General features: G+C 44.5%; 99 protein-coding genes and 4 pseudogenes (1 of these 103 running past the window's edge). 56 read left to right on the top strand and 47 right to left on the bottom strand.

Features of this window, described 5'->3' with window-relative positions; translation table 11 throughout:
* The 5 genes and pseudogenes from F6K64_RS12375 to F6K64_RS12355 form a co-directional block, all read left to right on the top strand.
* On the top strand, nt 1–220 hold the final stretch of the coding sequence (locus tag F6K64_RS12375; RefSeq protein WP_287265494.1) for an NAD(P)/FAD-dependent oxidoreductase. Its footprint begins 773 nt before the window's first position; 220 of the gene's 993 nt are visible here — the last part of the coding sequence; its start codon lies off the left edge, out of view; it ends in the stop codon at nt 218–220.
* A gap of 314 nt (nt 221–534) precedes the next feature.
* Nucleotides 535–1,755: an RNA-guided endonuclease InsQ/TnpB family protein gene (locus F6K64_RS12370; RefSeq protein ID WP_287265492.1), complete on the top strand. Its 1,221-nt coding sequence runs from the start codon at nt 535–537 to the stop codon at nt 1,753–1,755.
* A 42-nt stretch (nt 1,756–1,797) separates the two neighbouring features.
* Nucleotides 1,798–1,983, top strand: a pseudogene (locus F6K64_RS12365) (type II toxin-antitoxin system Phd/YefM family antitoxin); the annotation flags it as partial.
* A 269-nt stretch (nt 1,984–2,252) separates the two neighbouring features.
* Nucleotides 2,253–2,591: a CU044_2847 family protein gene (locus tag F6K64_RS12360; protein WP_071103302.1), complete on the top strand. Its 339-nt coding sequence runs from the start codon at nt 2,253–2,255 to the stop codon at nt 2,589–2,591.
* Between the two features lie 774 nt (nt 2,592–3,365).
* Nucleotides 3,366–3,710: a PIN domain-containing protein gene (locus tag F6K64_RS12355; protein WP_438941760.1), complete on the top strand. Its 345-nt coding sequence runs from the start codon at nt 3,366–3,368 to the stop codon at nt 3,708–3,710.
* 236 nt (nt 3,711–3,946) lie between these two features.
* On the opposite strand, the gene F6K64_RS12350 is transcribed toward F6K64_RS12355, so the two are convergent.
* Nucleotides 3,947–4,375, bottom strand: a complete 429-nt coding sequence (locus F6K64_RS12350) for a DUF29 domain-containing protein (RefSeq protein WP_044494509.1) — start codon at nt 4,373–4,375, stop codon at nt 3,947–3,949.
* A 106-nt stretch (nt 4,376–4,481) separates the two neighbouring features.
* On the opposite strand from F6K64_RS12350, the gene F6K64_RS12345 reads away from it, so the two are divergent.
* The 6 genes from F6K64_RS12345 (at nt 4,482) to dacB (ending at nt 9,526) form a co-directional block, all read left to right on the top strand.
* Nucleotides 4,482–4,634, top strand: coding sequence for a hypothetical protein (locus F6K64_RS12345; RefSeq protein ID WP_154659891.1), 153 nt, complete (start codon nt 4,482–4,484; stop codon nt 4,632–4,634).
* A 97-nt stretch (nt 4,635–4,731) separates the two neighbouring features.
* Nucleotides 4,732–6,504 (top strand): asparaginase, encoded by a 1,773-nt coding sequence (locus F6K64_RS12340; protein ID WP_081431889.1) that lies wholly within the window; start codon nt 4,732–4,734, stop codon nt 6,502–6,504.
* A 585-nt stretch (nt 6,505–7,089) separates the two neighbouring features.
* Nucleotides 7,090–7,275, top strand: a complete 186-nt coding sequence (locus F6K64_RS12335) for a hypothetical protein (protein WP_287262781.1) — start codon at nt 7,090–7,092, stop codon at nt 7,273–7,275.
* A gap of 11 nt (nt 7,276–7,286) precedes the next feature.
* A complete protein-coding gene (locus F6K64_RS12330; RefSeq protein WP_131827108.1) occupies nt 7,287–7,475 on the top strand; it encodes a hypothetical protein in 189 nt (62 codons plus the stop codon).
* Between the two features lie 234 nt (nt 7,476–7,709).
* The gene (locus tag F6K64_RS12325; RefSeq protein WP_287251626.1) at nt 7,710–8,087 is read left to right on the top strand and encodes a hypothetical protein; all 378 of its coding nucleotides are present in this window, start codon (nt 7,710–7,712) and stop codon (nt 8,085–8,087) included.
* Between the two features lie 506 nt (nt 8,088–8,593).
* Nucleotides 8,594–9,526, top strand: a complete 933-nt coding sequence (gene dacB / locus F6K64_RS12320) for a D-alanyl-D-alanine carboxypeptidase/D-alanyl-D-alanine endopeptidase (RefSeq protein ID WP_008185355.1) — start codon at nt 8,594–8,596, stop codon at nt 9,524–9,526.
* Between the two features lie 118 nt (nt 9,527–9,644).
* Here the strand turns inward: dacB and F6K64_RS12315 are convergent, their stop codons facing one another.
* The 3 genes from F6K64_RS12315 to F6K64_RS12305 form a co-directional block, all read right to left on the bottom strand.
* Complete coding sequence (locus tag F6K64_RS12315) at nt 9,645–10,490, bottom strand: SDR family oxidoreductase (RefSeq protein ID WP_008185353.1); 846 nt, start codon at nt 10,488–10,490, stop codon at nt 9,645–9,647.
* 321 nt (nt 10,491–10,811) lie between these two features.
* Nucleotides 10,812–12,401: a B12-binding domain-containing radical SAM protein gene (locus F6K64_RS12310; protein WP_044493448.1), complete on the bottom strand. Its 1,590-nt coding sequence runs from the start codon at nt 12,399–12,401 to the stop codon at nt 10,812–10,814.
* A gap of 478 nt (nt 12,402–12,879) precedes the next feature.
* Entirely contained in the window at nt 12,880–14,595 is a 1,716-nt protein-coding gene (locus tag F6K64_RS12305; RefSeq protein WP_287265491.1) for an aminotransferase class I/II-fold pyridoxal phosphate-dependent enzyme, read from the bottom strand.
* A 425-nt stretch (nt 14,596–15,020) separates the two neighbouring features.
* Here F6K64_RS12305 and F6K64_RS12300 point away from each other — a divergent pair, with 425 nt between their 5' ends.
* The 7 genes from F6K64_RS12300 (at nt 15,021) to F6K64_RS12270 (ending at nt 22,490) form a co-directional block, all read left to right on the top strand.
* Nucleotides 15,021–16,847 carry a fatty acyl-AMP ligase gene (locus F6K64_RS12300; protein ID WP_008185347.1) on the top strand — a complete coding sequence of 609 codons (1,827 nt, stop codon included), beginning with the start codon at nt 15,021–15,023 and terminating at the stop codon, nt 16,845–16,847.
* Between the two features lie 291 nt (nt 16,848–17,138).
* Nucleotides 17,139–17,909, top strand: coding sequence for an aspartyl/asparaginyl beta-hydroxylase domain-containing protein (locus F6K64_RS12295; RefSeq protein WP_287265490.1), 771 nt, complete (start codon nt 17,139–17,141; stop codon nt 17,907–17,909).
* A gap of 64 nt (nt 17,910–17,973) precedes the next feature.
* Nucleotides 17,974–18,273 carry a hypothetical protein gene (locus F6K64_RS12290; RefSeq protein ID WP_008185343.1) on the top strand — a complete coding sequence of 100 codons (300 nt, stop codon included), beginning with the start codon at nt 17,974–17,976 and terminating at the stop codon, nt 18,271–18,273.
* An 87-nt stretch (nt 18,274–18,360) separates the two neighbouring features.
* The gene (locus tag F6K64_RS12285; protein ID WP_287265489.1) at nt 18,361–18,573 is read left to right on the top strand and encodes a hypothetical protein; all 213 of its coding nucleotides are present in this window, start codon (nt 18,361–18,363) and stop codon (nt 18,571–18,573) included.
* A gap of 274 nt (nt 18,574–18,847) precedes the next feature.
* Complete coding sequence (locus F6K64_RS12280) at nt 18,848–18,979, top strand: hypothetical protein (RefSeq protein WP_008185337.1); 132 nt, start codon at nt 18,848–18,850, stop codon at nt 18,977–18,979.
* A 69-nt stretch (nt 18,980–19,048) separates the two neighbouring features.
* Nucleotides 19,049–20,827 carry a fatty acyl-AMP ligase gene (locus F6K64_RS12275; RefSeq protein WP_008185335.1) on the top strand — a complete coding sequence of 593 codons (1,779 nt, stop codon included), beginning with the start codon at nt 19,049–19,051 and terminating at the stop codon, nt 20,825–20,827.
* 256 nt (nt 20,828–21,083) lie between these two features.
* Nucleotides 21,084–22,490: a glycosyltransferase family 2 protein gene (locus tag F6K64_RS12270; RefSeq protein ID WP_008185332.1), complete on the top strand. Its 1,407-nt coding sequence runs from the start codon at nt 21,084–21,086 to the stop codon at nt 22,488–22,490.
* Nucleotides 22,491–22,702: 212 nt separating this feature from the next.
* Here the strand turns inward: F6K64_RS12270 and hpsO are convergent, their stop codons facing one another.
* Together hpsO and hpsN are read right to left on the bottom strand one after the other, a co-directional pair.
* Complete coding sequence (gene hpsO / locus F6K64_RS12265) at nt 22,703–23,875, bottom strand: hormogonium polysaccharide biosynthesis glycosyltransferase HpsO (RefSeq protein ID WP_287265506.1); 1,173 nt, start codon at nt 23,873–23,875, stop codon at nt 22,703–22,705.
* Nucleotides 23,876–24,615: 740 nt separating this feature from the next.
* Complete coding sequence (hpsN, locus tag F6K64_RS12260) at nt 24,616–25,611, bottom strand: hormogonium polysaccharide biosynthesis glycosyltransferase HpsN (RefSeq protein ID WP_287265488.1); 996 nt, start codon at nt 25,609–25,611, stop codon at nt 24,616–24,618.
* 1,153 nt (nt 25,612–26,764) lie between these two features.
* On the opposite strand from hpsN, the gene F6K64_RS12255 reads away from it, so the two are divergent.
* On the top strand, nt 26,765–27,370 hold the full coding sequence (locus F6K64_RS12255; RefSeq protein WP_008185326.1) for a PEP-CTERM sorting domain-containing protein: 606 nt from the start codon (nt 26,765–26,767) through the stop codon (nt 27,368–27,370).
* Between the two features lie 106 nt (nt 27,371–27,476).
* Here the strand turns inward: F6K64_RS12255 and hpsL are convergent, their stop codons facing one another.
* The 6 genes from hpsL to F6K64_RS12225 form a co-directional block, all read right to left on the bottom strand.
* Nucleotides 27,477–29,228, bottom strand: a complete 1,752-nt coding sequence (hpsL, locus tag F6K64_RS12250; protein WP_008185324.1) for a hormogonium polysaccharide biosynthesis protein HpsL — start codon at nt 29,226–29,228, stop codon at nt 27,477–27,479.
* A gap of 81 nt (nt 29,229–29,309) precedes the next feature.
* Nucleotides 29,310–30,053, bottom strand: a complete 744-nt coding sequence (locus F6K64_RS12245; RefSeq protein ID WP_008185322.1) for a glycosyltransferase family A protein — start codon at nt 30,051–30,053, stop codon at nt 29,310–29,312.
* Between the two features lie 585 nt (nt 30,054–30,638).
* Entirely contained in the window at nt 30,639–32,111 is a 1,473-nt protein-coding gene (glmM, locus tag F6K64_RS12240; protein WP_008185319.1) for a phosphoglucosamine mutase, read from the bottom strand.
* A gap of 383 nt (nt 32,112–32,494) precedes the next feature.
* On the bottom strand, nt 32,495–32,794 hold the full coding sequence (locus tag F6K64_RS12235) for a DUF7734 family protein (protein WP_063747936.1): 300 nt from the start codon (nt 32,792–32,794) through the stop codon (nt 32,495–32,497).
* 441 nt (nt 32,795–33,235) lie between these two features.
* Nucleotides 33,236–33,829: a DUF3177 family protein gene (locus F6K64_RS12230; RefSeq protein WP_008185315.1), complete on the bottom strand. Its 594-nt coding sequence runs from the start codon at nt 33,827–33,829 to the stop codon at nt 33,236–33,238.
* Between the two features lie 294 nt (nt 33,830–34,123).
* Nucleotides 34,124–34,348: a Calvin cycle protein CP12 gene (locus tag F6K64_RS12225; protein ID WP_287252498.1), complete on the bottom strand. Its 225-nt coding sequence runs from the start codon at nt 34,346–34,348 to the stop codon at nt 34,124–34,126.
* Between the two features lie 1,994 nt (nt 34,349–36,342).
* Here F6K64_RS12225 and F6K64_RS12220 point away from each other — a divergent pair.
* Entirely contained in the window at nt 36,343–37,611 is a 1,269-nt protein-coding gene (locus F6K64_RS12220; RefSeq protein WP_008185313.1) for an FIST signal transduction protein, read from the top strand.
* 94 nt (nt 37,612–37,705) lie between these two features.
* On the opposite strand, the gene hisD is transcribed toward F6K64_RS12220, so the two are convergent.
* Nucleotides 37,706–39,031, bottom strand: a complete 1,326-nt coding sequence (gene hisD / locus F6K64_RS12215) for a histidinol dehydrogenase (protein WP_008185310.1) — start codon at nt 39,029–39,031, stop codon at nt 37,706–37,708.
* Between the two features lie 247 nt (nt 39,032–39,278).
* Here hisD and rpsT point away from each other — a divergent pair, with 247 nt between their 5' ends.
* The 7 genes from rpsT (at nt 39,279) to F6K64_RS12180 (ending at nt 53,322) form a co-directional block, all read left to right on the top strand.
* Nucleotides 39,279–39,602, top strand: coding sequence for a 30S ribosomal protein S20 (gene rpsT / locus F6K64_RS12210; RefSeq protein ID WP_008185308.1), 324 nt, complete (start codon nt 39,279–39,281; stop codon nt 39,600–39,602).
* Between the two features lie 108 nt (nt 39,603–39,710).
* Complete coding sequence (locus F6K64_RS12205; RefSeq protein ID WP_008185306.1) at nt 39,711–40,523, top strand: TatD family hydrolase; 813 nt, start codon at nt 39,711–39,713, stop codon at nt 40,521–40,523.
* A gap of 755 nt (nt 40,524–41,278) precedes the next feature.
* Nucleotides 41,279–44,668, top strand: a complete 3,390-nt coding sequence (gene rpoB, locus F6K64_RS12200) for a DNA-directed RNA polymerase subunit beta (protein ID WP_008185303.1) — start codon at nt 41,279–41,281, stop codon at nt 44,666–44,668.
* Between the two features lie 46 nt (nt 44,669–44,714).
* Nucleotides 44,715–46,592, top strand: coding sequence for a DNA-directed RNA polymerase subunit gamma (locus F6K64_RS12195; protein WP_008185301.1), 1,878 nt, complete (start codon nt 44,715–44,717; stop codon nt 46,590–46,592).
* A gap of 218 nt (nt 46,593–46,810) precedes the next feature.
* Nucleotides 46,811–50,752 carry a DNA-directed RNA polymerase subunit beta' gene (locus F6K64_RS12190; RefSeq protein WP_008185299.1) on the top strand — a complete coding sequence of 1,314 codons (3,942 nt, stop codon included), beginning with the start codon at nt 46,811–46,813 and terminating at the stop codon, nt 50,750–50,752.
* A gap of 295 nt (nt 50,753–51,047) precedes the next feature.
* A complete protein-coding gene (locus F6K64_RS12185) occupies nt 51,048–51,470 on the top strand; it encodes a hypothetical protein (RefSeq protein ID WP_008185298.1) in 423 nt (140 codons plus the stop codon).
* Nucleotides 51,471–52,104: 634 nt separating this feature from the next.
* The gene (locus tag F6K64_RS12180; protein WP_287265487.1) at nt 52,105–53,322 is read left to right on the top strand and encodes an NB-ARC domain-containing protein; all 1,218 of its coding nucleotides are present in this window, start codon (nt 52,105–52,107) and stop codon (nt 53,320–53,322) included.
* Between the two features lie 159 nt (nt 53,323–53,481).
* On the opposite strand, the gene F6K64_RS12175 is transcribed toward F6K64_RS12180, so the two are convergent.
* Entirely contained in the window at nt 53,482–54,417 is a 936-nt protein-coding gene (locus F6K64_RS12175) for a methylenetetrahydrofolate reductase (protein WP_287265486.1), read from the bottom strand.
* A 279-nt stretch (nt 54,418–54,696) separates the two neighbouring features.
* Entirely contained in the window at nt 54,697–55,707 is a 1,011-nt protein-coding gene (gene trpS, locus F6K64_RS12170; protein WP_287265484.1) for a tryptophan--tRNA ligase, read from the bottom strand.
* A 208-nt stretch (nt 55,708–55,915) separates the two neighbouring features.
* Between trpS and psb28 the strand changes: the two genes are divergently transcribed.
* Nucleotides 55,916–56,251, top strand: a complete 336-nt coding sequence (gene psb28 / locus F6K64_RS12165) for a photosystem II reaction center protein Psb28 (protein WP_287265483.1) — start codon at nt 55,916–55,918, stop codon at nt 56,249–56,251.
* A gap of 188 nt (nt 56,252–56,439) precedes the next feature.
* Here psb28 and F6K64_RS12160 read toward each other — a convergent pair whose 3' ends face one another.
* Together F6K64_RS12160 and F6K64_RS12155 are read right to left on the bottom strand one after the other, a co-directional pair.
* On the bottom strand, nt 56,440–56,958 hold the full coding sequence (locus tag F6K64_RS12160; protein WP_287256967.1) for an Ntn hydrolase family protein: 519 nt from the start codon (nt 56,956–56,958) through the stop codon (nt 56,440–56,442).
* 61 nt (nt 56,959–57,019) lie between these two features.
* Complete coding sequence (locus F6K64_RS12155; RefSeq protein ID WP_154659818.1) at nt 57,020–57,160, bottom strand: hypothetical protein; 141 nt, start codon at nt 57,158–57,160, stop codon at nt 57,020–57,022.
* 438 nt (nt 57,161–57,598) lie between these two features.
* Here F6K64_RS12155 and F6K64_RS12150 point away from each other — a divergent pair, with 438 nt between their 5' ends.
* Nucleotides 57,599–57,745: a hypothetical protein gene (locus tag F6K64_RS12150; RefSeq protein WP_287265482.1), complete on the top strand. Its 147-nt coding sequence runs from the start codon at nt 57,599–57,601 to the stop codon at nt 57,743–57,745.
* A 62-nt stretch (nt 57,746–57,807) separates the two neighbouring features.
* Here the strand turns inward: F6K64_RS12150 and F6K64_RS12145 are convergent, their stop codons facing one another.
* Complete coding sequence (locus F6K64_RS12145) at nt 57,808–58,656, bottom strand: M20/M25/M40 family metallo-hydrolase (protein ID WP_044493468.1); 849 nt, start codon at nt 58,654–58,656, stop codon at nt 57,808–57,810.
* Between the two features lie 50 nt (nt 58,657–58,706).
* Between F6K64_RS12145 and F6K64_RS38865 the strand changes: the two genes are divergently transcribed.
* Entirely contained in the window at nt 58,707–59,003 is a 297-nt protein-coding gene (locus F6K64_RS38865; protein ID WP_131827107.1) for a hypothetical protein, read from the top strand.
* 206 nt (nt 59,004–59,209) lie between these two features.
* Here the strand turns inward: F6K64_RS38865 and F6K64_RS12135 are convergent, their stop codons facing one another.
* Nucleotides 59,210–59,401 (bottom strand): hypothetical protein, encoded by a 192-nt coding sequence (locus F6K64_RS12135; RefSeq protein WP_131827106.1) that lies wholly within the window; start codon nt 59,399–59,401, stop codon nt 59,210–59,212.
* A gap of 635 nt (nt 59,402–60,036) precedes the next feature.
* Between F6K64_RS12135 and F6K64_RS12130 the strand changes: the two genes are divergently transcribed.
* Entirely contained in the window at nt 60,037–60,237 is a 201-nt protein-coding gene (locus F6K64_RS12130) for a hypothetical protein (protein WP_008185280.1), read from the top strand.
* A gap of 85 nt (nt 60,238–60,322) precedes the next feature.
* Here the strand turns inward: F6K64_RS12130 and F6K64_RS12125 are convergent, their stop codons facing one another.
* On the bottom strand, nt 60,323–60,535 hold the full coding sequence (locus F6K64_RS12125) for a hypothetical protein (protein ID WP_131827105.1): 213 nt from the start codon (nt 60,533–60,535) through the stop codon (nt 60,323–60,325).
* Between the two features lie 118 nt (nt 60,536–60,653).
* Here F6K64_RS12125 and F6K64_RS12120 point away from each other — a divergent pair.
* Both F6K64_RS12120 and F6K64_RS12115 read left to right on the top strand, forming a co-directional pair.
* Nucleotides 60,654–60,776 (top strand): annotated as a pseudogene (locus F6K64_RS12120) (BrnT family toxin); the annotation flags it as partial.
* A 2-nt stretch (nt 60,777–60,778) separates the two neighbouring features.
* Nucleotides 60,779–61,030, top strand: a pseudogene (locus tag F6K64_RS12115) (BrnA antitoxin family protein); the annotation flags it as partial.
* Between the two features lie 468 nt (nt 61,031–61,498).
* On the opposite strand, the gene F6K64_RS12110 reads toward F6K64_RS12115, so the two are convergent.
* From F6K64_RS12110 to F6K64_RS12100, 3 genes are all read right to left on the bottom strand, one after another.
* Nucleotides 61,499–61,903 (bottom strand): hypothetical protein, encoded by a 405-nt coding sequence (locus tag F6K64_RS12110; RefSeq protein WP_008185272.1) that lies wholly within the window; start codon nt 61,901–61,903, stop codon nt 61,499–61,501.
* An 839-nt stretch (nt 61,904–62,742) separates the two neighbouring features.
* Nucleotides 62,743–63,513, bottom strand: a complete 771-nt coding sequence (locus F6K64_RS12105) for a hypothetical protein (RefSeq protein WP_008185267.1) — start codon at nt 63,511–63,513, stop codon at nt 62,743–62,745.
* A 293-nt stretch (nt 63,514–63,806) separates the two neighbouring features.
* The gene (locus F6K64_RS12100) at nt 63,807–66,320 is read right to left on the bottom strand and encodes a CHASE2 domain-containing protein (protein WP_287265481.1); all 2,514 of its coding nucleotides are present in this window, start codon (nt 66,318–66,320) and stop codon (nt 63,807–63,809) included.
* Between F6K64_RS12100 and F6K64_RS12095 the strand changes: the two genes are divergently transcribed.
* Nucleotides 66,300–66,473 carry a hypothetical protein gene (locus tag F6K64_RS12095; protein WP_158026648.1) on the top strand — a complete coding sequence of 58 codons (174 nt, stop codon included), beginning with the start codon at nt 66,300–66,302 and terminating at the stop codon, nt 66,471–66,473. The genes F6K64_RS12100 and F6K64_RS12095 overlap by 21 nt on opposite strands.
* Here the strand turns inward: F6K64_RS12095 and F6K64_RS12090 are convergent.
* The 3 genes from F6K64_RS12090 to F6K64_RS12080 form a co-directional block, all read right to left on the bottom strand.
* The gene (locus tag F6K64_RS12090; protein ID WP_287251556.1) at nt 66,440–66,688 is read right to left on the bottom strand and encodes a hypothetical protein; all 249 of its coding nucleotides are present in this window, start codon (nt 66,686–66,688) and stop codon (nt 66,440–66,442) included. The two genes, F6K64_RS12095 and F6K64_RS12090, sit on opposite strands and share 34 nt — an antisense overlap.
* On the bottom strand, nt 66,663–67,811 hold the full coding sequence (locus tag F6K64_RS12085; RefSeq protein WP_287265479.1) for a DUF1822 family protein: 1,149 nt from the start codon (nt 67,809–67,811) through the stop codon (nt 66,663–66,665). Before F6K64_RS12085 ends, F6K64_RS12090 begins: the two co-directional genes overlap by 26 nt.
* 216 nt (nt 67,812–68,027) lie before the next feature.
* Nucleotides 68,028–69,620 carry a hypothetical protein gene (locus tag F6K64_RS12080; protein WP_131827166.1) on the bottom strand — a complete coding sequence of 531 codons (1,593 nt, stop codon included), beginning with the start codon at nt 69,618–69,620 and terminating at the stop codon, nt 68,028–68,030.
* 445 nt (nt 69,621–70,065) lie between these two features.
* On the opposite strand from F6K64_RS12080, the gene F6K64_RS12075 reads away from it, so the two are divergent.
* The 3 genes from F6K64_RS12075 (at nt 70,066) to F6K64_RS12065 (ending at nt 75,688) form a co-directional block, all read left to right on the top strand.
* Complete coding sequence (locus F6K64_RS12075) at nt 70,066–72,552, top strand: CHAT domain-containing protein (protein ID WP_008185258.1); 2,487 nt, start codon at nt 70,066–70,068, stop codon at nt 72,550–72,552.
* Nucleotides 72,553–72,648: 96 nt separating this feature from the next.
* Nucleotides 72,649–75,471 (top strand): CHAT domain-containing protein, encoded by a 2,823-nt coding sequence (locus tag F6K64_RS12070; RefSeq protein ID WP_008185255.1) that lies wholly within the window; start codon nt 72,649–72,651, stop codon nt 75,469–75,471.
* 22 nt (nt 75,472–75,493) lie between these two features.
* Complete coding sequence (locus tag F6K64_RS12065) at nt 75,494–75,688, top strand: hypothetical protein (RefSeq protein ID WP_165691810.1); 195 nt, start codon at nt 75,494–75,496, stop codon at nt 75,686–75,688.
* A gap of 35 nt (nt 75,689–75,723) precedes the next feature.
* On the opposite strand, the gene F6K64_RS12060 is transcribed toward F6K64_RS12065, so the two are convergent.
* From F6K64_RS12060 to F6K64_RS12050, 3 genes are all read right to left on the bottom strand, one after another.
* Nucleotides 75,724–77,391, bottom strand: a complete 1,668-nt coding sequence (locus F6K64_RS12060; protein WP_008185253.1) for a DUF8225 domain-containing protein — start codon at nt 77,389–77,391, stop codon at nt 75,724–75,726.
* Nucleotides 77,392–77,916: 525 nt separating this feature from the next.
* Nucleotides 77,917–79,725, bottom strand: a complete 1,809-nt coding sequence (locus tag F6K64_RS12055; RefSeq protein ID WP_008185249.1) for a hypothetical protein — start codon at nt 79,723–79,725, stop codon at nt 77,917–77,919.
* 426 nt (nt 79,726–80,151) lie between these two features.
* On the bottom strand, nt 80,152–80,523 hold the full coding sequence (locus F6K64_RS12050) for a hypothetical protein (protein ID WP_008185246.1): 372 nt from the start codon (nt 80,521–80,523) through the stop codon (nt 80,152–80,154).
* Nucleotides 80,524–80,581: 58 nt separating this feature from the next.
* Between F6K64_RS12050 and F6K64_RS12045 the strand changes: the two genes are divergently transcribed.
* Entirely contained in the window at nt 80,582–83,404 is a 2,823-nt protein-coding gene (locus F6K64_RS12045) for a CHAT domain-containing protein (RefSeq protein ID WP_063747935.1), read from the top strand.
* Between the two features lie 364 nt (nt 83,405–83,768).
* On the opposite strand, the gene F6K64_RS12040 is transcribed toward F6K64_RS12045, so the two are convergent.
* A complete protein-coding gene (locus F6K64_RS12040; RefSeq protein ID WP_008185243.1) occupies nt 83,769–84,668 on the bottom strand; it encodes a phytanoyl-CoA dioxygenase family protein in 900 nt (299 codons plus the stop codon).
* Between the two features lie 86 nt (nt 84,669–84,754).
* Between F6K64_RS12040 and F6K64_RS12035 the strand changes: the two genes are divergently transcribed.
* Entirely contained in the window at nt 84,755–84,955 is a 201-nt protein-coding gene (locus tag F6K64_RS12035; RefSeq protein WP_287251582.1) for a hypothetical protein, read from the top strand.
* A gap of 85 nt (nt 84,956–85,040) precedes the next feature.
* Here F6K64_RS12035 and F6K64_RS12030 read toward each other — a convergent pair whose 3' ends face one another.
* Nucleotides 85,041–85,193: a hypothetical protein gene (locus F6K64_RS12030; RefSeq protein ID WP_154659815.1), complete on the bottom strand. Its 153-nt coding sequence runs from the start codon at nt 85,191–85,193 to the stop codon at nt 85,041–85,043.
* 1 nt (nt 85,194) lies between these two features.
* Between F6K64_RS12030 and F6K64_RS12025 the strand changes: the two genes are divergently transcribed.
* From F6K64_RS12025 to F6K64_RS12015, 3 genes are read left to right on the top strand one after another with little or no spacing between them, the layout of a single operon-like run.
* Nucleotides 85,195–85,359 (top strand): hypothetical protein, encoded by a 165-nt coding sequence (locus F6K64_RS12025; protein WP_154659814.1) that lies wholly within the window; start codon nt 85,195–85,197, stop codon nt 85,357–85,359.
* A 28-nt stretch (nt 85,360–85,387) separates the two neighbouring features.
* The gene (locus F6K64_RS12020) at nt 85,388–87,850 is read left to right on the top strand and encodes a CHAT domain-containing protein (RefSeq protein WP_131827164.1); all 2,463 of its coding nucleotides are present in this window, start codon (nt 85,388–85,390) and stop codon (nt 87,848–87,850) included.
* Nucleotides 87,814–88,194, top strand: a complete 381-nt coding sequence (locus tag F6K64_RS12015; protein WP_287262778.1) for a hypothetical protein — start codon at nt 87,814–87,816, stop codon at nt 88,192–88,194. The genes F6K64_RS12020 and F6K64_RS12015 overlap by 37 nt, the downstream gene beginning before the upstream one ends.
* Here the strand turns inward: F6K64_RS12015 and F6K64_RS12010 are convergent.
* On the bottom strand, nt 88,166–88,804 hold the full coding sequence (locus tag F6K64_RS12010) for a lysophospholipid acyltransferase family protein (protein WP_008185240.1): 639 nt from the start codon (nt 88,802–88,804) through the stop codon (nt 88,166–88,168). The two genes, F6K64_RS12015 and F6K64_RS12010, sit on opposite strands and share 29 nt — an antisense overlap.
* A gap of 10 nt (nt 88,805–88,814) precedes the next feature.
* Between F6K64_RS12010 and F6K64_RS12005 the strand changes: the two genes are divergently transcribed.
* Nucleotides 88,815–89,030 (top strand): hypothetical protein, encoded by a 216-nt coding sequence (locus tag F6K64_RS12005; RefSeq protein ID WP_131827163.1) that lies wholly within the window; start codon nt 88,815–88,817, stop codon nt 89,028–89,030.
* On the opposite strand, the gene F6K64_RS12000 is transcribed toward F6K64_RS12005, so the two are convergent.
* From F6K64_RS12000 to F6K64_RS11990, 3 genes are all read right to left on the bottom strand, one after another.
* On the bottom strand, nt 89,027–90,061 hold the full coding sequence (locus F6K64_RS12000) for a ribonucleotide-diphosphate reductase subunit beta (protein WP_008185238.1): 1,035 nt from the start codon (nt 90,059–90,061) through the stop codon (nt 89,027–89,029). The genes F6K64_RS12005 and F6K64_RS12000 overlap by 4 nt on opposite strands.
* A 146-nt stretch (nt 90,062–90,207) precedes the next feature.
* Nucleotides 90,208–90,393 (bottom strand): hypothetical protein, encoded by a 186-nt coding sequence (locus tag F6K64_RS11995; protein WP_131827162.1) that lies wholly within the window; start codon nt 90,391–90,393, stop codon nt 90,208–90,210.
* Nucleotides 90,394–90,421: 28 nt separating this feature from the next.
* Complete coding sequence (locus tag F6K64_RS11990) at nt 90,422–92,683, bottom strand: ribonucleoside-diphosphate reductase subunit alpha (RefSeq protein ID WP_008185236.1); 2,262 nt, start codon at nt 92,681–92,683, stop codon at nt 90,422–90,424.
* Nucleotides 92,684–93,280: 597 nt separating this feature from the next.
* On the opposite strand from F6K64_RS11990, the gene F6K64_RS11985 reads away from it, so the two are divergent.
* Nucleotides 93,281–93,664 carry a DUF4346 domain-containing protein gene (locus F6K64_RS11985; RefSeq protein ID WP_008185234.1) on the top strand — a complete coding sequence of 128 codons (384 nt, stop codon included), beginning with the start codon at nt 93,281–93,283 and terminating at the stop codon, nt 93,662–93,664.
* 263 nt (nt 93,665–93,927) lie between these two features.
* On the opposite strand, the gene F6K64_RS11980 is transcribed toward F6K64_RS11985, so the two are convergent.
* The 3 genes and pseudogenes from F6K64_RS11980 to F6K64_RS38170 form a co-directional block, all read right to left on the bottom strand.
* Nucleotides 93,928–94,200 (bottom strand): glycerophosphodiester phosphodiesterase family protein, encoded by a 273-nt coding sequence (locus F6K64_RS11980; RefSeq protein WP_008185232.1) that lies wholly within the window; start codon nt 94,198–94,200, stop codon nt 93,928–93,930.
* A gap of 54 nt (nt 94,201–94,254) precedes the next feature.
* The gene (locus F6K64_RS11975) at nt 94,255–94,485 is read right to left on the bottom strand and encodes a PI-PLC domain-containing protein (RefSeq protein WP_008185231.1); all 231 of its coding nucleotides are present in this window, start codon (nt 94,483–94,485) and stop codon (nt 94,255–94,257) included.
* Nucleotides 94,486–94,496: 11 nt separating this feature from the next.
* Nucleotides 94,497–94,691, bottom strand: a pseudogene (locus tag F6K64_RS38170) (glycerophosphodiester phosphodiesterase family protein); the annotation flags it as partial.
* Nucleotides 94,692–94,979: 288 nt separating this feature from the next.
* Between F6K64_RS38170 and F6K64_RS11970 the strand changes: the two are divergent.
* Nucleotides 94,980–95,105, top strand: a complete 126-nt coding sequence (locus F6K64_RS11970) for a hypothetical protein (protein WP_267872046.1) — start codon at nt 94,980–94,982, stop codon at nt 95,103–95,105.
* Nucleotides 95,106–95,143: 38 nt separating this feature from the next.
* On the opposite strand, the gene F6K64_RS11965 is transcribed toward F6K64_RS11970, so the two are convergent.
* Nucleotides 95,144–96,601, bottom strand: coding sequence for a S8 family serine peptidase (locus F6K64_RS11965; RefSeq protein WP_008185227.1), 1,458 nt, complete (start codon nt 96,599–96,601; stop codon nt 95,144–95,146).
* 353 nt (nt 96,602–96,954) lie between these two features.
* Between F6K64_RS11965 and F6K64_RS11960 the strand changes: the two genes are divergently transcribed.
* Complete coding sequence (locus F6K64_RS11960; RefSeq protein ID WP_008185225.1) at nt 96,955–98,349, top strand: IS200/IS605 family accessory protein TnpB-related protein; 1,395 nt, start codon at nt 96,955–96,957, stop codon at nt 98,347–98,349.
* A gap of 120 nt (nt 98,350–98,469) precedes the next feature.
* On the opposite strand, the gene F6K64_RS11955 is transcribed toward F6K64_RS11960, so the two are convergent.
* Nucleotides 98,470–98,781, bottom strand: coding sequence for a hypothetical protein (locus F6K64_RS11955; protein WP_008185223.1), 312 nt, complete (start codon nt 98,779–98,781; stop codon nt 98,470–98,472).
* A 776-nt stretch (nt 98,782–99,557) separates the two neighbouring features.
* Between F6K64_RS11955 and F6K64_RS11950 the strand changes: the two genes are divergently transcribed.
* Nucleotides 99,558–100,292, top strand: coding sequence for an SP85-like N-terminal domain-containing protein (locus F6K64_RS11950; RefSeq protein ID WP_287250715.1), 735 nt, complete (start codon nt 99,558–99,560; stop codon nt 100,290–100,292).
* Between the two features lie 286 nt (nt 100,293–100,578).
* Here the strand turns inward: F6K64_RS11950 and F6K64_RS11945 are convergent, their stop codons facing one another.
* Both F6K64_RS11945 and F6K64_RS11940 read right to left on the bottom strand, forming a co-directional pair.
* Nucleotides 100,579–101,127, bottom strand: coding sequence for a ComEA family DNA-binding protein (locus tag F6K64_RS11945; protein WP_008185217.1), 549 nt, complete (start codon nt 101,125–101,127; stop codon nt 100,579–100,581).
* 5 nt (nt 101,128–101,132) lie between these two features.
* Nucleotides 101,133–101,528 (bottom strand): NINE protein, encoded by a 396-nt coding sequence (locus F6K64_RS11940; protein ID WP_008185215.1) that lies wholly within the window; start codon nt 101,526–101,528, stop codon nt 101,133–101,135.
* 134 nt (nt 101,529–101,662) lie between these two features.
* Between F6K64_RS11940 and F6K64_RS11935 the strand changes: the two genes are divergently transcribed.
* Nucleotides 101,663–101,830 (top strand): pentapeptide repeat-containing protein, encoded by a 168-nt coding sequence (locus F6K64_RS11935; protein WP_081431903.1) that lies wholly within the window; start codon nt 101,663–101,665, stop codon nt 101,828–101,830.
* Nucleotides 101,831–101,941: 111 nt separating this feature from the next.
* Nucleotides 101,942–102,265: a DUF1825 family protein gene (locus F6K64_RS11930; protein ID WP_008185214.1), complete on the top strand. Its 324-nt coding sequence runs from the start codon at nt 101,942–101,944 to the stop codon at nt 102,263–102,265.
* Nucleotides 102,266–102,407: 142 nt separating this feature from the next.
* On the opposite strand, the gene F6K64_RS11925 is transcribed toward F6K64_RS11930, so the two are convergent.
* Together F6K64_RS11925 and iscB are read right to left on the bottom strand one after the other, a co-directional pair.
* A complete protein-coding gene (locus F6K64_RS11925) occupies nt 102,408–104,342 on the bottom strand; it encodes a transglycosylase domain-containing protein (protein ID WP_008185213.1) in 1,935 nt (644 codons plus the stop codon).
* A 160-nt stretch (nt 104,343–104,502) separates the two neighbouring features.
* Nucleotides 104,503–105,762, bottom strand: a complete 1,260-nt coding sequence (gene iscB, locus F6K64_RS11920) for an RNA-guided endonuclease IscB (RefSeq protein WP_008185212.1) — start codon at nt 105,760–105,762, stop codon at nt 104,503–104,505.
* A 719-nt stretch (nt 105,763–106,481) separates the two neighbouring features.
* Here iscB and tyrS point away from each other — a divergent pair.
* The 3 genes from tyrS (at nt 106,482) to F6K64_RS11905 (ending at nt 109,583) form a co-directional block, all read left to right on the top strand.
* Nucleotides 106,482–107,714: a tyrosine--tRNA ligase gene (gene tyrS / locus F6K64_RS11915; RefSeq protein WP_008185211.1), complete on the top strand. Its 1,233-nt coding sequence runs from the start codon at nt 106,482–106,484 to the stop codon at nt 107,712–107,714.
* Between the two features lie 122 nt (nt 107,715–107,836).
* Nucleotides 107,837–108,559, top strand: coding sequence for an orotidine-5'-phosphate decarboxylase (pyrF, locus tag F6K64_RS11910; protein ID WP_008185210.1), 723 nt, complete (start codon nt 107,837–107,839; stop codon nt 108,557–108,559).
* Entirely contained in the window at nt 108,552–109,583 is a 1,032-nt protein-coding gene (locus tag F6K64_RS11905) for a pentapeptide repeat-containing protein (protein WP_008185209.1), read from the top strand. The genes pyrF and F6K64_RS11905 overlap by 8 nt, the downstream gene beginning before the upstream one ends.
* Before the next feature lie 163 nt (nt 109,584–109,746).
* Here the strand turns inward: F6K64_RS11905 and F6K64_RS11900 are convergent, their stop codons facing one another.
* Nucleotides 109,747–109,959 (bottom strand): helix-turn-helix domain-containing protein, encoded by a 213-nt coding sequence (locus tag F6K64_RS11900; RefSeq protein ID WP_008185208.1) that lies wholly within the window; start codon nt 109,957–109,959, stop codon nt 109,747–109,749.
* Between the two features lie 139 nt (nt 109,960–110,098).
* Here F6K64_RS11900 and F6K64_RS11895 point away from each other — a divergent pair, with 139 nt between their 5' ends.
* The 4 genes from F6K64_RS11895 (at nt 110,099) to F6K64_RS11880 (ending at nt 114,752) form a co-directional block, all read left to right on the top strand.
* Nucleotides 110,099–110,581, top strand: a complete 483-nt coding sequence (locus F6K64_RS11895; protein ID WP_008185207.1) for a hypothetical protein — start codon at nt 110,099–110,101, stop codon at nt 110,579–110,581.
* A complete protein-coding gene (locus F6K64_RS11890) occupies nt 110,566–112,284 on the top strand; it encodes a peptide ABC transporter substrate-binding protein (protein ID WP_229419064.1) in 1,719 nt (572 codons plus the stop codon). Before F6K64_RS11895 ends, F6K64_RS11890 begins: the two co-directional genes overlap by 16 nt.
* 262 nt (nt 112,285–112,546) lie before the next feature.
* Nucleotides 112,547–113,506: an ABC transporter permease gene (locus F6K64_RS11885; protein WP_008185204.1), complete on the top strand. Its 960-nt coding sequence runs from the start codon at nt 112,547–112,549 to the stop codon at nt 113,504–113,506.
* A 355-nt stretch (nt 113,507–113,861) separates the two neighbouring features.
* Entirely contained in the window at nt 113,862–114,752 is an 891-nt protein-coding gene (locus F6K64_RS11880; protein ID WP_008185203.1) for an ABC transporter permease, read from the top strand.
* Nucleotides 114,753–114,875: 123 nt separating this feature from the next.
* Here the strand turns inward: F6K64_RS11880 and F6K64_RS11875 are convergent, their stop codons facing one another.
* Both F6K64_RS11875 and F6K64_RS11870 read right to left on the bottom strand, forming a co-directional pair.
* A complete protein-coding gene (locus F6K64_RS11875; RefSeq protein ID WP_008185202.1) occupies nt 114,876–115,145 on the bottom strand; it encodes an AAA-like domain-containing protein in 270 nt (89 codons plus the stop codon).
* A partial coding sequence (locus tag F6K64_RS11870; RefSeq protein ID WP_287265468.1) for a transposase occupies nt 115,146–115,343 on the bottom strand: 198 nt, incomplete at its 5' end. It lies immediately after the preceding gene.

Below are 115,343 nucleotides of genomic sequence, written 5' to 3'. Positions count from 1 at the left end.
AGACACATTTGATTTGGAGAAGAAGGGAGGGAATCTGGTTACAGATAAAATGGCCCGCACTTCCCATCCTCGTATCTTTGCCATTGGTGATTTAAAGGTAGGACTGAATCAGGTTGTCATTGCTGCTGCCGATGGAGCCTTAGCAGCTACTCAAATTTGGCGGGATATCCGACGTAGTCAGCCTCCTAAAGCTTCTAATACTGATAGGGTTTTGCGGTGATCAGGTTTTAGCAGCTCCAGACCGTGAATGTCTGAGTTTGAGCCAATTTTTCCTTTCCTTCCCCTGCTATATTGTGTTGATGCAGTCGCTTATGAGGAGCGACTGCATTGCTTTTGGAAGTGGTACAATATGTTGTACATTAGTTAGATGGTCTATGAAAATTCTCAGTGCCAGCGAAGCTAGAGCCAATTTGTTTGGCTTGCTCGAACAAGTCAATAAAGATCATTTACCAAGAAAAGCGGGTCTAAAGCCCCTTCCTTCTAGGACGGTTAACTTTCTGGTATAATATTTGATCTGAAGCGACAATCATAAACATGATCATCTATGAGATGAAGCTAGAAGGAACACAATCCCAGTACAGAAGCTTAGATCTAGCTATCCGTACGGGTCGTTTTGTCCGAAATAGCATCATCAAAGCCTGGATGGATGGTAAAATAAAAAGCCGCAATCATGCCTATAGCTACTGTAAGGTATTGTCTGACAATCCTCAGTTTCCTTGGGCAAAAAAGCTCAACTCTATGGCACGACAGGCACATGCAGAAAGAGCATGGTCAGCAATTGAACGATTCTATCAACATTGTAAGCATAAGATACCAGGGAAGAAAGGCTATCCTAAGTTCAAGAAGTATCAAGTCAGAGCATCTGTTGAATACAAAACATCTGGATGGAAACTCTCAGAGGATAGACGCTATTTAACATTCTCTGACAAATTTAATGCAGGTACTTTTAAGCTTTGGGGAAGTCGAAATCTACACTTCTATCAACTCAAACAAATTAAACGAGTTAGAGTTGTCAGAAGACACGATGGGTATTATGCTCAATTTATGATCGACCATCAACGAGAGCAGAAAAAAGAACTAACAGGCCAACAAATTGGGCTAGATCTAGGTTTAAACCATTTCTACACTGATTCATCTGGCGAACAGATAGACAACCCTCGGTTCCTGAGACAAGACGAACGTCGAATTAAGAAACTACAACGTCGATTATCCAGAACTAAGAAAGGAAGTCAAAACCGCAAAAAAGCCAGAAATCGATTAGGTAGAATGCATCTGTTGGTTTCACGCAGACGTAACGATTGGGTTTGTAAATTAGCCCAACACGTCATCCAGTCTAACGACTTGGTAGCAATTGAGAACCTACGGATCCGAAACATGGTGAAAAACCATAAGCTAGCCAAGTCTATTAGTGATGCTGCTTGGTATAGATTTAGAGAATGGTTAGAGTATTTTGGCAAAGTTTATGGAGTTCCGGTTATCGCTGTTGAACCCGCTTATACTTCCCAAAACTGCTCTAATTGCGGTGAGAAAGTTGTTAAAACTTTAAGCACTAGAACCCATAAATGCCATCACTGTGGTTATGTGGCAGACAGAGACGAAAATGCCGCGATTAATATTCTCAAGTCAGCACTTAAGCAACTTTCAAATACCGTCGGGCAGACGGAAATCAACGCCTCTGGAGAGATTGATCTCTGCTTAAATGGGGAAACTCAAGCAAGTAAGTCAGCTCGTAGAAAGAGGAAAGTCTCACAGTGATGTGGGAATCCCCGCGCGTTCACGCCGGGGAGGATGTCAACACGACAAATTACCAGTAGAAAAGGAAATGCTGTTTTGCTGTCTAAAGAGGATTGGGATAGTTTGCAGGAAACCCTTTACTTACAATCGATACCTGGTTTTGTGCAATCAGTAAAAGCAGCAGAACAGGCAGATGATTGGGTATCCGAGGAAGAATTCTTGAAGAATTTAGATGGAATGGACGATTAAGTTTAGTCGCCAAGTACTTAAGGATCCCAAAAAATTGGAGTAGTGGGGGAGAAGTTAACTGTTGACCGTTGACGGTTGGTTCTCAGGGGTTAAGGGACTGGTCGATTAAGAGGAGTAAGGGATAATCCGGTGATCGGTCTGGGGTGAGATCAGCTGCTAGATGTACTGGCAGGACTTCCGGAAAACTGGACTCAAAACGTTATAACTAGTAGGGTGCGTTAATAACGCGCACCTTATTGGTAGAGTTATTTATAGCCTCAATCATACTAATGAAAGAAAAACAGCTGGCTGAATTTTCCTTGTCCGATGGCACTACCTTCCTGGTGGAGGTGGAAGAACCAGAAAGCAACGCCATTGAACGGGTAGCTTTACCCTCTGGGAAGTATGTGCTTAAAGCTCAACAGTCCTTTGAAGAAGCATTGGAAAAGGTTAAACCTGTGGCGTCTACGATTATTTCCAAATTGCGTGACCTTGATACTCCTGCTGATCAAGTAGAGGTGAAATTTGGGTTGACCCTCACTGCTGATGCTGGGGCAATCTTTACCTCTGTCGGTGGTGAAGTTAGCTACGAAATTACTCTGAAATGGTCCCAAGATAAATCTAAATAAGCTTGTAGGGTGGGCAAAAAAAGTTTGGTTATGGGTGAGTATTCTAGATAATAGAACTTTGCCCACCCTACTTTAATTGGTATTTTTTTTTCACGGAAGGTGGGCAAAAAAAGTTTGGTTATGGGTGAGTATTCTAGATAATAGAACTTTGCCCACCCTACTTTAATTGGTATTTTTTTTTCACGGAAGTCCCCTAAATAACTCAATGGCTAACCATAACACTAATTCCTTTGAATTGTTCAAAACCTCTATTAGACCTCTCCAAAAACTTGAAACTTTCTCAGGCACTGCTTTTCAGCGATCAAATTGACCAAGTCAATTTTACGTTGAATTAACGCTATAATAAGCTTAAGAAGCTATTGATGTTAATTTAGCACTAAATTACCTATTACCTATTACCTATTACCTATTACCTATTACCTATTACCTATTACCTATTACCTATTACCTATTACCTATTACCTATTACCTATTACCTATTACCTATTACCTATTACCTATTACCTAAAATCCCGAAATTGTGTACCTCATAGCTATGAGAATTGCTATAGCTGTTCAGTAAGTGTCTCTAACTGGACATCTCAACAACTCATAACCAACTTATATACTACTACCATCACTCAAGCCGAAATTATGTATGGTATTGCTATTTTACCCAGGGTAAGCGCAAGAATCAATAAGCTGTAGCTTATTGAGAAAAAAAGGGGATCATTCTCAACTATTAAACTCTATTGAGAATCAAGTTCTACGAGATTATAGGGGTTTCGAGCCACGATCAACCGATATCCAGCCAATGCACATTATGGGCAATTTTTTCTTGCGCTTACCCTGGCTATTTTACCCCAAGGTAAAAGACAAGATGAACTGCAAAAAGCGGCTAACTTAATGTTTACAGAAGACTTCTCAGGCCGTATTCTTTACTTTGACCAAAAAGCGGCTGTAAGTTTTGCATCAATTGCATGCGAAAGAAAAAAAATAGGACAACCAATTTCTCAAGCCGATGCTCAAATTGCAGCTATTTGTTATAGCCATCATGCTACCCTTGCTACTCGGAATGTTGATGATTTTAAAAACTGTAATATTGCCATTATCAATCCCTGGGACTATAGAGTAACATAACTAAAGTTTTGTAACGTAGGAAACAGGGAATCGGAAATCGGTAATTGGGGGAAAATTATGTGTAATTTATAGTTATTAAAAACGCTTTAGTAGTGCGCAAAAACCATAAATTATGCTTATTAATTTCCCAGAAACAAAAATATTTTAGAGGCCAATTGCTCTATTTACTGTTCCCTGTTCCCTGTTCCCTGTTCCCTAAACAACCATAACTATGTACTTAAACAACTCGCAAAGCGTTATGGAAACCAATCCTCATCCAAAGCTTGTGTGAAATCAATTTCCGCTTCTGGAGGAAGTGTAAACAGTTTAGAAACGGATTTTACCGCACTAGGATGGGCTTTGTTGTAGAAAATTTCCAGTTGAGTACGAAGGCTAGGGCTATCCTCAATAATAGTTTTAATTTGGGCGCGAAAGTTAACCACTTCAGCCGCCCAATGATTCCTGTTTTGTTCTTGTTCAGACTTCCAATAAGCCAGTTTCAGCAAGTGTTCTAAAAGACGGGTTAAAAGACTCAATAATGCTCGTTTTTCACTTTTACCCATGCTTTCAATTTCTTCAATTAAATTATCCCAGTCCACTTCACTAAAATTACGGTTTCGGAGATTTTCTACCGTTTCGTTTATCCATTGATAGTAGTCAGTGTCATAAGAGGTGTAGGTTTTCATGATTTTAGATACTAATGTTATTTCAGATTTTGACGTTGCGTCAGTCTTAGAATGAATAGGAGTAGAGTGGGCAGGATGCCCGCACGAAAATAGTAGAGTGGGCAGGATGCCCGCACGAAAATATATTGAAACTGGCAAGATGCCAGTTCCACGCAAGATGCCCATTCCACAGAGAATCGCCAGCAGCCGTGAATCTATATCATCAGCCACTGCCCACCCTACTGCTGTCATGGATTGGCAGATGCGATCGCGCTTCTAGGCTAACTGTAGTATTTGTGGAGTTGGTAACTCTTTATTAACTTGGCTATAGGCTTACAAATATAAGCGATGGCGGCGTAAAAAAGGAGTATTCCTCTATGGTAACTCTTTCCCCGACTCCCGACTCCCGACTCCCGACTCCCAACTGCCAACTCCCGACTCCCTGTTCCCTTTTTCCATCAATTCTGTATACTTTAGTAGCAAACAAATTTTCTAATTGTTTAATGAACATAGGGATTTTATACACAGGGGGCACGATTGGTTCTGTGCAGGGACCTGATGGGCTGTATCCACTAGATACTGTTGGTTTCCAAAAGGCGTTTGATGAGAATATTTTGCCGATTATTCAAAGTCAATATCCCGATTGTACCATTGGTTATATTGATATCGGGTTTGGTCCGAATAACAGCACTCTCGACAGTACCAACTTGCAGCCGAAAGACTGGTGTACAATTGCGATGGCAATCCTAGAAGCCTACGGCAGCTATCAGGCTTTTATTGTGCTCCATGGCACGGACACCATGGCTTGGACGGCTTCGATACTGTCGTTTTTGATGACGGGGCTGGATAGCGATGGCAACTATAACGCTTTGTTGAGCAAGCCGGTGGTTGTGACTGGGTCCCAACTGCCACTATTTGTAGAGAAAGCGGACTCTTCCTATACTGTACGTTTCAACACCGATGCACTCCAAAACGTCTGTGGTGCCGTAACCTCCTGTTGTGAAGGTGTACCTGAAGTTTGTCTGTACTTTGATTCCACCTTAATGAGGGGCAATCGCACGGTCAAGACCAACGCCAGTGAGTTCAAAGCCTTCTCCACTCCCAACTATCCCAATATTGGGGAATATGGGTTAGAGTTTGACGTGAACAACAAACTCGTGCGCCCCTTGCCCACAGACCCCTCCCTGGCACTCTCTGTCCAGGGCGAGCCTGCTTATGACGCTTTATTGGCTCAACTAACCTACATTAACGATAATATTAACGACACTACCGTTCTTCCCTTTTCCGCTTTCCCCGCCTATTATGATGTCTCTACTGACCCCAATACCAGCGTACTTGGGGATATGCTGGCGGCCTGTATTAATCAGGGAGTAGATGGTTTAATTCTGGAGTCTTATGGGGCAGGGAATTTCCCTTCTGGCAATCCAGACACTCCTGAGAATGGGGCGATTTATAAAACTCTCCAAGAAGCTAATAACAACGGTACGGTGATCGTTGACTGTACACAGGTTCTCAGCGGGATTGTCAATTCCCAGACTTATGCAGCAGGTTCCTGGCTGAGTCAGGTAGGAGCAGTTGGTGCTTATGATATGACCCCAATTGCGGCTGCCAGCAAGCTGACTTACTTAAAGCTCTTAGCTAAATACTATAACTGGGATCAATACAAGATTAAAGAACTGATGATGACCAATCTCGTCGGCGAGATTATGGATGTCAACGTTCTCGATGCCAGAGGAGAAGGCTTCTTAGCGCCGGGAGAGACGATTATGGCTCTTGATGGCACTGCCATTTTGACCAACGAGCCCGGACAGGGTCCAGTCTTAAGTGGCACTAGCTTAGAACAGCCTTTCGTTTTGCTTGAGGATCCCAGCTCTGCCAAGTTGCCCGGTCAATTGCATATGCAAGAAGACGGTCAATTAATCTTCTATGACCGGGACAACCAAGCTGTTTATCAGGCACCGGCGCAACCAGATCCTGACACCCGCTCATCCAAGCTGATCCTAGAAGGTGAAACTACTGATGGTGGCACCAAACTTTATATCCAGAATTACGGCAAAGAGCCTGTCTATATTTATCCCGAACCGATTTCCCCCGAACAGTCCCAGGGTAAGGGCAAACATAAATCCCAGGGTAAGGGCAAGAAGAAATAATATCAAGTCCGCTTGAATATCCATAATTAACGGTAGGGTGGGGAGATGGGGAGATGGGGAGATGGGGGAGATTTTGATTAAGGGGAATTATCCGGATATGATAATTAGAATCGTAGGGTAGGCAGTGGCTAAGGGGATTAGCAAGCTTGGTAAATCTATCTGATCCACTGCCCACCAGGTAATTATCCGGACATGATAATTAGAATCGTAGGGTGGGCAGTGGCTAAGGGGATTGGCAAGCTTGGTAAATCTATCTGATCCACTGCCCACCAGACAGGAACTACGGGATACTCCATCAGGAGACCCTACGGGATTGACTGATCAGGGAACAGATAAAAAATATTGTCTACCTCATTAGGCTAGAAACTGTTTTAGTTGAATTCAAGAGTACAAAATTTATAATCCTAGGGTGGGCAGTGCCTATTAATGGGGACCCTAGCTATTATTATCAGTTTCAAGCACTGCCCACCCTACCTAACTTTTTCGATTGTGATTAATCCTGAGGTGGGCTCAAAACCTTACTTAGTAAGGGCTATGGCGATTATTTTATACTAATTTATCATAGCCACCCTAGGAGAGCCAAAATTGATAATCCTAGGGTGGGCAGTGCTATTAATGCGATCGCTATCTGTTTTTATTGGTTTCAAGCACTGCCCACCCTCCCTAACTTTTTCGATTGTGATTAATCCTGAGGTGGGCAGTGCTATTAATGCGATCGCTATCTGTTTTTATCGGTTTCAAGTACTGCCCACCCTCCCTAACTTTTTCTAGGAGAGCCAAAATTGATAATCCTAGGGTGGGCAGTGCTATTAATGCGATCGCTATCTGTTTTTATTGGTTTCAAGCACTGCCCACCCTCCCTAACTTTTTCGATTGTGATTAATCCTGAGGTGGGCAGTGCTATTAATGCGATCGCTATCTGTTTTTATTGGTTTCAAGCACTGCCCACCCTCCCTAACTATATCAGGTAATAGCTAACGGCTAAACTAAGGAAAAACCTAACCATAAATTACACATAATTTATTTAAAAAAATGGGATACACAATAATTGTAAATAAATGTAATAATAATTAATTATCCCTTGCATTTTTTCAAGTAGTTATGTATAGTATAGAAAGTAGACGCTGAAACTAATAACCGCGCTGGATATGCCCGTTAACCATCCCCAGCGCGGCTTTCCTCCCAACGAAGTAGGAGCTACTTCCATGATGGCATCAAAAAATCACGATTATCTATCCTGCCGTGGAATGGGCATCTTGCCCGTTCTTTCGACTTTTGGTAGCGGACCCGGTAAGTACCATGGGCATGTTGTTGTGGCACGGGCATGTTGTTGTGGCACGGGCATGTTGTTGTGGCACGGGCATCTTGCCCGTGACAATTATTTTCGGGCGGGCTGTGCCAAGCAGGCGCAAAGAGGCGGAAAATCAGGGCAAGCCTTGTGGTGGTGCGTTACGGGGCTACTGGCTACGAAGTTGAATATGATGGCAAGGCGCGCCCCTAACACACCCTACTTTTTGACCTTGCGGTATCTAATCCTTAATGGGATGGCCTTTCGGCCACGCTACGCGAACGCAAACTGCTGAAACCTAACCAGATTTGATGTATTATTTCCCCTATTACAAATTGAAGTACCTGTGGGTGGACTAACATAAAACTCACCTTAAACCCACCAGACTCAAACCCCCAGGGTCAACAACCTTCAACCTGTAACCTTCAACCTTCAACCTTCAACCTGTAACCTTCAACCTGTAACCTTGGCCAAAGGCCACGCTACGCGAACAACCCACCTGACAAGGAACCCCAAGAGGGAACAACCTTAAAAAAAAAATGGATAAATTCATCTAAGATTCATAGAAATATAATCTGTTTTTGAATAAAATTCAGGAATATTGAAAGAATAGTCATAGTCTAGATCGGGACTATTATAATGTCTTGATTTTTGGGATGCTTATTTTTAATTAAGCAACGAAAAATTATTCAGTTTTGTCAAAGGTATTGTAGGATGTAGTTTGGGATAAAACCCTAAACTACCAATGCTTTTTTTGATCTGTTAGTGCTTGTTGAATTGTAGCAACACGACTACCTCACTATGACCCAATTGAATTATTGGTTGAAATCCTTAGGAATGCTAACTGTAGCTGTGCTCACTACGGTAACTCCTATTACGTCTAAAAAAGCTAGCGCTAGAACAGTTGCGGACTTAAGGCAACAGGAAAAATCTCTGGAAATTTCTGTCCTTCCTCCAGACACAGATCCAGATTCCATTAAAATCCCTGTTCCCCCTCCCGAAAGCAACAAGAATGGCATTTGTCCGGAGTTTCTGCCACCAGTGATTGACTCGATTATCGATCATCCTTCTTTTGCCAGAGGTAAATGGGGGATTTTGGTTGAATCGTTATCGGAAGAGAAGATTTTTTACAGCCACAATGCTAATCAATACTTTATCCCTGCTTCTAACATCAAACTATTAACTACAGCGGCAGCATTAAACAAGCTTCATCCCAATACTCCGATTCGCTCTAAGTCAATGGAAGAATGGGTAAAGATAACGAATCTAAAAAGCCACAATAGCTATGCTGATACCTTATTGCGCTATATTGGCGGGTCGGAAGTAGTGCAGGATGCTTTGGCGGAATTGGGAGTTGACCCTAATAGTTATCGACTGGTAGATGGGTCTGGCTTATCCCGGAAAAATTTAGCGACTCCAGAGGTATTTGTAACCACTCTCAAAGGGATGAGTGATGCCAATAATAACGAAGTTTTCCTAGCCTCTTTACCGGTTGCAGGAGTGAGCGGTACCCTCAAAAATCGGTTGCGTCATCCCTCTACACAAACCAAAGTTCAGGCCAAAACCGGCACCCTCAGAGGAGTGAAAGCTCTGTCTGGATATCTAGAACATCCCGATTACGGAACTATTGTGTTTAGCATCATGGTTAATCAACCATCCCAGTCAGGCAAAGTCTTAGAAAAAGGAATTGATCAGATTGTTCTGCGATTGACTCAGCTGATGCCTTGTAGTTGATAGAGAGTGTGGGGCGGGGGCGCGGGGAGATGGGGAGATGGGGAGATGGGGAGATGGGGAGATGGGGAGATTTTTATTAAGGGTAATTATCCGACTCCTGAGTGTCTAATCCTTCAAACTAGTCTTCCCCCGATTCCCGATTACCGATTCCCGATTCCCGATTCCCTGCAACAATCCGATCAAAATACCAATTCAATACCGGAGCGAGCAAACTATGAAACCGGCCTAGTAATCTCATCTCGAATCCTGGCATGATCCCAAACTGCTTTTTCTCAATACCTCGTACAATCTGATTCGCTACAGCAGTTGCACTCCACATCTGGGCACTGCCAGTAATCATCTTAGTTTCCAGGGGCTTAGTTTTATTTTCTGCTTCCAGTTGTGGGGTATCGGTATCGGGAGGATAGACAATAGAAACATGAATGCCTTGGGGCTTTAACTCACCCCGTAAGGATTCCGTTAAACCCCGCAGGGCAAATTTACTGGGACTGTAAGGGGTATAGCCATAAATACCAATCAGTCCAGCACCGGAAGATAGCAGTACAATATGACCCTTGTGTTGCTTTACCATGCTGGGTAGTACTGCTTTAATTGCATAGAGGGAACCAAAATAGTTAACTGCCATGGTTTGTTCAAATACCTCTATGGGCAGCTCTTGGAAGTAACCGGGATGAGCAATACCAGCGCTAGTGATTAATAGGTCAGCCGGACCGATTTGGTCGATTGCTTGCTCAATGGCTGTTTCTACCTGTATCTGCTGGGAAACATCAGCAGAAATAGTTATAATTTTTGCTTGCGGATCTGTTCCCATCCCTTCAATCTCGACTTTAGCCTGCTCTAGCTTAGCTGTATCCCTAGCAATCAAGGTCAGATTAGCTCCCTTCTGGGCTAATAATTTGGCAGTGGCTTTGCCAATCCCACTGGAACCCCCTGTGATAATAGCGTGCTGTTGATTGAAGGTCATGGTTGAGTCTATTCCGAAGGAGCCTTAATTTTTAAGGGAACAGGGAATAGGGAACAGGGAATAGGGAACAGGGAGTCGGGAATCGGGAGTCGGGTCGCACCTGTAGAATGGGCATCAGGCGTGGAACTGGCATCTTGTGTAGAACTGGCATCTTGCCAGTTTCCTCCTTATTTTGGGGCGGGCAGGATGCCCACTCTACTCCTATTCATTCCAAGACTGACGCAACGTTTTGCGATCGCACTCTTATCTAGCAGTTGTGATCGTCATCAGGTACACCAATTTTTGCCCTGTTCCCAGATCCGCTGTTCCCTAAAGAATGAATTATGCGATCGCGGATTCGCTTACCGCCACTTCCTCATTCTTAGCCGGTAAAGGTGCTGGTTTATTAGTCATAAATTCAGCCAGCTGAGCCTCAATTTGGTCACGGACAATTTGGCGATATTCCAGGAAGTGTTCTGCGTAGGCACAAAGTACAAAGAAAGAGCCGACCACTTTCGGTTTCTGCTGAATCAGCTTAAACAGACTCTTCCAGAACGTCCAGCGGGTCTTACGGACAACCCCTTGTCGCCAGCATATGGTTAGTAGCGCCCGGATAGTTATCCAATCGATCGGACGAGATACACCATGCCTTGGTAGACCCAGCTTCATCAAGTAGTTGTAGATGCGGTTTAAAAATCGCTCTGGGTCATACAGTCTCCAAAACGCCTCCACATATTCACGAGCAATTTCTTCCACAGGCCGAGTTGGCACAAAATTGAGCAAAGTCGTTTGGTTAATATTAGCCCCACCATCGATAAGTCGTCCTTCTTTCTCAAGGCGATGCCACAGAGCAGTATTAGGCAATGCCTGCAACATACTAAAAAAAGCAATAGGAATCGACGTTTTCTCAATAAACTGGACAATGCGATCGCCTGCGCCAGGTTTTTCCCCATCAAAGCCCATGATAAACCCAGCCATCACCCTGATACCTGCCTGGGTAATTGCATCCACCGATTCACTCAGAGAATCCCGAGTATTTTGCAACTTTTTAGTCAGGGTAAGGCTGTCTTCATCAGGAGTTTCAATGCCCAAAAAGACCGCTTTAAAATTACAATCGACCATCAGGTCGATCAGTTCTTGGTCTTGAGCCAAATCCACGGAAGCTTCTGTGATGAAGTTAAAAGGATACTCGTGTTCAGCCATCCAGACTTTCATGGCTTTCAGCAGAATCTTGACATTGCGCTTATTGCCAATAAAGTTGTCATCGACTAGAAAAATCCCCCCTTGGAAATTCAGTTCTAAGAGGCGTTCTAGTTCAGCTAACAACTGCTCGGGAGTTTTGGTGCGGGGTTTGCGACCGTAGAGGACAATAATATCGCAGAATTCGCACTGAAATGGACAGCCCCGAGAGAACTGGATTGCCATAGTGTCATAGGCTTCGAGGTCGAGAAGATCAAAACGGGGGATTGGGCTCTCCGTCACATCCGGCTTCTCACCATTGGCACGAAACACCCCTTGACTCTCGCCCCGTTCAATCGCTGAGACAAACATCGGTAGGGTAATTTCCCCTTCATCCAAAATCAAGTAATCTGCCCCAGCCCCTTCAGGTTCGTGGGGTGAGGTGGTCGGGTAAGGACCACCAACGGCTACCTTTTTCCCACGGCGCTTAGCTTCCTGAATTTGCTCAAGAAAATCCTTTTTCTGGACGATCATACCTGAGATAATCACTATCTCAGCCCAATCCCATTCTGCCTCCGTTACCTCACATACATTGCGGTCAACCAGTTTAAAGGACCATGTCTGAGGTAATATCGCCGCTACTGTCACCAAACCTAGGGGTGGCACCAGTGCCTTGCGATTCACCAACTCAATGGTTTTCTCCATTGACCAGAAACTTTTCGGAAACAGAGGATATAGCAGTAAAACTCGCATAAGTGGCACCTGAAACGATAGTTAGGTTTTCCGGAATTGATTTATCAGAATGTATCAATTGATCACAGCTGGCTTAACTTAACCAGAGTTGGAAAGATGTCGTTGGCGGATTGCCTGTCAGCCACTAACTATTAGGTTAGGTAAATATTAGGTAGGTAACGGGGTGGGAGACTTTTCCCGAGTTAGTTAGTTGCTAAGGCTTGCTAATATATATAGTCTGATCCCCCAGTTAATTCCCACTCAATTCGCCAACGGGATTTTTAATCTGTAAGTTGCCAGTTTTCCCTTAGATTTACCTGTCAGTAGTTATACTTAGCAGCGGCCTAAACTGAGCTTTCGGCCTCTTCTCCCCCCGGTGTTTTGGGGAAGCTCTTCCCCCCCTTGTTAAGGCTCTTCCCCCCCCTTGTTAAGGGGGGATGGGGGGGATCATCAATTAGCTCAAGTTATGACCGTATCCAGTATTGCTACTATTTGATAGTTAATCTAAGGGTGATTTCTGGGTACTATCGTCCTGCTGAAGCTTTGCTACTTCTTGAGCCAGGGTGTTCACCGTAAAGCGAATTTGCTCCTCCGTATGGTTACAGGTGATAAAGAAGCGCAGGCGGGCAGCATTTTGTGGCACCGACGGGTAGAACATAAACGGGACATTGATACCACGTTTAAACAGATTCTGAGAGAGTTGCACCGACTTCAACGCATCCCCCACAATAATTGGAATCACCGGAGAATCTTTACTCGTCCCTGTGTTGAGTCCCTGTTTCTGGGCTAATTCCAGGAAAAGTTTAGCTCGCTGGTGCAACAGCGCAACTCGCTCTGGTTCTTCTTTCAGTAGCCTTATGGAAGCCAGCACCGAGGCGGCATTAGGAGGAGCTATGCCAACACTATAGACAAACCCCGGGGAGGTATACTTGAGGTATTCTACCACAGCAGCGCAACCAGCAATATAGCCACCGCAGCTAGCGAAGGACTTGCTGAGGGTACCCATCCACAAATCTACATCAGCGGGATCAACCCCACAGAACTCACCAACCCCTCGACCGTGTTTGCCCAGTACCCCGATGGAGTGAGCTTCATCTACCATCAGGAAAGCTTTGTGGCGTTTCTTGACTGCAATGAACTGGGGCAAGTCGGGAATGTCGCCATCAGTACTGTAAACCCCTTCGATCACAATCAGTACCCGTTGATAGTGGTGACGACGCTCCTGGAGTATTTTATCCAATGCCTGACAGTCATTATGAGGAAATGCAATAATGCTCGCTCCCGACAGGATGCATCCCTGTAGAATACTGTTATGGCTCAGAGAATCATGTAAGATTAGGTCGTTTTTTCCAAATAGGTGACTAATAGTAGTTACGTTAGTAGCATGCCCGCCCACATAGACGATACTATCCTCAGTACCAATAAAGTCAGCAATTTCTTTCTCCAGCTCCCGATGTAACGGTTTTTCCCCTGACAACAGACGGCTAGCACAGGCGGAGGTACCATAATGATCTATGGCATCCTTTGCTGCTTGAGAGATAACTGGGTCACCGCACATTCCAAGATAATTATAAGTGGCATAATTAATCAATTCCCGACCACCAATCTGTGTGGTGTTGTTGACCACCCGTTCTTGGGGAGTAAAGAAGGGATTGTTGACCCCCAGCGCTTTAATTTCCTCCTGTTGCAATTGCAGTTTGCGGTATTCTGGATATAGGTGGAAATGGTGGTATTCCGGTGGGATATCTTGATTGTCTAGCTTTTCTACATCTTGATTTGGAATTAGACCGTTTTTGGCCGATATATGACCATTCGTTTCCCGTATTGACCTCCCTGACGAGGTTTCTAGGTGAGCTTGTGAGTTTCCTGTTGGTTGTTTAGCAACGTATTCGGCCAAATACTCAGCCAATGCCTCAATATTGTTGTGATCCCATAAAAGCGTTGGGGAAAGCCGATGTCCGAGGAAATTCTCCAGCTCTCCGGATAAGTTAACAGCTTCAATAGAATTTAAACCATAATCGGTAAAATCCCGATGAATATCGATTTCTTGGACATCCAGCTCAAGTACTTCTGCTAGCTTGGACACTAACCAAGTGGCAATGCTTGATGCTCCTTGAGATAATTTTGGGGAACTGACGGTAGATTTCTGATCACTGGTAACTAAAGTAGCCGGTGAGCTTTCTTTCCCGTTCCAGACCTGGTTCAACAATTCCATGTTGCACTCCTTCACCACACTAAAAGATTAAATCACCCAACTCCAGTTACTGGCACTGGGTGATCGTCTGGCCTTACCCCTCCATGACTTTTCGATCATTGAGCCTAGTTGTGAACCTTCAATCTCAGCTAATAATGTTCTAAACAGAGATTATGCCTTTATTTCGGTCTAGTTGCCACTCTTGAAGCCAATGAATTGCTATTTTCGGGGTTGACTTGATGGTTATTTTGCCATGAACTACTAAAACTTGTGAAAAATTCTATCAATCAAGTCAAGTCTACCCTCTTGCGCCGATAGCGTTTGACAGGTAAGCTATTTGGCATCGAAAAATCTGTTTCGTAAGATGCAGATTTGATTGATTGGGTCTGGTAACCTCTAGGCTTGGTATGAGGGGAAACTACCCAGGGATAATCCGCGATCGCATAATGGCAAACCATAAACCTAAATACTCCAACTTAGTCGATCTCGTGGTCGATAGAGCACTAAACCAACCTAACCAAATTGCTTACACTTTCCTAGCAGACGGGGAAACAGAATCTGGCCTGTTGACCTACCAACAGTTAGATCAACAGGCCAGAGCCATTGCTGCTCAGCTACAGTCTCTAGTTGCCGCTGGCTCCCGTGCCTTATTAGTCTACCCCTATACCGCTGGTTTAGAGTTCATTGCCGCTTTCTTTGGGTGTCTGTATGCCTCAGTTGTAGCAGTGACCGCTAATCCCCCCCGGTCGAAACAGGCTATTGCCCAATTACAGCAGCGGGTCATTTCTTCCCAAGCCACAGTAGCGCTTACTACCACGGACTTATGGAAAAGAATCCAGCAGCAGTGTAGCTCGAATCCAGAATTAGCTCCAACCTTAACTGAACTGTCCTGGATAGAAACCAACGAAATTTCCCCGTCTCTAGCATCAGACTGGATTGAAACCGAGCGCCCAGATCACGATAGCTTAGCCTTTCTACAGTACACCTCAGGCTCCACCGGTAAGCCAAAAGGGGTAATGGTGACCCATGGCAATATCCTGCACAATTCAGCGTCGATCTATCAGTCCTTCGAGCATACCCTCAACAGTCAAGCGATAATCTGGTTACCCTTGTTTCATGATATGGGGTTGATTGGTGGTGTGATCCAGCCGATCTATGGGAGATTTCCGGTTATACTGATGTCACCAGTAGCCTTGATTCAAAAACCAGTTCGCTGGCTCCAAGCCATTTCCCGCTATAAAGCCAGAGCCACTACCAGTGGTGGTCCGAATTTTGCCTATGACCTATTATGTCGTCAGGTAACTCCCGAACAGATTGAAACTCTAGACCTCAGCAGTTGGGAGGTAGCCTTTTCCGGTGCTGAACCGGTTCGAGCCGAAACCCTAGAACGGTTTGCCAATATCTTCGCCCCTTGTGGGTTTAGACCAGAAGCATTTTACCCTTGCTACGGTATGGCTGAAACCACATTATTTATTTCCGGGGGATTGAAAGCTAACTCTGCTGTGATTAAGTATGTCGAGCAAGGTGCCCTAGGAGAGAATCGAGTGATAACTGCTACTAAAGACCAACAGCAAACACAAGGGATTGTCAGCTGTGGTCAGCCTTGGTTGGATGATCAGTTGGTAATTGTTGACCCGGAAACCCTAATAGAGTGTCCAGAGAATAAAGTTGGCGAAATTTGGGTATCTGGTTTAGGTGTGGGCAAGGGCTATTGGAATCAACCAGAGGAAACAGAACGCACATTCGGTGCCTATATAAAAGACACTGGCACTGGACCATTTCTGCGCACCGGAGACTTAGGATTCCTAAAAGATGGGGAACTCTTTATCACCGGTCGCCTCAAAGAATTGATGATCCTCTGGGGCAACAACCGCTATCCCCAGCATATTGAAGCCACTGTTGAGAAGAGTCATCCAGCCCTGCGACCCAACGCTAGTGCAGCGTTTTCCGTAGATTTAGAAGGGGAAGAACGATTAGTTATTGCTCAAGAGATAAAGCGGAGTTACCTGAGACACTTAGTGGTTGATGAAGTAGTGGCAGCCATTCGTCAAGCGGTAGCCCAAGAGCATATTGCCGATGTTTATGGGATTGTGCTGCTGAAAACCGGAAGTATTCCCAAAACCTCTAGTGGTAAGATTAAACGTCGGGAATGTCGGCTGCGATTTCTTGATGGCACTTTAGAAGCAGTAGGTGAATGGCGACAGAGTCAACTTCAGCAGCGTAGCATTACCGATTTGTTGAGTCAGTTGAATGTTGCTTCATCAGAATCCTAGAGTTGTTATTGGGTCAGCTATCAGCTATCAGCTATCAGCTTATGCCCGTAGCGCAATCGGTGATTTTGAATAAGCGATGCAGTGGCAGACACGGGGGTTTCCACTCACTGCTGACTACTGACTGCTGAATGCTTAAGTTATTGGAATTATTAAATGTGTTAAATATTACTAATTCCCAGTTACTAATTTCGACCATCACTAGCAATTTATAATTTTTTTTAGCAACAATTAAAAAAACTAATTAGGTATGGTAATATATTTATCTAAGCGCAGCTAAATTAATAATTAATCATGAAACGTTCTTTAGACGCTCTTAGGGAAAAAGCGAGGAATTTCCTGATATATAGTATTGGTACACCACTTATATACAAGTTGGAAACGTTAATTACTAATTCTTCATTAATTGGTAATTCAACATTCTTTGATCCTGATAAATTTAATTGGGTGGAAGAGTTAGAATCCCAATGGATGACGATTCGCCAAGAGCTAGACCAAGTATTGAAATATAGAGATAGTCTACCCAACTTCCAGGATATTTCTCCAGACCAAGGTCAGTACGTCAGCACGGATAATCGGTGGAAAACCTATGGCTTTTATGGCTATGGAATCAAAGTTAAACAAAATTGTGAAAAATGTCCAGAAACTACTCGTATTATCGAAAAAATTCCTGGTATGAAAACGGCATTTTTTTCAATCCTATTACCAGGTAAACATATCCCTGAACACAGGGGACCTTATAAAGGGGTAATCAGATGTCTTCTAGGATTACGTGTTCCTGAACCGAAGGAAAATTGTCGGATTCGTGTTGGTAACGACATTCGCTATTGGGAAGAAGGAAAAACGATGATATTTGATGATAGCTTCCCCCATGAGGTATGGAATGAAACCGATGGGATGCGGGTGGTTTTATTTCTAGATATTGTCAGGCCGCTCCGTTTTCCTGTTTCATGGATTAATCAATTATTTATTAAAGTAATTGCTTGGTCACCCTACGTTCAAGATGCTATGGCTAATCAGAAGAAATGGGAAGAACGTTTAGATAAGGTGTTTGCTCGACAATGAATCAATAGGGAACAGAGCGAGTGTGGGGCGAGGGGGGAGAGGTAACTATTTCAATACATTGTGTGTGTCTCAACAACAAACCCTTGAGGATGCCCAAAGGTGGCTTGAGTATGACCCCGATGTGATTATCCTGAATGCAGGACAAATCGAAACTGAGGTAGGGGATGGAGGAGTGCCACTGGTTGAGATAGTAGAATCGATGAACCGTGTTAACTACAGTTGGCCAGCATTGGTAGCCCTCGAAGCAGCCAAGCTAAAGCGCGAGCGACCCCTCGATGTGGTTGCTATTGGTTCGATTGCAGATGGTAGCCCTTCTTGTTTTGGTCCAGTCTATCATTCTGGTAAAATCGCTTTGCACTATTAATGGTCAGGTGTTGGACCAATAGTTTACCACGCCAGCAATCATCAAATCCTCATGAGGCTTTACCGTCCTGGTGTGATCAGCGGTCCCTTGGCTTGGGCACCAGTGAACCGTCTCAATGAAAAAGGTTATAAAATCCGAGCTAACCGAGTCAATTATGCTCCTCCTGCTGAAAAAGTAGCTAATACAATCGCCAGCTGGATTGAGAAAAACCAAGAATGGGTAGGAACTTATGATGAGCCTTTTAGCTTTAAAATATTCAAATGTTTGGATGGCCTCGGGGCAGCAAATTCGTATAACTAGGAAATAGGGAATTGCGGGAATAGTTTGGGGAGGGTGGGGGTAACCATTAAGCTATCAGCTATCAGCTATCAGCTATCAGCTATCAGCGGTCAGTGTAAAGTGCGTAGTGTGAATAATTGGTGGATTATTTCATAATATAGTACTATTTTTTAGGTTCAATTTATGTTCAAAATTCCCGGAAAATGAATTATTATTAATCGAAGCTACTGAATTATGAATCCTCAATATCAGGATATTTGGTGATGTCGGAATCAAGCTAAAGTAATGTTTGGCAATGTGTAAGCTATCAGCTAATGCGCTACAGATGGTGCTACTTGAGGTGCTATCAGCTAATGCGCTACAGATGGTGCTACTTGAGGTGCTATCAGCAAAAGACGAAGGCCAAAAGCTCACGGCTGACGGCTGACAGCTGACGGCTGAATGCTTACAAAGTAATAAGTTTTTTTGTGTAAGTTTTTAAGTGCAGGGGTAAAAGGTGTCACAAACTATTCTCCAAGCAGCCACGTTAGTGGATATCCTGCGCTACAGAGCAGTTAACCAGCCAGATGCGATCGCATATACCTTTTTGGTGGATGGAGAAACTGAACAGGTCAGTCTGACTTACCAACAGTTGGAGCAACAAGCCCAAGCGATCGCGTTCCACCTGCAATCAATATATTCCCCAGGAGAAACTGCGCTACTACTGTATCCTCCTGGTCTAGACTATATTTGTGCATTTTTCGGGTGTTTGTACGCTGGGGTTGTAGCTGTGCCCGCTTATCCTCCTAGACCCAACCGCTCCCTTGTCCGTGTTCAGGGAATTGTCAAAGATTCCCTGGCAAGGGTAGCCCTAACTACCCAAGCAATCCTGTCTAATTTAGAGCGACGGTTTACTGAGGCTCCAGAACTGAAGACACTGCACTGGCTAGCCACAGAAAACATTAACGGCAACTTAGCTCAATCATGGCAGCAACCAGCTATAGATGGTAGCACCCTAGCTTTTCTCCAATACACCTCTGGTTCAACCGCTGCACCGAAGGGAGTGATGATTAGCCACAGCAATCTAGTCCATAATTCAGCTGCTATCTATAAGTATTTTGGGCACACCGACCACAGCAGTGGGGTGATTTGGTTGCCGATGTACCATGACATGGGTCTGATTGGTGGTATACTCCAACCTCTATACGGCGGTTTTCCAGCTACTCTGATGTCCCCCTTGATGTTTTTGCAAAGTCCGATTCGGTGGTTAAAAGTGATTTCCCACTATCGAGCCACCAGCAGTGGAGGACCAAACTTGGCTTACGACTTATGCGTACGCAAAATCAAGCCAGAACAACTAACAAACTTGGATTTGAGTAGTTGGGACCTGGCCTTTAACGGAGCTGAGCCAATTAACTTCGCCATCTTGGAGCGGTTTGCAACTAAATTTGAGTCCTGTGGCTTCCGCCGAGAAGCATTCTACCCTTGCTATGGCATGGCTGAAGCCACCTTAATGGTTTCTGGTGGTGTCAAAAGTGCCCCAATTGTCTTAAGAACAGTTGAGGGGGCAGCACTGGAGCAAAATCACGTTGTGCCAGCTAGTGTTGAGCAAGAAGGTACCCTTACCCTCGTAGGCTGTGGTCAAAGTCTGCCAGACCAGCAGATTGTAATTGTCCATCCTGAAACCTTGACCCGATGTGACCCAGGACAAGTGGGAGAAATCTGGGTATCAGGACCAAGCATTGCCCAAGGTTACTGGAATCAACCGGCAACAACCGAACGAAACTTTCGCGTAACTCTAGCATCGATGGGGGAAAAGCCATTTCTACGCACCGGTGACTTGGGATTCATGCTCGACGGTGAATTATTTATTACTGGTCGTCTCAAGGATCTGATCATTATCAATGGTCGTAACCACTATCCCCAAGATATTGAATGGACCGTAGAAAACACCCACTCCTTGCTCAGACCTACGTGTTCGGCAGCATTTTCCGTGAATATTGCTGGTGAGGAACAGTTAGTGGTGATTGCTGAGGTAGAACGTAGCTATTGGAAATCTACTCGGCTAGCTGCTTCTGACCCTGGCAATGGAGCGAAAGACCATGCCCTTGATAGCAAGGAGTTAATCCGGTTAATCCGACGAGCAGTATTACAACATCACGATTTGCCGGTTCATACTGCTCTGTTGCTCAAACCAGGTACTATTCCCAAGACATCTAGTGGTAAGATTCAGCGTCATGCCTGTCGCCAGAGTTTTATGGCGGGAACTCTGGCTGTTATAAATGATAGGGATTAGGCTATTGGCTTGAGCCATTAACCATTAAGATAACACCATTAAGATAACACCTTGCCCTCACCCTCAAAACTTCCTGAACAGACTCCTTACGTGGAAGTAAAGGTTAACAAATGTTTATGTTACCTGTTTCCTTCAAACCCCAGATGAGAGTTATGTCCTAAACTATACTTTACTTGATAGAATTTAATAGTTTTGTAACAATTTCGGATAGAATAAGGCATTAGTGGCCTTAGTTGGTAGTTGCAGTACATAGCTTATGTCGGAGAATTCCTGGTCAGAAAAAGCGCCAAGCCAAGAGCTGAAGCAACTTGGCTCTATGCTGTCTAACTTGTCAGAGGAAGAGTTTGAAACTAGCTTATTTTTCCAGGGACTAGAAGGACGCCGACGCAAAGCAGCTTTAGTGTTAACCATAGTGTGGTGCATAACCATAGCACTGCATTTGGTGTCTTGGGGGATCTGGGTGAGCTTGAGCTTAACAACAATATTAGGAATTCATGCCCTACGGTGCTTGCTGGCTCGACCGTTAAAAACCCCTCAACCCTGTTTAGATGAGGAAAAAGACGATTTTCCCTTTGTGTCTCTGCTAGTAGCAGCAAAAAATGAAGAAACTGTCATCAGTAATTTAGTTAAGTCTCTGTGTCAATTAGATTACCCCAAAAATCAGTATGAACTGTGGGTAATTGACGATTACAGTACTGACCAAACACCAGAAATCTTAGATAAGTTAGCAGCAACATACGACCAGTTGAAGGTACTGCACCGGAGTGCTAATGCCGGGGGCGGCAAATCAGGGGCACTCAATCAGGTACTGGGTTTAACTAAAGGGGAGATTGTAGCAGTATTTGATGCAGATGCTAAAGTTCCCAAAGATATGCTACGGCGGGTTTTGCCCTTATTTACTAACCCGCGAGTGGGAGCAGTGCAGGTCAGAAAAGCGATCGCAAATGCACCACTGAATTTCTGGACACGAGGGCAAATGGCAGAAATGGCTCTCGACAGCTATTTCCAACAGCAACGTATTGCAGTTGGTGGGATTGGTGAATTGCGGGGCAATGGTCAGTTTGTCCGACGTTCCGCACTACAGCGTTGCGGTGCCTGGAATGAAGAAACCATCACCGACGACTTAGATTTAACCATTCGCCTACACCTCGATCAGTGGGATATTGGCTTTCTCAATTTTCCGCCAGTAGAAGAAGAAGGAGTTACCAGTGCGATCGCACTCTGGCATCAACGGAACCGTTGGGCAGAAGGAGGGTACCAGCGCTATTTAGATTACTGGCGTTTAATTGTAAGTAACCGCCTAGGTTTGCGGAAAACTCTAGATTTATTTACCTACTTGATCATCCAGTACTTTTTGCCCACTGCTGCTGTACCAGACTGTTTGATGGCTATTGCCCGTAACCGTCTACCTATTTTTAGCCCCATTACTGGCCTAACTGTCACCCTATCAGTGATTGGCATGTTTGTCGGGCTGCGCCGCACCAATCAAAATCGAAGATTACGTGTTTCTAACCTATTGGTTAGTTTCTTGCAGACCTTGAGGGGAAATCTTTATCTATTGCACTGGATGCTGGTGATGGCTGCTACTACCGCTCGGATGTCTGTGCGTCCTAAACGCTTGAAATGGGTCAAAACAGTCCATAGAGGTGGGAATGAAGAATGAAGAATGAAGAATGAAGAATTATTAATTTCTAAAATGGTGAATTCCCAATTCCGAATTCCCAATTCCCAATTCTTAATTCTCAATTCTTAATTCTTACTTCCCAATTCCCAATTCCCAATTCCCAATTCCCAATTCCCAATTCCCAATTCCCAATTCCCAATTCTTAATTCTCAATTCTTAATTCTTAATTCCCAATTCTTAATTCTTAATTCTCAATTCTCAATTAATTCCTGATAAAAATTCAACAGCTGTTTAGCTAGCGCCTTATTGGTATACTGCTCCATTGCCCGTACATAACCCAAATATCCTAATTTCTCAGCCAACTCTGGTTGCTTGATTAGCTGCTGTAAACAATGTCGTAACTCCGACTCATTCTTTTCAGGAAACACCAACCCAGCATCCCCAATCACATAGGGAATTTCTCCAGAATCGGAACCAATTACTGGTACTTTAGATGCCATCGCCTCAATTAGCACATGACCAAATTGTTCCTTCCAACCTACACTAGTTAAGGTTTTAAACTTATAATTAGTCTCTGATGGTAGCACCAGAGTATTCATCACATTAATATAACGAGGTACCTCGTCATGGGGAACACTCTCAATCCAAATCAGTTGGTCTTTAATTCCCCACTCTGCCGCCTTTTCCATCAATATCGGCTTGAGGGGACCACGCCCTAGCAGCAGCCACTTCCACTGCATCCCAGATAACCCAGCTAGGGCTTGACCCAAAGTCAGTAATCCCTTCTCCTCTACAAACCGTCCCACAAATCCCACCACAAAATCATTGGGTTGAATTCCCAACTGCTGTTTTAACTCTGGCTGAGGTTGGGGAAGAAACAGGCTTTCATCTACCCCCAATTGGGGCATTACTTTAGCTGCTCCGTTATAACCATGTTGTCGCAGGATTTCTACCCCATCCTGATTCCCACAAATCAGTCCATCGGTATGGCCCAGGTTATACCCTTCCAACACAGACACTGGAAATTTTACCTGGTAGGGCAGGTTCCACCAAGTAAAAAATAGGTTTTTTGCCTTTAGTCCCAATAGCTTATTCAGGGTAATAAATTGAGCATAACCTAATGCTTTAGCTCCCTGTTCCACTTGAATAATATTGGGGCGAAACTGTTTCAATAAAGAGATAATATCTAGCCCAAATGTCAGCAGCCCCTGATTATTTTCACTAAAGTTAGACACTGGTACCACCCGAAATGAACCTTCCTCACGGGGTTGGGTTTCAATGATGCGATTTTGAACACCACCAGGACGCCAGCGCCGGGGAACCACCACAGTTACCTCAATGTTAGGTTCTAAGTGAGCGAGTGTTCGTAACTTCTCGCAGTTAAGGTCAACAATATAGGAGTGGCTAGCAACTAAGATTTTCATGGGTAATTTTTTGACAGTTAATGGTGGCAGGTTACAGGTGGCAGGTTGCAGGTTGTTCGCGTAGCGTGGCCGAAAGGCCAAGGTTACAGGTTGCAGGTTGCAGGTTGGAGGTTGTTCGCGTAGCGTGGCCGAAAGGCCAAGGTTGCAGGTTGAAGGTTTAAGGTTGTTCGCGTAGCGTGGCCGAAAGGCCAAGGTTGCAGGTTGCAGGTTGAAGGTGGCAGGTTGTTCGCCCTTGGCGTTCCGATAGTATCAATCAGCTTGGTTCATGTAATATTAATCACAATGGTGCGAGATCTCAGTTAAACTTAGCTCTTGCACCAGTACCAAACTACTTAATACTAGTAAACCTGGAATGGTAACCGTGGAAAATCAATGATAATTTTTATTTATTTGTTGGCTTCAAATCTACTTGAAATTTTGTTTATTACAACACCATTAACGTTGAATTATTCTGACTCCTGACTACTAAATCCTAAATTTTAGAGCTTTTAATTAAAGGGGCTAATTAAAGGGGCAAGAGCTGATTAGGTTTATTTACTGGTAGGTTAAAGATTTAAACGCTGGCTTTAACTGGCAACCTTAAACCAACTAACCTTAAACCAACTAACCTTCAACCAACTAACCTTCAACCAACTAACCTTCAACCAACTAACCTTCAACCAACTAACCTTCAACCAAAATAACCTTCAACCAACTAACCTTCAACCAAAATAACCTTCAACCAACTAACCTTCAACCAACTAACCTTCAACCGTCTCGCCGTCTAGCCGAGTATAAATTTGACCATCATCCCAGATAGATTTGATGCGTGTACCGAGTGCTTTTAAAAAGCCCAACATGTAGAAAACAGCGCGGCTAATAATTTTAATCGGGGAACCACTTTTATTACAAGGAGGATTCCCTAAGACGTGGCAATCAAATAGACGACCAAACAGCTGTAGCTGTTCACTAAGGGTAAGGTTTTTCATCCCCATCAGGAAATGGTTGTGATAAAAGGTCAACTGATACTCAAGCGATCGCGTAGTAATATCATGACATCCCCCAGTTTCTTCCCCTAAATGGACTAAATAAGCATCTGGGTCATACCAAATTTGATAACCAGTGCGGCGAAATCGCAAACAAAAATCCGACTCCTCACGAACCGCACTGCCCCGGAACTGTTCATCAAAGTGCAGCCCATACTTCGTAAAAATCTCCCGGCGGAAAGACATATTGCAGCCTCGGGCTGATATCACCCGTTGAGGCTTGACGGTATGGACTAAGTCTATGTAATACCATGCAATCCCAGGGTCCATGGCCTCCTTAGGCAAGTCTTCAATGGTGTAAGAGGGAGTGGGGGAATCTGCTGCTGCTCCTTTCTCCGCTAGCTTCATCCGGTCAAATACTCGTCCTGCCACTGCCCCAATCTCTGGGGATTGTTCATAGTTACGAGCGTGAGCAGTTAAATACCCCGGTGGCATCTTGATATCATCATCAATAAACACAATAATCTCCCCGGATGCCCGCCTTACCCCATAATTTCTTGCCCCAGGTAAACTTGCCCAATCAACCCGGAACCAGCGAATCTTACCAGCATTAGCCAGCTGCTCTAAATAGGATTGAATCTCTGGTTTGTGGGTTCGAGTTTGATCAACAACCAGTACTTCAAAAGCAGGGTAGTCTTGCTTGAGGACATCTTCTAGGGTATCCCGCAAAGGGTCTTCCCGTCCGTAAGTAGGGATAATTACAGAAATCATTGTCGTTGTTTTGAGTACTTTGTCCTTAAGCATTTAACTGCTGATAATGCCGACAATCGATAATAGTTTAACTAACATGCTATCCTTGGACATCCGTGGTTTTATGGAAAGTTAGACAATTCTTAAGCTAAGAGGTAAAACCAATACAGCTTTCCCATGGCTGGTGAGGTACACCTGAGTCTTAGAAGATAGGGGTTTCATTGCTGAATCTGTACCTCACGGGAGCTAGAAACGCTGTCCCAGCATAGTACAGGGAACAGTTATCCGTGGAGACCGGTTCAAAAAACCGTTTGTAGTTTGCCTTTTCCCGTTTGCTAGGGGTTAATCAATTGGTTAATCAACTAATCAGGGTTGTGAAGGTTTAATGCGTTCGCGTAGCGGTTCCGAAGGAACATCGCGTTGCCTGCCTTGACTGCTTCGTCATCTGGTTTTGGGATTTCGGCTTAGTGGTGATTATGCGTTCGCTACAGCCAACTCCTAACCTATTGCTATTTGTAGTGATATCTTGATCATATTTACTTATATTTTATAATCAGTACTTGGGCTTATTTTGTAGTTCATGTAGGGTGGGCAGTGCTTGAGACCGATGCCTTGGCTGTTCATCAGATTGCTTACCCCTACTCCCCACTCCCTACTACCTACTCCTATTAACCCAGGACGAAAGTCCCTTAAATCCATTACTCATCTGTTGCTCTGAATTATTTCTCATCAAAGTATTTTTTATAAAAACTTCATAATTGGAAATATTAACTTTATTTATTTAAAGATTTTATAAATTTGAATTCAAATAGCTAAATTAGTCCCGATTCTATATAATAATATTTTTGGGAAAGGAATCAGCCATCAACATTAACGAGTTAATTGGTTTCATAGCTGTCAACCTCAAGCAGTAAAAGAAAAGAAACCAAGCCTAAGGTCAGCACTTGATATCTAACATTTCAAAATAGCTCATCAAACCAATCTGTCTTGATGCAGTTGCTCATGGGGAGTGGCTGTGTGCGGAACCCCTGTAAGCCCAGTGGAAAGCCAGTTGCTCAGGGGGGAACTCCCAAGAACGCCGACTAAAACTAATTTTTCGTCAGTCAATCAGGAGCTTGACCACGCTATTTCATCCTGTCAATGCCACAAATCAATTCAATAGGAATCAAAAATCATGAAACCTAACCTTTATAAAACATTAGCAGTTACAACTACTACTGGCGCAATTTTAGGTCTTTTTGCTCTTGTCCCTAATCTGGCTCAAGCTGCTGCTATGAAATTTGAGTTTATTAGTACACTTGAGACTCTCAATGATAATCTTGGCTTTGGTATCCTTCGCTATGAGAGTGCCCCTATCACTGGGGTTGGAGTGGAAACTATCCAGATGAATCAGTTAGTTGGTGTCGATTTAGATCTAAAAGCGTCGGCTGAAATTTATCTTGACATACCAGGTTTGGGATTAGTCACTGATAGTGTTTTTATTGATGAAAGTGATGTGGTACCTCCCAGTCCATTTCTAACGTTTACAGATGGTATATTAACCAGCTTCAACGATACAATTAACACTACAAGTAACACTTTTGGAGTTCCTATTGTTGCTCAAGCTTTAGGAACAACTTTTGAAACTTTTGCTGTTGACCCAACCTCGGATACCAAAATATTAGTCGAAAAAGGGAATATTATTTTTAGCACTGTTCCAGAACCAGGAACGATTTTAGGGCTTAGTTTGTTTTCTTTAGGAATCTTGATGAATCGAAAAAAATCAGCAAACTCAAATTAATCGATGAATGTCCAGTTTTGGGCTAGTGGTACTTGGGTTAAAAAAGTGCAATAGTGCTAGGAATCAAGGCTTAATATGGTCATGATCCTGGCTCTATATCACATTTTTACTCAATTTTTAGGGCGCTTACCCTGCCTTTTGCCTTTTGCCGTTTCCCTTTTCCCTTTTTCGATGCCTTGATACCTCGTTTCTTTTTAGGTTGAGGCTCGTTTGCCTGTGCTGCCTCTAGTTTCTCTAGTTCCTCTTGTTCTTGACGATTTATTTCAGGCAACTTGAGGATAACACCAGTAATCAACCAATAATATACTGCCACTGGATCTACATCCAAGGGATAGTAATAGGTTTGGTAGCTAATAAACAAAATAAGTACCCAATAGCTGGCACCGATACTCCGCAAATCCTTGTTTTTCACTGAGCGGTAAGCCTTGAAGGTAAGTACAGTAATCGCAGTTACAAATACTAGAAAAGCCAGCAGCCCCAGCGGACCAACTTCATGCATCACTTTGGGAAACCAAGTTTCTACCAAACTGGTTTTACCAAAAACACGAGCAGAGTTGGTCGCTCGTCCTAATCCCAGACCAATTAATGAGCCTCTTAGTCTACTCCAGGTAAAAGCAAATTGATGAAGGATAAAATCATCCGCTGGTGAAGCTTCCCAACGACCGATCAAACTATCTATCCGTTCCTGAACTACTTCAGGAAAAGCAGTTGCCGCAATTCCTAATAAAAGCCCTAATCCTCCCAAAATAGGTAAAAACCGTTTAAGGTTAGTGACTTGACCCGTTAAAACGAGCAGGATTACGGTTACAGTTGGCACCAAAGCCAGAGCAATCCGCTGACCAGAGACTACTGCGAGAACAAAAACCGATGCCATGGCACCTAAACCAACACTCCGCCAACGAGCTGAGGGGTCGCTGAAAGCAGTAGCAAAGCTAAAAAAGGCATTAGAAATCAGGAACCAGCCCCACTGCCAAGGGGCAACAAAGGTTCCCGGTAAGCGGATTTGTCCCACTTGAGGACTATACAGCAAAGACCCACCCACAAAACATCTAGCATCTAGGGAAGCTTTGAATAAGGCAGCCCCGTGTCTGAATTGGGTTCCAGCGCATCTACCAGTTTTCAGCATCATGTACTGAATAAAGGCAAGGCTACAGCAGATAATAGCCAGAACTGTGAACATCCTTGAGAGGAAGAGTAATTCTTTCTTGCTACGGATCAGGTAGTAGGCACAAAAGATTAAGGGAATGTATCCCAAAAAAACTTTCAAACCCAAAATTCCCATTAGTATCGGCTGTCCATCTTCGCAGGTTATACCTCTACGCATCCCTGGTAGATCTGAACAAGGGGGAAGTAGTTGCTGGGAGCCATTAGCAAACAAGAATGTCAGCAAACTTGATGCGCACAAAATGCCTAAGGGTAGCATTAGGGACTTGGCTATTATGATTGGTTTTCTTTCCTGCTTACACTGTTGTACTAGACCAATCAAAGCAGGGATATAGATACCATCTTTAGCCAGCTGCAGCAGTGGACTATTGCCAATGGAGTAAATGATTGTACCACTAAAAGGCATATAGATCAGGAATGCCCAAAGTGCTGTGCGAGGATATTTATAGGACAGAACCAGACAAGGCAGACCAGCTACTGCAGCTGCACCAGCTTTAGGATCAACCACTAGAGCAAGCAACACCCCGATAATGGCTCCAAAAGCTGCTGTCATAGTAATAATTTGGATGATTTCTCTACGCTCCCGTTGCGCTCGGCGTTTTTGAGCTAACTGTTGCTTGAGATTTAAGGTTGTGGTCTCAGATGGCGTTTTCCCTTTCTTTGATGACTTAGATTTTGACCGACCTTTGACCATGGCAGAACCATCCCATTGTCTATCGATGTTATTATTTCTTAATTTGGCATGATAAATTTGAAATTGGTGTTTGCGCGATGGTCAAGCCAGCTTGTACAAGCCAAATTCATCACAAATTGATTTGCTCAACGCCTTTCGATTGAAGATGTTAAAGGATAATCTTTCTTCATTTGCTGATAGATTCTCACCAGTACCAAGGATATAAACACTACCGGAAAAGGGTAATGGTTTTAGAGGGGTTCCCTTGTTGGCTAGAATACTTTTAACTTTCCCATGATCAATATAAAACTTGTAGTAGCCATAACCGCGATTGTATTCAGGTTTCTCAGGTAACTCTAGTAAATCCCATCTAAGAATGTTCGCTGTACCCGACATTCGATAGAATTGTTTTCGTTTTAAATACAAACAATCTTCTCCATCTCGATACTTATAACCTCTATTAATAAACCAGCCATTTTCCTGAGGATTTTGCCTAACCAATTCCGCTAACTGTTTGCTAACACAATCATCGGCATCGACATTCATAACATGAGTTGGGTCAAATCGACGAGCATAAGTTAATCCTGTCAAAAGCTTACGTCCTTTATCTGTATTTCCTCTAACCCTCTGGCTTGGCTCTTTGGGAGTAGGATAATCAACCTGAAGATAAATGATATGGGGATGACTGAATGTAATCTGTGGCTTTTCATTACAAACAACGATTACTCTAAATTCCGATGATGTTTGATTACATACTGATTTGACACAGCGTTCAAATAATTTAGATACATGTTCCCAAGATTTGGAAAGCTTTCGACTCTTGAGTGGAATTACGAAAACTAGCATGATTAACCTTTATTGATAGAAAAACAAGGTAAAAAACTCCCATTAATTTGCGGTGCGACCCGTGGCGAATTTAATTCGCCAACGGAAAGCGCACCGGGACTAATTGAGCAAAAGTAACGGGAGTTTTAATGTTATGGTGAGGTGGCCATGGCGTTATTGGAACCTTGAAAGTAATCAAGCATTTCGTCAGCTATAACTATCACGAAAATGCTGGCAATAGTTTTCTATGCACCCCTATTAAGTATTAAGTTCAGGGTTTTTAACCCTTTTTCCTGATGCTTTCCACCGATCTGGTTTGTGACCGTAGATAGGCACGGAGTTTTCCTCAAGAGAGACTCACATCAGGGTTGATGATTTACCGTCAACCATAAACCGTCAACCATAAACCGTCAACCATAAACCGTCAACCATAAACCGTCAACCATAAACCGTCAACCATAAACCGTCAACCATAAACCGTCAACCATAAACCGTCAACCATAAACCGTCAACACAACCCGATCACTGAAACGGTATAAGTTAACAAAGATACAAGTTAACGATGCAAGTTATATGCTGAGCAGTTGCTGGAAACAGTTTGGTCAATCAGTTAGCTAAATATCGCTCAACGACGTTAACTAACTCTGATGTCCAGTGGTGAGCAAGTTGAGAATTGGCGGCTTCGACCATCACCCGGATCAGGGGTTCAGTACCAGAAGCACGAACCAGAATTCGACCTTGGTCTCCCATGGCTGCTTCCCCTTTTGCGATCGCATTCGTGATCGCTTCACACTCTTGCCATCCACGTCGGCGTTCTCGGTCTTCTACCCTGACATTACGCAGCAGTTGGGGGTAAGTCTGGAAACTTTGGTCTACTAACTCCCCTAAGGTCATCCCAGATTCACGGACCAAAGAAGCTAGATGTAAAGCAGTTAACATGCCATCCCCAGTCAAACCATAATGGTGACAGATGATATGTCCCGATTGCTCACCCCCTAGCATAGCTCCAGTTTGGAGCATTTTAGCTTGGACATGCTGATCTCCGACCGCTGTCCGTAGGAATTTACCCCCCAACTGCTTCCAGGCTCGTTCAAATCCTAAATTTGCCATTACCGTTGCTACCATTATGTCTTCTGGTAGCTTTTGGGCAGCACGTAAGGTTTGACCCCAAAAATAGAGGATGTAATCTCCATTGATCTCCCGACCCTGGGCATCTACTGCCATCAATCGGTCTGCATCACCATCAAAGGCAAACCCAAGATCTGCTTGGTATTCTTTTACCGCAGCTTTCAGGGGTTCGAGGTGAGTAGAGCCACAATTGACATTAATGCGATCGCCATCTGCCTGGTCATGCAAGCAGATCACTTGTGCCCCCAACTGCTCAAACACTTGTCCTGAGAGTCGCACTGCTGCCCCCCAAGCCAAATCCAGCACAATCTTCATGCCTTGTAAATTCGTCACTCCTTTCAGAGGACGGTGAAGTGCTGCTGCATAATCGGTGACCAACCCTGGGCGATAGTGATACTTCCCTTGGGTTTTACTCACTACAGCCTGACCAATAAAACCCCTCAATCCAGCTTCTATATGCTTTTGCAGCTCCTGAGATAGCTTAGTGCCTTTCCCGCTAAAAAACTTAATCCCATTGTCTTCTGGAGGATTATGACTAGCAGAAATCATCACACCCCCTATGGCACTTGTGGCACTGCACAGGTAGGCAACACCAGGAGTGGGACATAATCCCAGGTGCCACACCTCTAGACCTGCTGTAGTCAACCCCTTAGCTAAGGCTGTTGCCAACATATCACTAGAATTGCGTGAATCCTGCCCTAAAATCACCGGTCCTGGTACAGCTGAGTATTCCTGTAACACAAGACCAGCCCAGAAACCCACTTGTAAAGCCAAATCTTCACTGAGCAATGTTCCTGCTCGTCCCCGAATGCCATCGGTACCGAATAATGGGGTTGTGGGTAGAGTTAGGGGTTGCCAAGGTAACCTGACATTGGGGCAGTTCATTGGCTGATTCTTGGATGAGAACTCAGCACTATCCAATCCCTGGATACGGACAGGGGATGTAACCATAATTTCAATTTCCTCACATTACACACTCACTGTGGAGAATAACACTTTATTTTGCTTTGGTAGATATCCATCAATACATCCAACCTATGGTTGTGATCCCATACATGCTTGTGATCAGATTATGATCCAAGTACATTCAGATTATGATCCAAGTACATTTAGCCCTGTGAGCGCTTTGGCCAGAGTTTATCCAAGATTTACTCAAACATTGACTAACTAGATCCAAGTACATTTAGCCCTGTTAGGCTTCTGGCAAGACTTTATCAAAATTGACTAACTAGATCCAAATACACTTAGGTCCCAAGGGCCTTCAGGCAAAACTTTACCAAAATTTACGTTCCTCCCTTGGAACTTAGCAGCCACAACCTAGCCAGGATGCTAAATTAAACACCAGCATTCTCCAACAACTTTTCCATAGTTTCCAAAGTCAGTCCTTGCTGAAGATAACGAGGAGACTGTGGATTATAGGGAGCAGCCACTCGATCTATGCTAATGATCTTTGCCTGTGCTGGTAAGACCGCTACATCTGGGTCAAAGGATGTCGGACGCATTAAAGAACTGGAAAAACCTTTAAAAATAGCAATTTGATCCTGTTCACCAGCTATCTGTGCGGTAACTATCAATACCTCTTTTGGGCGTTTGATGGTGTATTGTTCTAGACGCCTACCAATGGAATCCATCATCTGTGAGTTTTCAGTTGTGAGTTTTTAGTTGTGGCGTTGCCTATTGGCAGGATATAATGATATATTTAGCTTTATCGTACTGGTGGTGACCATAAAATCTGATCTAGCGCTTTGCCTGTAGGTTAAGTAGAATTCCGAATCCGTTAATCAACCTTACTTTGCGGTGCGACCAGTGGCGAATTTAATTCTTAATGGGGAAAGCGCACCGGGGTAAGTATTCAGCTATCAGCCTATGGGCTACGCCCATGCTACACCGAACAGCTTATGCGCTATGGGCACCCTACGGGAAAAGCTTTTGAATAAAATAACCTGACGGCTGACCGCTGACCCCTGACTGCTGAATGCTTACCTCCTTTGAACCAAGACTCCCCCGGCATAAGCGCCGTGGGGAGTCTCAAAGAAGATGCTACTGCCCTACAAAATCCAAAGCCATAACCCATTTCATGGTTCAATAGCTGATCGTCCTTGTTTGCCGAGTCGAAACAGAACGAAATAGCTTAAGTAAAGGACATAGAAGAATAATCCCACCATTCCGATAAAGCCCAAAAATCCAGGGGTATAACCACCATGGAAATACTGTTTGAATAACAAAGGCGGCTCCCTCAACACCTGACAAAATCCAGATGTGATTGCTCCTGGGACAAAGGCACAACGTAGAAATGGAATACTAGCGATTGTCCCCAGAGTACAGTAAATAGTCATTGCCCAACGCCAAGATGTCAGTGTTAGCTTCAGGGGACTAGCGGGCCTATCATCAATCTCCTCATTCAAGTCAATCCAAAACCACAGGGAGATGGGGATCAGAATACGGGAGCTCAAAGCACACACATAAGCAATCGGCCAACCGACAATCAACAAGTAAACTGTAATCGCTAGGAGACTGGAAACACGCCAATAGATAATCAACAGGCGTACCATAGCATCTGCTTTCTGGAAAAATGCCCAAATTAGCAGCATCAAGGGGATAAATACTGTGAACAAAACTGCCAAACGGTAGTCCATCCAAACCAGTAATTGAATAATTTCATCTTGCATTGCTTGTTGCCGAAATGACCTTGATCTATGTTATTTCACCAATGGCCATACTGGAAATCTAGAAACAAAGCCAAGGAAAGCATCAGGCCAGTATAGCACTACGCATTCAGATGTTTGACATTCCTAAACTCCGAAACGTAAGTAATCGCTTACTTGCGGACTTGCGGACTTGCGGACTTGCGGACTTGCGCGTAGCGCTATAACGCCACCAAAAAGGGTAGCAGGAGCAAATCCTAATCGGGGATTTACTCCTGCTACCCTTATTCAGAGTATTTGGCAGAACAATCCTAGAGTCTAGTCTTCATATACCCGGCACTCAGCTGCGTCAGGATTATCATCACAGTACTCTTCAAGGGAGTTTTTGGGCTTGGCATTTTGCCGCTGATGGGAAGCCTCTGCTTGTAGTTCTTCTACGTTATCCCAAGCTACTGCACATTCTGCTGAAGACGCCCCCTCAGCATCACAAACGGCTCTAGCTTGTTCACGCTCTTGGTCTATTTTCTCTTGTAATTCGCTCATCTGTCTTTCGCTTTTATAACTTAATGATGTCTATTTTTATTTTGCTGATAGGATTGGTAGTAGTAACCAACCGCGCTTAGCAAAATACTTAACGATAGGAGGCTTAATAACTAGTAATTTCGTTGAAAAGACGACCTAGTTGCTTAGGTTTTGTGCAACTCCTATCAGGGGTAAGGTTTGCCGGAGTTTGTCCCGCTTCCGGGAACGGCAATGTTGTAAAGGCTGGTTGGGCTAGCAGCACATGTTTCCCTCATCTTAACTACTAGGGACAGGGCTACGAACTGGCGGTCATTCGTAGGTGTCGTGGCCATTACAACGATCGGACTAGTGTCCATTACCTGCATCTTAGCTAGGAAATCCCGGATTAACCAGAAATTACCAGGGAATTAACTAAGAGCGCTACTTTGATTAGCTACTTTACTTAGCTACTTTAACTTCTTAGGTTAAAGCAAAAGACCTGCTTTAACACAAATTTGTTCTTTATTTTTTAAGATTTTCCCAATTTCCCCTTACCCCCTGGTAGCTTACACCACTTCTAGAACTCTTGACACGGAAAGAACGCGGGAGCGTGGTAGCCCCGTGATTTCAATCCGGGTCAGAAGTTACCGCCAGAATAGGGTTTGAAGTTACCGTAAGACAGTGGAGCCTTTATGGTCGGCAGGCTATGGGTAAAAGGGTTAAGGCTATTGTTATAAGGCTCCACTGTCTAAGGTTTCGTCTCTGGCCTTTATGGTTAGTCGGCTATGGGTAAAAGGGTTAAAACTTTGCCGATTTTGGCCAGAGACGAATCCTTAGGATAGGGTCGCCTTTATAGTTTGTAGGTCATGCAAAATAGGGTTAAGTCTCTTGTAATAAGGCGACCCTATCCTTACGGAGACTTCAAACCCTATTCTAAGGTTTCGTCTCCGGGAGGAAACGCGACGCGGCAGTTTTAACTGCCGTCATGAAAACTACAATGGTGAAGTGAGTAATGGTAAACGCCTACGTGATGAAGCAATTCTAGTACCTCAGAAATGCCGACCCTCTTTGATTGCATTGCGTTAATCCTCAGGTGCGCTTTCCGTTCTCCGTAGGAGACGCGGGGCGCGTTCGGCGAATTAAATTCGCTCAAGGTGCGACCCAAGGGCGAGTAAATCGCCCTTGGGTCGCACCTTCGGGTCGCACCTCTTGTGAACGGGTAAATAATTGCAGATCTTTGACGAAACCTTAGAATAAAGAAGCCTTTATGGTTAGTCGGCTATGCATAGAAGGGTTAAATCTTTGTTATTAAGGCTTCTTTATTCTTACGGTAACTTTAAGCAGAGCGTACCGCACTGGCAAGCGTGGTAGTACCTAGAAAGCATAACCAACAAAAAAAAGTAGCGGGAACCCAAGGCTTGGACCAAGTGGAACTCAGTAGGGGCGCATTGACTACGCCTGTAAGATTCGATTACGGATTCTTAACGAATCCCCGCGTCTAATGACCGGGGATTGTCAAATTCCCCCTTTAATCGACAGATATTGACATAGCTAACTTGGTAGTGTGGTTGGGGTGGAATTCACCTTGAGCCCTTATCCTTCTTGCCATGGCTGACTTGAGGAAGGACTTCGAGTTAGAGGAACTGGGAATTTAAGGGAGCCTGTCTGATTTACCCACTATATTACGAATTGTTACTCTTAAATTGCAGTAGAGCGGATGGCTAATATGGCAATAACTATTCATAGTTATGCAGATATAGACAGATTTTTTGAGGCGCTTTCCAATGGCCGGGTTTCCCGGCCATTGGAAAGCGCGCCTTAAGAAAAACAGTTTATAACCCCGTTAACGCTAGCTTTTTGATAACTAGTAATTTAGATTAAGTTATATTAAGTTTAGTCTACCACAACCAATCCTCTTCTCAGTATCAGGTAAGGCTTAGTGGAAGTCTGTGGTAGTTCACCGTTATTATAAAACCTTAAGGAGTGGCCAATCCCCTCAATAGGCAATGGTATCGGGAGTGAATTAGGTAGAATAGATGGCTAAAGTGATCAAGTGGGCAAATGCTCTATCAACCCGTGCATCATTAGAAGCGGCAGTGGCCGAAGTGGCAGACTGCCTTGAGAAGTCTTTGCCTTCAAGAGCAGATTTGGGTCTGGTGTTCATCTCATCTGCCTATGCCAGTGAGTATCCTCGCCTCATCCCCCTGCTCCAGGAACGATTGTCTTTACCTGTGCTGATTGGTTGTGGTGGGAGTGGCATCATTGGGATGAACACCAATGGTCAGGCTGTGGAAGTTGAGGAAGGACCAGCCCTAAGCCTCAGCCTAGCCTGTTTGCCTGATGTTAGTGTCCATAGCTTTCATATCCCTGGAGACGCCTTGCCAGATTTGGATAGTCCTCCTGATGCTTGGGTGGACTTGATTGGCATTTCCCCCCAAGAGCAACCCCAGTTTATTTTATTCTCTGATCCCTTGTCATCTAAAATTAATGATTTGCTCCAAGGGTTGGATTATGCTTATCCAGGCTCAGCCAAGGTAGGAGGACAGGCTAGTGGTGGCTCTATGATGGTTAAGAATGGCTTGTTTTGCCTGAAAGACCAGACCCAACTGGCAAAGTCTCTCTACCATGAAGGAACTGTGGGGGTTGCTCTAAGCGGCAATGTTGTATTAGAAACCATTGTGGCTCAAGGCTGTCGTCCTATCGGTGAAACCTATCAGGTGGCTAAAGCAGACCAGAATATCCTGCTGGAATTGACAGCCCTCGATCAAGGCAAGATCACCAGCGGTGAGCCAGCATCCCATCCCCCATTAATGGTGTTGCGCGAGTTAATCCAAAGTATGGATGAGGCAGACCGTAAGCTGGCACAACATTCACTCTTTGTGGGAGTTGCCCGAGATGAGTTTAAACAACAGCTGGGTCAGGGAGACTTTCTGATCCGCAATCTGTTAGGTGTGGATCCGAGGATTGGTGCGATCGCTATTGCTGATCGGATTCGACCCGGTCAACGTATTCAGTTCCACCTCAGAGATGCTCAGACTTCAGAGGAAGACTTGGCACTCCTTCTTGAGGACTATCAAAAGCAAACTAACACCACTCAAGCTGCTGGTGCTTTGATGTTTTCCTGTCTGGGGCGAGGAGAAGGACTTTACGGTAAACCTAATTTTGATTCCCAACTATTCCACCGTTACATCAAGGATATTCAGCTGGCTGGCTTCTTCTGTAACGGGGAAATTGGTCCAGTAGGCAGTAGTACGTTTTTGCACGGCTTCACCTCAGTTTTTGGGATTTTCCGTGCTAAAGAGTAAGAATGAAGAATTAATTCTTAATTCTTAATTCTTCATTCTGGGGAATGAGTAACTACCTGACTACCGGCAGAGCATTAACTAGATTATTTTTCTATTATTGTTCTACTGCCTTTGACCCCCCAGCATCAAGCTGAGTTCGTAAGCGCACAGATTCAGCGTGAGATGGTAGACCTTCTGCTTCAGCAAGAGTCTCGATAGCACCAGCCACTTTATGGAGGGCTCGGTCTGAATACTGAATCAAACTGGAGTGCTTCATAAAGGTTTCCACACCTAGGGCAGAAGCATAACGAGCAGCACCTGAAGTTGGTAGGGTGTGATTGGGTCCAGCCAAGTAATCACCTACTGCTTCAGGGGTTGAGTTACCCAGGAAAATTGCCCCAGCGTGGTGGATATAGTCTAGTAAGTCCCAAGGTTGGGTAATTTCTAGTTCTAAGTGTTCTGGAGCAAACTGATCAGACAGTTGTGCTGCCGCTTCTAAAGAATCAACAACAACGATTAGACCATAGTGAGCGATCGCTTTTTCTGTCAACAGGCGTCGTGGATGGTCTTTTAGTTGCTGTTGCACTTGTCCCTGCACTTGTTTGGCTAATTGAGGATCAGTGGTCAGGAGAATCGCTGCTGCCATTGGGTCATGTTCTGCCTGAGCCAATAGATCGACAGCCACATGAACTGGATTAGCTTCCTCATCCGCAATAATTAATACCTCAGAAGGACCAGCCAGGGAGTCAATCCCTACAATACCGTAAACCAGTTTCTTGGCCAGGGTTACGTAAATGTTCCCCGGACCGCTAATCACATCCACGTTGGGAATGGTTTCGGTTCCAAAGGCTAAGGCGGCAATTGCTTGGGCACCACCTACCCGGTAAATCTCATGAATCCCGGCTTCCTGAGCAGCCACAAGCACAGCCGGATTAATGCTTTGATCAGGTCTTGGTGGGGTAACCATTACAATTTGGTCAACCTGAGCTACCTTGGCTGGGATGGCATTCATTAACACAGTACTGGGATAGGACGCCCTACCGCCAGGAACATATAGTCCAGCCTTATCTACAGGAGTGTAGCGCTTGCCTAAAACCACATCATCTTCACCAAATTGCACCCAGGATTTGGGAATTCGTTGTCGATGAAATGCCTCAATTTGTCCAGCAGCTAATTGAATCGCATCAAGTAATTCCTTGGAGACCTGTTGGTAAGCCGCATCTAGTTCCGAACCGCTGACTCGCAGTTGTTCTCGACTCAATCTCAGCTGATCAAATTCCTCAGTGTAGTGCAGGAGCGCTACGTCTCCTTTACGCTTCACTGCCTGTAAAACTTCCCTTACAGTTGCCTCTTTGTTCAGCATTTGGTCAGAAGCCGTGCGATCGCGGATACGCCGCAGTTCAGTTTGTGCCTCAGCCTGCTCAGTTATGATTCGCAGCATGGAGTCGGAGTGCCCATCACGCTAGTGTTGCTCGTCCTAGACCAGGTTTATACACTTCTCCTGATCAAAGGTGTCTATTTTTCCTGGACTTACTTTAAGAATATAGCTTAAAGACGATGATGCTTGGGTTACGCTATGGGTGTTGATACTAGTTTATTATGATATATGGTATGATGTTACTTCTGGTATCATACCACTTTCTATGGGAGGTAACTCCCAAACTAAATTAAGTTAAGTAAAGACTGCTGTGGCTAATAACAAGTCTGCCCTCAAACGCATAAAAATCGCCGAACGGAACCGAATTCGGAACAAAGCCTACAAATCAGCGGTGAAAACCCTGACGAAGAACTATTGTGCTGCCTTAGAAGAGTACGAACGCCAACCAAGTCCGGAAGCCTTGGAACAAGTCAAACGTCGAATGTCAGAAGCATACAGCAAAATTGACAAGGCTGTCAAGCGTAAGGTGCTCCATCGCAATAATGGCGCTCGGAAAAAAGCAAGTCTTGCCAAAAAGCTCAAAGCTATAGAGGCTCAACTTAACGCTACTGTGACCGAATCACCTGCTGTATGATGAGATTGCCTGACTCAGCTGACCTTAGCTAAGTGCTGCAATTAGTAATTCAGCAAAAACCGCTGTTAATTAAACTAAAAATAGATAAATAGATTAAAAACTGTATTGATGCAGTTGATTGATACCCACGTCCATATCAACTTCGATGTCTTTGAGTCGGAGTTAGAGCAATTAAGGCACCGATGGCTTGAAGCTGGTGTGGTTCGTCTAGTTCACTCTTGCGTAGAACCGTCTGAGTTTACAGGCATCCAAGCTCTAGCCGAGCGATTTCCCGAACTCTCCTTCGCGGTAGGCTTGCACCCCTTAGATACGGAAAAATGGACTTCCGAAACGGAAAATCAGATTTTGACCCTAGGGCGCTCTGATGCTAGGGTCGTAGCTATCGGAGAAACGGGTTTGGATTTCTATAAAGCAAAGAACCAACAATACCAAATAGAAGTGTTAAAAGCCCAACTAGGGATTGCCCACCAACTTGGCTTGCCAGTCATTATCCACTGCCGTGACGCTGCTGCTGCAATGAGGGGCATACTCCAAGAGTTTTGGGAAAGTACCGGGCCAATAAGAGGTGTGATGCACTGTTGGGGAGGTAATCCTCAACAGACACAGTGGTTTTTGGATTTGGGGTTTTACATTAGCTTCAGTGGCATTGTGACCTTTAAAAATGCCACTCAGGTAAAAGAATCAGCCACCATGGTACCTAGCGATCGCCTACTCATCGAAACGGATTGTCCGTTCCTGGCACCAGTACCCAAGCGAGGCAAACGAAATGAACCAGCCTATGTTCGCTATGTAGCCGAGTGCGTTGCCCGATTACGAGGGATATCTCTAGAAGAGTTGGCTGCTCAGACCACCCAAAATGCCTGTCAGCTTTTTGGTCTTAGCCTCTCAACAGCAACTGCTGCCCAAATAGGGATTGGGTAAATCTCAACCAGACCTGAAAGGGGAAAACCTGAAGGTGGGTTCTTGATAATCTCAACTCCCCTACTCTGCTATGGTTCAGTAGAAAGAGAATGATGGGTCGACTTCTAGGCTTGCTGTGAACACCTATGGTAACACCTAGAAGAGGAAATAACAGGAAATAATCCGACTCTTTGAATAGTACTTTTGGGAGAGGTTTACCGAAGTAGGGTTGACAAAAAAGAGAACAGATGCTACCAGGTTTATCCTGAATATGACTAACCAAAGGACAAGCCCTACAAAGGTTTTAGCCTCCAGCTAAGCACAAGCCATGTGTAGGACAGGGCATATCGACGGTGACAAGTGTAAAAACCACAACTAGCACCGGCAGCAAGTACTCCAAGTCCAGTATAGTCCAGTATAGTGTTTTGGTTGTTTTCCTGATCCATGCCTGAGTTTCTTTCAATCTAGTAATAGACATGGTTTAAATTCCCACGGATGGCTTTCGAGAAAAAGTGGAAGATAGAAGGCACTCTAAGCCATAGCTATGAACATCTAAAACCTAGATTAGGGTTACCTGAGGTCCGGTGGTGTTCAGCTTAAGAATTCCACGTTTACGTTATCTGTGGGACTGTCAATTCTAACAGTTGATCTAGTATCTATTTATCTAGTATCTATTAGCTCGAACCCAAGTTTTAAGGAACTGTTCAAGTACAAGTACTGCCTTGGGAAGGGAATCGAAATCGGCGCTGACTTAAAAAGAGTGAAGAACAGACCCCATGACTAATCAGACTTACACAACAGCCACCTATATGTTGCCAGACTTAGTTGAAATTCAGCGTGCTAGCTTTCGCTGGTTCTTGGAAGAGGGGCTAATTGAAGAACTCAATAGCTTCTCGCCGATTACCGACTACACTGGCAAAATGGAGCTGCACTTCTTGGGTGAAAACTACAGGCTGAAGTATCCTAAATATGATGTAGATGAAGCTAAGCGGCGAGACAGTACCTATGCCGTACAAATGTACGTTCATACTCGCCTGATTAATAAAGAAACCGGCGAGATCAAAGAACAAGAAGTATTCATCGGTGATTTGCCTCTGATGACAGACCGAGGCACATTTATCATTAACGGTGCTGAGCGAGTCATTGTTAACCAAATTGTTCGCTCTCCTGGGGTTTACTACAAGTCTGAAACTGATAAAAACGGACGTCGTACCTACTCAGCCTCCTTGATTCCCAACCGGGGGGCTTGGTTGAAGTTTGAAACCGATAAAAATAACTTAGTTTGGGTGCGAATCGACAAAACCCGTAAACTGTCTGCACAGGTGCTTTTAAAAGCCTTGGGGCTTGGTGATAGTGAAATTATTGATGCTATGCGCCACCCAGACTACTATCAAAAAACCCTTGACAAAGAAGGGAACCCCAGTGAAGAAGAAGCCCTGCTGGAGCTCTACCGCAAGCTGCGTCCTGGGGAACCTCCCACTGTTAGTGGTGGTCAGCAGTTATTGGAATCCCGTTTCTTTGACCAGAAGCGTTATGACCTAGGTCGGGTCGGTCGCTACAAAATCAATAAAAAACTACGGCTGAATATTCCTGACACGGTAAGGGTATTGACCCCCCAAGACATACTCGGGGCAATTGATTACCTAATCAACCTGGAATTTGACATTGGTAGCACAGATGATATTGACCACCTAGGAAATCGCCGAGTTCGCTCTGTTGGTGAACTACTGCAAAACCAAGTGCGGGTGGGACTAAATCGCCTAGAGCGGATTATTCGGGAACGGATGACCGTTTCAGAATCCGATACCCTTACCCCAGCCTCATTGGTAAACCCCAAACCCCTAGTAGCAGCGATTAAGGAATTTTTTGGGTCCTCTCAGCTTTCCCAGTTTATGGATCAGACCAATCCATTAGCTGAATTGACCCATAAACGGCGTCTGTCTGCCCTAGGTCCTGGGGGGTTAACTCGCGAACGGGCAGGTTTTGCAGTGCGGGATATTCATCCATCTCACTATGGCAGAATTTGCCCCATTGAAACTCCAGAAGGTCCCAACGCAGGTCTGATTGGCTCCTTGGCAACCCACGCTCGGGTGAATAATTATGGTTTTATTGAAACTCCTTCTTACCCAGTAGAAAATGGGCGAGTCCTAAAAGACCGACCGCCCTTGTACATGACTGCAGATGAAGAAGATGACCTGAGGGTAGCACCAGGAGATATTGCCTTAGATCAGGAAGGTTACATCCTGGGAGAGTCTGTACCAGTCCGATATCGACAAGAATTCACCACCACCACCCCTGACCAAGTGGACTATGTGGCGGTATCACCAGTGCAAATTATCTCTGTTGCCACCTCTCTAATTCCCTTCTTAGAACATGATGATGCCAACCGAGCTCTGATGGGCTCAAATATGCAGCGGCAAGCTGTGCCATTGCTTCGACCTGAGCGCCCCTTAGTGGGAACAGGATTGGAAGCCCAGGCGGCTCGGGACTCAGGTATGGTCGTGGTGGCTGCCAGTGATGGTGAGGTGGTGTATGTCGATGCCAACACAATTCGGTTACAGCCTTATCCAACCACCACAGATACGCCAGCCCTGCCAGGGGAAAAGGGCAATGAGAATGAGTTAGAATTTCCTAGCCCTGTTCAACCAAAAGAAACCCCAGCAATTATTGAATACTCCCTCCAAAAGTATCAGCGCTCTAACCAAGATACCTGCTTAAATCAACGACCCTTGGTGTATGTAGGAGATGAAGTTGTGGGGGGTCAGGTACTGGCAGATGGCTCGGCTACAGAAGGGGGTGAAATCGCCCTCGGACAAAATATTCTAGTCGCTTATATGCCTTGGGAAGGCTATAACTACGAAGATGCCATCCTGGTTAGTGAACGGCTAGTTTACGATGATGTCTACACAAGTATTCACGTTGAAAAGTATGAAATAGAAGCGCGACAGACTAAACTAGGTCCGGAAGAAATAACCCGAGAAATTCCCAATGTGGGGGAAGATGCCCTGCGTCAGTTAGATGAAACCGGGATCATTCGGATTGGAGCCTGGGTAGAAGCTGGGGATATCTTGGTGGGGAAAGTTACTCCCAAGGGGGAATCAGACCAGCCACCAGAAGAAAAACTGTTGCGAGCTATATTTGGGGAAAAAGCTAGGGATGTACGGGACAATTCTCTGCGAGTCCCCAATGGTGAAAAAGGGCGTGTGGTAGATGTGCGGGTATTTACCAGAGAGCAAGGGGATGAACTGCCACCGGGAGCCAACATGGTAGTGCGTGTATATGTGGCTCAGAAGCGTAAAATCCAGGTTGGTGACAAAATGGCAGGTCGTCACGGCAATAAGGGAATTATTTCCCGGATTTTGCCCATCGAAGATATGCCCTACCTGCCCGATGGTACACCTGTAGATATTGTACTAAACCCCCTGGGAGTACCCAGTCGCATGAATGTGGGTCAGGTATTTGAATGTCTATTAGGATGGGCTGGGGAACACCTGAATGTCAGATTTAAGCTTACTCCCTTCGACGAAATGTACGGTGCAGAAGCATCCCGCCTCACTGTCCATAACAAGCTTAAAGAAGCCAGTGAGCAACCTGATAAAGAGTGGGTATTTAATCCGGAGCATGCCGGAAAAATTACTGTCTACGATGGTCGCACCGGAGAAGCCTTTGACCAACCAGTCACAGTGGGGCAAGCCTATATGCTCAAGCTAGTCCACTTGGTAGATGATAAAATTCATGCTCGCTCCACCGGACCGTACTCCCTAGTCACCCAGCAACCCTTGGGGGGTAAAGCCCAACAAGGTGGTCAGCGGTTTGGGGAAATGGAAGTCTGGGCATTAGAAGCATTTGGAGCATCTTACACCCTCCAAGAATTGCTCACTGTTAAATCAGACGATATGCAAGGCCGCAACGAAGCTCTCAATGCGATTGTGAAAGGAAAAGCCATTCCCCGACCTGGTACTCCCGAATCCTTTAAGGTACTGATGCGAGAACTCCAATCCTTAGGACTCGACATAGCTGTTCACAAAGTCGAAACCACAGAAGACGGTAGTAGTAATGATATGGAAGTGGATTTAATGACCGATTCAGAACGCCATCGAACACCACGCTCACCAACCTATGAATCCCTAAACCAGGAAGAGTTGGTGGAAGAAGAGCAACCCTAAAAGGTTGCTCTATATGAGTGTCTGTGAATAGGGAAATGACAAAATTATGAGAAGCCAAATAGAACAGCGGTTTGACTACGTAAAAATTGGTATTGCCTCTCCTGAGAGAATTCGTCAATGGGGAGAAAGGACTCTTCCCAACGGTCAAATGGTCGGTGAAGTGACTAAGCCAGAAACCATTAACTATCGCACCCTCAAACCGGAGATGGATGGGCTGTTCTGTGAGCGGATCTTTGGTCCAGCTAAAGACTGGGAATGCCATTGTGGTAAGTACAAGCGGGTGCGCCACCGAGGTATTGTCTGTGAACGCTGTGGTGTAGAAGTGACCGAGTCCCGGGTAAGGCGTCACCGTATGGGATACATTAAACTAGCCGCACCCGTGGCTCACGTCTGGTATCTCAAAGGGATTCCTAGCTACCTCAGTATTTTGCTTGATATGCCCCTGCGGGATGTAGAACAGATTGTCTACTTCAACGCCTACGTAGTACTAAACCCAGGTAATGCGGAAAACCTCAGCTATAAACAGCTGCTCACCGAAGACCAATGGCTGGAAATTGAGGAGCAGCTCTATAGCGAAGACTCAGACCTATCTGGGGTAGACGTGGGGATTGGGGCTGAGGCTCTGCAACGACTCCTACAGGATTTGGATTTAGACGCGATCGCAGAAAAGCTGCGAGAAGAAATTGCGGCTTCTAAAGGTCAAAAGCGAGCTAAGCTCATCAAACGGTTGCGAGTGATTGACAACTTTATTGGCACCGGGGCTCAGCCAGATTGGATGGTGCTGAGTGTCATCCCTGTCATTCCCCCCGACCTGCGACCGATGGTGCAACTGGATGGGGGTCGCTTTGCTACCTCTGACTTGAATGACCTCTATCGACGAGTCATCAACCGCAACAATCGACTAGCCCGGTTGCAGGAAATTCTGGCACCGGAAATCATTGTCCGCAATGAAAAGCGGATGCTTCAGGAAGCTGTGGATGCCCTGATTGACAATGGCAGGCGAGGACGGACAGTCGTAGGGGCAAACAATCGACCCCTGAAGTCCCTCTCTGACATTATCGAAGGTAAACAGGGTCGCTTCCGGCAAAACCTGCTAGGAAAACGGGTGGATTACTCTGGAAGGTCAGTGATTGTAGTCGGTCCAAACCTGCATATCCACCAGTGTGGTTTGCCCAGAGAGATGGCGATTGAGCTGTTTCAACCTTTTGTGATTCACCGCCTGATTCGTCAGGGTTTGGTGAATAACATCAAAGCAGCTAAAAAATTGATTCAACGGGGAGATCCCACTGTGTGGGACGTACTCGAAGAAGTGATTGCAGGTCACCCGGTGATGCTAAACCGAGCCCCAACTCTACACCGACTAGGAATTCAAGCCTTTGAACCCATTTTGGTAGAAGGTCGTGCCATTCAACTGCACCCCTTAGTCTGTCCAGCCTTTAATGCGGACTTTGATGGCGACCAGATGGCAGTACATGTGCCCCTATCCCTAGAATCCCAATCAGAGGCTAGGTTGTTAATGCTGGCATCGAACAATATTCTGTCACCAGCAACAGGTCGCCCGATTATAGCACCAAGTCAAGATATGGTCTTGGGATGCTATTATCTAACCGCAAAAAATCCAAATGCCACCAAGGGAGCAGGTCGTTACTTTGCTAACCTCGAGGATGCAATCAAAGCCTACGAACAAAAGCAAGTACACCTCCATGCCTATATTTGGGTCCGCTATGACGGCATAGTTGACACAGACGAACAAGACACGGAGATGATTTCTGAAGAATCTTCACCCGATGGTATGGTGACCAAACTCTACAAAAACCGGCGAGTCAGGGAAACAGCCGATGGTGAACTTATTTCCCAGTACATCCGCACCACCGCAGGTCGGATCATCTACAACAAAACTATTCAAGAAGCCCTATGGGGCTAGGTAAAAGGTAAGCATTTAGAATTGAGAATGCGCGAATTGAGAATTAGGAAATTCAAGAGAATGTAGAATGTAGAATGTAGGATTTTAAAGAATTAATTCTTAATTCTTAATTCTTAATTCTTAATTCTTAATTCTTAATTCTTAATTCTTAATTATTGATTCTTAATTCTTAATTATTAATTCTTAATTCTTAATTATTCATCCCCTTCAAAAGCATCATGGCAGATAAAAAAGCTAAAAAAGACTTGATTTTTTATAACCGGATTGTTGATAAAGGCCGGTTAAAAAAGCTGATCTCTTGGGCGTATACCAAATACGGAAGTGCCCGGACAGCCCAAATGGCCGATAAACTCAAAGATCTGGGGTTTCGCTATGCTACCCAGGCGGGGGTTTCTATCAGTGTAGATGACCTGCAAGTGCCACCAGCTAAACGCCAGATGTTAGATGAGGCGGAAGCTATGATTCGTGCCACAGAAGGCCGGTTCACTAGGGGTGAAATTACTGAAGTTGAAAGGTTTCAAAAAGTTATCGATACCTGGAACGGCACCTCTGAGGCTCTCAAAGATGAGGTCGTCCGTAACTTCAAAGACACAAACCCCCTAAATTCAGTGTACATGATGGCTTTTTCCGGAGCACGGGGTAACTTGTCTCAGGTGCGGCAATTGGTAGGTATGCGGGGTCTGATGGCTAATCCCCAAGGTGAAATTATTGACCTACCGATTAAGACTAACTTCCGGGAAGGATTAACGGTAACAGAATACATTATCTCATCCTACGGAGCCCGCAAAGGCTTGGTGGATACTGCCCTGAGAACGGCTGACTCTGGTTACCTCACCCGTCGTCTGGTGGATGTTTCCCAGGACGTGATTGTACGAGACCTTGATTGTGGCACCAGTCGGGGCATCAAAATCGCAGCCATGACTGACGGCGATCGCATTTTAATTTCCCTAGCGGATAAGCTCTTAGGTCGAATTGTAGCAGAGGAATTGGTTCATCCAAAAACCGGGAAAGTAATTGCTAAACAAAACCAAGATGTATCTGATCAACTAGCCAAAGAGATTGAATCGTCTGGTATTAAAGAGGTAATGGTGCGATCGCCTCTAACCTGTGAAGCCCAGCGGTCAGTTTGCCAGAGATGCTATGGTTGGAGCTTAGCTCATGGGCACATGGTGGATTTGGGCGAAGCGGTGGGGATTATTGCTGCCCAGTCTATTGGGGAACCAGGAACTCAGTTGACTATGCGGACCTTCCACACAGGGGGTGTGTTTACCGGGGAAGTGGCACGCCAGCTCTCTGCTCCCGTTAAGGGTGTAGTAAACTTTGGCAAAAGCCTACGTACCCGCCAAGTTAGGACTCGCCACGGTGACGAGCGTCAACAAGTGGAACTAGCTGGGGATCTGATTTTGGCACCAACTAATGGCTCTGCCAAAACCTTTCCTTTAACAGCGGGCTCCTTGGTCTTAGTCAGTGATGGGCAAACAGTCAGCAAGGGTGATCTGTTAGCAGAAGTAGCCCTGAGTAAAAGCCGTCCTTCCACAGAAAAAGCGGCTAAGGATGTGGCATCGGACTTAGCCGGGGAAGTGCTATTTGCCGACTTAGTCCCTGAGGAAAAAACAGATCGACAGGGTAATACTACTCGGATTGCCCAACGCAGCGGTTTGCTCTGGATTTTATCTGGGGACGTCTATAACCTACCCCCTGGTGCCGAACCGGTGGTGAAAAATGGGGATACTGTAGAGATTGGCACAGTACTGGCGGAAACCAAATTAGTCACACTCAATGGTGGTGTGGTGCGACTGACCCCAGGCAAAAGAGAAATTGACATTATCACAGCTTCCGTCCGCTTGGATCAATCACAGGTGAGAATGGAAAGCACGGGGGGTCGGGAACAATATGTGATTCACACTGCCAATAATCAGCACTTTTCCCTGAAGGCAACCCCTGGCACAAAGGTACTCAACCACCAGGTGGTGGCGGAACTGATTGATGACCAATACTACACTAAAACCGGTGGCATTATTAAATATGCTGGTGTAGAGGTGGCTAAACGGGGTAAAGCCAAGCAAGGTTACGAAGTTACCAAAGGCGGTACCTTACTCTGGATTCCGGAAGAATGCCATGAGGTCAACAAAGATATTTCCCTGCTGCTTGTGGAAGACGGTCAATATGTGGAAGCAGGCACAGAAGTGGTTAAGGATATCTTCTGTCAATCGTCAGGTGTAGTGGAAGTTGTCCAAAAAAATGATATCCTCCGGGAAATTGTGGTTAAGCCTGGGGAATTTCATCTGGTGGAGAACCTACCAGAGACCATGACTAGTGAGGGTCACCTGATCTATCCCGGCTCGGAAGATTTGCCAGGGATAACGGTAGAAAACCTGTGTTATGGAGAAGCAGTTGACACACCTGATGGTATGGGACTGCTGCTGCGGCCAGTGACTGAGTTTGCTGTACCAGATGAACCAGCGGTTCCCTCTCAGGCGTCCATTAATACCCAAGACAATTCCAACCAAGGGACCCAAGGAACCCAGATTCAATTGCGAGCCATCCAACGCATTCCCTATAAAGATGGAGAACGGGTCAAGTCTGTGGATGGGGTGGAATTACTCCGCACCCAGTTGGTATTGGAAATGAGCAACCCCGATGCTGGCAGTGACCATTCTAGTTCATCCCAGCTGAGTGCTGATATTGAGTTAGTCAGTACTGAGGATGAAGCCTCTGAGGATATGCGATTACAACTGGTGATCCTGGAGTCGTTGGTGGTTCGCCGGGATACCAATGCAGATCCGTTAGGGGGTAATACCAAAACCCGGATTTTAGTAAATTATGGGGACGAAATTCCTCCAGGTGCGGTAGTTGCTCGAACAGAAATTCAGTGCAAGGAAGCTGGTGAAATCCGGGGAATTCAAGAAGGATTAGAAGCCATTCGCCGAGTGCTGGTGGTCAGGGATGCTGACCGAGTCACAATCCCCATTACGTCTCCTGCCACAGTCAAAGTAGGGGATTTGGTCGTTGGTACCAACACCTTAGCGGAAGGGACACCCGCTGGAGAATCAGGTCAGGTGGTTCAGGTGACGGATGATTCTGTTATCCTGCGACTGGCTCGTCCATACCGAGTTTCTGCGGGGGCAATTTTGCAAATTGACAAGGCAGATTTGGTGCAGCGGGGTGATAACCTGGTACTACTGGTGTTTGAACGGGCTAAGACAGGGGATATTATCCAAGGTTTGCCCAGGATTGAAGAACTACTAGAAGCTCGCAAACCCAAAGAAGCCTGTATATTGGCCAGACGTCCTGGAGAAGCCCAGGTGATTTATGAAGAAGGCGAAACCGTTGATATCAAGGTAATTGAGTCAGACGGAGTCGTGACCGATTACCCGATTTCGCCTGGGCAAAATGCTATTGTTTCCGATGGTCAGCAAGTCGGTACCGCTGAACCCATCACCGATGGCCCAGCCAATCCCCATGAAATTTTAGAGATTTTCTTCAACTACTGTCTCGAAAAAAGAGGTGTCTACGAAGCTGCTTTAAAGGGATTGCAACAAGCACAAGCATTTTTGGTAAATGAAGTACAGTCGGTGTATCAGTCTCAAGGAATTGATATTGCTGATAAGCATATTGAGGTGATTGTTCGTCAGATGACCTCTAAAGTGAGGGTAGACGATGGTGGTGATACCACTATGCTACCAGGAGAACTCGTGGAGTTGCGGCAGATTGAGACAGTGAATGACGCCATGGCCATCACTGGTGGTGCGCCAGCTCAATATACACCGGTACTACTGGGAATTACCAAAGCATCCCTTAATACCGATTCATTTATCTCTGCTGCCAGCTTCCAAGAAACTACTCGTGTGCTGACAGAAGCAGCGATCGAAGGGAAATCTGACTGGCTCAGAGGTCTGAAAGAGAATGTCATCATTGGGCGTCTGATTCCCGCAGGAACTGGTTTCAATTCTTACCAAGAGCCCACTCTTGGTAATCCAGAACCGGAATTCGACCATGGGAGTAGCATGGTCTATGGCTATGGTGAACCCGCCGATAGTACTGAATTACAGCAAGGCAACCTGCTTGATGATAACACAGCCCGTGTTTACAGCTTAGATGAGGAGAGTGATTTGGCTACTGATCCTAGCAACTTAGACCTCTTGAATGGAAATTATTAACCATAAGCTTGAACTCTACCCCGGATAAATCTTGGGAAAAACAAGGGCGTCTGATCATCAGCTTTTTAAAAGCTTTTGATCAGACGCCCTTACGGTATTATTTAGTATGATTCATTCCTATCACCAGACTTCAACCTAGCTGTATGCTTAGGTCTGGATGCAGGCGCTGATCGGGTTTACACGGGGATTATAAGGTGCGGACGCCACCCTGGGCACATAGCCCCCAATGATTTATAATACACCGGTGCTGGACTAACGTAGTTTCATCTTAAAATAAGAAGAAGGGGTTATAAACATGACAACTGTCAGCAAAAGTGAAAAACTCAAGGAAATACAGGAAGCCTATAAAAAAAGTAATAATTCGATGGCTTATGAGTTGTGTAGAGTATTTGAACAGGTCTGGCAAGTTGCTCCAGATGAATCAGCCTTAGCAATCGCCAATAAGATTATGTCAAAAGATATATCTTATTTTATGTTTGTCTTTGATTTGGACACGGAGGAAGATTATAGCGAAAAGCTCAAACAGGCTAGCAAGGAATCATATGGAAGTCGTAGAGAATGGCGTCAAAAATTAGAAGACTTAGAAGGGAAAAAACAGCTGGAAGCAGAAGAAGAGGAAGTTAAGGAAAATTTGTTAAATTTACTGAGTGATTCTAGCGCTGATACTGATAGCAAGATCAGAGAAAATTTATTAGAGATAGTAAAAGCTTGTCTTTGATGAAACCAGACCATTACCCGGATCTCTACTACCATCACTGTTGCTTCAATGCTCCCTTGCTAGAGGTTACAGGTAAATCAAAGCGTCTCTCGCTCACATAACCCTTGATCAGCTCAGTTATTGACAAAAGTGGGGTATTGAGTTAACCAGACAATTGGTGAAAACGCGATTGACCTACGGTCACGCTACGCGAACGCATTCGCACCGCATCCCCTGTCCCACTTAGCTTGATGTAGGGTGGGCAGTGAAGCAAACCGATTCACCAAGCTGGCCATAGCCTTGGGTTTGCACTGCTGCCCACCAACGGATTAATCACAATGCTCCATGATCTCAGTTTAACGGAGAGGAAGAACAGGGCAAAGACAAGCCAGATCAAGGAGATTTTAACTAGTCAGTTATTTCCGAGACGGTGTACTAGTCGTTATACAAACTTTAGATCCAGTGTTCAGTCTGTAAGGGTTTACAAGTTTTATCTCAAGGAAGGCAAGCAAATGGCGCAGGGTGCGTTTATCCAGAAGATGAACTTTTCAAAGAAGCAGTAAAGCTCTGGGATTTAGACAATTTATATATAGATATAGGCGAACAAAAACAGAGGGAAACCCATAATAAAACCACACTTACACCAGTAGAAAAAGTGTGCTTGAGAGGATTGCTTTGTGGCTACTCCCCAAAAAAAATAGCTGAGACTCTCCATCGGAGCTCTAACTCAATCGCTGTTGCCTTGACTAGGGGATTGTATCGATATGTCGAAGCACTAACTAATCGAGAATTAAATAGCCTCACTAACTGGAAAGACGTCTCTAAGTGGCTAGAAGTTGCAGGATACAAAATGCCTCAGTACCACCACGATTGGGGGGAAGCACCAGAAATTTCTGCTTTCTATGGACGCACTAATCAACTCAATCAACTGCAGCAATGGATTAGTAAAAAGCAATACTCACTAGTAGGGATTATCGGTATAGGAGGGATTGGTAAAACCACTCTTGCTGTCAAACTTGCAAACAACCTTCAAGGGGAATTTGAGTATATTATTTGGCGTAATCTGCGCCATGATCCACCCCTGAAACAACTGCTAGTAGAGCTGCTTCTATTCTTATCTCACCAGCAATCATTCAATTTACCAGAAGACATCAACGCTCTTATTTCTAGCTTGATCAAATGTTTACAAGAGCATCGGTGTCTGATCGTACTGGATGACGCAGAGCAGATTCTAAGTCCTGGCGCTATAGCTGGATATTATCAAGCCAACTATGAGGATTATGGTCAGCTATTTAGACGAGTAGCACAGGAAAAACACCAAAGTGCTTTGCTGCTGATCAGTTGGGAAAAATTTCTACAACTAGAGTTACTGGAGCAAAAAAATAACACTACTGCTTCATTAACCCTGAAGGGGTTACCTACAGAAGAAGCTGAGAAAATCTTAGTAGATAACGGGTTATTTGGAAATACAGAAGAATGGGAAACCTTGATTACCCGTTATCGAGGCAATCCCTTAGCATTAAATCTAGTAGCGACAACAATTGAAAAATATTTTAATGGCAGTGTATCGAAATTTTTAAGCTTGAATGAGGTATTTGTTCCTGAGCCAATCAGGTTAATTTTAATTGCACAGTTGAATCGCTTAGATAAGTCAGAAAGAGAAGTGATCAGGTATCTAGGGATAAGTACCAAACCCGTACCCGTTTCCCGGGAACAATTGCGCCAGGATATTACCATTAGCTCGGATTCAGAACTAATCAATGTTTTACAATCCCTCCAGAGGCGTTCACTCATTGAGACATTCACAGACATTAGTCAAACTTTTTTCACCCTATACCCTGTAGTTAGTTCGGTGATTCTTAGTATTAGTTAAAAGGAGAAAAGATAACAGGGAACAGGGAGGAGTGTGGGAAGTTTGGGAAGTTTGGGTAGGGTGGGGAGAGAAAAAGGTATATTTACCCTATTCCCTATTCCCTGTTCCCTGTTCCCTGTTCCCTGGGCATAGCGCTATAACAATTGACCTGAAATTTACTTACTTAAAAACTAAGTCATTAACGGGAGAGGATTTCTGCAATGGCGAAATGCCAGCCAAATCCAAAATCTGGGGAATCAAGTCTTCTCGCCGGACTGCCATCATATGAACACCCTGGCACAGTTGCCGTGCGAGCTTAACTTGCTCAGCGGCAATTTTTATCCCTTCTTGTAACTGATTATCTGCTGCTGCTAGCCGATCAATAATTTCCTCAGGGATATCAACCCCTGGAACGTTTTTATTAATAAACTTAGCATTTTTAGCGGATTTGAGCAAAAATATCCCTGCTAAAATCGGCTTATTACTACCAGCAGCAATCTGATTCATAAACTTCTCTAGCCGATCAAAATCACAAATGAGCTGGCTTTGGAAAAACTGTGCTCCGGCCTCCAGTTTCCGTTCAAACCGACGCTGTAAGCCTGACCAACTCTTTAGCTGGGGGTCTACCGCTGCACCAGTAAATAAATCAGTTCCTTGATCAGTAAGGGGCTTATCATTGAAATCAACCCCTTGATTTAGCTTAGTAATTAGTTGCAATAGGCGTACTGATTCTAAGTCAAATACACTTTTAGCATCAGGATGATCACCTGCTTTGACTGGATCACCGGTTAGGGCGAGAATATTACCGATACCTAAAGCATTAATACCCATCAAGTCAGCTTGCAAGGCAATGCGGTTGCGATCGCGACAAGCTACCTGACAAATTGGTTCAATGCCCTGCTGGTGTAAAATCACCGAGGCTGCCCAAGACGACATCCGCATGACTGCCCTAGAGCCATCAGTAATATTGATAGCATGGACTCTATCTTTGAGGGTTTGAGCCATTTTGACCATGTGATCTGGGTTACCCCCCTTGGGGGGTGCCACTTCTGCAGTAATCAAAAATTCACCGGACTCAACGGCAGTGCGAAACGAGTTATTAGTAGGGTTAGTCATTGGTTATAGTATTTACTTATCAGAGTCGGAGAGTTTGAGAGGGAAAAGAATACCCCGTCCTCTTAGGTCGGGGATGAATTTTACCTCTCAAATAGTGTTAATATAAAAAGTAAGGGTCTCAAAAAAAACTGGGTATTGACCCTACTCAGCTACCCTCGGTGCGTTCGCGTAGCGTGGCCATAGGCCAGGGAAAGTTACGCCCAGGTCGATAACAACCAACGGTGGTTGTGCAAAGGATACCCCATTCCTGCGACGGATGGGGAGGTTCAACTCCAGGAATTAGGTTACAGCAATGAACCCTAATGCAGTTTTCACCCTGGACAAGGTCTGGTTTGCGATCGCTTCTGCTTTTTGTCGCCCCTCTCGCAACACCGACTCAAGATAGCCCTGCTCTGACCTCACATCGTGATACTTCTGTTGAATCGGCTTGAGCGCTTCAATGGTTACTTCTGTGAGTAAGGGCTTGAATTTGCCCCAACCCATATCCTGACATTCTGTCGCCACCTCTTCCTTTGTTTTCCCAGAAAGCAGGGTATACAAAGTTAGTAGATTCTCACATTCCGGGCGTTCTGGATCATCAAACCATAAGCCTTTAATCGGGTCAGTTTTACAGCGCTTGATTTTCTTTTGGATCTCCTCAGGGGAGTCAAGCACGTTAATCCTGCTCAACTCGGATGGATCAGACTTAGACATTTTGCGCCTGCCATCAGTGAGACTCATCACACGAGCACCAGTTTTTCGGATCATAGGCTCTGGCAACTTTAGCACAAGTTTCTCCTGACTGCCAAACTTGTCATTAACTCGGATAGCGATATTACGAGTCAGTTCGATGTGTTGCTTTTGGTCTTCTCCCACTGGAACTTGATCGGCATCATAAAGTAAAATATCCGCTGCCATCAATACCGGGTAGTCCAGTAAGCCAGTACTGACATTTTCCCCTTGTTTAACCGCTTTTTCCTTGAACTGGATCATTCGCTCTAGCCAGTTAAGAGGGGTAATGCAGTTGAGCAGCCAAGCTAGTTCACTGTGGGCAGGGATATGGGATTGTACGAAGATAGTAGAGCATTCTAAATCAATCCCGCAGGCTAAGTAGAGGGCAGCAATGCTTAAGGTATCTTCTGCTAGAGTTACTGGGTTATGGGGTACAGTAATAGCGTGTAAATCAACTACACAAAATAGATTATCATACTGACTTTGACCTTCGACCCAGTTGCGGATAGCTCCAAGATAGTTACCCAGGTGAAGATTGCCAGTTGGTTGAACTCCAGATAGAACGCGCTGTTTACCCATGTATGATCTAGTGATTGCTTAAATCGGTTTGCCGAAACGGTATCAGTGTAATCCCATTTTCCCACTGCTTAGGCTAAATTTGGATTATTTTCGCCATTGCTAGGTCGTTAACCCAGGCATCAGTTAAAATTTTCTGCCATTTAGGGCAGTTTGGATGAGAAGATAGTGGGGTAAGGATTCTTAATATTTTCTTAATTGGACTTATAGCATGGCAGAAATTCAGTTCTCTAGAGGTATCAAAGAAGAAGTTGTGCCCGACGTACGTTTGACTCGCTCCACAACTGGTCAGACTGGCAGTGCAACCTTTATTTTTACCAAGCCTAAAGTATACGATAAAGATTCTAAGGATGAGATCACCGGAATGTACATGATTGATGAGGAAGGTGAGATTTCTACCAGTAAGGTTAATGGCAAATTTGTTAATGGTGAACCAATGGCTATAGAAGCAACTTACATAATGAAATCTCCAGAAGAGTGGGATCGTTTCATGCGTTTTATGGAACGGTATAGTGAAGAAAATGGCTTAGGATTTACTAAATCCTAACAGTATTAAGCTAAGTCTTCAGTGCTGGGTATTAATGTCTGGCCAACCGTCAACCCTCAAAAACGCTTAAGCATATGCGCTACGCGCACGCTAAGCGAACAGCCGTCAGCCGTTGGCCTTTGGCTGATAGCTGATAGCTGATAGCTGATAGCTTACTAACAAGCTGAGTACTCAGCACTATACCCAAGTTAGATATCGCTGATTTCCTTAGTAATCACATTAATGGGAGGAGAGCAATATACGCAAAGCTCATTAGCGATCGCTACCGCTTCTTCAGGGGTTTTATCTAAGTACATTGCGGTCAGAGCATAATCTTGTCCAGCACCAATGGCACCAAATTCATTAATTTTATCAACAAGATAGCCATCACTGATACAAAAAATATCCTGTTCTACTGCTAACAAATATTCGTTTCTGCGACCAAAGGTATCGTCTTTATCCTTTGCCCAACTATAAAATTCCACAATAAAATCGAGAACAGCCTCAACGGTAGGAGCTGCTGGAGAATGGTTTCTGGCAAATATTTGCATGAAACTCAATTCCATGGTATAACCCACGCCGCCAATAATCATGTTATTGATTTCAAATAGCTTGCCCCACTCATCCCCAGTTACCCGGTGAGTTTGCTTGAGGTATCCTGACAGCCGAATGCTATCGGAGGCAAAAACTAGTTGATCAGGGTATTTTCTGGCAGCGACAACGCTCATAAGTTGCTCCTAATGGTTTTAGTCGATGATTACGGTGAAACAGGCACCGATATAGCAGTCATTAACAAACTAGTTTAGCCTTATCCATCGCAACCAGTTCCTCTAGGGTGGGCAGTGCCTGGGGTGACCGGGTGTGGGGTGACCGGGTGTGGGGTGACCGGGTGAGGTGTGGGGTAGGGTGTTCACTTTGTGCGATGGCCATAGCTTAAACTTCATGCACTTTTTGTCTGATAGTATCAGACAGTGTATCTCTTGCATGATATCCATTCTGGGCTCAGGCCCATAATAAACAGCCTAGGCAGTGCCTACTAATATCAAGTCTGGTTGAATACCCATAATTAAGGAGAGGGTGGGGACGGTGGGAGGTGTGGGGAGATGGGGAGATGGGGAGATAGGGGAGATAGGGGAGATTTTTATTAAGGGTAATTATCCTGACATGATCTAACGCCCTGTGGCCAGCTGATCTGATCTCGGTGCATCTCAATGCAGGGCGGTCTTGGGGGAAACCCCCACTCGCGCTTTGCATCAAAACGGGAGTAGGAAACAGGAAAAAAATCCTGTGTACCTGATTAAGATCAGAACCGCTATCAGAAACACATTTTGAAACCCAAACCCCAGGAAGGATTAGCTGAGGAGAATAGTGTTGGAATCGGGAAGAAGTAGTTTTCGAGACTTCTTCCCGACTCCCGACTCCCGATTCCCGACTCCCGATTCCCGACTCCCGATTCCCGACTCCCGATTCCCGACTCCCGATTCCCGACTCCAAATTCTAAATTCTAAATTCTAAATTCTAAATTCTAAATTCTAAATTCTAAATTCTAAATTCTAACTTCCCGACTCCCGATTCCCCTAGACAAGATTTCCAAGACCAGCGATTAAGCCACGACAGACACCAGTGAGAAAATCTAAATCTAGGGTATCAATGCGATCGCTTGGTTGATGGTAATGGGGATTGCGCAGAAATGCTGTATCGGTTACCATCAAAGCTCGATAACCTTGGTCCCAAAATGGAGCGTGATCACTGAGCCTGGTCTCACGAACGATTATCCCTCGTGATGGTATTGGTAAGCACTGACAAGGGATCCCCACTTGGCGGATACGGCGAGCTAAATGCCTCAAGTCAAGGATTGTTGGCAAGTTTCCCACTAAGGTAATGAAGTCCCCCTGATTGGGGTAAAAATATTTTAGTCCTGGTGGGTAGGTTTGGGAATTGGGAGTGCGATCGCAATACCCTAACATTTCCAAAGACAGCATTAACCGCAAGGGTTGCTGTTGTTCTTTTAAATAGGCAGCATAGGCAGCACTTCCGAGCAATCCATACTCTTCCATATCAAATGCTACCAGTCGGACTGGGTGTTTAGGCCCAGTAGTGGCAAAGGCTCTAGCTAATTCCAATAGCACCGCTACGCCGGTACCATTATCATCTGCTCCTGGGCTTCCAGGTACCGCATCATAGTGAGAGCCAATTAAAATCGGAGCAAACTGTTGCGGTCTCGCCTCTTTTCCCGGTAGATTCAGAATCAGATTATGATGGGTTTTGCCCGACACCTGAAACTTGTGAATTTCAACGCTTCCCCACTGTTCTAATTCCTGGCGGATGTACTCCTGGACATAGAAATGTCCCGCAGATGCCATATACGGATCGCGATCGCGTACTATCTGGCTGAGGTGGGTGATTAGACGTTCTTTTAGATCCAAGGCAGTGTAATCAGGCAGAAGATTATCATCTAATCTTACCATCTCGGGATTTGGTCCCAAGTAAGCATTCAGCGGTCAGCGGTCAGCCGTCAGCCGTCAGCGGTCAGTGGTCAGTGGTCAGCGGTCAGCGGTCAGTGGTCAGTGGTCAGCGGTCAGCGGTCAGCGGTCAGTGGTCAGTGGTCAGTGGTCAGTGGTCAGCTAACGTAACTCAGATTAAACTAATGCTTACCTGTTGTCTTGATGCAGTCGCTCATGGGGGAAACCACGGCAGTCGCTCATGGGGGGAACCCCCAAGACCGCGCTGCCTCCCCAAGACCGCGCTGCATCGCTTATTCAAAAGCTTATAGCTGATTGCTGATTGCTGATTGCTTATAGCTGATTGCTGATTGCTGATTGCTTATAGCTGATTGCTGATTGCTGATTGCTGATTGCTGATTGCTGATTGCTGATTGCTTACGGTCCCAACAGCACCCCTACACCAGTAGCATAATTATGTCCTCAGGTGATTTCCGGGTACCTGATTATAGTCAAAATCTCTGATTATGGGATATAATTAGATGAAACTATTCCGATATTTTTTCTCGTGTCCAGGTAGATTCAGCATTACATGGTGATGGGTTTTACCCAACACTTGATTCTCCTGGATTTCGAGACTTTCTAATTTTTTTAATTCTGAGCAGATGGACTGCGACCCAAAGAAATGCCCCCCATCTCCCATATAAAAAGTAAAGGAGTAAGGTTTCAAGGGTAATGTTTTTTGATAACTAATTATCCGGACATGATATCAAACAGCTTTTAGGAGATGCACCCTGACCACAAGGCAAAAGGTATAGCAGAAGTCAGAAGTCATAAGTCAGAAGTCAGAAGTCAAACTCTTGCGCTTCTTGATGCAGTCGCTCATGGGGGAAACCCCCAAGACCGTAATGGTGCTTTTTCCGTTGGCGAATTAAATTCGCCACGGGTCGCACCTCTGCATCGCTTACAAAGGGTGTGAGACTAATGTCGATGTCCTAACTGCCCTGGCGACTGCTATAACAGGCAAAAGGCAACATTAGGAAAGATATCTGAAGTTCCTTATTCCTTATTCCCTACTTCCTCCTCCCAGCCCTATCCTTAAAATTACTAGTTAAAATTACCAAAGCGATCGCTTACCAATGATTATGGGATTCTCAGCAAAGAGACCCTACGGGATTGACCGAAGGTCACGCTACGCGATGAAGCGTTCGCGTAGCGTGGCCAAAGGCCTCAGCTTCCGCTAAGAGCGATCGCTTTTTTTATTCCCCCTAAAACTCCCCAAAAAAAAATTTTTAAAACCCTTGACAATTACAAATATAATCATTACAATAATCATATTAACACGATGAATTCAAGTTTTGATCTATGTCAAAAGACTTTAAGCCAAACTTCAAGAAACAACCTGTTGAGCACACTCTGAAAGGCTCTCGTCAAGCAGTAATCTATAGTATCCAAATGCTTTATAAATTGGGCTATGCAGAGATTGCGGAATGGACTCCTCTTGAGCCGACTGAGGTTCCAGGGGAAGTAATTACTAAAATGATGAAGTATTGGCTGTTGCCATAACACTTTAAATTTCTGGGGGGTTTTCCCCCCCTGGCAAAGGCTCCGGTTTGATTACATCAAATCACGTCCGGATTGGTTTGGAAACTCATTGACATAGATCATTTAAATAGCCGTAGATAGTATTTCTACGGCTATTTTTTTTTCTGTTTATACTTATATAAAAAGGGAATCGGGAATCGGGAGTCGGGAATCGGAACCCACCCCTAACCCCTCCCAGGAGGGGAACGGGAATCGGGAATCGGGAATTGGGAATCGGGAATCGGGAATCGGGAAAAAATACTGGTAAGCTGTTGCGCATTTAAATTGGATATAGTGTTTCTCGCATTTATGAGGTACGCTTCTCAACAAAGTCCCCCTTATTAAGGGGGATTTAGGGGGATCAATTTGTCCCTTATAGGATATATAGTTGCTATATTATTCAGTTAGATGCTTTGGGGCGAGTTTTAGTTGTCGTCTATACCTGGCGAGGTGATCAAATCCGTTTGATTTCAACTCGCAAAGCCACTCGTACTGAACGTAAACAATATCTGGAGGGATGAAGATGGAAGCTGAGTATGATTTTAGTAAAGGTAAGCGTGGCGCGATTGACCCGATGCCATCTGGTAAAACTCGGATCACAATTCCTTTAGATAACGATGTTTTGGAGTGGTTTCGTGACCAGGTAAATCTGTCTGGTGGAGGGAATTATCAAACCTTGATTAATCAGGTGTTGCGTCAGCACATTCAGCATCAGCTGATAGAATTAGAAGGAGTTCAGGAAACTATTCCTAGAACAGAAATTGTTCAAATTCAAGAAGCATGGGAAAATTATCGCTCCGGTAACGATAAAGGAATTTCATCTAAAGATTTAAAGCGTAAGTTATTAGGATAAAAGTGATTAATCGTCGGTGGGCAGTGCCTACCTAGGCGCTTTGCCAGCTGATCTGATCTGTCTGATCCACTGCCCACCCTACATGCTATAGGCGGTGGCGCGGGTGACGGTGGAACGGTTTATTGAGCGGGTTTCTCGGCAATACCTAGCAAAAAGCAACGGCGAGTCCCATTGAGGAATACGCTCGCCGTTGGTGGATATGGGTTAGAAGTGGAGTATTGAAGGTTGAGTTGCCAGAAGAAGGTAACGGAGCGATCGCCCCGTTACCTTTCTACCCTACGGCAAAGGTTTTACTTCCTTAATTACCAATAATTATCATTCTGTTTGTAGAATGTTTGATTTTTTGGAAGTCCTTTGTGATCTGCAACCTGCGGATGCTCCTTAGACTTTTTACGCTTTGTGACAACCCTCTACATCCATGTATATATCCCATGGTAGTGCGTCACGAACTATTACTTGGTAGAATGGCTCCACACCTTCAAACACGTGATCATAAGAAGTGGGTTGATCAGAGCTATACCCCGGAACAGGAAGATTTTCAACATAATCATGGGGACCGGGTGGATCTACAATCAATGATATTGTTTGTTGGTCTTCTTCAAAGCTTATAAAGCTGACATCCAGTGACGATGCTGGCCCATCTATAACATCTAGTATATACTGAGAAGATCCCTCGGCCAAGAGAATAAAGCGAGGTTCGACATAACATTCCGCAGCTTGCGCACTACCAACGATCATTACTAGGGACAGGCAAAACACCAACATCCCTTTCAACACCTTGTGGACTACTTGCATTTTGAACTTCTCCTTTTTAGGTTATTGCAGGGAGCATGTCACTTATGTAGAACATTTGTACTATACCTCTAGCCCCCTCATGGGTTTACATAAGCTTGCTGTGATGGTACTGTAGTTCATTTGTTCTGCAACCCTTGACCTGCTCCCCCCAGTTCCTAATTCTTAGTTGGAACAATGTAATACTAGCCCTGTTATATATCTCTTATTCTCATAAAACTCAGATCAAACCTCATATAAAAACTCATATAAAAACTCATATCAAACCTCATATCAAACTCATAAACCTCATATCAAACCTCATAAATCTCATATCAAACCTCATAAACCTCATATCAAACCTCATATCAAACCTCATAAACCTCATATCAAACCTCATAAACCTCATATCAAACCTCATATCAAACCTCATAAACCTCATATCAAACCTCATATCAAACTTCATATAAGTACAGGGTCAACGGGGAGTAGGTCAAAATAATAGAACAAATGAACTACTTGACAAAATCACAAAAATAATTTACATACCTTGCTTACATTGTGTGTAGCGCTATATTATTCAGCATTCTGTAGGGTGGGCATTGCCGGTTTACTTACCCAAATCCTGCCCAAATTTATCTGAGCAATGCCCACCAAGCAGGGTACCCATGGCCGGTTTCTGAACCAATGCCCACCCTACGATTATTGTGGATTGGTGGGCATTGCCCATTTCATTGCTCGCCGTTCAATCATGATCTTGATCAGCAATGCCCACCCTACGATGATGGTGGATTGGTGGGCATTGCCCATTTCATTGATCCGCGTTCAATCATGATCTTAATCAGCAATGCCCACCCTACTTGCTATTCACGCTCCTTCTTACAAAAATCATGAGCCTTATTGTTAATCTTATCAATAAGATCAGTTACCTCAGCCGGAGGATTAGGCATCAGATAAATTTCCCGTAATGCATCTGACCAAAGTTGTTTGTCTATGAAATAGTTAATTCGTTTCAGAGCAATCTTATCAGCACTGGCATCTTCAGCTTTCAGGTTACTTTCTAATTCATTTAAGTCAGTGGTGATTTGATTACGCTTTTCGTCATCCATTAGACGAAAACTTCTCTTAGTAGGAAGTTGTTCTAAAGGAATTGTATTCCGCCAATAGTAATCTTTACCTGGTTTTAAAGGCTCCCCTTGATAAAGGATACTATTAGTAGTAGGCTCTAACGGTTGCTCCCACAATTGTTTTTCAGTACGATACTCACGCACCTCAATACCTTTCATTTCTCCTTGCCATAGGAATAGGGGTTGCTCACTCCAAATTTCTAAGCTTCCTTTATGATTAGAATTTGGGTCACGATCTGGTAGTTGACCAGGGGTGAGCATGCAGAGAGTTTGCTCGATAGGATTATCATATCTTGAGCTCCCTCTTGAGCCCCCTTTACCTTTGTCACGTCGCAATATATCCCAGATATCACCCCATTTTAAGGTAACTAGCTGGCCTTTAAACTGGGATAAATTCTGACCAGACTGAGGTCTTTTTACTATGGCATCAAGGGGCAGTGCAGAAGAACAGACTAGCACGACCACTGTTAGTGCCAGGGTTGATTTGTTTTGGATTAATTTAATCATAATACAGTATTTTTCAATTGGGTAAAGTACAAATTATTGGTTTTTTGGGAATCGGTAATCGGGAATATGGAATCGGAAATTGGTAAAAAATATTGTGTACATGATAGTTATGAAAAACGGTATATTTGAGCTGATTACAGTAAACTATTATTTACTTTTGCCTTTTGCCTTTTGCCTTTTGCCTTTTGCCTTTTGCCTTAACAGGATAAGCTTTGTAATAGTATAATAATTGCTATATTGTTCCCTACTCCCTACTCCCTACTCCCTACTCCCTACTCCCTACTCCCTACTCCCTACTCCCTTTTCGTAACGCTATAGGTACTAAACACTACTAAAGGCATCAAAGTAGGTAGCAGCACCTTTAAGGAGATATAAACTTGTAGTGAAACCAAGCAATAAACTAACCAATAAAGCAACCAAGCGTTATCTATATTGCTAAACCACCATTGCTGTTGCTCCGGAGAATTCTGTTTAATTAACCTAAATCCCTTACCTAAAACAGCGGTTAGCAAAATCATCAAAGCATTAGGAATTGGTATCACCAGATGCTGGGAAAAAAGATGGTGGGCAATGTAACTATGGGCTTCACCACCAGTAAATGATGGTTTGCTATCGAACCAGTCTTGCCAACCCTGTGAACTACGCCAGAAGGCGACCGGAAGGGGAAGCAGATGATTATCTTCCCCTTCTTGATCAATTCCTGCTTGTTGATATCCTCCTGAAGCAACAATCACAATGGTCTGGTTAAGGCTGATATCATCAGCTAGAGCATCTTCAGAACAGGTGCCTAATAACTCACAAGCAGAAATTCTTTGATAAACCTGCTCTGGAGGTAGGGAATAGTCAATAATCGGTTGAAACCATTGTAAGAAATATGCGATCGCAGGACGTTTGACCCTCCCCAACCAAGCCACTTGTGTATGGGCTTGTGTATGGGCTTGTGTATGGGCTTGTGTATGGGCACCATTAACCCAATCAATCACTGAAGTCCTAAATTCCTGATTACTGTCTTGAAGCTCAGGTAATCCCATAGCTAATTGAGTAGTGCCGGAATCTTGATCACGTAAACAATAGGAAAGAACTAGTAAATAGCTAAACGGACAACGTTTATCACAATTATTGCTAGGTAACTCCACATACCAATCATAGGTTGTAATATCTCCCTCCATGGTTTGATTGAGGTTAGCGATTTTATCACTCACTCCCTGATAATCAGCAGGATGATCAGCTTCAATTGCTGCCCAAACTAACCAGGTATTATTTTTAATCGCTTCATTAACTGATTGCTGTAACTGTTTACTATTATCGGGCTGTTGTTGGTCTTGATCTAAGATATAATCAAATCCAATTATGCTAGCATTACTGGTAACTAATTTATCTAAAATACTTGCTAAGTAACCATAATCCATATACCTGCCATCAACCAATTTAACCTTGTCCTGTTCAAGAGACTTGTTATCAATTTGAACTAACCGAACTGGAGACTTAACTGGAGAAGGATTAGCTTGCCACTCCACCTGCTGAGTAACCTGACGGTAACCAGCCTGTAACAATAGACGAGATTCTAACAGTAAATCCTGACAATCCGGGATTAAACTAACGGTTAACCATGCCGATAACCACAGGGCTTCCTTCTTAGTGGGCAACCAATTTCTGAGACTGTGCCCTAAACCGAATGGTTCCAAGCGAAACAGTACTGATTGGGGATGGCGAAATAAGGTAGGGATTAAGTAAGCAGAAGGATAGGTAAGATTTTGTTGGTCTTTAAGAAAAGCACAAGCATCCCTTAGGGCTTCATGGACATCCTTATACTCAGCCAAACTGTTGAGAAACTGGACAATAAAAACTTGAGCCACCTGATTGTGAATAGGTTCTGCCATCACCGCCACTTGAGGTAACCCTAAAGCAATTAGGGATTCCGCAATCGAGATACCATCACAAGAATTAAAAATAGCAAACTTCAGGCCATTAGCTATCCCTTGTTGGAGGGATTGTTGAATCTCATTAATTCCTAGAGAAGCATCAGGAGCAATATGTAATTCTCCACCAGTACAGGCAGTTTCATTACTATGTCCAGCAAAGAATAAAATATCCCAACCCCTAGGATTAGCAATTTCCTTAACAATTTCCTGCTTAAGACTAGTAGAGTCTTTTCCTGGTTGCCAACCAATAAATTTTATGTCAGCTAGCTTAGACAGGTGAGCTAACGCCTTGCGGTCTTCTTCAAAGTCTAATCCTTTTTCATCACCCAAGATAGCCAAAACTCTGGCTCGGCGACGGATTGAAGGAATAATTTTATCATGACTAATCCCAGCATGGATAGTATTAGAAACCCGAGCAATCCGGATAGTTCCGAATCCCGATAAATTCGTCCTAGTAGTAGTACTAATTTCCCAAGCTTCCCAAGGTAAGCGAGTTAATTCAGGACAATTACAGGTGAGGAGAATATCAACCCAATACCGACGATTAATAGACGAATCCGTAGCTGCCTTAGCAATTTCCTCACGAATTTCATATAACTCTCCATCCCGTAACCAATTATGAAATATTGATAAAAACCTAGCTTCTGCTTCCCGCAACAGGGCAGCTGGATCCTTCTTAACTGTAAGTCTACCACTTTTTGGGACTTTACCTCGCAAATTTTTGTAACAATTAATGTAAGCATATTTCCAGTCTTGGTAACCTTGATCAAGGTCTTGAGGATAATCTACTATGGCAGCAATAGTCTTACCGTTTTCCCAAGATAACTCAAAGTTACAACCTGACTTGATTTTGATGACTTTAAGGTGAAAAATTTTACTTTTCATGTTACTTATAGTAGTCAGCAGTCAGCGGTCAGTGGTCAGCGGTCAGCGGTCAGTGGTCAGCAGTCAGCGGTCAGCAGTCAGCAGTCAGCAGTCAGCAGTCAGCAGTCAGTGGTCAGCCGTCAGCTTATTTTATTCAAAAGCTTTTCGGTGTAGCTTGGCCTACGGCCAATGGCTGATAGCTGATAGCTGATAGCTGATAGCTGATAGCTGATAGCTGATAGCTGATAGCTGATAACTGATAGCTGATAGCTGATAGCTGATAGCTGATAACTCATAGCTGATAGCTGATAGCTGATAGCTGATAGCTGATAACTCATAGCTGATAGCTGATAGCTTACCTCCCTACTCCCTACTCCCTTTAAATTCAAACAACATCGAGGTTTGTACTGTTTCCTCAGCAGTGGTAATTGTAGCTAGAAACTTTTCATGATTAGCTCCCACAAACTGAGTAAATAAATAGTCATCATCAGTGGTAAATTCCTGTTGATCCAAGACCATGGTAAAGTCAGTAATACGCAATTTTATCCCCGAAGGTGGAGTATTACCTGGGCTAGCTCCCAGGATTAGCACTATAGTCCAATCTCCCTCTGGTTCAGACTGGGGTAATTGCCAAGTTACAGCATAAAGGCGCAGTGGAATTCCAGCTAGTTGAAAATCTCGATAACTACGAACAGCGGCAGCAGGAATTTCGATATCAATAATAGTTATAATCTCAGCTAATTCTTGGGCTGGGGTAGGACGAAACCGCAATGCTGGGGAAGGTGCTGGTAATAGCTGCCAAGATAACTCTTGAGCTAGGTCATCAATTTGATTATATAACCATTGTCCCACATTAATCGCTCGTTGATTCAGGATTTCGATTACGTCTCTAACATAATTAGGCTCGCGCTGTGGTATCTCTGGTAAAGGAATTTCCTCAGGAGATAGACATTGTAAATCCAGTAGTAAGTCGTCTCCACTCATAGTAAACCTAGATAAAGGGAGCTCGTAATTATGATCAGAGCCAACAGCTATATTACTAATATCTTTGACTAGCTGGTCGTATCGATTTACGCCTTTAATCCCAGCAATACCTAAGTCATCATCAATGGCAATCACCACATAAAAATGAGCAGTAAATTGGGGAATAGTAACAATCCCTTGAGGCAGATTTACCAACGGGTCACTAAATCCCAAGCTAGGAATAAGGCAAATCTTAAAATCTCCTACTCGTAGATTACACACAGCATTAATAACTTTAGCAATAGCTTGAGATAATTCCGAGTTTACTAACTCATTAGCTGCCCGTTCTACCCGTAAACTTGGCTCTCGTTTTTCCAGCCAATCTTCAAAGACTAGTAAGGCTAACTCTTGGAGATAGATAGCTAATATTTCGGATTTTTTCGCCATCTGGTTAGCTATATCCAGGGCTTTTTGTTGTTGCTCTAATTCCAGCGTTAGGGTTTCCGTTAATGCTGGGAATGAAATCATTTCTGTAGATGTATTTAGCATTTTTAGTTGAGTAATAATAGGGAGTAGGGAGTAGGGAATCGGGAATCGGGAATCGGGAATCGGGAGTCGGGAGTCGGGAGTCGGGAATAAAAGTTGGCATTCAAGCTAAGTTATTTATTATTGCCAATTAAGAAGTGGACTTTATCTTTTTTGTCTCATTTTCATAATTAACTTATCTGCAAATGGCTATATGACGTCCATTTAACTTTCTTCTCCCTACTCCCTACTCCCTTTTTCTTCTCCCGACTCCCGATTCCCGATTCCCGATTCCCGACTCCCCACTCCCTTGTTCAATAATTCACATAAGGTGCGAGAAAAATTACTAGAGAGTTTGTATTGGTTTTTAACAAAAGTCTCCTTCCTAGCTGCAGTCATAATCTGGTTAATTGCTTCCTCTACAAACTGACTAATTCGTTTGTCTAATTCCTTAACCTCTTGTGCAGAAGCGTAGGCTTGGCCTAACTCCACTAGTTGGTGATGTAATCTTACGGAAGTGCGTCTAGCAATATCAGCCCGAAAAGCTTTCAGGTCTAGCAAGCGACTGACTTGATATTGAGCAGTGAAGCCAATTTGGGCAGCAATCTTAGTCATAGTGACATGGTGACAGTGAAATAAATCTAGGGCTTCTAAAAATTGCTGATGTTTTGGCTTTTGTTGACGACTTAGATAAGTAACTCGGTTTTGAATAACGTCTTGAATAGCGGTAGTTAAACAATCCTGTAGTAATTGGTCATAGGCAGCTAATACTTCGTTTTCTTCCTGATTATTACTTGTATCATCAGCTGCTAATTGATGCTCAAATTTTCCTAAAGCTTGAGTGGGCACATTCCGGCCATGATTCCGTTTATAGTCTCGAATTAGCTGAGCTAAGGTTTGTAACTCAGTAAGCACTGCTTCTGGAGATAGTTTACCTATCAGCTGTAATTGCTCTTTGGTAGGAATTGGGTAGGGAGTTGTGAGTTTACCTAAGCCTTGTTGTTGTCGTTGTTGGTTAATTTGATTACGCTCTGCTTGCAGTTGACTTACATAAATCCTTTGATAACTTTCTAATAACTCACGATAGTGGTTAATTTCCTGAGCAGTTAGCTGATGAAACTCCGATATAATCCGGTGTAGTTTACCAGGAGTGGTTTGTTTGAGTAATAACCAATCGGTTACCTGCTCAATTCCATAGTATAGTAAAAATCGTTTTACCTCCTTATTGGTTTTAACCAGTCTCTTTGTCCAGGCAAATAAGCTACTTTTATCTGGGTCAAAGGTTTTTAAAGTATAGGTAATTAGAGACTTATTTTCATCTAGTTTATGGCCTTGATCGCCCTCATGATAACGGTCAAGTACTAATGGCATTAGGTCATCCATGGTAAAATTATGCTGCTGACCAAATTGCTCTACTAACTGATAACAAACCTCCTTGATTTGCTGAGAAACTAAACAACGTAGACAAACCTCAGCGAGCTCAAGGTCCTCGTCTTGGCTATGATAACGTTCCCACAGTCTGCTAATCAGGGCTTGGTCTATGGTGTCTTCACCTGTAGACAAGGTAAGAGCTTGGGCACTGATAAACTCCTTAGCCTTTTCTATGGGTTTAGTTTGATGTTGACCCAAACGATTAATATAATTGAGTGTCCAGTATTTGGCTAAGCTGGTTTTCATGAGGGAGTAGGGAGTAGCAATAGGCAATAGGCAATAGGCAATAGGCAATAGGCAATAGGCAATAGGTGCGTAGGGTGCGTAGGGTGCGTTAGGGGCGGACTTGCCGTTATTTTTCGCCTCGTAGCCAGGGTTGGGATAGTCGGCCCCGTAACGCACCACTTGCCCTAATTTTCGGCTCGAGCGCCAGGGTTGGGATAGTCGGCCCCGTAACGCACCACAGGGTCAAAAAGCAAAGTGAGATGCATCCTAGCAATCTCCGCCGACAAGGGAACCAAATCTTACTCTTACCTATCTGGTAACTATCCGACCCTATGCATTTTGTGGAAAAAATTGGGCTTGAAGTGTATAAGTGAAGGGTAGGAAGTAGGTCTGAGGAGTATTAGTGTTTTCTTGTATAGTCAGGTACATCTAAATTTTATTCCCGACTCCCTACTCCCGACTCCCTACTCCCTAATTCTGCTGTGGTGCGTTACGGGGTGGGCTATTTCAACCAGGCGCTCAGTGCTTGAAAATCCATCCGGGTTAGCCCACCCCTAACGCACCCTACCCTTGCCAATAATTGCCTAGGCTGAGGAATGTCTCAGATTTAGGTAAATAGGTTATGATACCACATCCTATTAAACTTAAACAGGTCTTGTTTTTGGGACTTTTCACTCTCTGCCTTACCCCTGGGCAATTCCCTGTTCTGGCTAGATTCCTGAATTTACCAGTACTGGATCAGGCACAAAGCACTGTTAGCCTAGAGCAAGAAGGGAGTTTAGCCCCTGGTGATGCCTTTGTTGAAGTAGACAGTAAGCAGGCAGAGGCGGACAAACTATTTAAGCAAGGACTTCGTCACATTGGTGACAGTGAGTTCCGAAAAGCATTAAAGTCTTGGCAGCAAGCATTGGTGATTTATAAACAAATCGGACACCGCCAGGGTGAAGCTAACTCCTTGGGTAATATGGGTCGTGCATACGCTAATCTGGGAGAGTACAAACAAGCAATTAATAATTACTTACCATCGATAGCTATTGCTAGGCAAATCCCAGACCGCGAGGGTGAAGCTGGCTCCCTGACTAATCTGGGGTTTGCATACGGTAATCTGGGAAACTACAAAAAAGCCATTGATTACCACCGACAATCTTTAGACATTTTTAGGGAAATCCGAAACCGCCAAGGTGAAGCTCGCTCCCTGAGTAATCTGGGGAATGCATACGAGAGTTTGGGAGACTACAAAAAAGCGATTGATTACCAGCAAAAATCTTTAGCTATTGCTAGGGGAATCGGAAACCGCGATGGTGAAGCTGGCTCCCTGGGTAATCTGGCTAATGCATACCGTCATCTGGGAGACTACGAAAAAGCGATTGATTACCAGCAAAAATCCTTAGCTATTAAACGGGAAATCCGAAACCGCCGGGGTGAAGCTTATTCCCTGGATAATCTGGGTATTGCATACGGTAATCTGGGAGACTACAAAAAAGCGATTAATTACCACCGACAATCCTTAGGGATTTTTAGGGAAATCCGACACCGCAAGGGTGAAGCTCACGCCCTAGAGAATCTCGGTATTGCATACGGTAATCTGGGAAAGTACAAAAAAGCAATTGATTACCACCAAAAATCCATAGCTATTGCTAGGGAAATCGGACACCGCAAGGGTGAAGCTTACTCCCTGAATAATCTCGGTGCTACTTTCTTAGAAAACAATCAACTAGAACAGGCAAAAACTCACCTGTTTGATGCCATTAAAATTTGGGAAGATATCCGCCAAAACCTGGGGAATCAAGATGATTGGAAGGTTTCTATTTTTGAAGCACAAGCTCGCAGCTATCGTCTCTTACAACAGGTTTTGGTTGCTCAAGGTAAACTAAAACAAGCCTTAGAAATTTCCGAACAGGGTCGCAACCGCGCTCTGATTGATTTATTAGCGGCACGGTTATCTGAACGTCGTCAAACTAAAGCTCCTACTCTTGAAGACATTCAAATAATTGCTCAACAACAACAAGCAACTTTGGTTGAATATTCGATTGTTAAGAACCAGATTTATATTTGGGTGATTGCTCCAACTGGTGAGATTACTTTCCGTAGTAATACATTACCACAAGATACTTCTCTGGCGGAACTAGTCAAAGTCAGTCGTCTGCAGATTGGTGTCAGAGGTAGAGGTAATCAAAATGCTGCTTCACCACTAAATACTAACAATAATAATCTACTACAACATCCCCTACACCAACTCTACCAACTGCTGATTACTCCGATTGTTGACTTATTACCAAGAACTGCATCAGACCGTATTATTTTCATCCCCCATCAAGAACTATTTCTGGTTTCCTTTGCTGCTCTGCTAGATGATCAGGGCAAGTATCTAATCGAAAACCATACCATTCTCACTGCTCCTTCGATCCAATCGTTGTGGTTCACCCGTAAACATTGGCATCGAGTCCAACACAGCCGGGGAAAACCATTGATTGTCGGTAATCCCACCATGCCTACGATTAAAATAGGACTGGAACAAAAACCGTTAACCCCTCTACTGGGTGCAGAAACAGAAGCATTAACTATTGCTCAATTGCTCAATACAAAAGCTCTGATTGGTTTGGAAGCAACAGAACCAACCATTGTGCGGAAAATGGCCAATGCTTCGGTTATCCATTTCGCTACCCATGGTTTACTGGATGATGTCAATGGTATTGATTATCCCGGTGCGATCGCATTAGCTCCTGAGGAACCAGACCATGATGGCTTTCTCACCAGTCGTGAAATTATGATCAGTGACCAACACCAGAAACCACCCTTATTGAAAGCAAAGTTAGTAGTGCTCAGTGCTTGTGATACTGGTAGGGGTGAGATAAAAGGGGAAGGGGTAATTGGTTTATCCCGTTCTTTGATTGCCGCCGGTGTACCCAGTTTGGTGGTGTCGTTATGGAAAATACCTGATCATGATACGGTCAAGTTGATGAAGGAGTTTTACACTAATATTTACACCCACAAATTCGATAAAGCGAAAGCCATGCGAGAGGCGATGTTATCGATGATCAATGATGGAGATGGTAATCCAGACCCGAAAGCTTGGGCGGCTTTTACGGTTATTGGCGAGGCTAGGTAGAGACTTCCCGACTCCCGACTCCCTGCTCCCTTAATCATTGCATAAGCTCAGGAATATCTCAGATATGGCCAAGTAAGTAATGATTCAATATCCGATATGAAACTTAAGCAGGTCTTATGGTTGGGACTTCTCACTGTCTGCTTCACTCCTTGTGAATTGCCTGTTGTGGCTAGATTCCTCACCTTACCAGCACTGGCTCAAGAACAAAACACGGTTAGCCCAGAGCAAGAAGGGACTATAGCCCCTAGTGATGCCATAGTTCAAGTAGACAGTAAGCAAGCCGAGGCGGACAAACTCGTTGAGCAAGGACTTAGTCAGCTTTATCGCAGTGAGTTCCGAGAAGCATTACAGTCTTGGCAGCAAGCATTGGTAATTTATAAACAAATCGGAAACCGGGAGGGTGAAGCTGCCTCCCTGATTAGTCTGGGTCTTACATACCTTGGTCTGGGAGAGTACAACAAAGCGATTGATTACCTCCAAAAATCCTTAGCTATTGCTAAGGAAATCGGAGACCGCAAGGGTGAAGCTATCTCCTTGACTAATCTCGGTGATGCATACGAGAGTTTGGGAAACTACAAAAAAGCGATTGATTACTACCAACAATCCTTAGCTATTGCTAAGGAAATCGGAGACCGCAAGGGTGAAGCTATCTCCCTGACTAATCTCGGTGATGCATACGAGAGTTTGGGAAACTACAAAAAAGCGATTGATTACTACCAACAATCCTTAGCTATTGCTAGGCAAATTAGACACCGCAAGGGTCAAGCTCGCTCCCTGACTAATCTGGCTAATGCATACGAGAGTTTGGGAGACTACAACAAAGCGATTTATTACCAGCTAGAAGCGATCGCTTTTTATAGGGAAGTCGGAAACCGCGAAGGTGAAGCTCGCTCCCTGACTAATCTGGGTCTTGCATACTATTATCTACGAGACTATAAAAAAGCGATTGATTACCAGCAACAATCTTTAGCTATTGATAAGGAAATCGGAAACCGCCTGGGTGAAGCTTACTCCCTGGGTAATCTGGGTAGTGCATACTATAATCTGGGAGAGTACAAAAAAGCTATTAATTACCACCAAAAATCTTTAGCTATTGCTAGGGAAATCGAAGACCGCCAGGGTGAAGCTAAGTCCCTTAGTGATCTGGGTGTTGCATACGGCAATCTGGGAGACTACAAAAAAGCGATTGATTACTACCAACAATCTTTAGCTATTCCTAGGAAAATCGGAAACCGCCAGGGTGAAACTGGCTTCCTGACTGGTCTGGCTGTTGCATACTACTCTCTGGGAGAGTACAAAAAAGCGATTGATTATCACCAACAATCTTTAGCTATTCCTAGGGAAATCGAAGACCGCATGAGTGAAGTTTACTCCCTAAATAATCTAGGTTTTGCATACTACTCTCTGGAAAAGTACAAAAAAGCGATTGATTACTACCAACAATCTTTAGCTATTGCTAGGAAAATTTTAGATCGTCGGCTTCAAGCTATACCCCTGAGTATTCGCGGTGCTGTTTTGTTAGAAAATAATCAATTAGAACAGGCTCAAACTAACCTGTTTGATGCCATTAAAATTTGGGAAGATATCCGCCATATCCTCCGTAACAAAGATGATTGGAAGATTTCTATTTTTGAAAAACAATCTCGCAGCTATCGTCTCTTACAACAGGTGTTGGTTGCTCAAGGTAAACCAAAACAAGCCTTAGAGATTTCCGAACGGGGTCGCAACCGCGCTCTGATTGATTTATTAGCGGCACAGTTATCTGAAACTCCTCAAAAAACCAAAACTCTTACTCTTGAAGACATTCAAGAGATTGCTAAACAGCAACAAGCCACCTTGGTGGAATATTCCATTGTTGATGACCAGATTTATATTTGGGTGATTGCTCCAACTGGTGAGATTACTTTCCGTAGTAATACGTTACCCCAAAATACTACTCTGGCGGAACTAGTTAAAGTCAGTCGTCTGCAGATTGGTGTCAGAGGTCGAGGTAATCAGAATCCTGCTTCACCACCAAACCCTAACAATAGTAATCGACTACAGGAACTCTACCAACTGCTGATTACTCCCATTGTTGACGTATTACCAACAAACCCATCAGACCGTATTATTTTTATCCCCCATCAAGAACTATTTCTGGTTCCCTTTGCTGCTCTGCTAGATGATGACGGAAATTATCTAATCGAAAACCATACCATTCTCACTGCTCCTTCGATCCAATCCCTGTCGTTCACCCGTAAACATTGGCATCGAGTCCAACACAGCCGGGGAAAACCATTGATTGTGGGTAATCCCACCATGCCTACGATTAAAATAGGACTAGAACAAAAAGCCTTAACCCCTCTACTGGGTGCAGAAACAGAAGCCTTAACCATTGCTCAATTGCTGAATACAAAAGCTCTAATTGGAGCAGAAGCAACAGAATCAACCATTGTGGAAAAAATGGCCAATGCTTCCGTTATCCATTTAGCCACCCATGGTTTACTCGATGATGTCAATGGTATTGGTTATCCCGGTGCGATCGCATTAGCTCCTGAGCAACCAGACCATGATGGCTTTCTCACCAGTGATGAAATTCTGATTGGTTACGGACTACCGGAAAAATCCTTATTGAAAGCAAAGTTAGTCGTCCTGAGTGCTTGTGATACTGGTAGAGGTGAGATTAAAGGGGAAGGGGTAGTTGGTTTATCCCGTTCTTTGATTGCGGCAGGTGTACCCAGTTTGGTGGTGTCCCTATGGAAAATACCTGATCATGATACGGTCAAGTTGATGAGGGAGTTTTATACTAATATTTACACTCACAAATTCGATAAAGCGAAAGCGATGCGAGAGGCGATGTTATCGATGCTTAATGATGGAGATGGTAATCCAGACCCGAAAGCTTGGGCGGCTTTTACTGTGATTGGTGAGGCTAGGTAGAGAGGGTGGGAAGTGTGGGGAGATGGGGAGATGGGGAGATGGGGAGATGGGGGAGGTGCGTAGGGTGCGTGATAAGACGGGCTTGCCATGGTTTTCCGGCTTTTGGCATCGGTTGGGATCCCCGTCCCGTAACGCACCACTATTCCTGTTCCCTATTCCCTATTCCCTGTTCCCTATTCCCTGCTCCCTGTTCCCCGTTCCCTGTTCCCTAGCTTGACAGGTAAATTTTAAACTTGGTGCAAGATCTAAGTATTACCTACCATTGCTCCTGTTGGATAACTCAATGGGAGCCAAGAGAAGTTTATCTGGCACTGCTATCGCTGTGGGAGTAGTTTCTGCCAACTCAGATACAGCAGCATCCTGTTTTCTGTTAAGTGTACCTGGTGCAACGACTTCTAATAAACCAAAAACAGCAGGACCACCGTAATAGTTTGCGGGGTTATCCGGATCGGGATTTTTCATAAGAATAGAACGATTCCCCAAGGGAGCATCAGGAGCAGCAGTGATGGTGAGGATGAACACTTGCTGATTACTACCTAGATCCTGAAAATCTGTTTGTTCAAAGGTAATACCTGGTGAACCAGTAAATTCAATAGTGGATTGTGAATCGCTGTCAAATGCGTATAGTACAACATTCTCCACGGTAGTCCCTGGCTCAATACGCATATTTAAGCTAGAACGAAACGCTACACTAAGCATTTCCAATTCTCTCAAGACATACGGACGAGGTAATAACTTTGGTTCCCCTGCACAAAGAAGCCCATCTTGGTTGACCTGAGGCAAGGGCAGACCGGCAAGAGCAATTTGGAAAGTTTGAGCAATTTGTGCCCCGTATTCAATATTGAATCCATTGATGGTAATATCGCTAACCGTAAAGCCTAACTCCTCAGGCACTTCATAAACTGCATGGAGAATATAGTCCATTTCCTGGCCAGAGTCCCGTTTACGTCCGCGAATCACCTTCCAGTAGTCTGAGGGTTTAGCATCTTCAGGGGCATCAAAGGGTAATTCGTAGGTGTTAAAACTAGGTTCTTGGATGTACAGACCGACGGGATTTGCCAGGGATATCTGCATGCCAGAACCTGGTTCTCCTGTTCCCCGCACTACTCCGTTAACCAACGCTCCAATGGTGGGATCACTGTTACGGTTTGGGGTACCATACCGACTGCAATTGATCAGCTGGTTTTTGTCTGTAATTGGATTACCTGCTACATCTCTACGGAGGACTGTGGCTTGTCCAGCTAGAAATACTTCCGCACTTAGGGAATTAGGATTGCTAATCAGGTGAACCGCTCCAGCAGTCGTGGTGCTATTCCAGACATTGCGATCGTTATAAGCTGGTCGCCCCGTGGCGGGATCGATAACTAAATTACCTTGTTGGTTACGCAGATACAGATCCTCAATTTTGACCTGGGGACTGACTAATTTCTGGTAAAGGCCCAAGACAACATTGGGATCGACTTCCCACAAGGTATACCAGTATTCTCGGTTCTCACATGTGAACATTATTTTGGTAATCTTACCCTCTGCATTGCGGGTGACGCTCCACTCACAATATTCATCCTGCCAGCCACGGGGACCACTCGGACCATAGTTATCCTCCGGGGGTGGTCCTTCGTCAGCATATTGCCACTGGGTACGTTCCCCAACATTGGGATATGCCATTAAAATCCGGTTCGGGAACGCCGTCCATTTAATAGGTACACCCTTCGTTCCTTCTGGAATATCAGTTTTGAGAGGATTGAAATATTGGCTTAGGGGTGGTTGGTTAACTGAACTCCACGGATCGTTTTTCAAGGTTTGTTCTGTATAGCGATTGATGTTATTACTCCAGCGAGTGCGTAATGCTTGTTCCTTTTCTTCTTCTCCACAAAAATCATTTTGATTGGCTGGTGGATCAAATTGAGGTAGTTTAGCCATTGATTGACTCCTTAGTTTTTTACTGTTATCGATATCACAAGTAAGTTGTTGTTGTTTCAGTTAATTTCTAAACATTCAGCGATCAGCCGTCAGCTAAAAGCTCACGCTACTTGAGGTGCTTAAAATAAACCTAGAACGAGAGAATTTAATAGGTAAGCATTCAGCAGTCAGCGGTCAGCGGTCAGCTATTTTCTTCAAAAGCTGTTCGCGTAGGGTGCGCATAGCGCATAGGCTGATAGCTGATAGCTGATAGCTGATAGCTGATAGCTGATAGCTGATAGCTAATAGCTGTTCGCGTAGCGTGCGCGTAGCGCTTAAGCTGATAGCTGATAGCTGATAGCTAATAGCTGTTCGCGTAGCGTGCGCGTAGCGCGTAGCGCTTAAGCTGATAGCTGATAGCTGATAGCTGTTCGCGTAGCGTGCGCGTAGCGCTTAAGCTGATAGCTGATAGCTGATAGCTGATAGCTGTTCGCGTAGCGTGCGCGTAGCGCTTAAGCTGATAGCTGATAGCTGATAGCTGAATGCTTACCTTAAATCACTCTGGGGAAGTAACAAGCTAAATTCATTCAGGTTACTAATTGTTGGCCAGGATTGAAACTGCTCCCGGCGCTTGACACTTGATTCCATCAGTTGAGCTAACTGCTCCCTAGGAGAAAGTGTGTTTAATTCATCCAAATAAGCCTGAATTTGCTCTTCGACAAAGGATTTCCACTGATTATCAGGTAGTTCCCATGTTTGCAAAAACTGTTGTTCCGCAGTGCATTGGTCAAAGTTAGTAGGATCGCAGGGAGACTGGTTAGCAGCAGCAACTCTAACTTTCTCGGCAAAATCATTGGGTACACTACTAATCCCATTGATGATTGTGCCTGTTGTGACTTGCTCAGCGTACTGCTGCAAGCTAGACCGCTTTTCGGAAAAGACAGGGTTTTTGAAGTCCACCATCAAGACAGCAGCAATGAATTTATCTGTCAAAATCTTGGCACTTCGCATCCGTGTGAGCATGTAGAGGTCTTCTGCAGCAGGAACTGGCACAAAGAAAGAAAAGTAGGTAGAGCCATCCTCTTCGTACAGTGGAGAATCATCCGGTTTGGTGAAGTCAGATTGAACCAGTTGGAAATGATTGGTATTTAGGTAATTGTCATACTCTTGTCGCTCGAAGGTAATCAGCGGGATATTGTAGTTAAGACCTAAGCTGGTCTTGAGGGCTGAATCCCAAACAAAAAAGTCATTGGGAATACCATCAACAGCACGGTTGGCTGGGCTAGTATTGGCTCCATTGCTTTCAATCTTCGTTGAGGCCAAATTGATGGTAGTGTTGGTGGTCAGATGACGTAGCATCTGGTTGACGTCCGTTAAGTTAATAACTCCTTCTTGTCTTTTGTAGCGATCGCGCAACCAATTCTTATGGTAGTTAATGAAACCACTGCGAATTACCTGCTCAAGCACCTCGGCTCCTTGCAAGTTCTGAAAGAATATTTCTTGGGTCACCCTTAACGGCACTACTAGGGGTGAGATTGGCCCCCGCTGAGAATGCCAATTGTTCCAGGGTGGAGCAAGTTCTTTCATAATCACCACACCATTATGGTGACAATCAAAACAGCCCACTCCCATAGTTGGTTTTGCCCGCGCCATCCCAGAATCCCCAGCCCAAGTCCAAACTTTGGTAGATGTACCTGGTTGTTCACCTACCTGTTCCCGCAATTCATAGAAGTTGTATTTTTTGGCTTGTGCATCCCAGGCAATTACTTGCAAAAAGCTAGAGTTGCCACCGGCAGCTGTACTCACAAGAATATCGGCATTACTGGTGCGACTCGTTCCCCAAGTAAGAACATAACGAAGGTTACGGGGTTCTTCACGGGATGCAATAGTCGTCGGGATTTGACTGCCTTCTCCAAGCAAGTAGTTCGCTGATTCCAAGTTGAGTTGGGAGTCAGCAATAGCAGCAGCTAGAGCATCTACATTCTCTGGAAATGTTCCTTTGCTCAGAATCCCAGTAGCAAATGGATCCTTGAGCATCTGCTCAATTTCATCATCTGTCATTAGTTGAAGGCAGCTATCTATACCCTCAACAAAACGATAAATTTGGTCAGGAATTACGGCAGTGCAGTTAGGGACAGACACAGGCGAAAAGATTTCTCTGTCAGGACTACTCCCAAACTTGGGATGAGTAGCCTTCCGATAACTCCGCAACTGGAAATTACCTGTAGCAAATTGCACGTAGGAAGCCGCAATAGCCTGATTTTGCAACATATCAGCCAGCACCCATGAACTACCTAACAGAAATACCAGTAAAACGGCAAAAATACCAAATTTTGCTAAGTCTACTTTAGGCATTATCCTCTTCAATATCTTTTTAAACTCCTGCGGTAAGTGTCTGGTAAAGTTTTCCCAGAAGAGCATGGATTAAATCTTCGTTGTTAGTTGTCATAGTGAATCTCTATGAATTTAGAAAAGGACTTCAGAAAGATTGAACTGTTAACTACCATTTTTCCAAAGCTCTCTGGAATTTGAAGGTACCCGCGAGGGTACTCTTGCTCTCCCCCTTCCGCAGTCGAGAGTAGTTCCGTAGGGTGCGTGATATAGCAGAAGTCCTTTGTCAGAAGTCCTTTGTCAGAAGTCAAACTCTTGCGCTTCTTGATGCAGTCGCTCATGGGGGAAACCCCCAAGACCGTAATGGTGCGCTTTCCGTTGGCGAATTAAATTCGCCACGGGTCGCACCTCTGCATCGCTTACAAAGGGTGTGAGACTAATGTCGATGTCCTAACTGCCCTGGCGATTGCTATCAGACGGGCTTGCCCGGAAATTGAAACGGGCAAGATGCCCATTCCACAGCCAGATGCCCATTCCACAGCCTGATGCCCATGCCACAGCCTGATGCCCATGCCACAGCCTGATGCCCATGCCACAGCCTGATGCCCATGCCACAGCCTGATGCCCATGCCACAGCCTGATGCCCATGCCACAGCCTGATGCCCATGCCACAGCCTGATGCCGATTCCACAGCCAGATGCCCATTCCACCCACCGGCTCAAACAGTAACTGTTCCCGACTCCCGACTCCCGACTCCCGACTCCTGACACCCCACACCCCACACCCCACACCCCACACCCTACTCCCTATTCCCTGAATCATTGCATAGGTTCAGGAATCTCTCAGATATGGCCAAGTAGGGAATAATTCAATATCCGATATGAAACTTAAGCACGTCTTATGCTTGGGACTTCTCAGTGTCTGCCTCACTCCTGGGGAATTGCCTGTTGTGGCTAGATTCCTCACTTTACCAGCACTGGCTCAGGAACAAAACACTGTGAGCCCAGAGCAAGAAGGGACTATAACCCCTAGTGATGCCATAGTTGAAGTAGACAGTAAGAAAGCAGAACCGGATAAACTCCTGAACCACGGAATTAGTCACTTTGGTCGCAGTAAGTTCCCAGAAGCATTACAGTCTTGGCAGCAAGTATTGGTAATTTATAAACAAATTCGATACCCCGAGGGTGAAGCTAACTCCTTGACTAGTTTGGGTAATGCATACGGTACTCTGGGAGAGTACAAAACAGCCATTGATTACCACCAAAACTCCTTAGTTATTGCTCAGGAAATCACCGATCGCCTGGGTGAAGCTAACCACCTGAGTAATATGGGTAGTGCGTACAATGGTCTAGGATACTACAAAACAGCGATTGATTACTACCAACAATCCTTAGACATTTTTAGGGAAATCGGAAACCGCGAGGCTGAAGCTAAATCCCTGAGAGGTCTGGGTCTTGCATACGGTAATCTGGAAGAGTACAAAAAAGCGATTGATTACCACCAACAATCTTTAGCTATTGCTAGGAAAATCGGAAACCGCGAGGTTGAAGCTAACTCCCTGAATAATCTGGGTGGTGCATACTATTATCTAGGAGAGTACAAACAAGTCATTGATTACCAGGAACAATCGATAGCTATTGCTAGGGAAATCGGAAACCGCGAGGGTGAAGCTGGTTCCCTGAATAATCTGGGTAATGCATACTATGAGTTGGGAGACTACAAAAAAGCCATTGATTACCACCAACAATCTATAGCTATTGCTAGGACAATTAGAGACCTCATTGGTGAAGCTAACTCCCTGGGTAATCTGGGTAATGCATACTATCATCTGAAAGACTACAAAAAAGCCATTGATTACTACCAACAATATTTAGCTATTGCTAGGGAAAACCAATACCCGAGAGGTAAAGCTAACTCCCTAGCTAGTCTGGGTAATGCATACTATCATCTGGGAGATTACGAAAAAGCGATTGATTACCACCAACAATCCATAGCTATTGCTAGGACAATTAGAGACCTCATGGGTGAAGCTGCTTCCGTGACTAATCTGGGTAATGCATACTATGAGCTGGGAGATTACGAAAAAGCCATTGATTACCACCAACAATCTTTAGCTATTGCTAGGGAAATTAGAGACCGCAAGGGTAGAGATCGCTTCGTGGGTAATCTGGGTCTTGCATACTATGATCTGGAAGACTACAAAAAACCGATTGATTACCACCAACAATCCATAGCTATTGCTAGGGTAATCGGACACCTCCTGGTTGAAGCTAAATCGCTAAATAATCTCAGTACTATCTTTTTAGAAAACAATCAACTAGAACAAGCCCAAAGTAATCTGTTTTATGCCATTAAAGTTTGGGAATATATCCGCAAAATACTCAGTAACAAAGATGATTGGAAGGTTTCTATTTTTGAAGAACAAGCTCGCAGCTATCGTCTTTTACAAGAGGTATTGGTTGCTCAAGGTAAACTAAACCAAGCTTTAGAAATTTCCGAACATGGTCGCAACCGCGCTCTGATTGATTTATTAGCGGCACAGTTATCTGAAACTCCTCAAAAAACTAAAGTTCCTACTCTTAAAGACATTCAAGAGATTGCTAAACAACAACAAGCCACCTTGGTACAATATTCGATTGTTGATGACCAGATTTATAGTTGGGTGATTGCTTCCACTGGTGAGATTACTTTCCGTAGTAATAGGTTACCCCAAGATACCACTCTGGCGGAACTAGTCAAAGTCAGTCGTGAGCAGATTGGTGTCAGAGGTCGAGGTAATCAGAATGCTGATTCACCACCAAACCCTAACAATAGTAATCCACTACAACAACTCTACCAACTCCTGATTACTCCCATTGTTGACTTATTACCTGAAAGCGAATCAGACCGTATTATTTTTATCCCCCATCAAGAACTATTTCTGGTCCCCTTTGCTGCTCTCCAAGATGATGACGGAAATTATCTAATCGAAAACCATACCATTCTCACTGCTCCTTCGATCCAATCCCTGTCGTTCACCCGTAAACATTGGCATCGAGTCCAACACAGCAACGGAAAACCATTGATTGTGGGTAATCCCACCATGCCCAAAATTAATGTAGGACTGGAACAAATACCGTTAGACCCTCTACCGGGTGCAGAAACAGAAGCATTAACCATTGCTCAATTGCTGAAGACCACTGCTCTGATTGGACCAGAAGCAACAGAATCAACCATTGTGGAAAAAATGGCCAATGCTTCCGTTATCCATTTAGCCACCCATGGTTTACTCGATGATGTCAATGGTATTGGTTATCCCGGTGCGATCGCATTAGCTCCTGACCAACCAGACCATGATGGCTTTCTCACCAGTGATGAAATTCTGATTGGTTACGGACTACCGGAAAAACCGTTATTGAAAGCAAGGTTAGTAGTCCTGAGTGCTGGTGATACTGGTAGGGGTGAGATTAAAGGGGAAGGGGTAGTTGGTTTATCCCGTTCTTTGATTGCGGCAGGTGTACCCAGTTTGGTGGTGTCCTTATGGAAAGTGCCTGATCATGATACGGCCAAGTTGATGAGGGAGTTTTATACGAATATTTACACCCACAAATTCGATAAAGCGAAAGCCATGCGAGAGGCGATGTTATCCATGCTTAATGATGGAGATGGTAATCCAGACCCGAAAGCTTGGGCGGCTTTTACTGTTATTGGTGAAGCGAGGTAGAGAGGGTAGGGAGGGGCTGCGTGGGTCACCTGCGTCCGCACCTTGAAAGCCCCGTGGAAACCCCCTTTGGCGGCGCTGTATCCCTAAGTAACTTATGGGCTGAAATTATAGCAGTCGCCAGGGCAGTTAGGACATCGACATTAGTCTCACACCCTTTGTAAGCGATGCAGAGGTGCGACCCGTGGCGAATTTAATTCGCCAACGGAAAAAGCACCATTACGGTCTTGGGGGTTTCCCCCATGAGCGACTGCATCAAGAAGCGCAAGAGTTTGACTTCTGACAAATGACTTCTGACAAATGACTTCTGCTATATTACCCAGTAAGGATTTCAGCTTACATATCGCCCCCCCAGCTACTCTCCTTGTCAATTCCTGGTAACAACTTTATTGATTTTATAATTGTCGCTACCGGATACTAAAATGCAAAAGTGTTTTCTTAGATCGCAACCATAGCTATCAATGTAATTATTGTTTTGTAGTTGTGGATGAACTATTACGCTAGGTCTGATATAGCGTCCAACAATTACCCATCTTTCTTTATTGGAACAATTGGAAGGGGCACTGTGCATTACTTGCTCAGTAAATATAATTGCCTGACCTGCTTTTACCATTGGAATAGATTCTATCTCCCACTCGTTTTCATTAAATTGACAGACTTTAGAGTATCGTTTTGATTCTGGCTCTGCTTCCAAGTTTATGTCACACTTTTCTTCTTTCAACAATCCTTCTCCCAAAGAAACTTCAATGCTTTGAAATTGCTGACGATGGGAACCATTAGCAAAGAACAATGTGCCCATTTCAGAAGTAAGATCTTCCAAGGCTATCCACACAGTAATGTTAAGCACCTTTTCCCCTTTGGGAAAAAGTAAAAAAAGGTCATTTTCATTTATATTTGGATAATCTTCATAGTATTGAATTGCCTGATGCCAATCAATTCCCTCTTGTCCAGGCATTCTATGAAAAATACTTGTCCTCCATAATAATAAGTTTGCTTCCCCGAGTTGGTTTAAGCGAGACACCACTCTTTTGTCTTCAAAAATGTCAGACAAAAGCTTACAGTATAAATGATGGTTATGTGCTGTTTTTACACCAAAATCACTATGTGAAAAAGTTAAGATTTTCTGCTCGTCCAGCAATTCAATTTGGCTAATTGCTTCTATTTCTTTTCTCACAGATTCCACTTCTTGGTATGAGAATATATCAAGGGGTCCAATCCAACCTTTATGGTAGAAAGTATTAACTTGATCATCAGTTAGTTCATACATATTATTCATACCTGATCTCATAAATTAACGTGAGTTCGACGAACTAGACAAAACTGAAAGAAAGGCGCTCGACTAGGTTTGAAGCAATGAGATCTGTGCCAGCTACGACCAGTATTGTATCGCGAAAGGACATCACAGGCATTTTCTGTGAGGTAGACGATTTTTGCCAATTGTTCGAGCACTATTGGCAGGGTCGTTCCCCAATTACCTTCCATGCTTGGGGAACGACCCTGCCACTAAAAGATGAGGATAGCGTGAGATGGCTGACCATAGCGTACCCAGGGTAAACGCATCTTATTTTGAAATACCTAGTGGATATGAGATTGAGCCAATCAGTATTTATGCTTATTAATTTTGATAACCCTTGTCCAGCTATAATGCGATCGCTATTTTTCTAGTAGTTGCGTAGGGTATGTTAGAGAGGGGCTGCCACTCATTGTCCGCCTCAACGTCCAGGTTGGGACAGCCCGTCTGGGAATTGTAACGGGCAAGATGCCCGTTCCACCAAGATGCCCATTCCACCAAGATGCCCGTTCCACCAAGATGCCCATTCCACCCACCGGCTCAAACAGTAACTGTTCCCTATTCCCGACTCCCGACTCCCGACTCCCGATTCCCGACTCCCGATTCCCGACTCCCGACTCCCTGCTCCCTGAATCATTGCATAGGATCAGGAATCTCTCAGATATAGGGAAGTAGGGAATAATTCAATATCCGATATGAAACTTAAGCACGTCTTATGGTTGGGACTTCTCACTGTCTGCCTCACTCCTAGGGAATTGCCTGTTGTGGCTAGATTCCTCACTTTACCACCAGTGGCTCAAGAACAAAACACGGTTAGCCCAGAGCAAGAGGGGAATTTAGCCCCTAGGGATGCCATAGTTCAAGTAGCCATTAATCAAGCAGAGGCGGACAAACTATTTAAGCAAGGACTTAGTCACCTTCGTCGCAGTAAGTTCCCAGAAGGATTAGAGTCTTGGCAGCAAGCATTGGTGATTTATAAACAAATTGGAGACCGCCTGGGTGAAGCTAACTCCCTGAATAATCTGGGTAATGCATACAATCATCTGGGAGACTATAAAAAAGCGATTGATTACTACCAAAAATCTTTAGCTATTGCTAGGGAAATTGGACACCGCGAAGGTGAAGCTGGCTCCCTGACTAATCTGGGTAATGCATACCAGAATCTGGGAGACTATAAAAAAGCGATTGATTACTACCAACAATCGATAGCTATTGATAGGAAAATCTCAGACCGCCTGGGTGAAGCTTCCTCCCTGAATAATCTGGGTAGTGCATACGATAATCTGGGAGACTATAAAAAAGCGATTGATTACCACCAACAATCTTTAGCTATTGTTAGGGAAATCTCAGACCGCCTGGGTGAAGCTTACTCCCTGAATAATCTGGGTAATGCATACTATGATCTGGGAGACTATAAAAAAGCGATTGATTACCACCAACAATCGATAGCTATTGCTAGGGAAATCGGACACCGCCTGGGTGAAGCTCGGTCCCTGAGTAATCTGGGTAATGTATACGATAGTTTGGAAGACTACAAAAAAGCGATTGATTACTACCAAAAATCTTTAGCTATTGCTAGGGAAATCGGACACCGCGAAGGTAAAGCTTCCTCCCTGAATAATCTGGGTAATGCATACGATAATCTGGGAGACTATAAAAAAGCGATTGATTACTACCAACAATCTTTAGCTATTGCTAGGGAAATCGGACACCGCAAGGGTGAAGCTGTCTTCCTGAATAATCTCGGTGCTACATTCTTAAAAAAGAATCAACTAAAACCAGCCCAAACTCACCTGTTTGATGCCATTGAAATTTGGGAATATATCCGCCAAGACCTCGGTAACGAAGATGATTGGAAGGTTTCTATTTTTGAAACACAAGCTGCCAGCTATCGTCTTTTACAACAGGTATTGGTTGCTCAAGGTAAACCAAAACAAGCCTTAGAGATTTCCGAACGGGGTCGCAACCGCGCTCTGATTGATTTATTAGCGGCACAGTTATCTGAAACTCCTCAAAAAACTAAAGCTCCTACTCTTAAAGACATTCAAGAGATTGCTCAACAACAACAAGCCACTTTGGTGGAATATTCCATTGTTGATGACCAGATTTATATTTGGGTGATTGCTCCTACTGGTGAGATTACTTTCCGTAGTAATACATTACCACAAGATACTTCTCTGGCCGAACTAGTCAAAGTCAGTCGTATGCAGATTGGTGTCAGAGGTCGAGGTAATCAGAATGCTGCTTCACTACAAACCACTAACGATAGTAATCGACTACACCAACTCTACCAACTGCTGATTACTCCCATTGTTGACGTATTACCAATAAACCCATCAGACCGTATTATTTTTATTCCCCATCACTCACTATTTCTAGTCCCCTTTGCTGCTCTCCAAGATAATAACCACAAGTATCTAATCGAAAACCATACCATTCTCACTGCTCCTTCGATCCAATCCCTGTCGTTTACCCGTCAACATTGGCATCGAGTCCAACACAGCCGGGGAAAACCATTGATTGTGGGTAATCCCACCATGCCTACGATTAAAATAGGACTAGAACAAAAACCCTTAACCCCTCTACTGGGTGCAGAAACAGAAGCATTAACCATTGCTCAATTGCTGAATACAAAAGCTCTAATTGGTTTGGAAGCAACAGAACCAACCATTGTGCGGAAAATGGCCAATGCAAGGCTTATCCATTTCGCTACCCATGGTTTACTGGATGATGTCAATGGTATTGATTATCCCGGTGCGATCGCATTAGCTCCTGACCAACCAGACCATGATGGCTTTCTGACCAGTGATGAAATTCTGATTGGTTACGGACTACCGGAAAAATCCTTATTGAAAGCAAAGTTAGTGGTTCTGAGTGCTTGTGATACTGGTAGGGGTGAGATTAAAGGGGAAGGGGTAGTTGGTTTATCCCGTTCTTTGATTGCCGCAGGTGTACCCAGTTTAGTGGTGTCCTTATGGCAAGTGCCTGATGATGATACGGCCAAGTTGATGAGGGAGTTTTATACTAATATTTATACTCACAAAATGGATAAAGCCAAAGCCATGCGAGAGGCGATGTTATCGATGCTCAATGATGAAGATGGTAATCCAGACCCGAAAGCTTGGGCGGCTTTTACTGTGATTGGCGAGGCGAGGTAGTTGGTCGGCAGTTGGTGGGCAGTGGCTACCAACCCGATGGCAAGGTTCGGAATCTGTCTAAGCCACTGCCCACCCTACATCAAATTCTACTGTTTGACCCGGTGGTGCGTTACGGGCCGGGCTGTTCCAAGGCTGACTACGAGGCGGAAAATGAGAGGGAGCCCGTCCTATCACGCACCCTACGCAACTACATCAAATTGGTGGGCAGTGGCTACCAACTTGATGGCAAGGTTCGGAATCTGTCTGAGCCACTGCCCACCCTACATCTATTCCCGATTCCCGATTCCCTACTCCCGACTCCCTATTCCCACATAATCAACGTCCCAAATCATGGAGGGCATTAATCGCTGCAGCACACTGTTGGGTCACAGCTTGCAATTCGTCTCGCTTACTGGAGCTAGGAGGATCAATCAGCTTACCAATGCGCACGGTTAAGGGTACAGACCGTGGCATCAAGGAACCTTTTTTAACAATTGCTTGACTTCCCCACAAGGTAACCGGTAGCAGTGGTGCTTGGGCTTGGGCTGCAATCCAGGCCGCACCAAGCTTGGGGTTATGAATGCGAGCATCCCGTGTCCTGGTGCCATCCAAATACACACCAACGGCCCAGCCATTGTCGAGGCAATCGAGAGCAGAACGCAGGGCATTCCGGTCTGGTGTCCCTCGTTTAACCGGGTAAGTACCATACAATTCAATAAACTGTTTCAGGACTGGCACACGAAACAATTCTTCTTTGGCCATAAAGGCTACTGGACGTCCCACACAATTGGCTAAAATCGGTGGGTCAAAGTCACTAGCATGGTTACTCACCACCACCAGTGGTCCCGACGTGGGTACGTGTTTAGCACCATAAATGCGACCCCGGAAATAGGTATGGATTAAGGGGCTAACCACTGACCACTTCAGGGCGTGATACAGCAGCAGGCTGGGCAATGGTTCGCGGCTTCTAGTCACTGAGAATTTATTGGTGGATTTGGATGGTTTGGTTTCTAGTTTACTATTTGGGGGAAGGGAACAGGGAATAGCGGATCTGGGAATAGGGAACAGCGGATCACCGCAACAGGGAAAAAATCTTGTTTACCTCACTACCGACTCCCTCGGTGCGCTTTCCGTTGGCGAATTAAATTCGCCACGGGTCGCACCGCTCCCGACTCCCTACTCCCGATTCCCTACTCCCTAAATTTCATCCCAACCACTGACCCCAGAAGACATCACATAACTAGTTACGCTAGCTTCAAAAAAGTTGGCTTTAGTATGAGCATCTTTTTTAGTATCAGAAAAACGCTCTAAGTGGCTGTAGGGACTCTTTTGATAGTTTTCGCCCTTGTAAAGGGGGTCTAATCCAATAGAACGTAACCTGATATTGGCGAGATACTTGGTGTAGTGCTCAGTACTCCGTTCGGTAATCCCTAAAATATCGTTACCAACAATATGATTAGTCCAGCGACATTCATGCTCCACTGCTGTGGCAAACATTTCATAAATTTGCTCACTGGAATAGGGAAATACGTCCATGGCCATGGGGATTAACTTTTGATAAAGGCGGACATGACTCAGTTCATCTCGATTAATCATTTTAAAAATGTCCGCTGAGCCTGGCATCAGCATCCTAGAGGCGAGATTGTAGAAGTAAATGAAGCCATTATAGAAGTACATTCCTTCTAATAAAAAGTCAGCCAGTAAGGAAACAAAATAGTTTTCTGGGGTGGGATTATCAACATACTTTTGATAGAAACTGGCGACAAATTCGCATCTATCCCTGAGCACTTTATCAGTGCGCCAGAATTCATAGACTTTACTTCTATGTTCAGTAGGGATAACGGTTTCAATGATATATTGATAACTTTGATTGTGCATCCCTTCCTGAGAAATTTGTTCCGCCATACACAGACTAACTTCTGGGGCAGTAATGCTACTTTTGATGTGAGGAATATTGCAGGTTTGAACGGAATCTAAAAAGGTTAAATAGGAGAGAATCCCATCATAAGCATAACGTTCTGCTGGCGTTAAATTGGAGTAATCTGTTACATCTTGAGTTAGGTCTAGTTTCTGGGGAATCCAGAAATTCTCCCGCATCTGTTGATACAACCCAATTGCCCAAGCATAACGGACATCATTGAGTTGCATCAAGTTAGTGGTATTACCAAACCAAATTGAACGGTGTTCAGTTTTGTCATCCCCATCTGGATTAAAGATAGGGTTAATTGGCATTGTAGTTAGCATTTTTTTTCTAGGGAGTCGGGACTCGGGAGTCGGGAGTCGGGAACAGGGAACAGAGAGTGTGGGGAGTGGGCGCGGGAAGTTTGGGGAGGGTGGGGAGCAACAGCCATCAGCTATCAGCTATCAGCCATCAGCCATCAGCCATCAGCTATCAGCTTGTGAATAACACAGGTAAGCATTTGTTTAATCTGAGTGAAGTCACAGGCTGGAAGCCTGTGCCACAAGGCTGACCGCTGACCGCTGACCGCTGACCGCTGACCGCTGACCGCTGACCTATGCTTCACAGGCTGGAAGCCTGTTCCACAAAGCTGACCACTGACCACTGACCACTGACCGCTGAATGCTTACTAACTAATTCGCGCAAGCGATACAAGTGTTGTCTAATTCTTTGAAGTTGTCACGCTGGACGGTTCGGATATAGTACACGGCTTTACATCCTAATTCCCAAGCCATGACTAGGGTTTCATAGATGTCTTTGGCTTTGAGGGTGCGTTCAGGTTCGTCTGGGAAATAGACTCCTTGGTTTAAGTTAAATAACAATTCCATGGAAATCCCAGTATCAATCCATTGCTGGATAGTGGCGATTGCTTTAACAACTTTTTTCTGATCAAAGTTTTTGTTTTCGTGGTATAACCAAAAATTGTCTTTAATAAAGGGTGGGGCAATGGGTACAGTGCCTTTTGCCCATTTGTCATAGAAGAATTTGCTGTGAACTGGTAAGACACTAGCGGTACACCCTTGTACTAAGGATGAGGATGTATTGGGTGCGATCGCACTAATATGAGAATTGCGAATCCCAAATTGTTGAATATCCTGAGATAGGGCTACCCAACGCTCTCCATGCTGGGAATTTTCTACAAACCATTCCACCGGTTTAGCGCCAATTAGCTTACCTTTACTCCACTCACTACCATCGAAAGCAGCGTAAGCACCACGTTCGATAGCCAGTTCCATAGATGCATGGGTGCAGTAGTAGCCAATATCCTCAAATAAGTTACTAATTTCCTTGAGGTTGTTATAGGTTAGCCACCGTTTAGCTAACCAATCCGCTAATCCCATACAACCTACTCCGATGGTGCGGTATTTCTGATTGTGACTATGAGCTGCTTTAAAAGGAGGAGTGCTTAAATCAATAGTGTTATCCAGAATCCGCACTGCTAGACGACAGATATTGGGCAATTCAGTTTCTTCAATATTGGCGAGATTGATCGAGTCCAAATTGCAACAGTGAGCAGCATGTCCAATTTCGACATTAGAGAAACTTTCGGTACAAAGATTTACCGCTGGGATGTAGCCCTGGTGTTGATTAGGATTAGCGCGGTTAATGGTATCCTTGAACGCCAAGTAAGGCATTCCGGTCTCTACTTGCGATCGCATAATCGTCTTGAAGAGTTCCCGAGCATTCACGGTCTTATAGAGAGTCAGGGTTTCGCCGATGGCTGCTTCAATGGTTTGATAGGCGCTTTCAAACTCTTCTGCCCAAAGTTCCGATAGCTCAATGCCTAGCTTGATCCGTACTTCATAGGGATCGATTAATGTCCAGTCTTCTTTATTAACCACCCGACGCATAAACTCATCGGGAATCACCAATTGGGGAAAGATATCATAAGCCTTGCGCCGGGGATCGCCATTTTCCGCTTGCATCTCCAGAAACTCTGGCACATCGAGATGCCACACATCTACACTAACGGTGACTGCCCCTGCCCGACGGCCTCCTTGATTAACTGCGATCGCAGTATCGTTAAGCAGTTTAATCCAAGGAATTACCCCGCCCGAAGCATTGGCTTTGCCCATCACCCAGCTACCGGTTGACCGAATCCGGCTGACATTGACCCCAACACCACCACCGTTTTTGGAGATTCTGGCCGTATCAGTAATTCCTTCAAAGATGCTTTCCAGGTTGTCATCAATGCTAGTGATAAAACAGGAAGACAGAGACCCCTGAGGAATTCTGAGATTAGCCAGGATCGGGGTAGCTAGAGATATTTTCCGTTGTGCGATCGCTTCATAAAATCGCCTTGCCCAACCTAGTCTATCTTCCGGGACTTCCACTGACCCTAGCAGCAGAGCACAAGTTAAAAATGCCTCTTGGGGCAACTCATCCCCTAGGAGATACCGACGAGTTAGCAGTACAGCCCCTGCATAATCATAATCCGTGTCCCAATCCCGATTAATCCAAGAACCTGCTTCTTTTAGCTCCTCAGTCGTATAGGTTAAGATACTGGGGTCATATTGACCAGACTCTACTTTGGAGCGAACAGTTCTAGGGTAGTCACCGTACTCATAACCACGGTTTACCAGGGTGTCTTTCCATAGACTCCAGATCTGTAGTCGTCCTGCTACATAGCGCCAGTCAGGCTGATCAGGACTACACATTTCCAGGGCACAGTTGATCAAGTTATCCTGAATCTCTCTGGTAGTAACACCATCACGCAAGCGGGTAGTGAGTCCGGCTTCTAGAGTGATCGGATTGACATCCTTGCCAGCACAAGCCCACTCAACAACAGCACGAATTTTCGAGATATCAAGGGAAGTCAGAGAACCATCGCGTTTGATCACCTGAATATTACCTTGATTTTGGGTTATGGTTGTTGCCGACAGGGTTTGTTGCATTTTCACTGGTTGGGCAGAATATTAGATTTAACACACCATGACTTGCTAACCCCTAGGTACAACACTACCAATAGGGTTAACTCTTTAATTCCCAAGCTCTACTATACTAAATCTGGATTGACTTGGCTTATAGTTGTTGCCGACAGGGTTTGTGGCCTTTTCAGCAGTTGCTCAGAATCTTAGATATAATACACTATTGCTTGCTAACCTCAAGGTACAACACTACCAATAGGGTTAACTCTTTAGTTTCCAAGCTCTACTATACTAAATCTAGAGTAAGTATAGCAGTAAAATTTATCAACTTTTTTAAGTAACTGACCAAGTAACTCCCCACACCTGCCACACCTGCCGCGCCACTCTGTCTTTCCCTGTTTTACTCATCCCTGACCTTGTCTAATTGTTCTGTTAAACTGAGTACTTGCACCATTGTCATTAATCCTAGGGTGGGCAGTGCCTACCAACGCGCTTTGCAAGCTTGATTATCTGTCTGGTGCACTGCCCACCCTACATGAACTACATGAACTGACCTTGTCTAATTGTTCTGTTAAAGTTATAATAGTGGAATTTGCCATCAGCTTTAGCCCTTGACCGTTCACCATGATGATCACTGCCCAAGACATGACTGCTATTGATGAGAAGCTCTCCAAACGCTTTATTGAACTCGATCCAGAGGGCTACTTCATTATTTACATAGACCGAGAGGCAAGTCTGATCTGTGCTGAACACTACAGTAACAAAATTAATGAGAAAGGCTTAGCAGTTGATCCAGAAACCGGAGAACCATTTCCCTGCGATGGTAAATTAAACCGTACTCCCACCGCTATTTTCAAAGGTAGGACAGCCAAGGAACTAGGCATGAAAATTACCGAAGAAACTAAACCCTGTCCTTTAAGTCGTTTCGATCACGCCCTTTACCTAGGACGAGAATTTGTCAGAGCCGAGATAGCCATGATCAATGGCGAAGAGTATATTCAAGATTAGTGAATAGGTAAGCATTCAGCCATCAGCATTCAGCTATCAGCATTCAGCTATCAGCATTCAGCTATCAGCATTCAGCTATCAGCATTCAGCTATCAGCATTCAGCTATCAGCATTCAGCTATCAGCATTCAGCTATCAGCATTCAGCCAAAGACTATGAATCCCTGACAGCAGACCTAAAAGAGATTAAACGAATGCTTACCTGTTTTCTTAAAAAGCTGACGGCTGACCACTGATAGCTGATAGCTAATGCTTACCTGTTTTCTTAAAAAGCTGACGGCTGACGGCTGATAGCTAATAGCTTACGAGCTAAGTCAGGTCTGTCGGTGATTATACCATGTACCCGATTATCATTTAGAAGCTTTCCAATCGTTTTTTGATCATTTACAGTCCAAACAAAAACCGGTTTGCCCTGTTTAGCAGCAATTTTCAATAAACCAAATTTTAACGTTTCCCACTGTAGTGCTAGTATATATGGGGTAAATCTGATCAGTTTCTGAAACACCAAAATCCCGAAAACCCTCAGTAATATAATCATAAATTTATTATTTTTTTTACTTAATAACAATCCCGTTTTAACTTCAGGATAATTTTATTTTATCCATCTTAACGATGGAATATTAAATGATAAAATTACAAAGTAATCTATGTTGGTATATCCCATTACTAAGGCCATGACTTTTTCTTCATAGCCTTCCTCTTTTAATTCAACCGCTAGTTTAATCTTGTTACGAGTCAGTCTTAAAACGTCTTCAACCGTAGGCACTCTAAACCCTTGCTGACCAGCAATGCGATTTATTTCGGGAGCATCCCAATTTGGCACGTTAGCTCTTTTTAGGGGGCTGAAACCCTTGAAATATCGTTGCTTTGGGTAATATTGTTTCCAAAATGGGATGCTCCCTTTATTTCTGCAAAGCTTAACTGACTGATAGCTTTATTAGCTATCATTGGATCATGATGGGAAATCAATACCCCATCTTTAGTGATTCTTACATCAAATTCGATAAAGTCAGCCCCAAGTTCAATCGCTTTTTCTTTGGCTTAAATAGTAGTAGTATTTTCTTTGGCACAATTAGAAGCTCCACGATGGGCAATTATCCTATTAGTCAGCATATGTAGCAAAGGGAACAGGGAATAGGGAACAGGGACTTCGGAGCAGGGAACAGGGTAAGTGTGGGAGGTGTGGGAAGTGTGGGAGGTATGGGTAGGTGGGGAGTCAGATGAGCAACGGTTGTGTCCCCCCCTTGTTAAGGCGTTCAAGGCGGGGAGGCAAGCCATTGCACACAACCCCTCCCCCATGAGCCACTGCATCGCTCTTTGCTACTGATCCGAAGTTCCCGACTCCCGACTCCCGACTCCCTCGGTGCGCTTACAGTCGTCGAATTAAATTCGCCACGGGTCGCACCGCTCCCGACTCCCGACTCCCGACTCCCTATTCCCTAAAATCTCAAATATAGCTCACCTATTTGAGAAGCGCTATATCATCGAGGTGCTGGCAAGTCATGAACATTGCGAATGGTCACGGAGCGAGCTAACTTATAGGCTGCATAGGAATCCACCAAACCGGATCCAGTTGCTCCGTCGTGTCCCTCTCCTGCTGGTTGACCATGGGCGCTCTTGCCCAGCTTAACATCTCGCGCTGATGCCCGTAGAATCTGCTTAATCAGGGATGGAGACAGACCAGGTTGCACCTGCTTAAGCAAGGCACAAACACCCGCTACTTGGGGAGAAGCAGCACTAGTACCGCTGATCACCGCCCAGCCATCATCAGTAGCCGTTTCGTCCTGATTCGGATACTCACCGCCGCCCAAGCCTTGGTCAATTTCGTCCCCTGGTTCAACGGGCAACATGATATAGGCAGCCCGGGGTCGCATTCCCACCAGTCCACACAGATCAGGGACGTGGCGTCCTGGATAAATTTGGCTATCAAAGCTACTGGCGTAGTTGGAAGCTTCTAACCGAAAGTCATTGCCCTCAACAGTATCGTGGGCATAGACTCCACCCACAGAAATCACTTCTGGCATCTGACCAGGAAATCCATAGTGTCCGTTACCAGCAGAGAAACAGACGGTAATACCACGCTCTTTGACTGCTTCAATAACTGCTGCCTCTAGGGGCTTGAGGAAATTCGGTAGATGGCCTTCTGGGATACTCATGCCCCAGCTGTTGGTCATCACCGCTGGATGTAAATCCGATGCCATCTTAAACGCCAGGGTGGGGTTACTCCCCATTTTGACACCAATAAAGTCAATATCCGGTGCATTGGCAAAAATATTTGCTGCTTCAGCCGTACCATGACCATTCTCATCCCGCTCCACGTTTTGAGCATCTGGTGCCAGGGTTGCCTGGTAGTTGTAGCCATGCCACTCGTAAAAGGGATGCTTGTAGAATCCAGTGTCTACCATTGCTACTAAAACTCCCTTACCGGTTACCCCGACTTTGTGGACAGGGGTCGAGCGACATACCATAGCTACATCAGAGGGAACATTAAGGTGATGATAACGAACCCGTGGAGGCAGTGGCGACTCAAATAAAATCGGTGGACGTTGGGGATAAGCGCGCTCTATCAACCCAGATAGCTCTTCGGGAATGGTAAAGGGAGCACCAGCAACATGGCGCAAGAAGGTCACTTGTCCCAGGTTCGGATGAGCCTCGCTAATGAGTTGGCTGTCCCGTTCAACTCGGGTGCTAAAGACCCGTTCCCACAGTTCCCGTGGTCCATCAGCACTAATGGAAAAGGTTCCGATTTGCTGGACGCGAAAGCCAAGGGATTGTAAAACATTTGCAGCTTGAATGCCCCGTCCAGGGGGTGGGGCGAATTGTTGAAGATTCTCCGGTTGGAGGTAGGTGTCAGTGGCGAACATGGACTGGCCACTTTCTGATACGAGAATGGCTTCAAAGGAAACTCGCTCTTGTCCAGTCTGTAGTTGTTGTATCATAATTATCCTGTTAGTTAAATCCTAGTTAGACAGCGGTTGATGACTATGGCTGTCTTTGTTGATCAACAAACCAAGTTGGTTTACTTCTTTGGTTTACTTCTTTAGTGTGGTATATGTGATCACATATTGACGTCACCCTCGTGGGTACTTGTGTTTTGTTCGGTTTTTGTTTAAAATTCCCCAGGGTGTTTTTGACTATTGAACAAACCGTGTGACGCATTCCCCCACCTCGTTCAGGTGGGGGTTAGTCCATGCCAAAACCAATCGCTAAAAACATGAAGCAAAAATTAAATAATTGCCGCCTTATATTTGATAGGTTAAAATAATAAATATAATTTATTTTATTTAGACCAGTGAAAGCGGCAACCAAAGTAATTAGAACCGATAAGTGGAAACTAAATCCAACCCCCGATCAAAAATTGCTATTTGGGGAGACGGTTAAGGTGTACCGCCGTGCTTGTCGATATTTGGTTGGAATCATTTATACTCACTGGTCTGAATTAGGTTGCTTGACAGCTGATCAACTAACTCCTGCTGTTGAACGTCTAATGCATGAGACTGCCAAGCGTCCTAATATAAAGTATCCTCAGTTTAATCAAGCATTCTACAAATTTCCCAGTTATTACCGTCGTGCTGCGATTCGGCAAAGCCGACGCTTCGCGAACGCTTTTGCTGCGGGTCAGGTTAGTAGTTTTGTGACCCGTTACCGAGAATGGCAAGCGGGCACTAGAAAAAGACGCAGCGATAGTCCTCCGAGACTGAATGCTGATACTGGTTGCTACCCAGCTTTATACAAGGGTCAATGCTATAAATTACATGGCTTTAACCAAGTCGATATCAAGGTATTTAATGGCTTAGATTGGGTTTGGACTACAGTTCAAATTACCGGCCTAAGAGAAAGACACCAAATAGCTAGTAACAAAATACTATCGCCTTCATTGATATTCAATGAAAGGGTCTGTCATTTATCCGTTCCGTTCAGTTGTAAGCCAGAAAAACGAAAACCAGAGGCTAATGTAACAGCAGTAGATCTAGGAATTAATACTACTGCGACAATCTCAGTTGTAACCCACAGCGGCACTGTAATCCACAGGAAATTTATACACCCAGGAAGAGACATAGACCGTCGGGATAAGCGACTAAAGTCCGTATCTATGCGGGCATCTAAGACTATGGGCAAAGGAGGAAAACTTCATAAAGGTTTTTGCTCCAAGACCTATCAAAAATGCCGGAGAATCAATCACCAAATCGGGCACATTGTTTCTAAGCGAATTGTTCAGATTGCTGAAGAGTTTAACTCCGAAGCAATTGTGTTTGAGAGTCTTAAGGGATGGAAGCCCAAAGGGGGACGGAAACGCTCTAACCTCCGGCAAAGGTTTCATGGATGGCTCAAAGCAAAAATTCGCGATTTTACTGAGATGAAATGGGTTGAGTTAGGCGGCAAAGTAATAGAGGTTGTGGCAGCTTATACCTCCAAACTCGCCTACGATGGTTCCGGCAAGGTCAAACGTGATTCAAAAAATTATGCCCTAGCAACCTTCTCCTCAGGTAAGCGGTTTAATGCCGTTCGCGTAGCGTGGCCTACGGCCAATCTAAACGGCGCTTACAACATTGGTGCTAGAGGTGTGTTTAAACTCACTAACAGAAATGGTAGTGGGGGTCGTTCCAGCAAAAGCCCTGGACGATCGCCTAGAAGCTGGGCTTGCCTGTGTGATCTCTGGGTTAGGGATAACCAAAGATTAGCATAGGACACCTCCACCTCGGCGATAGCCAGGTGGGGGAAGCTTCATGATTTGACTATAGAAAACTACAGGCACGACCCGATTGTGCCTCTAGCCTGGACAATGTTCGGATTATCGTTAACTGGATCAGAAAAATTCTGGGGGTTCTACAAACATCACCCCAGTTACCAAGGTTTGTAGTTGCTCAGGAATTTGTAGATTGTCAACCGCAGCTTTGGGATAGGTAACGTCACTGCCATCTATCTCCTGGATCAGGGTTTTCTGCTGTGGTTGGAAGGAAACATTGAAAGTTGATTCCCACAGGGATTGCGGGGCTTGTACACTGATAGTCGGTCCAATGTGCAGGATCCGGAAGCCAAGTTGTTGTAGAGCTAAAGCAGCTTGTCTAGAGTGGTTGGGGGATGACTGAATTTCTGCTGAAATCGTGTTTTCCGGCATAGAACCCCTCCGATGGAAAGTCTGGCGTCGTTGATTTTTGGGTAGGGGCGACCCATTCGAGCCAGTAATTCGGGCAAGTAATTAATGGCTCAAACCCTAGGTTTTATGTGCTTTTGCTTCGCCCTCCCATAGGCTAACCTAGAGTTTCCCTCAATTAAGGGTAACTTGTCAAGCTATAGCGCTACCCCCGCTGGAATCCGGATTCTGGAATCCGGATTCCGGAATCGGGCGGGGGAAGAGTGTGGTTAGAGGGGCGGGTGCGCGTGGGGAGAGGCAGGGCTGTTTAATTCTTTGGCATAAATTGTCAGATCAATGGGATTGAAAGGAAGGTGGGGTGCTGGGGAGAGGTTTTTTTTGAGGTTAAAAATCCCTATCTCCCTATCTCCCTATCTCCCTACATCCCTACCAATCACATTTTAGTCGGACAATGAAACAGCGCTGTTTTGATAGTCCTGAATAGGACCGAAAAAATTCACCAGCTCTTTTCTGTAGATTAGCTCCAGGTCATGGAATCAAGTTTGGTGCCAGTTCAAAAGTGAGGGGATTTTTTTATTGGTATTAATTTATACACAAAAAATACAAAAGTTATACGTTTTATACGTTAGCGCTAACGCGATCGCAATCATCAGATTTGCAAACTATAAATATCAGTTAATTTACTTAACGTGATTTTACTGACAGCTCAGGCTATGATCGAGTTAGTCACACAATTAGTAAACCAATTAGTTACAGACTACAGTCAATTAATTAATTCAAATAACTAGGGCGTCTATAACATGAACATAACTAAATTTTTAAGCAGTGGATTAGTTTTAGGGTCTATAGTTTTGGGAGCAGTAGGACAAGCCCAGGCAGCTGATATCGTCAAGTCCTGGTTAGCCGATGAAGCTCATAGCAACCCAGACACATATTGGTCAGGACATGCTTTCTGGTTACCTGAGTTGGACTCAGGGAGATTTGTATTTGACACTTCAGGTATCTTTAATGAATACGATGATGGGAGTGCTAATTTGTTGGGTACCATCGTTTCCGAAAAAGATGATACTAAACAATGGGAGGTTGATATTTGGTTCGAGAGCACACCAGAACCTTGGGGAGGACCTAAAAAGGAACTACCGAAGTCTGAATACGTAGAAAAAGGTGGCCCCGTCGATACTAGTAATTGGCGCTACTATAACATGGATGAAACTCGGGCGACCTTAAGTGGCCTAGGTTTCTACGATGGCAAGGAACTGAATCTTTACCAAAGACCTGAAAATGGTAAATACGCCTTCCAGGTTGGGGTTGGAGCTAATGGCAAAAACACTAACTTTGGTATGTCTGGCTGGCTAGGTGCTACGGGTTCTTTTACTCTTAGCAATGCTGATATTAATGTTGATCTAACTCTGGATCCTAACCATCCTTCCAATTCTCAACCTGTTCCTGAACCCATGACAATGGGCTTGTTCAGCCTAAGCTTGCTGGGATTAAGTGTGACGTCATTAAAGCGCAAGTCTAAGGAATTGGTCTGACCTAGGAATTTTAAAGATTCCCGGATTTTTTCGTCGGCATAGCTGATTCAACCAGTTCTCTGTAGGAACTAGACCACTTTCTCGTAGTCTGTTCCTTTTTTAGGTTTTGTGGTAAGCATTCAGCTATCAGCTATCAGCTGTCAGTTCTCAGTTCTCAGTTCTCAGTTGTGACTTGGCCACTGACAAGTTTCTAGTTTCTAGTTTCTAGTTTTAAGTGACTATCAACCAAGAAGGATAAGTAGTAAACTGGATAGGTTATAAAACTAGTAAGCTCAAACTATTAATCTCAAAAGATTAAATAGTACATTAACTCAGATGTCAGCTGAGGATTAAGCTCAAGGCGTCGTTGAAGGTCAGCCAGATTACGGTATGGGCCACCATCAAAGCGATTTTGCATGATCGCTCTAGCTAAAAACAAGTCCACTGCTGGAATTTTCGTCAACTGTTCTAGAGATGCGGTGTTAGGGTTGACTAGCCCAGGCGTTACTAAACTCTCAGCATCGTAGTAACAAAACCTCAAAATTGGTTGCAAGGGTGTCAGACGTTGTACTGACCAACCTAGGGCAGCGGCCAAATCTTCTAAGCAGCAAAATTGCACACCGCTGCTGGTGAGTTCAAAAAGCGTCCGCGCCTGATGGATAGATATCCCTGGCAATCTCAGCCAATCATCCACACCAGCTTGATTCACATCAATGGTGAGCCCCAATTTGGCAGCTACAGCAATTTCTTCTGTGGATTGTAGCCGATAGTAGGGGTCACGCTTCAGCCTATGCTGAATTGATTGCTGATTTGGGTTTTGTCGAGTCTTGGGTGATAGCCAATCAAAAATTGCCATGAAACTCAAGCAATTAGGTCAAGTAATTGACGACGTTTTTGTTCAAATTCATACTCAGACACTAGTCCCTCCTGACGCAGGCTGTCTAGCTGTCTTAGGGCATCGGCAATTTCCCCTACCTTGGCTGGGTCAATCCCAGCCGATGGATTCTCTGAGGAAGATACTGTAGACTCAATACCGAGGTTAAAATTGAGGTCAAACTGATCTTGACTTTGTAGTAAATACCACACCCCCTCTATAGCACTAGCAATGCGAGGAATGGGTGTCCAACACAGGAGTAAGTACATTACTCCCCAGAAGGGTTGTCCGAGATAAAATTTGTGTAATCCACAAACGGGGAGCACTACCCCACTCAATGCCAGTAGGGAAGCGACTTTACGGCTTTTTGGCTTGCTCAACATACTTGCTTTGACCCGCGTTGAATAGCTTGGTGGAGATCCAAAAACTTTCAATCCTATGTTCCTATAATAATTACTTATCTCAGAGTCGAAACTTAGAGGTTACAGGTTATAGGTTGTTCCCGTAGCGTGGCCTTTTGGCCAAGGTTAACAGGTTACAGGTTAATAGGTTGAAGGTTCAACGGTCTAACCTTCAACGGTCTAACCTTCAACGGTCTAACCTTCAACGGTCTAACCTTCAACGGTCTAACCTTCAACGCTCCAACCTACCCTACAACGAACGCCTTGGGCGAACAACTGACTAATCTTCAACGGACTAATACGGAAAACCGAATTTTGTCCAGGTTTGACGCTACATTAAAATGTGATTAGAAGCGGCGATTGAGTACAACCAAACCGGTTGACAGGTAAGAGCAATGGGTTTTTTTGATTCGGAAATTGTCCAAAAAGAGGCAAAACAGCTGTTTGAAGATTACCAAGAGCTGATTAAATTGGGCAACGACTATGGCAAGTTTGACCGTGAAGGCAAAAAGATTTTCATCGATCAGATGGAACAGATGATGGAGCGCTATCGTATTTTTATGAAGCGCTTCGAGTTATCCGATGACTTCATGGCTCAGATGACCATAGAGCAGCTCAATACTCAGTTAGGTCAATTTGGGATCACCCCTCAGCAGATGTTTGACCAGATGAACATGACATTGGAGCGGATGAAGTCAGACCTAGAGAAGCAATTGTAGTCAGGAACGCCCTTGGTGGGGGTGGGTATACATGGACATCTGCCAAGACAGCTGAGAGCTTAGGGTCTTAGGCTCAGGATTGAGAGTGCCTTAGTAAGGAGCCGCCAATAATGACGGCTGATATCCCTAATTTATCTAGAATTTATCTAGATCGAGGACGCTTAAATTTTGAGGGTCGAGGGAAGTATCTCACTGGCTCGTTCCGCAAAGCGTAAGCCATAAACCTCCGCCAGATCGGTGCGGCATAGCCACCACCTGTTACCCCTCGCCCAAGGGGTCGGTTGTTGTCTCGACCAATCCAAACTGCGGTAGCCATCTGGGGTACATATCCCACAAACCATACATCTCGCTCTGAAGAGGTTGTTCCTGTCTTACCCGCCGCCTGACGCCCTATGTAGGCAGATTTTCCGGTACCTCCGTTAATTACACCGGTTAGGGTATGGTTAAGGGAAGCAACCGCCCATTGATCTAGCACCAGCTTAGGCTTAGGGGTATTATCTAGCAGCACATTGCCTTTACTATCGGTCACTCGGACAATTAAGGTAGTGTCAGAGTGCCAGCCATTATTGGCAAAAGTAGCATAGGCTCCTGCCATTTCCAATGGTGTTACCCCAACTGACCCTAGGGGTAAGGATAGCACCGGTTGCATCGGACTCTTAATCCCAAGGGTCTTAACCACATCAACGACTTTATCAAGTCCCACTCTCCTGCCAATCTTCACCGCTGGCACATTGCTCGATTGAACAATTGCGGTGCGAATGCTCATGGCACCAGAGTAGCCACCACCATAGTTTTTGGGTCTGTAATAGCCTCTACCATCTCGATAACGAACGGGGGTATCGTAAACAGTGGAACGGGGGGAATATTTACCTGTGGCAAAGGCAGTATAGTAAACAAATGGCTTAAAGGATGACCCAGGCTGACGTCGAGCTTGAGTAGCACGGTTGAATTTGCTCTTTTCATAGCTGTATCCCCCGACTATCGCTTTCACAAAATGGGTACGGGGGTCAACGGCGGCTAATGCCACTTGATTATCGTAAAGTCCACGGCGACGCAGGGTGTAATGAGCACGATTAATGATCTTTTCTGCCTGCTTTTGGAATTCGTAGTCAACCGTGGTCTGAACTCGCATTCCGCCCTTGGTGACCGCTTCCTGACCAAATCGCTCTTTTAACTCCACCACAGCAGCTTCTGTGACGAAAGGCAATTTACTGGTGCTCCAGGAAGTACTTTTCCCAATTAACAGGGGCTGTTCCTTAGCTTGTTTTTCTTGGGCTGCTGTAATCCATCCCAAATCCCGCATCCGCCTTAAGACAACGGCTTGTCGCTCTTTAGCTTTAGAGTAGTTGCTGAAGGGACTGTATTCTTCTGGGGACTGGATTAGCCCTGCCAACATGGCTGACTCCCCTAAGGATAGCTCAGATGCTGGCTTAACAAAGTAGCTGCGGGCAGCTGTTTCAATGCCATAGTTATTGTGACCCCAATAGATTTGATTGAGGTACAATTCCAAAATCTCGTCTTTAGAGAAGATTTGCTCAACTCGGATAGCGAGTACAGCTTCAGTGATTTTGCGGCTAAAGGTGCGTTGCCGAGTCAGAAACAGGTTTTTCACCAACTGCATGGTGATTGTAGAACCCCCCTCTACTACTGTCCCTTGTCTCCAGTTGACTAAAAAAGCACGACCGACGCTATTGGGGTTAACCCCATAGTGCATATAGAAGCGACTGTCTTCTATAGCTAGTACAGCCCGCTTGAGTTGAGGGTTGATTTGGCCGAATTCGAGCACTTCCCGATTCGCTTCCCCATGAAGGCTCACTAGAGGTCTACCCTTGACATCGTAAATGTAAGTTGTTTCTGTCGGTGTGTAGTTCCGGAGCATGCGCACATCTGGCAGGTTACGGAAGCTAGTCGCTAAGCCCACAAGTCCACCAGCTACAATCGAGCTAGCTAACATGGTAACCCCGAGGATAGTCCCTCCAGTTACCTGAGCCACCCCTTGCACAAACTGCAATACTTGTGAAGGCTTTCTTTTCCGATTTTTCCGATCTTGTGGTTGTCGAATAGTGCTATATGGCACGGTGATTTCATTTCCTTACTAAAGAACAGACATGTAAGCTAGGGGCTGTGCTTGGGGTGTTTTTTTTACTTCCTATAAGTACTTTCTATAAGACAATTCCAAGGATAGGTGGGCAGAGCAGGAATGTCTAGGACAATTATTTCTCGGTAAATTCCGGCAGTTACTTGCAAAAACTGTAAGTGTATCCATCTTTTCGGTGTATTGCTGATATATCTTGAGGGTTGCAGCTTTTATAGCCCTTCATTCCTAACGGGGTAAATCCAAAGCTTCCTTTACTTCTAGGAGTTACCTTGCCTATACCTAGTCTTTGATGTTTGGCTATGTCTCCAGTGACCCAGCCCTTAATTGGTTTTAATGGATTGTGCCTGACGGGGTAACCGTACTTGTTGAGTGCTGCTTTTTGTCTGCCTCCCTGCCCTTTGCAAGTAACTAACAGTGGCTGAGACGTTTTCAAGACTAAGGTCTCAATATCCCCAACGCAAGCAGCATCAATCCAGTGCTCCTTAGGAAGACCCAGTCTAGTCCGGTTGTACTTGGTCTGCGCTCCGGTTCCAGTAACTACAAACTTGATATTTTGGAGTACTTTCACTAACTTGTTACGAGTTGCATTTACCGCTGCCGCATCCAATAATGGTTGTTTGGCTTTAGTTTTGATTTTTTGGAGTAAACTTGGCTTCTTTTTTAGGAATTCCTCTATAGGTTTGTTTCCTTTTCGTTTATTACATTTTTCGCAGGCTAAGCAGAGATTACTGACTCGATTACTTCCACCAAATGACTTTGGGTGAATGTGCTCGATCTGCAAGGGAACAGACTGTTTACCGCAATAGGTACATTCTCTTCCCCATTTATCAAGTAAGTACTCCCTAACTTCGTAGCCAGCTAGTTCACCTTGTTGGTACTGAATACCATTGATTTCGGGATTCGGCATTTTCTGGGTATCAAACTTAACTCTTTCGACCCAAATTTCATTGACCGGGCAAAACTTGGTTAATCGCTTTACCCACGTTTCAATAGTCGAAACCCTGTGTTCTAGGCTGGGTGGGAGCCAAGCCTCTGAACGTTTGCGATTAAAAAACCGTGGCTTTCTGTAACGGGTGTGACGATTACGTCTTCGGTGCCTTACAGCTTTTCTAGACTCTAATTTTTTATTGATCAACCCTCCTCTGTGTTCTAACTCCATTCCCCAAATGATTTGGTTGTTTTGGACTAGAGCAAATCCAGTTGTTTGGCTACCAGGATCAATCTTAATTTTACAAGGTGATACAATTGGATTATCAATCGCTGTTTTTAAGATGATCGTGAACGGGTACATCCGAAAAACAGCAGCTTTACCTTTGTCTAACAACCGACGAGCTTTCTTTGGTGGAATAGGGTTTAATGGCTGCTTGTTTGTGTCAATAACAAATACATACTTTGGCATTTTTAGTGCTCTCAATTTGGTAATGTGTTCCTTGACAATGTTGGGATGGCTTGTTGGGCTAACCACACATTTGCCTTTGTCTTAATGATTAGCGACAGAGCCAGAAGCTGGAGTTCACCTCTGGGTGTCATAACCAAACCAACCTAGGAATCGCACCTGAGTCTGCATCCTAGTTGGCAATCCCGGAGATTACCGGGAATTCCCTAGGCTTTGGCTAGGAGGATTACTTACAAGTCTTGAGCATCGAATTTCTTAATAATGCCAGGACGTTATGGATAAGTGTCAAGCCCTACAGGTAAGCTTCTACTTAAGCTTCAACTACTGTAGCGATAAATAATTTTTGAATTAAAGCTAATTCTAGCCAATTCATACCATTTTGTATTCTACGACGGTCATTTCCCGTCTTGATGCAGTCCCTGTGGCAGATGCATCCACCGATTGAACCCTTGAGAGCCTAAAGCATGGGGGATTTAATCCCTATCTTACAAGCGATGCAGCGCCGCCAAAGGGGGTTCCCCCCATGAGCGACTGCATCAAGAAGAGTGGGCAAAAGCCGCATCTCGTAACAGTTGTCAACGGTTTTTTGTATAATAGTTAGCGGCATTTAGACATGGTTTTGGCAAGTGTCGGTCTAGCTGCTTAGAATTTGTAAACGATCCTTAGGATAAATTTAAACAATCTGTACTAACCTAGTTAATTGCCAACCATAGTCCCAACCAATGTCAAATTTTGAAATTCCCCTTTCTAACCAGCTAGCTTGGCTAGACAGAGGTACCAGTGAAATTTTTCCCCTACAACCGGATTCTCAGGATCCGAGTGAAAATCTAGCTATTCGGCTCAAGCAAGCTGAGCGTCCCTTACGGGTCAAGTTAGGTATAGACCCAACCGGTGCGGATCTCCACTTAGGTCATAGTATCCCAGTCAGAAAACTACGGGCATTCCAAGATGCTGGTCATACCGCTGTCTTAATTATTGGTGACTTTACCGCTAGAATCGGTGACCCTACCGGGAAGTCTGAGGTACGTCGCCAGTTGACACCAGCTCAGGTCAAGGAAAATGCTGAAACTTATCTGTCACAGGTGCGCCCTATTCTAGATTTTGATACCCCAGGACGGCTAGAAATTCGCTATAACTCTGAGTGGCTTAACCAGTTGGATTTGTCTGAGATTATTGAGTTGTTAGCCACTATGACCGTAGGGCAAATGCTGGCGAAGGAAGGGTTTGCTGAACGCTATCAACAACAAAATCCTATTTTCCTCCATGAGTTTCTCTACCCATTGATGCAGGGCTATGATTCTGTGGCAGTCAAGGCTGATGTGGAGTTAGGGGGAACTGACCAAAAGTTTAATATTGCCTTGGGACGGGATTTACAACGGCATTTTGGGCAATCTCCCCAGTTCGGCTTACTGCTGCCAATTTTGATTGGGACGGATGGGATACAGAAAATGTCTAAGTCTTTGGGGAATTATGTGGGCTTGTCAGATGATCCCCTGACCATGTACTCGAAGCTGGAGGGCACACCAGATCATCTATTGACGCAATATTTTGAGCTGTTGACTGATGTGCCATTGGATCAGCTTCCAGAACAGCCACGGGAGCAGCAAAAACAATTGGCTCTGACTATTGTGACCCAATATCACGGTGAAGCAGCGGCAAAAGAAGCTCAGCAGGCAGCACTAAACTTAGTAAAGGGTAGCACTACTGGTACGGGGGATTCTGTGCCAGAATTTTCATTGTCTTCTGTGGACTTTCCCGCTAAGTTGTTCTATATCCTTAAAGAATCCGGTTTGTGCCAAAGTAGTGGCGAAGGCAGGCGACAGATTCAAGGGGGAGGTGTTAAGTTGGATGGCGATCGCATTTCAGCGGTTGACCAGACCTTTGATTCCCCTGATCAATTGGTGGGAAAGGTTTTGCAGGTGGGGAAAAAGAAGTTTGCCCGTTTAGTTGATTGAAGGTATCAATGAAGGTTAGAAGGTTAGAAGGTTAGAAGGTTAGAAGGTTAGAAGGTTGAAGGTTGAAGGTTAGGAGGTTGAAGGTTAGGAGGTTGAAGGTTGAAGGTTAGGAGGTTAGGAGGTTGAAGGTTGAAGATCGGATTATTGTTCCTTTGGATGTGCCGAGCAAAGAAGATGCGATCGCATTAGTGGAGCAGTTGCCTGAGGTTAGCTTTTGGAAAGTAGGGCTGGAACTGTTTGTGAGCACTGGTTCTGAGATTATTCATACTCTCAAACATCGGCAAAAGCGGATATTTCTGGATCTTAAATTTCACGATATCCCCAATACGGTCGCTGGAGCAACAAGGGTTGCAGCCGCCTATGGTGTGGACTTAATCACCATTCATGCTGTTGCTGGTCGCAATGCTCTCAAACGAGCGGCTGAAGCGGCAGTTGAGGGAGCTTTGACAGCGGGATGTCCCCCCCCAAAGTTAATTGGTATTACTCTACTCACCAGTCTCAATTCCCGGGATTTGGCCTTTGACCTGAAAATTCCGATCGAGTTGCCCGAATTTGTCTTACAAATGGCACTACTCGCTCAAGAGTCAGGTTTGAATGGGGCAGTGTGCTCCCCCATGGAAGTATCACAGCTACGACAAGTGTGTGGTGATGATTTTCTCCTGGTTTGTCCAGGAGTACGCCCCCAATGGTCAGAAAAAGGTGATCAACGACGGGCAATGACCCCACTAGCTGCTCTACAAGCTGGTGCAGATTACCTAGTTATAGGGCGACCAATTACCGCTGCTGACGACCCAGTGGCTGCCTGGAATAGGATTTGTGAGGAATTAGCTGGTACTGGTGTATAGCTTTCAGCTGACGGGATTACTTCTAATTGCTTACTTGGGATTACAGATTAATGGGTTGAACCTTAGCAAGTTGAACCTAGAAGGTTTCCCAGAAAACTTTCAACTACACTTCTTTCAGAAGTTGGGAACAGGGAACAGGGAACAGGGAACAGTGGACAAGAATTCACGAAAACAGTATCAGAAAACTACTTTTGAAAGAGGTCTACTGTTGAACCTACCCTTCTCGAACGCCTTTGGCCAACAACCTACCAACTTTCAACTGACCAACCTTCAACCTGTCAACCTTCAACCTGTCAATCTTCAACCTGTCAACCTTCAACCTGTCAACCTTCAACCTGTCAACCTTCAACCTGTCAACCTTCAACCTGTCAACCTTCAACCTGTCAACCTTCAACCTGTCAACCTTCAACCTGCCAACTTTCAACCTACTAACCTTCAACCTCCCAACCTTCAATCTGCCAACCTCCAACCGACCAACCTTAACCCTTCAAGGTTCCTCCGACCTGCCAACCTTCAACCTTCACCCCGTCCAACCTGTTCGGTAGAGGTGGAAACCTTAACCTCCCTATTGCTGAAGGATTTACCTAGCTATGCCAATCGAGTGATTCAGAGGGCGCGGCGCTCAGACTCCACTGTGGACAATTTCAGTTATGTAATCGTGGCAGGAAAGCCAGAGTTTGAACCTCTGCCCCTTAAGTCCTTTCAATCCACGACTGTACCTAACCCAACGGATAGCGAAGCACTTCAACAAATCTTTCTAACTACCCTAGAGCGCAAGTATTTCAAGGATAAAGCTGTAGAGTTTCAGAATTATCACTGGCTATTTTTGACCAAAAGCTCTGATGGCTGGCGCTTAGTGATGATTTTTTCCCGTATTGGTTCTGTTTCAGAAGGCAAACTTCCTACACCGCCACGGGAAAGTACTAATGGTGTTATTGGTCAAGCGGTTAAGACTTGGCTCCGGGATTGTCGTGCTGGGACAATTCGAGCCTTTGAACAGAATCCCGTCAATTCCCGTCCTTGAGACAGCAAAGCATTCAGCCGTCAGTGGTCAGCCGTCAGTGGTCAGCCGTCAGCTTATTTTATTCAAAAGCACCGATTGCGCTACGGGCATCAGCTGATAGCTGATACGCGACACGCTGATAGCTTACGTTTAGAAAGATTTAAGAATTTAGCGCTGATTTCCTTCACTCTTCTAAAATCTCTACTAAGTCCTGAACCATTACATCAAACGTCCTGGCTAATTTATCCATAGAAGTATAGTCAATTGTTTTTAGACCAGGACAGCGGGCATAGTGTCTTACAGTGCTGTAAATCACTCCGGAACGGTCAGAAACTTCCTTGAGTGTCCAGCCCTTCTCCTGTGCTAGTTCTCGTACTTTCAGTCTGACTAAACCCATACTTGACAATTGATGAAGTTTATAGTTTAATAGTTCAATCGAGCAAACTATGAAAAGCGATCGCCCTCAAAAAATTTAAACACCAGGGCGATCGCACATAGCAAACCTCATGTCAAGAAACATGGAGGTAATACTAATTATGTTAACAACACCTAGCCATAAATTACCCGTAGTCACCGTATCTAAAATCAACCATAAATCGCGAGTGGTTCATCCACTGGCACGATTTGTCACTGAAAATACGGTAGCCTTGTTTTTTAATATCCAACCAGAGGAAATTTATCGCATCGATTGCTGGCAGCACGTTGTTTACGTACACGCCAAAGGTGTCAGTCAATTTGTCAGCTACGCCGATTTTCCGCCAATTTTAGGGGTAGACCCCCCAAAAACTGGAGATTACGACCGCTGGCTTAAACGGCGGGACAAAAGGCACAAATCCAAGCAATCCCTGGGTTTTTGGAGCCGATTCTACGCCCAGCAGTTTAAGCAAGCTTCCTCAAAGCTTAATCTTTATCAGTGGGGAAAATTGGTTGGTCTAGTCAAACGTGTACTTTTTGAGGCAGAATTGCAACAATTGCGGCAAATGTATGTGAACGAGAAAAGTTGGTGGGACGATTTTTGACTAGATACTATATCCTGATTCTATTGAGTCTTCTGTGTTTAACTGGCTGTAATTCCCCTGATAGTGCAGTTTTACAGTCCAACCAGGACAGTACTTTGAAGCTACTGTACTGGCAAGCACCCACTATCCTCAATCCCCATCTTTCTAATGGTTACAAGGATTCCGAAGCGAGTCGGATTACCCTTGAACCTCTGACTAGTTATGACAAAAATGGGGAGATGGTTCTGTTTTTGGCAGCAGAAGTTCCTACGGTAGAGAATGGTGGAATTGCTGCTGATGGTAAGTCGGTGACTTGGAAACTAAAGCGCAATGTAAAGTGGTCCGATGGCACCCCTTTCACCGCTGCTGATGTGGTGTTCACTTATGAGTTCATCACCAATCCAGCCGTAGGTTCGACTACTGCTAGTACCTATAAAACTATCAAAAACGTTGAAGCAATCGACGACTACACAGTCAAAGTCAACTTCAAGGATGTTAATCCAGCTTGGTTTTTAGTCTTTTCCGGTAGTGATGGCATTATTTTGCCACGGCATTTATATCAAGATTTCAATGGTGCCAATGCACGACAAGCGCCAGCCAACTTGATGCCTGTAGGAACCGGTCCTTATCAGGTCGTAGAATTTAAGCCAGGGGATACTGTAGTTTATCAGCCAAACCCTAACTTCCGAGAAGCCGATAAACCCTATTTCGAGCGAGTAGAACTAAAAGGCGGTGGTGATGCTACCTCTGCTGCTAGAGCAGTCTTACAAACCGGCGATGGGGATTATGCCTACAATCTGCAAGTGGAAGCACCGGTGTTGAAGCGACTGGAAGCGGGGGGTAAAGGTAAAGTGGTGGCTATCTTTGGGGCGTTGGTAGAACGGATTTTAATCAATCAAACCGACCCCAATCAACAAGCCCCCTCTGGAGAACGGTCTAGTGTCAAATTTCCCCATCCGTTCTTCAAAGACAAGCGAGTGCGTCAGGCTTTTAACCTAGCCCTAGACCGGGAAACCATTGCCCAACAGCTTTATGGACCAACGGGCAAAGCCACAGGGAATTTCTTAGTGTTACCAGAGCAATATAAGTCTCCCAATACTACCTATGAATTTAACCCTAAAAAAGCGGTAGCCTTGTTGGAGGAAGCAGGCTGGAAAGATACCAATGGTAACGGGATTCGGGATAAAGATGGGGTGGAGATGACCGTGTTGTTTCAGACTTCGGTCAATCCCGTGCGCCAGAAGACTCAGGAAATTGTCAAACAGACCCTAGCCTCGATTGGGGTTGGGGTAGAACTCAAGAGTATTGATGCTAGTATTTATTTCTCTGGTGATCCAGCCAACACCGATACTAACCAACGCTTCTATGCTGACCTACAAATGTTCACCACAGGGAATGATAGCCCCGACCCTGGTGCGTATCTGAAAACCTATACCTGTGATGAAATTTCCCAGAAAGCTAATCAATGGTCTCGAAAAAATGTCGCTCGCTACTGTAATCCGAAATACGATCAGCTTTGGCAGCAGTCTACAAAGGAGTTAGACCCAGAAAAACGTCGGAAAATCTTTATCCAGATGAATGACTTACTGGTTAAAGATGATGTGGTAGTTTTGCCCATTGTCCATCGGGCTGACGCAGCTGGGTTTAGCAATCAGCTGGAGGGTTATGACTTGACACCATGGGATCGCAATACTTGGAATATTATGGATTGGAAGCGGAAGTGATAGTTATTCCTAATTTTTCAAGTTTCAAGTTTCAATTAACGTCAGCTATCAGCTATCAGCTATCAGCTATCAGCTATCAGCTAGGAGGGATTTTAACTATAGGGGGTCGAATGAGTAAAATGAGCAGGGATTTTCAACGAGCCGTACCAGCATAAGCTTGTTTACTACCTCCTGTTCATTAGCTGACGGCTGTTCGCGTAGCGTGGCCAACGGCCAACGGCTGATAGCTGAATGCTTACAAATTAACTAATAATCAATTTCAATGACGCGATACTTAATTAATCGTCTTTTAGTTTCTATTCCCACCTTGATTGCTATCAGTATCGTAGTATTCGGTATCCTGGCCTTAGCACCTGGAGACCCGATGGGGGAATTTGCCACTAATCCTTCGATTACCCCAGAAGTGCGGGAAAATATTCGTCGAGCCCTTGGTTTAGACCAACCCATCCCGATTCGGTATATTAAATGGGCGTGGTCATTTATCCAAGGGGATATGGGATACTCCTTCACTAGCCGTAGTCCTGTTAGTGCCCTAATGCTCCAGCGTTTACCTACTACGTTATGGGTTGTAGGTTCCGCTTATATTTTTGCTGTATTGCTGGCGTTTCCCTTAGGAATAATTTCGGCACTTAAACGTTACTCTATCTTTGATAACATTGTCACCACCCTGGCTTTTCTAGGATTTTCTCTACCAACCTTTTTCACTGGTTTGCTGTTCATTATTCTGTTTAGTGTCCAGCTAAATTGGTTACCGTTTATCTACGACAGCACCCTGAAGGTAACAGATTGGAATAGTTTTGTTATCCAAGTCAAGCAGTCTATCATGCCCATCGTAGTATTAGGCTTATTTCAAGCAGCAGTATTGATGCGTTTTATTCGTTCATCCATACTCGAACAGCTAAATCAAGACTACGTGCGTACTGCTTATGCTAAGGGATTACATCAATTTGTAGTGGTCAATCGCCATATCTTACGGAATGCTCTGATTCCGGTTGTTACCTTAGTCGCCCTAGATATTCCTACTGTATTCACTGGTGCTTTAATCACTGAACAAGTATTCCGAGTACCTGGAATTGGTGCTTTGCTGATTGATTCTATCTATCGAAACGATACACCAGTAGTGATGGCGATTACCTTTATCTACGCTATTTTAATTGTAGTCTTTAATCTAGTCGCTGATATCCTTTATGGCATTCTAGATCCGAGAGTTCAGATAATATAGTAGGGAACAGGGAACAGGGAACAGGGAACAGGGATTAGGGAGTAGGGATTAGGGATTAGGGAATAAAAACTATCACAATTCATGATATAAATGCTATAGCTAACTGAGGTCTACAGCAGTCTATATTATAGCGTTTATCGCAGTTATGAGGTACGCTTATCAACCTCAAAGTCCCCCTTATTAAGGGGGATTTAGGGGGGTCATTTTGTACCTTATGGGATATAGAATTGCTATATAATGAGGTACACAGAATTTTTAAACTATTACTTATTAGAACTTAACTGCTCCCTGCTCCCTGCTCCCTGCTCCCTAAAATTTACCTCACCTAATTAAAAGCCTATACACTATACAAAAAATGAATTTTCTGTGGAAGTTTTTTGGTGGAGATGGATGGCGTCGGTTTCGCCAAGACCGAATGGCTGTAATCGGGTCTATTGTACTTATAATTATGGTGCTTACCATTGTTTTAGGGCCATTCATTGATAAAACACCTATTGACAAAATTGACTTTAGTCTATCCAGTGCGCCACCAAGTTGGGAACATCCTTTTGGTACTAATGATTTAGGGCAGGATCAACTGGCTCGGGTATTGTGGGGGGGACGCATCTCTTTAACGGTGGGGATTGCGGCTATGGTAGTGGCGATTTCCTTGGGAACTTTAATTGGAGCGTTATCGGGTTTCTATGGAGGAGTAATTGATACCTTCCTAATGCGTCTGACGGATTTATTTTTAGCATTACCTCAGCTACCGTTGTTACTGTTAGTGATTTATTTATTCCGAGATGTCATGCGGCAGCTGGCTGGGCCAGAGTTGGGTATTTTTATATTGATAGTGCTAGTAATTGGTTGCTTGAATTGGATGTCGGTGGCGCGATTAGTACGAGCTAGTTTCTTGACAGTGCGAGAGATGGATTTTGTAACAGCAGCTCGCTCGATTGGTGCTAAACCTCGTCGATTGATTTGGGCTCATATTCTTCCTAATGTGCTTAGTCCGGTAATTGTTGCAGCTACCTTGGCGGTGGGAAATGCGATTATTACTGAGTCTACCTTGAGTTTTTTAGGATTAGGGTTTCCCCCTGATGTTCCGACGTGGGGAAGAATGCTATTTGATGCCCAAAATTATATTGAAATAGCCCCTCATATGGCAATTTTTCCGGGATTAGCGATTTTTTTAACAGTGCTTAGTATTAATTATATTGGGGATGGATTGAGGGATGCTTTGGATCCGCAAACAAGGAGGAAGTAGGGAATAGGCAAGAGGCAATAGGCAATAGGCAATAGGCAAGAGGGAAAATGTTGGACTAATCACTCTACAGCCACTTGCCTATGTTAAAAACTAGGATACTCGATAATATCTAGGTTGATGGTTTCAAACCAAAACTCGACTAAAATACTCACGATACAAATGGCATCGAGGTACGACTCGATTACCCTGCTGCTCTACTAATCCCATACTATGTAGCTTGTAAATCTGGAGTGAATCTAATTCTACTGGCTCCCATGAAGTGACAACTTGCTGCAATGCTTTAGCTAATTCTGGTGCTTGTCGTAGTGCTTGCAAATGTCGTCGTAAATGGTTGCTGTAAATACCTGCTTCTGTGGCTGCTGCTTGTAACAACTCCTCTAAGCTGTTGCGCATTTAAACTGTGATAACAGCATTGCCTTTGTTTTTTATTTTTCGTACCCATTTTATAATTAACCCTCCTTCATTTAAAAGATGATTTAACAAACATTCTAATTCTTCAATTGATTTGAAAACTCGATTGGCAATATATTCTTTTGCTGAATGCCAAACCAATTCAATTAAGTTATAATCAGGACTATACTCGGGAAGATA

Origin of the sequence: Moorena sp. SIO3A2 (genome assembly GCF_010672265.1) — a bacterium.
In the GTDB taxonomy this organism is placed as follows: Bacteria; Cyanobacteriota; Cyanobacteriia; order Cyanobacteriales; family Coleofasciculaceae; genus Moorena; species Moorena producens.
The sequence above is the reverse complement of the archived record's forward strand: the minus strand, read 5'-3'. Positions and strand labels throughout refer to the sequence as shown.

What these genes read in the sequence shown, in the direction of transcription:
- F6K64_RS11950 (WP_287250715.1), top strand. Translation starts at nt 99,558, where the DNA reads ATGAACATAACTAAATTTTTAAGCAGTGGATTAGTTTTAGGGTCTATA.
- F6K64_RS12310 (WP_044493448.1), bottom strand. Translation starts at nt 12,401, where the DNA reads ATGCGAGTTTTACTGCTATATCCTCTGTTTCCGAAAAGTTTCTGGTCA.
- tyrS (WP_008185211.1), top strand. Translation starts at nt 106,482, where the DNA reads ATGTCAAATTTTGAAATTCCCCTTTCTAACCAGCTAGCTTGGCTAGAC.
- F6K64_RS12350 (WP_044494509.1), bottom strand. Translation starts at nt 4,375, where the DNA reads ATGAAAACCTACACCTCTTATGACACTGACTACTATCAATGGATAAAC.
- F6K64_RS12235 (WP_063747936.1), bottom strand. Translation starts at nt 32,794, where the DNA reads ATGATGGATTCCATTGGTAGGCGTCTAGAACAATACACCATCAAACGC.
- F6K64_RS12345 (WP_154659891.1), top strand. Translation starts at nt 4,482, where the DNA reads ATGCCCGCACGAAAATATATTGAAACTGGCAAGATGCCAGTTCCACGC.
- F6K64_RS12075 (WP_008185258.1), top strand. Translation starts at nt 70,066, where the DNA reads ATGATACCACATCCTATTAAACTTAAACAGGTCTTGTTTTTGGGACTT.
- F6K64_RS11955 (WP_008185223.1), bottom strand. Translation starts at nt 98,781, where the DNA reads ATGCCGGAAAACACGATTTCAGCAGAAATTCAGTCATCCCCCAACCAC.
- F6K64_RS11880 (WP_008185203.1), top strand. Translation starts at nt 113,862, where the DNA reads ATGAATTTTCTGTGGAAGTTTTTTGGTGGAGATGGATGGCGTCGGTTT.
- F6K64_RS12185 (WP_008185298.1), top strand. Translation starts at nt 51,048, where the DNA reads ATGACAACTGTCAGCAAAAGTGAAAAACTCAAGGAAATACAGGAAGCC.
- F6K64_RS12085 (WP_287265479.1), bottom strand. Translation starts at nt 67,811, where the DNA reads ATGCTAAATACATCTACAGAAATGATTTCATTCCCAGCATTAACGGAA.
- F6K64_RS11940 (WP_008185215.1), bottom strand. Translation starts at nt 101,528, where the DNA reads ATGTTGAGCAAGCCAAAAAGCCGTAAAGTCGCTTCCCTACTGGCATTG.
- F6K64_RS12360 (WP_071103302.1), top strand. Translation starts at nt 2,253, where the DNA reads ATGAAAGAAAAACAGCTGGCTGAATTTTCCTTGTCCGATGGCACTACC.
- F6K64_RS12050 (WP_008185246.1), bottom strand. Translation starts at nt 80,523, where the DNA reads ATGATTCAGGGAATAGGGAGTAGGGTGTGGGGTGTGGGGTGTGGGGTG.
- F6K64_RS12255 (WP_008185326.1), top strand. Translation starts at nt 26,765, where the DNA reads ATGAAACCTAACCTTTATAAAACATTAGCAGTTACAACTACTACTGGC.
- F6K64_RS12325 (WP_287251626.1), top strand. Translation starts at nt 7,710, where the DNA reads ATGATGGCATCAAAAAATCACGATTATCTATCCTGCCGTGGAATGGGC.
- F6K64_RS12295 (WP_287265490.1), top strand. Translation starts at nt 17,139, where the DNA reads ATGAAACGTTCTTTAGACGCTCTTAGGGAAAAAGCGAGGAATTTCCTG.
- F6K64_RS12040 (WP_008185243.1), bottom strand. Translation starts at nt 84,668, where the DNA reads ATGTATGAACTAACTGATGATCAAGTTAATACTTTCTACCATAAAGGT.
- F6K64_RS11885 (WP_008185204.1), top strand. Translation starts at nt 112,547, where the DNA reads ATGACGCGATACTTAATTAATCGTCTTTTAGTTTCTATTCCCACCTTG.
- F6K64_RS11945 (WP_008185217.1), bottom strand. Translation starts at nt 101,127, where the DNA reads ATGGCAATTTTTGATTGGCTATCACCCAAGACTCGACAAAACCCAAAT.
- F6K64_RS12105 (WP_008185267.1), bottom strand. Translation starts at nt 63,513, where the DNA reads ATGATTAAATTAATCCAAAACAAATCAACCCTGGCACTAACAGTGGTC.
- F6K64_RS12315 (WP_008185353.1), bottom strand. Translation starts at nt 10,490, where the DNA reads ATGACCTTCAATCAACAGCACGCTATTATCACAGGGGGTTCCAGTGGG.
- F6K64_RS12130 (WP_008185280.1), top strand. Translation starts at nt 60,037, where the DNA reads ATGTCAAAAGACTTTAAGCCAAACTTCAAGAAACAACCTGTTGAGCAC.
- F6K64_RS12175 (WP_287265486.1), bottom strand. Translation starts at nt 54,417, where the DNA reads ATGACTAACCCTACTAATAACTCGTTTCGCACTGCCGTTGAGTCCGGT.
- F6K64_RS12110 (WP_008185272.1), bottom strand. Translation starts at nt 61,903, where the DNA reads ATGCAAGTAGTCCACAAGGTGTTGAAAGGGATGTTGGTGTTTTGCCTG.
- F6K64_RS12045 (WP_063747935.1), top strand. Translation starts at nt 80,582, where the DNA reads ATGAAACTTAAGCACGTCTTATGCTTGGGACTTCTCAGTGTCTGCCTC.
- F6K64_RS12205 (WP_008185306.1), top strand. Translation starts at nt 39,711, where the DNA reads ATGCAGTTGATTGATACCCACGTCCATATCAACTTCGATGTCTTTGAG.
- F6K64_RS12340 (WP_081431889.1), top strand. Translation starts at nt 4,732, where the DNA reads ATGGTAACTCTTTCCCCGACTCCCGACTCCCGACTCCCGACTCCCAAC.
- F6K64_RS12155 (WP_154659818.1), bottom strand. Translation starts at nt 57,160, where the DNA reads ATGGCCATCGCACAAAGTGAACACCCTACCCCACACCTCACCCGGTCA.
- F6K64_RS11895 (WP_008185207.1), top strand. Translation starts at nt 110,099, where the DNA reads ATGTTAACAACACCTAGCCATAAATTACCCGTAGTCACCGTATCTAAA.
- dacB (WP_008185355.1), top strand. Translation starts at nt 8,594, where the DNA reads ATGACCCAATTGAATTATTGGTTGAAATCCTTAGGAATGCTAACTGTA.
- F6K64_RS12195 (WP_008185301.1), top strand. Translation starts at nt 44,715, where the DNA reads ATGAGAAGCCAAATAGAACAGCGGTTTGACTACGTAAAAATTGGTATT.
- F6K64_RS12020 (WP_131827164.1), top strand. Translation starts at nt 85,388, where the DNA reads ATGAAACTTAAGCACGTCTTATGGTTGGGACTTCTCACTGTCTGCCTC.
- glmM (WP_008185319.1), bottom strand. Translation starts at nt 32,111, where the DNA reads ATGGTTACATCCCCTGTCCGTATCCAGGGATTGGATAGTGCTGAGTTC.
- F6K64_RS12230 (WP_008185315.1), bottom strand. Translation starts at nt 33,829, where the DNA reads ATGCAAGATGAAATTATTCAATTACTGGTTTGGATGGACTACCGTTTG.
- F6K64_RS12125 (WP_131827105.1), bottom strand. Translation starts at nt 60,535, where the DNA reads ATGCGCAACAGCTTACCAGTATTTTTTCCCGATTCCCGATTCCCGATT.
- F6K64_RS12065 (WP_165691810.1), top strand. Translation starts at nt 75,494, where the DNA reads ATGGGGAGATGGGGAGATGGGGAGATGGGGGAGGTGCGTAGGGTGCGT.
- F6K64_RS12000 (WP_008185238.1), bottom strand. Translation starts at nt 90,061, where the DNA reads ATGCCAATTAACCCTATCTTTAATCCAGATGGGGATGACAAAACTGAA.
- F6K64_RS12100 (WP_287265481.1), bottom strand. Translation starts at nt 66,320, where the DNA reads ATGAAAAGTAAAATTTTTCACCTTAAAGTCATCAAAATCAAGTCAGGT.
- F6K64_RS11985 (WP_008185234.1), top strand. Translation starts at nt 93,281, where the DNA reads ATGATGATCACTGCCCAAGACATGACTGCTATTGATGAGAAGCTCTCC.
- F6K64_RS11875 (WP_008185202.1), bottom strand. Translation starts at nt 115,145, where the DNA reads ATGCGCAACAGCTTAGAGGAGTTGTTACAAGCAGCAGCCACAGAAGCA.
- hpsL (WP_008185324.1), bottom strand. Translation starts at nt 29,228, where the DNA reads ATGGTCAAAGGTCGGTCAAAATCTAAGTCATCAAAGAAAGGGAAAACG.
- iscB (WP_008185212.1), bottom strand. Translation starts at nt 105,762, where the DNA reads ATGCCAAAGTATGTATTTGTTATTGACACAAACAAGCAGCCATTAAAC.
- F6K64_RS11965 (WP_008185227.1), bottom strand. Translation starts at nt 96,601, where the DNA reads ATGATACAACAACTACAGACTGGACAAGAGCGAGTTTCCTTTGAAGCC.
- F6K64_RS12025 (WP_154659814.1), top strand. Translation starts at nt 85,195, where the DNA reads ATGCCCGTTCCACCAAGATGCCCATTCCACCCACCGGCTCAAACAGTA.
- F6K64_RS12220 (WP_008185313.1), top strand. Translation starts at nt 36,343, where the DNA reads ATGGCTAAAGTGATCAAGTGGGCAAATGCTCTATCAACCCGTGCATCA.
- F6K64_RS12305 (WP_287265491.1), bottom strand. Translation starts at nt 14,595, where the DNA reads ATGGAATTGTTGAACCAGGTCTGGAACGGGAAAGAAAGCTCACCGGCT.
- F6K64_RS12270 (WP_008185332.1), top strand. Translation starts at nt 21,084, where the DNA reads ATGTCGGAGAATTCCTGGTCAGAAAAAGCGCCAAGCCAAGAGCTGAAG.
- F6K64_RS12300 (WP_008185347.1), top strand. Translation starts at nt 15,021, where the DNA reads ATGGCAAACCATAAACCTAAATACTCCAACTTAGTCGATCTCGTGGTC.
- F6K64_RS12245 (WP_008185322.1), bottom strand. Translation starts at nt 30,053, where the DNA reads ATGCTAGTTTTCGTAATTCCACTCAAGAGTCGAAAGCTTTCCAAATCT.
- F6K64_RS11930 (WP_008185214.1), top strand. Translation starts at nt 101,942, where the DNA reads ATGGGTTTTTTTGATTCGGAAATTGTCCAAAAAGAGGCAAAACAGCTG.
- F6K64_RS12225 (WP_287252498.1), bottom strand. Translation starts at nt 34,348, where the DNA reads ATGAGCGAATTACAAGAGAAAATAGACCAAGAGCGTGAACAAGCTAGA.
- psb28 (WP_287265483.1), top strand. Translation starts at nt 55,916, where the DNA reads ATGGCAGAAATTCAGTTCTCTAGAGGTATCAAAGAAGAAGTTGTGCCC.
- F6K64_RS12160 (WP_287256967.1), bottom strand. Translation starts at nt 56,958, where the DNA reads ATGAGCGTTGTCGCTGCCAGAAAATACCCTGATCAACTAGTTTTTGCC.
- F6K64_RS12060 (WP_008185253.1), bottom strand. Translation starts at nt 77,391, where the DNA reads ATGGCTAAACTACCTCAATTTGATCCACCAGCCAATCAAAATGATTTT.
- F6K64_RS12370 (WP_287265492.1), top strand. Translation starts at nt 535, where the DNA reads ATGATCATCTATGAGATGAAGCTAGAAGGAACACAATCCCAGTACAGA.
- hisD (WP_008185310.1), bottom strand. Translation starts at nt 39,031, where the DNA reads ATGCTGCGAATCATAACTGAGCAGGCTGAGGCACAAACTGAACTGCGG.
- rpoB (WP_008185303.1), top strand. Translation starts at nt 41,279, where the DNA reads ATGACTAATCAGACTTACACAACAGCCACCTATATGTTGCCAGACTTA.
- F6K64_RS12070 (WP_008185255.1), top strand. Translation starts at nt 72,649, where the DNA reads ATGAAACTTAAGCAGGTCTTATGGTTGGGACTTCTCACTGTCTGCTTC.
- hpsN (WP_287265488.1), bottom strand. Translation starts at nt 25,611, where the DNA reads ATGATTTCTGTAATTATCCCTACTTACGGACGGGAAGACCCTTTGCGG.
- F6K64_RS11900 (WP_008185208.1), bottom strand. Translation starts at nt 109,959, where the DNA reads ATGGGTTTAGTCAGACTGAAAGTACGAGAACTAGCACAGGAGAAGGGC.
- F6K64_RS11980 (WP_008185232.1), bottom strand. Translation starts at nt 94,200, where the DNA reads ATGATTATATTACTGAGGGTTTTCGGGATTTTGGTGTTTCAGAAACTG.
- F6K64_RS11990 (WP_008185236.1), bottom strand. Translation starts at nt 92,683, where the DNA reads ATGCAACAAACCCTGTCGGCAACAACCATAACCCAAAATCAAGGTAAT.
- F6K64_RS12055 (WP_008185249.1), bottom strand. Translation starts at nt 79,725, where the DNA reads ATGCCTAAAGTAGACTTAGCAAAATTTGGTATTTTTGCCGTTTTACTG.
- hpsO (WP_287265506.1), bottom strand. Translation starts at nt 23,875, where the DNA reads ATGAAAATCTTAGTTGCTAGCCACTCCTATATTGTTGACCTTAACTGC.
- trpS (WP_287265484.1), bottom strand. Translation starts at nt 55,707, where the DNA reads ATGGGTAAACAGCGCGTTCTATCTGGAGTTCAACCAACTGGCAATCTT.
- F6K64_RS12280 (WP_008185337.1), top strand. Translation starts at nt 18,848, where the DNA reads ATGTGTAAGCTATCAGCTAATGCGCTACAGATGGTGCTACTTGAGGTG.
- F6K64_RS12190 (WP_008185299.1), top strand. Translation starts at nt 46,811, where the DNA reads ATGGCAGATAAAAAAGCTAAAAAAGACTTGATTTTTTATAACCGGATT.
- F6K64_RS12035 (WP_287251582.1), top strand. Translation starts at nt 84,755, where the DNA reads ATGAGATCTGTGCCAGCTACGACCAGTATTGTATCGCGAAAGGACATC.